The organism is Paraburkholderia phytofirmans, assembly GCF_046028095.1.
Taxonomy (GTDB): Bacteria; Pseudomonadota; Gammaproteobacteria; order Burkholderiales; family Burkholderiaceae; genus Paraburkholderia; species Paraburkholderia phytofirmans_A.
The window spans coordinates 1-114,715 of the sequence record NZ_JAQQDJ010000015.1 but is presented as its reverse complement, the minus strand read 5'-3'; the positions used below and the strand labels follow the sequence as shown (position 1 = coordinate 114,715).

At 63.9% G+C, this 114,715-nt stretch carries 101 protein-coding genes and 2 pseudogenes (1 of these 103 cut by a window edge); 52 read left to right on the top strand and 51 right to left on the bottom strand.

All coding sequences use genetic code 11. The features are described 5' to 3' along the window. Positions 1 to 377 carry the 5' portion of an acetolactate synthase small subunit gene (gene ilvN, locus PQR54_RS32570; protein WP_012432363.1) on the bottom strand. 115 nt of this gene lie to the left of the window's left edge, so only the first 377 of its 492 coding nucleotides appear in the window; the start codon lies at positions 375 to 377; the stop codon falls past the left edge of the window. A gap of 111 nt (positions 378 to 488) precedes the next feature. Then, entirely contained in the window at positions 489 to 2,252 is a 1,764-nt protein-coding gene (locus PQR54_RS32565) for an acetolactate synthase 3 catalytic subunit (RefSeq protein WP_012432362.1), read from the bottom strand. A 362-nt stretch (positions 2,253 to 2,614) separates the two neighbouring features. On the opposite strand from PQR54_RS32565, the gene PQR54_RS32560 reads away from it, so the two are divergent. The 10 genes from PQR54_RS32560 to PQR54_RS32515 all read left to right on the top strand — a co-directional run bounded on the left by PQR54_RS32560 (position 2,615) and on the right by PQR54_RS32515 (position 10,225). Further along, positions 2,615 to 3,178: an RNA polymerase sigma factor gene (locus PQR54_RS32560; RefSeq protein ID WP_408252943.1), complete on the top strand. Its 564-nt coding sequence runs from the start codon at positions 2,615 to 2,617 to the stop codon at positions 3,176 to 3,178. Continuing rightward, positions 3,175 to 3,603: a DUF3619 family protein gene (locus PQR54_RS32555; protein ID WP_012432360.1), complete on the top strand. Its 429-nt coding sequence runs from the start codon at positions 3,175 to 3,177 to the stop codon at positions 3,601 to 3,603. Before PQR54_RS32560 ends, PQR54_RS32555 begins: the two co-directional genes overlap by 4 nt. A gap of 16 nt (positions 3,604 to 3,619) precedes the next feature. Beyond that, a complete protein-coding gene (locus tag PQR54_RS32550; protein WP_408252941.1) occupies positions 3,620 to 4,378 on the top strand; it encodes a DUF3106 domain-containing protein in 759 nt (252 codons plus the stop codon). A gap of 16 nt (positions 4,379 to 4,394) precedes the next feature. Then, on the top strand, positions 4,395 to 4,919 hold the full coding sequence (locus PQR54_RS32545) for an RDD family protein (protein WP_408252939.1): 525 nt from the start codon (positions 4,395 to 4,397) through the stop codon (positions 4,917 to 4,919). 355 nt (positions 4,920 to 5,274) lie between these two features. Continuing rightward, positions 5,275 to 6,216, top strand: coding sequence for a UDP-2,3-diacylglucosamine diphosphatase (locus PQR54_RS32540; protein WP_408252937.1), 942 nt, complete (start codon positions 5,275 to 5,277; stop codon positions 6,214 to 6,216). A gap of 36 nt (positions 6,217 to 6,252) precedes the next feature. Then, the gene (locus PQR54_RS32535) at positions 6,253 to 7,284 is read left to right on the top strand and encodes a glycosyltransferase family 4 protein (protein ID WP_106306728.1); all 1,032 of its coding nucleotides are present in this window, start codon (positions 6,253 to 6,255) and stop codon (positions 7,282 to 7,284) included. Between the two features lie 20 nt (positions 7,285 to 7,304). Continuing rightward, positions 7,305 to 7,946 (top strand): diacylglycerol kinase, encoded by a 642-nt coding sequence (locus PQR54_RS32530; protein WP_408252935.1) that lies wholly within the window; start codon positions 7,305 to 7,307, stop codon positions 7,944 to 7,946. A gap of 195 nt (positions 7,947 to 8,141) precedes the next feature. Then, positions 8,142 to 8,867, top strand: coding sequence for a TetR/AcrR family transcriptional regulator (locus PQR54_RS32525; RefSeq protein ID WP_012432354.1), 726 nt, complete (start codon positions 8,142 to 8,144; stop codon positions 8,865 to 8,867). 2 nt (positions 8,868 to 8,869) lie between these two features. Next, the gene (locus tag PQR54_RS32520; RefSeq protein WP_408252933.1) at positions 8,870 to 9,454 is read left to right on the top strand and encodes an LOG family protein; all 585 of its coding nucleotides are present in this window, start codon (positions 8,870 to 8,872) and stop codon (positions 9,452 to 9,454) included. A gap of 24 nt (positions 9,455 to 9,478) precedes the next feature. Further along, entirely contained in the window at positions 9,479 to 10,225 is a 747-nt protein-coding gene (locus PQR54_RS32515) for an SDR family oxidoreductase (protein WP_408252931.1), read from the top strand. A 161-nt stretch (positions 10,226 to 10,386) separates the two neighbouring features. Here PQR54_RS32515 and PQR54_RS32510 read toward each other — a convergent pair whose 3' ends face one another. From PQR54_RS32510 to PQR54_RS32440, 15 genes are all read right to left on the bottom strand, one after another. Next, the gene (locus tag PQR54_RS32510; protein WP_408252929.1) at positions 10,387 to 11,016 is read right to left on the bottom strand and encodes a DUF924 family protein; all 630 of its coding nucleotides are present in this window, start codon (positions 11,014 to 11,016) and stop codon (positions 10,387 to 10,389) included. Next, positions 11,009 to 11,422, bottom strand: a complete 414-nt coding sequence (locus tag PQR54_RS32505) for a group II truncated hemoglobin (RefSeq protein WP_408252927.1) — start codon at positions 11,420 to 11,422, stop codon at positions 11,009 to 11,011. The genes PQR54_RS32510 and PQR54_RS32505 overlap by 8 nt, the downstream gene beginning before the upstream one ends. A gap of 26 nt (positions 11,423 to 11,448) precedes the next feature. After that, positions 11,449 to 14,034 carry an ABC transporter permease gene (locus tag PQR54_RS32500; RefSeq protein ID WP_408252925.1) on the bottom strand — a complete coding sequence of 862 codons (2,586 nt, stop codon included), beginning with the start codon at positions 14,032 to 14,034 and terminating at the stop codon, positions 11,449 to 11,451. After that, complete coding sequence (locus tag PQR54_RS32495) at positions 14,031 to 14,642, bottom strand: DUF4126 domain-containing protein (protein WP_012432348.1); 612 nt, start codon at positions 14,640 to 14,642, stop codon at positions 14,031 to 14,033. Before PQR54_RS32495 ends, PQR54_RS32500 begins: the two co-directional genes overlap by 4 nt. A gap of 258 nt (positions 14,643 to 14,900) precedes the next feature. After that, positions 14,901 to 15,221 (bottom strand): quaternary ammonium compound efflux SMR transporter SugE, encoded by a 321-nt coding sequence (gene sugE, locus PQR54_RS32490; RefSeq protein ID WP_093639567.1) that lies wholly within the window; start codon positions 15,219 to 15,221, stop codon positions 14,901 to 14,903. Between the two features lie 153 nt (positions 15,222 to 15,374). Next, the gene (gene kdpE, locus PQR54_RS32485; protein ID WP_408252922.1) at positions 15,375 to 16,073 is read right to left on the bottom strand and encodes a two-component system response regulator KdpE; all 699 of its coding nucleotides are present in this window, start codon (positions 16,071 to 16,073) and stop codon (positions 15,375 to 15,377) included. Beyond that, positions 16,066 to 18,906, bottom strand: coding sequence for a DUF4118 domain-containing protein (locus tag PQR54_RS32480; protein ID WP_408252920.1), 2,841 nt, complete (start codon positions 18,904 to 18,906; stop codon positions 16,066 to 16,068). The genes kdpE and PQR54_RS32480 overlap by 8 nt, the downstream gene beginning before the upstream one ends. A 171-nt stretch (positions 18,907 to 19,077) precedes the next feature. Further along, a complete protein-coding gene (kdpC, locus tag PQR54_RS32475; protein ID WP_408252918.1) occupies positions 19,078 to 19,656 on the bottom strand; it encodes a potassium-transporting ATPase subunit KdpC in 579 nt (192 codons plus the stop codon). Positions 19,657 to 19,691: 35 nt separating this feature from the next. After that, positions 19,692 to 21,776 carry a potassium-transporting ATPase subunit KdpB gene (gene kdpB / locus PQR54_RS32470; RefSeq protein ID WP_408252916.1) on the bottom strand — a complete coding sequence of 695 codons (2,085 nt, stop codon included), beginning with the start codon at positions 21,774 to 21,776 and terminating at the stop codon, positions 19,692 to 19,694. A gap of 56 nt (positions 21,777 to 21,832) precedes the next feature. Next, complete coding sequence (kdpA, locus tag PQR54_RS32465) at positions 21,833 to 23,638, bottom strand: potassium-transporting ATPase subunit KdpA (RefSeq protein WP_408252914.1); 1,806 nt, start codon at positions 23,636 to 23,638, stop codon at positions 21,833 to 21,835. Continuing rightward, the gene (gene kdpF, locus PQR54_RS32460) at positions 23,635 to 23,727 is read right to left on the bottom strand and encodes a K(+)-transporting ATPase subunit F (protein WP_007583461.1); all 93 of its coding nucleotides are present in this window, start codon (positions 23,725 to 23,727) and stop codon (positions 23,635 to 23,637) included. Before kdpF ends, kdpA begins: the two co-directional genes overlap by 4 nt. Then, complete coding sequence (locus tag PQR54_RS32455) at positions 23,724 to 23,837, bottom strand: hypothetical protein (protein WP_007175652.1); 114 nt, start codon at positions 23,835 to 23,837, stop codon at positions 23,724 to 23,726. The genes kdpF and PQR54_RS32455 overlap by 4 nt, the downstream gene beginning before the upstream one ends. 259 nt (positions 23,838 to 24,096) lie before the next feature. After that, on the bottom strand, positions 24,097 to 25,071 hold the full coding sequence (locus tag PQR54_RS32450; RefSeq protein ID WP_408252911.1) for a quinone oxidoreductase family protein: 975 nt from the start codon (positions 25,069 to 25,071) through the stop codon (positions 24,097 to 24,099). 49 nt (positions 25,072 to 25,120) lie between these two features. Then, positions 25,121 to 25,510: a methylglyoxal synthase gene (locus PQR54_RS32445; protein WP_012432339.1), complete on the bottom strand. Its 390-nt coding sequence runs from the start codon at positions 25,508 to 25,510 to the stop codon at positions 25,121 to 25,123. A 63-nt stretch (positions 25,511 to 25,573) separates the two neighbouring features. Further along, positions 25,574 to 26,353, bottom strand: a complete 780-nt coding sequence (locus PQR54_RS32440; RefSeq protein ID WP_408252909.1) for an SDR family oxidoreductase — start codon at positions 26,351 to 26,353, stop codon at positions 25,574 to 25,576. 362 nt (positions 26,354 to 26,715) lie between these two features. Here PQR54_RS32440 and upp point away from each other — a divergent pair, with 362 nt between their 5' ends. The 9 genes from upp to rng all read left to right on the top strand — a co-directional run bounded on the left by upp (position 26,716) and on the right by rng (position 35,541). Further along, positions 26,716 to 27,366 carry a uracil phosphoribosyltransferase gene (gene upp, locus PQR54_RS32435; protein WP_011487457.1) on the top strand — a complete coding sequence of 217 codons (651 nt, stop codon included), beginning with the start codon at positions 26,716 to 26,718 and terminating at the stop codon, positions 27,364 to 27,366. Positions 27,367 to 27,851: 485 nt separating this feature from the next. Beyond that, positions 27,852 to 28,580, top strand: coding sequence for a YebC/PmpR family DNA-binding transcriptional regulator (locus PQR54_RS32430; RefSeq protein WP_106280309.1), 729 nt, complete (start codon positions 27,852 to 27,854; stop codon positions 28,578 to 28,580). Positions 28,581 to 28,833: 253 nt separating this feature from the next. Continuing rightward, entirely contained in the window at positions 28,834 to 30,132 is a 1,299-nt protein-coding gene (gene purD / locus PQR54_RS32425; protein WP_408252906.1) for a phosphoribosylamine--glycine ligase, read from the top strand. Positions 30,133 to 30,425: 293 nt separating this feature from the next. Beyond that, positions 30,426 to 31,349 (top strand): oxygen-dependent coproporphyrinogen oxidase, encoded by a 924-nt coding sequence (hemF, locus tag PQR54_RS32420; RefSeq protein ID WP_408252904.1) that lies wholly within the window; start codon positions 30,426 to 30,428, stop codon positions 31,347 to 31,349. Positions 31,350 to 31,398: 49 nt separating this feature from the next. Continuing rightward, positions 31,399 to 32,115, top strand: coding sequence for a nicotinate-nucleotide adenylyltransferase (locus PQR54_RS32415; RefSeq protein WP_408253022.1), 717 nt, complete (start codon positions 31,399 to 31,401; stop codon positions 32,113 to 32,115). 5 nt (positions 32,116 to 32,120) lie between these two features. Then, positions 32,121 to 32,579: a ribosome silencing factor gene (gene rsfS, locus PQR54_RS32410; protein WP_408252902.1), complete on the top strand. Its 459-nt coding sequence runs from the start codon at positions 32,121 to 32,123 to the stop codon at positions 32,577 to 32,579. A 74-nt stretch (positions 32,580 to 32,653) separates the two neighbouring features. Continuing rightward, complete coding sequence (gene rlmH / locus PQR54_RS32405; protein ID WP_106306677.1) at positions 32,654 to 33,124, top strand: 23S rRNA (pseudouridine(1915)-N(3))-methyltransferase RlmH; 471 nt, start codon at positions 32,654 to 32,656, stop codon at positions 33,122 to 33,124. A gap of 308 nt (positions 33,125 to 33,432) precedes the next feature. Beyond that, on the top strand, positions 33,433 to 34,062 hold the full coding sequence (locus tag PQR54_RS32400; protein ID WP_408252900.1) for a Maf family protein: 630 nt from the start codon (positions 33,433 to 33,435) through the stop codon (positions 34,060 to 34,062). Between the two features lie 9 nt (positions 34,063 to 34,071). Beyond that, positions 34,072 to 35,541: a ribonuclease G gene (rng, locus tag PQR54_RS32395; RefSeq protein ID WP_012432329.1), complete on the top strand. Its 1,470-nt coding sequence runs from the start codon at positions 34,072 to 34,074 to the stop codon at positions 35,539 to 35,541. An 83-nt stretch (positions 35,542 to 35,624) separates the two neighbouring features. Here the strand turns inward: rng and PQR54_RS32390 are convergent, their stop codons facing one another. From PQR54_RS32390 to PQR54_RS32375, 4 genes are all read right to left on the bottom strand, one after another. Further along, positions 35,625 to 36,587, bottom strand: coding sequence for an AraC family transcriptional regulator (locus PQR54_RS32390; RefSeq protein WP_408252898.1), 963 nt, complete (start codon positions 36,585 to 36,587; stop codon positions 35,625 to 35,627). 79 nt (positions 36,588 to 36,666) lie between these two features. Continuing rightward, on the bottom strand, positions 36,667 to 37,773 hold the full coding sequence (locus tag PQR54_RS32385) for a porin (protein ID WP_408252896.1): 1,107 nt from the start codon (positions 37,771 to 37,773) through the stop codon (positions 36,667 to 36,669). A 298-nt stretch (positions 37,774 to 38,071) separates the two neighbouring features. Next, on the bottom strand, positions 38,072 to 38,848 hold the full coding sequence (locus PQR54_RS32380; RefSeq protein ID WP_408252894.1) for an IclR family transcriptional regulator: 777 nt from the start codon (positions 38,846 to 38,848) through the stop codon (positions 38,072 to 38,074). Between the two features lie 26 nt (positions 38,849 to 38,874). Further along, positions 38,875 to 40,017 carry an FAD-dependent monooxygenase gene (locus tag PQR54_RS32375; protein ID WP_408252892.1) on the bottom strand — a complete coding sequence of 381 codons (1,143 nt, stop codon included), beginning with the start codon at positions 40,015 to 40,017 and terminating at the stop codon, positions 38,875 to 38,877. A 283-nt stretch (positions 40,018 to 40,300) separates the two neighbouring features. On the opposite strand from PQR54_RS32375, the gene PQR54_RS32370 reads away from it, so the two are divergent. From PQR54_RS32370 to PQR54_RS32355, 4 genes and pseudogenes are all read left to right on the top strand, one after another. Continuing rightward, positions 40,301 to 41,623 (top strand): Rieske 2Fe-2S domain-containing protein, encoded by a 1,323-nt coding sequence (locus PQR54_RS32370; RefSeq protein WP_408252890.1) that lies wholly within the window; start codon positions 40,301 to 40,303, stop codon positions 41,621 to 41,623. Positions 41,624 to 41,659: 36 nt separating this feature from the next. Next, positions 41,660 to 42,658, top strand: a complete 999-nt coding sequence (locus PQR54_RS32365; RefSeq protein ID WP_408252888.1) for a PDR/VanB family oxidoreductase — start codon at positions 41,660 to 41,662, stop codon at positions 42,656 to 42,658. Between the two features lie 47 nt (positions 42,659 to 42,705). After that, a complete protein-coding gene (locus tag PQR54_RS32360) occupies positions 42,706 to 44,121 on the top strand; it encodes an MFS transporter (protein WP_408252885.1) in 1,416 nt (471 codons plus the stop codon). Positions 44,122 to 44,494: 373 nt separating this feature from the next. Further along, a pseudogene (locus PQR54_RS32355) lies at positions 44,495 to 44,818 on the top strand (dihydrofolate reductase family protein); the annotation flags it as partial. A gap of 61 nt (positions 44,819 to 44,879) precedes the next feature. Here the strand turns inward: PQR54_RS32355 and PQR54_RS32350 are convergent. From PQR54_RS32350 to PQR54_RS32335, 4 genes and pseudogenes are all read right to left on the bottom strand, one after another. Continuing rightward, entirely contained in the window at positions 44,880 to 45,890 is a 1,011-nt protein-coding gene (locus tag PQR54_RS32350) for a response regulator (RefSeq protein ID WP_408252883.1), read from the bottom strand. A 211-nt stretch (positions 45,891 to 46,101) separates the two neighbouring features. Continuing rightward, positions 46,102 to 46,476: pseudogene (locus PQR54_RS32345) on the bottom strand (response regulator); the annotation flags it as partial. A gap of 7 nt (positions 46,477 to 46,483) precedes the next feature. Continuing rightward, the gene (locus PQR54_RS32340) at positions 46,484 to 47,821 is read right to left on the bottom strand and encodes a sensor histidine kinase (RefSeq protein WP_408252879.1); all 1,338 of its coding nucleotides are present in this window, start codon (positions 47,819 to 47,821) and stop codon (positions 46,484 to 46,486) included. 1 nt (position 47,822) lies between these two features. Beyond that, positions 47,823 to 49,229 carry a class I SAM-dependent methyltransferase gene (locus PQR54_RS32335; RefSeq protein WP_408252877.1) on the bottom strand — a complete coding sequence of 469 codons (1,407 nt, stop codon included), beginning with the start codon at positions 49,227 to 49,229 and terminating at the stop codon, positions 47,823 to 47,825. Between the two features lie 570 nt (positions 49,230 to 49,799). Here PQR54_RS32335 and PQR54_RS32330 point away from each other — a divergent pair. After that, a complete protein-coding gene (locus tag PQR54_RS32330; RefSeq protein WP_408252875.1) occupies positions 49,800 to 50,225 on the top strand; it encodes a ribbon-helix-helix domain-containing protein in 426 nt (141 codons plus the stop codon). 90 nt (positions 50,226 to 50,315) lie between these two features. Further along, positions 50,316 to 51,428: an extracellular catalytic domain type 1 short-chain-length polyhydroxyalkanoate depolymerase gene (locus PQR54_RS32325; RefSeq protein ID WP_408252873.1), complete on the top strand. Its 1,113-nt coding sequence runs from the start codon at positions 50,316 to 50,318 to the stop codon at positions 51,426 to 51,428. A 151-nt stretch (positions 51,429 to 51,579) separates the two neighbouring features. Here PQR54_RS32325 and PQR54_RS32320 read toward each other — a convergent pair whose 3' ends face one another. After that, a complete protein-coding gene (locus PQR54_RS32320) occupies positions 51,580 to 52,389 on the bottom strand; it encodes a mechanosensitive ion channel family protein (RefSeq protein WP_408252871.1) in 810 nt (269 codons plus the stop codon). Positions 52,390 to 52,519: 130 nt separating this feature from the next. On the opposite strand from PQR54_RS32320, the gene PQR54_RS32315 reads away from it, so the two are divergent. Then, complete coding sequence (locus PQR54_RS32315) at positions 52,520 to 52,747, top strand: hypervirulence associated TUDOR domain-containing protein (protein WP_408252869.1); 228 nt, start codon at positions 52,520 to 52,522, stop codon at positions 52,745 to 52,747. Positions 52,748 to 52,791: 44 nt separating this feature from the next. Here PQR54_RS32315 and PQR54_RS32310 read toward each other — a convergent pair whose 3' ends face one another. The 3 genes from PQR54_RS32310 to PQR54_RS32300 form a co-directional block, all read right to left on the bottom strand. After that, complete coding sequence (locus tag PQR54_RS32310) at positions 52,792 to 54,489, bottom strand: putative bifunctional diguanylate cyclase/phosphodiesterase (RefSeq protein ID WP_408252867.1); 1,698 nt, start codon at positions 54,487 to 54,489, stop codon at positions 52,792 to 52,794. Between the two features lie 634 nt (positions 54,490 to 55,123). Continuing rightward, a complete protein-coding gene (gene msrC / locus PQR54_RS32305) occupies positions 55,124 to 55,624 on the bottom strand; it encodes a free L-methionine (R)-S-oxide reductase MsrC (protein WP_106306635.1) in 501 nt (166 codons plus the stop codon). 193 nt (positions 55,625 to 55,817) lie between these two features. Continuing rightward, the gene (locus PQR54_RS32300) at positions 55,818 to 56,243 is read right to left on the bottom strand and encodes a TOBE domain-containing protein (protein WP_408252865.1); all 426 of its coding nucleotides are present in this window, start codon (positions 56,241 to 56,243) and stop codon (positions 55,818 to 55,820) included. A gap of 265 nt (positions 56,244 to 56,508) precedes the next feature. Here PQR54_RS32300 and PQR54_RS32295 point away from each other — a divergent pair, with 265 nt between their 5' ends. The 8 genes from PQR54_RS32295 to PQR54_RS32260 all read left to right on the top strand — a co-directional run bounded on the left by PQR54_RS32295 (position 56,509) and on the right by PQR54_RS32260 (position 66,022). Next, positions 56,509 to 58,104 (top strand): SH3 domain-containing protein, encoded by a 1,596-nt coding sequence (locus PQR54_RS32295; protein ID WP_408252863.1) that lies wholly within the window; start codon positions 56,509 to 56,511, stop codon positions 58,102 to 58,104. A gap of 128 nt (positions 58,105 to 58,232) precedes the next feature. Further along, the gene (locus PQR54_RS32290; protein ID WP_408252861.1) at positions 58,233 to 58,694 is read left to right on the top strand and encodes a VOC family protein; all 462 of its coding nucleotides are present in this window, start codon (positions 58,233 to 58,235) and stop codon (positions 58,692 to 58,694) included. Positions 58,695 to 58,733: 39 nt separating this feature from the next. Further along, positions 58,734 to 59,207 carry a VOC family protein gene (locus PQR54_RS32285; protein ID WP_408252859.1) on the top strand — a complete coding sequence of 158 codons (474 nt, stop codon included), beginning with the start codon at positions 58,734 to 58,736 and terminating at the stop codon, positions 59,205 to 59,207. A gap of 149 nt (positions 59,208 to 59,356) precedes the next feature. After that, the gene (locus PQR54_RS32280; protein WP_408252857.1) at positions 59,357 to 60,568 is read left to right on the top strand and encodes an MFS transporter; all 1,212 of its coding nucleotides are present in this window, start codon (positions 59,357 to 59,359) and stop codon (positions 60,566 to 60,568) included. A gap of 524 nt (positions 60,569 to 61,092) precedes the next feature. After that, on the top strand, positions 61,093 to 61,575 hold the full coding sequence (locus tag PQR54_RS32275; RefSeq protein WP_408253021.1) for a Csu type fimbrial protein: 483 nt from the start codon (positions 61,093 to 61,095) through the stop codon (positions 61,573 to 61,575). 17 nt (positions 61,576 to 61,592) lie between these two features. Continuing rightward, positions 61,593 to 62,324 carry a fimbrial biogenesis chaperone gene (locus PQR54_RS32270; protein WP_408252855.1) on the top strand — a complete coding sequence of 244 codons (732 nt, stop codon included), beginning with the start codon at positions 61,593 to 61,595 and terminating at the stop codon, positions 62,322 to 62,324. 255 nt (positions 62,325 to 62,579) lie between these two features. Next, entirely contained in the window at positions 62,580 to 64,994 is a 2,415-nt protein-coding gene (locus PQR54_RS32265; protein ID WP_408253020.1) for a fimbria/pilus outer membrane usher protein, read from the top strand. 71 nt (positions 64,995 to 65,065) lie between these two features. Then, on the top strand, positions 65,066 to 66,022 hold the full coding sequence (locus PQR54_RS32260; RefSeq protein ID WP_408252853.1) for a Csu type fimbrial protein: 957 nt from the start codon (positions 65,066 to 65,068) through the stop codon (positions 66,020 to 66,022). Between the two features lie 24 nt (positions 66,023 to 66,046). On the opposite strand, the gene PQR54_RS32255 is transcribed toward PQR54_RS32260, so the two are convergent. From PQR54_RS32255 to PQR54_RS32235, 5 genes are all read right to left on the bottom strand, one after another. After that, a complete protein-coding gene (locus tag PQR54_RS32255; RefSeq protein WP_408252851.1) occupies positions 66,047 to 66,373 on the bottom strand; it encodes a hypothetical protein in 327 nt (108 codons plus the stop codon). Between the two features lie 96 nt (positions 66,374 to 66,469). Next, positions 66,470 to 67,273 carry a transglutaminase-like domain-containing protein gene (locus PQR54_RS32250; protein ID WP_408252849.1) on the bottom strand — a complete coding sequence of 268 codons (804 nt, stop codon included), beginning with the start codon at positions 67,271 to 67,273 and terminating at the stop codon, positions 66,470 to 66,472. Positions 67,274 to 67,427: 154 nt separating this feature from the next. Further along, the gene (locus tag PQR54_RS32245) at positions 67,428 to 68,342 is read right to left on the bottom strand and encodes a transglutaminase family protein (protein ID WP_408252847.1); all 915 of its coding nucleotides are present in this window, start codon (positions 68,340 to 68,342) and stop codon (positions 67,428 to 67,430) included. Positions 68,343 to 68,692: 350 nt separating this feature from the next. Beyond that, positions 68,693 to 70,102, bottom strand: a complete 1,410-nt coding sequence (locus PQR54_RS32240) for an HdeD family acid-resistance protein (protein ID WP_408252845.1) — start codon at positions 70,100 to 70,102, stop codon at positions 68,693 to 68,695. 242 nt (positions 70,103 to 70,344) lie between these two features. Continuing rightward, the gene (locus tag PQR54_RS32235; RefSeq protein WP_134456722.1) at positions 70,345 to 71,271 is read right to left on the bottom strand and encodes a recombination-associated protein RdgC; all 927 of its coding nucleotides are present in this window, start codon (positions 71,269 to 71,271) and stop codon (positions 70,345 to 70,347) included. Between the two features lie 221 nt (positions 71,272 to 71,492). On the opposite strand from PQR54_RS32235, the gene PQR54_RS32230 reads away from it, so the two are divergent. Next, on the top strand, positions 71,493 to 72,041 hold the full coding sequence (locus PQR54_RS32230; protein WP_408252843.1) for an ester cyclase: 549 nt from the start codon (positions 71,493 to 71,495) through the stop codon (positions 72,039 to 72,041). Positions 72,042 to 72,126: 85 nt separating this feature from the next. Beyond that, a complete protein-coding gene (locus tag PQR54_RS32225) occupies positions 72,127 to 72,447 on the top strand; it encodes a hypothetical protein (protein ID WP_106280258.1) in 321 nt (106 codons plus the stop codon). 16 nt (positions 72,448 to 72,463) lie between these two features. Here the strand turns inward: PQR54_RS32225 and PQR54_RS32220 are convergent, their stop codons facing one another. The 5 genes from PQR54_RS32220 to msbA all read right to left on the bottom strand — a co-directional run bounded on the left by PQR54_RS32220 (position 72,464) and on the right by msbA (position 79,534). Further along, positions 72,464 to 73,723 carry a glycosyltransferase gene (locus PQR54_RS32220; RefSeq protein ID WP_408252841.1) on the bottom strand — a complete coding sequence of 420 codons (1,260 nt, stop codon included), beginning with the start codon at positions 73,721 to 73,723 and terminating at the stop codon, positions 72,464 to 72,466. A 5-nt stretch (positions 73,724 to 73,728) separates the two neighbouring features. Continuing rightward, on the bottom strand, positions 73,729 to 75,078 hold the full coding sequence (locus tag PQR54_RS32215; protein WP_408252839.1) for an O-antigen ligase family protein: 1,350 nt from the start codon (positions 75,076 to 75,078) through the stop codon (positions 73,729 to 73,731). After that, positions 75,078 to 76,205 (bottom strand): glycosyltransferase family 9 protein, encoded by a 1,128-nt coding sequence (locus tag PQR54_RS32210; protein ID WP_408252837.1) that lies wholly within the window; start codon positions 76,203 to 76,205, stop codon positions 75,078 to 75,080. Before PQR54_RS32210 ends, PQR54_RS32215 begins: the two co-directional genes overlap by 1 nt. Positions 76,206 to 76,525: 320 nt before the next feature. Next, the gene (locus PQR54_RS32205; protein ID WP_408252835.1) at positions 76,526 to 77,626 is read right to left on the bottom strand and encodes a glycosyltransferase family 4 protein; all 1,101 of its coding nucleotides are present in this window, start codon (positions 77,624 to 77,626) and stop codon (positions 76,526 to 76,528) included. Between the two features lie 114 nt (positions 77,627 to 77,740). Then, positions 77,741 to 79,534, bottom strand: a complete 1,794-nt coding sequence (gene msbA, locus PQR54_RS32200; protein WP_408252833.1) for a lipid A export permease/ATP-binding protein MsbA — start codon at positions 79,532 to 79,534, stop codon at positions 77,741 to 77,743. Positions 79,535 to 79,734: 200 nt separating this feature from the next. Here msbA and PQR54_RS32195 point away from each other — a divergent pair, with 200 nt between their 5' ends. After that, positions 79,735 to 80,496, top strand: a complete 762-nt coding sequence (locus PQR54_RS32195) for a glycosyltransferase family 2 protein (RefSeq protein WP_408252831.1) — start codon at positions 79,735 to 79,737, stop codon at positions 80,494 to 80,496. A gap of 137 nt (positions 80,497 to 80,633) precedes the next feature. Here PQR54_RS32195 and dnaE read toward each other — a convergent pair whose 3' ends face one another. Then, on the bottom strand, positions 80,634 to 84,215 hold the full coding sequence (gene dnaE, locus PQR54_RS32190; RefSeq protein WP_408252829.1) for a DNA polymerase III subunit alpha: 3,582 nt from the start codon (positions 84,213 to 84,215) through the stop codon (positions 80,634 to 80,636). A 332-nt stretch (positions 84,216 to 84,547) separates the two neighbouring features. On the opposite strand from dnaE, the gene PQR54_RS32185 reads away from it, so the two are divergent. Next, on the top strand, positions 84,548 to 85,411 hold the full coding sequence (locus tag PQR54_RS32185; protein WP_408252827.1) for a sulfurtransferase: 864 nt from the start codon (positions 84,548 to 84,550) through the stop codon (positions 85,409 to 85,411). A 31-nt stretch (positions 85,412 to 85,442) separates the two neighbouring features. After that, complete coding sequence (gluQRS, locus tag PQR54_RS32180) at positions 85,443 to 86,321, top strand: tRNA glutamyl-Q(34) synthetase GluQRS (RefSeq protein WP_408252825.1); 879 nt, start codon at positions 85,443 to 85,445, stop codon at positions 86,319 to 86,321. Between the two features lie 224 nt (positions 86,322 to 86,545). On the opposite strand, the gene PQR54_RS32175 is transcribed toward gluQRS, so the two are convergent. The 3 genes from PQR54_RS32175 to PQR54_RS32165 all read right to left on the bottom strand — a co-directional run bounded on the left by PQR54_RS32175 (position 86,546) and on the right by PQR54_RS32165 (position 91,486). Next, complete coding sequence (locus PQR54_RS32175; RefSeq protein WP_408252823.1) at positions 86,546 to 88,018, bottom strand: DEAD/DEAH box helicase; 1,473 nt, start codon at positions 88,016 to 88,018, stop codon at positions 86,546 to 86,548. Positions 88,019 to 88,365: 347 nt separating this feature from the next. Beyond that, positions 88,366 to 89,802 (bottom strand): aldehyde dehydrogenase family protein, encoded by a 1,437-nt coding sequence (locus tag PQR54_RS32170; protein WP_408252821.1) that lies wholly within the window; start codon positions 89,800 to 89,802, stop codon positions 88,366 to 88,368. Positions 89,803 to 89,833: 31 nt separating this feature from the next. Beyond that, the gene (locus tag PQR54_RS32165) at positions 89,834 to 91,486 is read right to left on the bottom strand and encodes an acetolactate synthase large subunit (protein WP_106280237.1); all 1,653 of its coding nucleotides are present in this window, start codon (positions 91,484 to 91,486) and stop codon (positions 89,834 to 89,836) included. Here PQR54_RS32165 and PQR54_RS32160 point away from each other — a divergent pair. After that, complete coding sequence (locus PQR54_RS32160) at positions 91,477 to 91,761, top strand: hypothetical protein (RefSeq protein WP_408252819.1); 285 nt, start codon at positions 91,477 to 91,479, stop codon at positions 91,759 to 91,761. The two genes, PQR54_RS32165 and PQR54_RS32160, sit on opposite strands and share 10 nt — an antisense overlap. Here PQR54_RS32160 and PQR54_RS32155 read toward each other — a convergent pair. The 3 genes from PQR54_RS32155 to purT all read right to left on the bottom strand — a co-directional run bounded on the left by PQR54_RS32155 (position 91,751) and on the right by purT (position 93,775). Next, the gene (locus tag PQR54_RS32155) at positions 91,751 to 92,119 is read right to left on the bottom strand and encodes an MliC family protein (protein WP_408252817.1); all 369 of its coding nucleotides are present in this window, start codon (positions 92,117 to 92,119) and stop codon (positions 91,751 to 91,753) included. The genes PQR54_RS32160 and PQR54_RS32155 overlap by 11 nt on opposite strands. A 91-nt stretch (positions 92,120 to 92,210) precedes the next feature. Next, a complete protein-coding gene (locus PQR54_RS32150; RefSeq protein ID WP_116119374.1) occupies positions 92,211 to 92,423 on the bottom strand; it encodes a DUF6726 family protein in 213 nt (70 codons plus the stop codon). A gap of 137 nt (positions 92,424 to 92,560) precedes the next feature. Next, a complete protein-coding gene (gene purT, locus PQR54_RS32145) occupies positions 92,561 to 93,775 on the bottom strand; it encodes a formate-dependent phosphoribosylglycinamide formyltransferase (protein ID WP_408252815.1) in 1,215 nt (404 codons plus the stop codon). 252 nt (positions 93,776 to 94,027) lie between these two features. Between purT and PQR54_RS32140 the strand changes: the two genes are divergently transcribed. Further along, a complete protein-coding gene (locus tag PQR54_RS32140) occupies positions 94,028 to 94,567 on the top strand; it encodes an META domain-containing protein (RefSeq protein ID WP_408252813.1) in 540 nt (179 codons plus the stop codon). 263 nt (positions 94,568 to 94,830) lie between these two features. Further along, positions 94,831 to 99,219 carry a DNA translocase FtsK gene (locus PQR54_RS32135; RefSeq protein WP_408252811.1) on the top strand — a complete coding sequence of 1,463 codons (4,389 nt, stop codon included), beginning with the start codon at positions 94,831 to 94,833 and terminating at the stop codon, positions 99,217 to 99,219. 206 nt (positions 99,220 to 99,425) lie between these two features. On the opposite strand, the gene PQR54_RS32130 is transcribed toward PQR54_RS32135, so the two are convergent. Then, positions 99,426 to 100,721: a lactonase family protein gene (locus PQR54_RS32130; protein ID WP_408252809.1), complete on the bottom strand. Its 1,296-nt coding sequence runs from the start codon at positions 100,719 to 100,721 to the stop codon at positions 99,426 to 99,428. Between the two features lie 234 nt (positions 100,722 to 100,955). On the opposite strand from PQR54_RS32130, the gene PQR54_RS32125 reads away from it, so the two are divergent. After that, on the top strand, positions 100,956 to 101,108 hold the full coding sequence (locus tag PQR54_RS32125) for a DUF3096 domain-containing protein (protein WP_007175701.1): 153 nt from the start codon (positions 100,956 to 100,958) through the stop codon (positions 101,106 to 101,108). Positions 101,109 to 101,361: 253 nt separating this feature from the next. Here the strand turns inward: PQR54_RS32125 and PQR54_RS32120 are convergent, their stop codons facing one another. Next, on the bottom strand, positions 101,362 to 101,607 hold the full coding sequence (locus PQR54_RS32120) for a hypothetical protein (RefSeq protein WP_106306550.1): 246 nt from the start codon (positions 101,605 to 101,607) through the stop codon (positions 101,362 to 101,364). A 243-nt stretch (positions 101,608 to 101,850) separates the two neighbouring features. Between PQR54_RS32120 and PQR54_RS32115 the strand changes: the two genes are divergently transcribed. Together PQR54_RS32115 and PQR54_RS32110 are read left to right on the top strand one after the other, a co-directional pair. Continuing rightward, positions 101,851 to 103,731, top strand: coding sequence for a glycoside hydrolase family 15 protein (locus tag PQR54_RS32115; protein ID WP_408252807.1), 1,881 nt, complete (start codon positions 101,851 to 101,853; stop codon positions 103,729 to 103,731). Positions 103,732 to 103,911: 180 nt separating this feature from the next. After that, positions 103,912 to 105,189: a polyhydroxyalkanoate depolymerase gene (locus PQR54_RS32110; protein WP_408252805.1), complete on the top strand. Its 1,278-nt coding sequence runs from the start codon at positions 103,912 to 103,914 to the stop codon at positions 105,187 to 105,189. A gap of 110 nt (positions 105,190 to 105,299) precedes the next feature. Here PQR54_RS32110 and PQR54_RS32105 read toward each other — a convergent pair whose 3' ends face one another. After that, a complete protein-coding gene (locus PQR54_RS32105; protein WP_012432273.1) occupies positions 105,300 to 105,932 on the bottom strand; it encodes a TetR/AcrR family transcriptional regulator in 633 nt (210 codons plus the stop codon). Between the two features lie 243 nt (positions 105,933 to 106,175). Between PQR54_RS32105 and rsxB the strand changes: the two genes are divergently transcribed. The 3 genes from rsxB to PQR54_RS32090 all read left to right on the top strand — a co-directional run bounded on the left by rsxB (position 106,176) and on the right by PQR54_RS32090 (position 108,261). Continuing rightward, positions 106,176 to 107,009, top strand: coding sequence for an electron transport complex subunit RsxB (gene rsxB, locus PQR54_RS32100; protein ID WP_408252803.1), 834 nt, complete (start codon positions 106,176 to 106,178; stop codon positions 107,007 to 107,009). Between the two features lie 19 nt (positions 107,010 to 107,028). Continuing rightward, positions 107,029 to 107,673, top strand: a complete 645-nt coding sequence (nth, locus tag PQR54_RS32095) for an endonuclease III (RefSeq protein WP_134140550.1) — start codon at positions 107,029 to 107,031, stop codon at positions 107,671 to 107,673. Between the two features lie 153 nt (positions 107,674 to 107,826). Further along, positions 107,827 to 108,261, top strand: coding sequence for a DUF1841 family protein (locus tag PQR54_RS32090; protein ID WP_012432270.1), 435 nt, complete (start codon positions 107,827 to 107,829; stop codon positions 108,259 to 108,261). 117 nt (positions 108,262 to 108,378) lie between these two features. On the opposite strand, the gene PQR54_RS32085 is transcribed toward PQR54_RS32090, so the two are convergent. Further along, the gene (locus PQR54_RS32085) at positions 108,379 to 108,762 is read right to left on the bottom strand and encodes a c-type cytochrome (protein ID WP_408252800.1); all 384 of its coding nucleotides are present in this window, start codon (positions 108,760 to 108,762) and stop codon (positions 108,379 to 108,381) included. Positions 108,763 to 108,821: 59 nt separating this feature from the next. Further along, positions 108,822 to 109,190, bottom strand: a complete 369-nt coding sequence (locus PQR54_RS32080; RefSeq protein WP_106280215.1) for a c-type cytochrome — start codon at positions 109,188 to 109,190, stop codon at positions 108,822 to 108,824. A 482-nt stretch (positions 109,191 to 109,672) separates the two neighbouring features. On the opposite strand from PQR54_RS32080, the gene PQR54_RS32075 reads away from it, so the two are divergent. The 4 genes from PQR54_RS32075 (at position 109,673) to tal (ending at position 114,492) form a co-directional block, all read left to right on the top strand. Beyond that, on the top strand, positions 109,673 to 110,515 hold the full coding sequence (locus PQR54_RS32075) for an AAA family ATPase (RefSeq protein ID WP_012432267.1): 843 nt from the start codon (positions 109,673 to 109,675) through the stop codon (positions 110,513 to 110,515). Positions 110,516 to 110,656: 141 nt separating this feature from the next. Further along, complete coding sequence (locus PQR54_RS32070) at positions 110,657 to 111,832, top strand: vWA domain-containing protein (protein ID WP_408252797.1); 1,176 nt, start codon at positions 110,657 to 110,659, stop codon at positions 111,830 to 111,832. Positions 111,833 to 111,883: 51 nt separating this feature from the next. Further along, the gene (locus tag PQR54_RS32065) at positions 111,884 to 113,104 is read left to right on the top strand and encodes a benzoate/H(+) symporter BenE family transporter (RefSeq protein WP_408252795.1); all 1,221 of its coding nucleotides are present in this window, start codon (positions 111,884 to 111,886) and stop codon (positions 113,102 to 113,104) included. Positions 113,105 to 113,538: 434 nt separating this feature from the next. Beyond that, the gene (tal, locus tag PQR54_RS32060; RefSeq protein ID WP_106280210.1) at positions 113,539 to 114,492 is read left to right on the top strand and encodes a transaldolase; all 954 of its coding nucleotides are present in this window, start codon (positions 113,539 to 113,541) and stop codon (positions 114,490 to 114,492) included. The last annotated feature ends 223 nt before the right edge of the window (positions 114,493 to 114,715 follow it).

Genomic DNA, 114,715 nt, shown 5'->3' with positions numbered 1-114,715 from the left:
CCCGTCAGTTCGATCGTGTAGGTCTTTTCGGTGACGTCGATGATGCGGCCGCGGAAAATATCCGACATCCGCTTCATCTCCTCACGTTCCTTGCCGACCGCCCTCACCTTGATCAACATCAGCTCGCGCTCGATGTGGGCGCCCTCGGTAAGGTCGACCACTTTCACCACCTCGATCAGGCGGTTCAGATGCTTCGTGATCTGTTCGATCACGTCGTCCGAGCCAATGGAGACGATGGTCATGCGCGACAGCGAACGGTCTTCGGTCGGAGCCACCGTCAAGGTTTCAATGTTGTAGCCGCGTGCCGAGAACAGACCCACCACGCGTGATAACGCGCCCGGTTCGTTTTCCAGCAGGACGGAAATAATGTGTCTCATGATTCGCTTCTTCCAGATGTTTTGTCGATGTCCGCGAACGGCTTCGCGCCGCTTCGTCCGCCCTCGCCTTTCATGAAGGCGCGCATGACGAAGCCGGCACAGACGCCGTCGTTATAGATCTTCCGAACCCATGAGCATCTCGGTGATGCCCTTGCCGGCCTGGACCATTGGCCAGACGTTTTCGGTCGGATCGGTCTGGAAATCGAGAAACACCGTGCGATCTTTCAGGCGCAGCGCTTCCTTGAGCGCCGGCTCCACATCTGCCGTGCGTTCGATACGCATGCCGACGTGGCCGTACGCTTCGGCGAGCTTCACGAAATCCGGCAGCGCATCCATGTACGAATGCGAATAGCGCTTGCTGTATTCGATCTGCTGCCACTGGCGCACCATGCCCAGATAGCGGTTGTTCAGCGAAATGATCTTCACCGGAGTCTCGTACTGCTTGCAGGTGGAGAGCTCCTGGATACACATCTGGATCGAGCCTTCGCCCGTGATACAGAGCACGTCGTCGTCCGGGTGCGCCATCTTCACGCCCATCGCCGCCGGCAGGCCGAAGCCCATCGTGCCGAGACCGCCGGAGTTGATCCAGCGACGCGGCTTGTTGAAACGATAGAACTGCGCCGCCCACATCTGATGCTGGCCGACGTCGGAACACACGAAGGCATTGCCGTCGGTCAGTTCCCACGCCTTTTCCACCACGTACTGCGGCTTGATGATGTCGCTCTTGCGGTCGAACTTGAGGCAGTCTTTCGCGCGCCAGGCTTCGATGTCCTTCCACCAGTCGGCGAGCGCCGCGGTGTCCGGGCCATGCTCGGCCGTTTGCAACTGTTCGATCAACTCCTTCAGCACTTCTTTCACGTCGCCGACGATCGGAATGTCGACCTTGACGCGCTTGGAGATGGAAGACGGATCGATGTCGATATGGATGATCTTGCGCGGACGCGACGAGAAGTGCGCCGGGTCGCCGATCACACGGTCGTCGAAACGCGCGCCGATCGCGATCAGCACGTCGCAGTGCTGCATCGCCATGTTGGCTTCGTACGTGCCGTGCATGCCGAGCATGCCGAGGAATTTCTTGTCGCTCGCGCGGTAGCCGCCCAGACCCATCAACGTGTTGGTGACGGGATAGCCGAGCAGATCGGCGAACTGGTTCAGCTCACGCGATGCATCCGCGAGAATGATGCCGCCGCCGGTGTAGATGTACGGGCGCTTGGCCGACAGCAACAGCGAGACCGCTTTGCGGATCTGGCCGGAGTGGCCCTTCGTGACCGGGTTGTACGAACGCAGCGAAACGGTCTTGAGCGGTTCGTACTGGCAAGGCGCTTTCGACACGTCTTTCGGAATGTCGATCAGCACCGGGCCGGGACGGCCGGTACGGGCGATAAAGAACGCTTTCTTGACGGTAGCGGCGAGGTCGCGCACGTCCTTCACGAGGAAGTTGTGCTTCACGCAAGGACGCGTGATGCCGACCGTGTCGCATTCCTGGAACGCATCCTGGCCGATCGCGGCAGTCGGCACCTGGCCGCTGATCACCACCATCGGAATCGAATCCATATACGCGGTGGCGATGCCGGTCACCGCATTGGTGACGCCGGGGCCGGAGGTCACGAGGCACACACCGACCTTGCCGGTGGAACGCGAATAAGCGTCGGCGGCGTGGACCGCGGCCTGCTCGTGGCGCACGAGGATATGCTGGAACTTGTCCTGCTTGTACAGCTCGTCGTAAATGTAGAGTACCGAGCCGCCGGGATAGCCCCACACAAACTCGACGTCTTCGTCGGCCAGTGCCTTCATGAGCACGGTGGCGCCGATAGAGTCAGCTTCAGGATGGGGTGTCGTATCCGACGTGGAGAATTCCGCGCTGGGCATATTCATTAATTCACCTTTCGAAATTTCGGCAAAAATTTGATCGGGTGCTCTCTGCCGGGCTTGTGGCTCGGGTTCAAGCGGCGCGTCCAGTTGACAGGTGAGCTTCTTGGGCCACACCTCAAATGAGACAAGTCACTTATGTTGCGAACCAGCGACGATATCTGCAGACGCCCGCGCGGTCAAGCAAATATTGCCGTGGCGCGATCGGCCCAATCTCGCTGACTAGCCAAAAGCGACCGAAACCTTGTTATAGAGATGCAAGGTGCATCACGTTTCGCCCCAGCGGCGCAAAAGTTTGTTAGCATCCGCGAGTTTTACGACATTTTTCGACCGATTACGCGCACGCTCGCTGCGCCGACCCCCAACGGATGGCATCAGACAAGGAACTCGCCGATTTTCTGGCGGGCGTCGAAAGGCGCGCATTCAAGCAGACGGTCTACGCCGTGCGGGACGACGACGCCTCGCTGGATATCGTGCAGGACGCGATGATCAAGCTCGCCGAAAAATACGGCGACCGTCCGGCGGCCGAACTTCCGCTGCTGTTTCAGCGTATTCTGCAGAATGCGATGCACGACTATTTCCGTCGTGCCAAAGTGCGTAATACTTGGGTCAGCCTCTTCTCGTCGCTCGGCAGCGCCGACGACGAAGATTTCGACCCGCTCGAAACCTTCGAGGCCCAGCAGGGCTCGGCGGGCTCCGAGAGCAACGAACAGAAGCTCGAACGCGAACAGGTCCTGCAGTTAATCGACGACGAGATCCAAAAGTTACCGGCACGTCAACGGGAGGCGTTTCTCATGCGTTATTGGGAAGATATGGATGTCGCCGAGACTGCCGCCGCTATGGGCTGCTCCGAAGGCAGTGTGAAAACGCACTGCTCGCGGGCCACCCATACGCTGGCGCAAGCGCTCAAGGCCAAAGGAATCACGCTATGAGCTCCCTAGAAACTAAAGAACTCGAGTTCGCCCGCCAGGTGCGCCGCGCGCTCGACGAAAACGCCGCCAGCATTCCGTCCGCCACCGTCGATCGACTCGCCGCGGCGCGCCGTGCCGCGCTCGCCCGCAAGAAGCCCGAAACCGTGAGCGCGCCAGTGTTCGTGCCGGCCTTCGCCGGCGCGGGCATGGCAGCCGGCATGCCGCCGGTCGAACTGCCGCAGCGCCGCCGTTCGCCGCTGCGCCGCTTCGCGCTGGCGTGGCCGCTGGCCGCGCTGGTCATCAGCCTTGTGGGCATTGCCTACTGGGAAGACCAGCAACGCACCGCCGAACTCGCCGATATCGATGCCGCCATGCTAAGCGACGACCTGCCGCTCAATGCCTATCTCGACCACGGTTTCAACGCGTATCTTTCACGCGCCCACTGAGCGGGAGATTCTTCGGGTGAGTTACAAGCGCGGCCTGGCCGTTGTTTTCGGATGCACGATCGCGGCCTTGGTGTCGTTTGCCGCGACTTATCCGCGCTTTCATCCGAGCCCGTCGCCCGTCAGCGCGCCTGCCGCGGCCGGTAACGTGACCGCCAAGGCGCCCGCGCCGACGCTCGCCGTTGAACTCCCCAGCCTGCCCGGCAGCAACAGCCCGATGGCGTGGTCACGGCTGACCTCCGCGGAGCATCTCGCGCTCGCGCCGTTCGAAGCCCAATGGGATTCCTTTAGCGAGGAACGCAAGCGAAAATGGATCAAGATCGCGTCGCGTTACCCGAAGATGTCGGCCGATGCGCAAAAACGCTTGCATGACCGGATGACTGAATGGACCCGCATGACGCCCGACCAGCGGCGCGTCGCGCGTGAAAACTATCAGGTATCGAAGGAATTGCCGCGCGAAGCCCGTCAAAACGCGTGGAAGGCCTATCAGCAGTTGCCCGAAGAGCAGAAGGAACGGCTCGCCGCCAGCGAACGCAAGCGCCGGCCCAGCGTAGTCAGCGCGCCGCCGTCGGGACGCAGCGAAATCAAGGGGCTCGATCGCCTCGTCAATGCGCGCGAGCACGGCGCAAGCGGTGTGGCTGCGGCCAGCGCCGCCGCTGCGGCTTCGTTGCCGAGCCCAGTCGTCACGCCGCCGATTCCCGCCGCCGGCAGCTTTGTGCCCGCTACGCCGCTGCCGGTTTCGCCGGCCGAAGCGCCGTCGATCTTCAATGGCTCCTGAGCCAAGCGCCGCAGCCGTGTCCCAGCCGCTCGCGACCCAGACCATCGCTGCCGATAGCAACAACGGCAACACACCCACCGTCCGGCGGCGCCTCGCGGCGCTGCTCTACGAAGCGCTGATCCTGTTCGGCGTGGTGTTCATCGCCGGCTATCTGTTCAGCACGCTGACGCAACAGCGCAACGGCCTGACGCATCACAATCTGCTGGCGACGTGGATCGGCCTCGTGGTCGGCGTGTACTTTGTCTGGTTCTGGACCCACAGCGGCCAGACCTTGCCGATGAAAACCTGGCGTCTGCGCGTGGTCGCCGCCGACGGTGCGCCGCTCTCAACCGGCCGCGCGATCGTCCGCTACGTGCTTGCGTGGCTGTGGTTTTTGCCACCGCTTGCGCTGCATCCGCTGCTCGGGCTCAAGCTGCCGCAGACGCTGGTGATCGCCGGCATCTGGTTCGTGCTGTGGGCGGCTACCGGCCGTTTCGATTCGCAGCGCCAATTCCTGCACGATCGCCTCGCCGGCACACGGGTTATCAGCGTTTCGCGCTGAGCTGTCGCGGGTCAGCCGGTCGTTTATTTCGCCCTCCTGCCGAGTCGCCATCGCCTCGCGCGAGACTCGCCAGACGCCGCCGCACTAACCGCCTGATTATGTCGCGCTGCTGTCGGGCCGCTACCACACGACGCGCCTCACGCGAGCCGCGGCTTAGCTGACCTCTCAGTTACTTCACCCTACCGTCGGTCCGCCACCAATCCGCGCGAGTGATGCCTGTCGCGGGCCATCAGCATTCCGAGCTCTGCCCTTCACGCCCGCCAGATCTTCCCAGTAATAAGAACTTCTCATGACTGTCACGGCACAGTCACGCACACTTGGCCCAATACAGGCACCGCAACTCGACGCGTGAGCCATGGACCCCAAAACGTCCGCGACTTCCCTGTTCCGCCAGACCGGCCCGAGCGTCGACCCCGTCGCGTTCCGCCCGGAACCCAACCTCAGTCACGGCTTGCCGTTGCCCGTGGCGCCACTGCCGCTCGACGCCCACACCGGCCAGCACGATGAAGATCACTCCGAGCCGCATCGCTATCGCACCATCTGGCTGTCCGACATCCATCTCGGCTCGAGCGGCTGCCAGGCGCCCTATCTGCTCGACTTCCTGCGTCACAACGAGTCGGAGTATCTGTACCTGGTGGGCGACATCATCGACGGCTGGCAGTTGAAGAAAGGCTGGTACTGGCCGCAGGCGCACAACGACGTCGTGCAGAAGGTGCTGCGCAAGGCGCGCAAAGGCACGCAGGTGATCTACGTGCCCGGCAATCACGACGAAGCCGCGCGCCAGTTCTGCGACCTCGCGTTCGGCGACATCCACGTGCGCGGCGAGGCGTTTCACACCACGCTCGCCGGCAAGCGCCTGTGGATCGTGCATGGCGATCTGTTCGACGGCGTGATCCAGCACGCCAAGTGGCTCGCCTATCTCGGCGACACGCTCTACACGATGATCCTGATCCTGAACCGCTGGTTCAACCGGATCCGCAGCCGGCTCGGTTTTCCGTACTGGTCGCTGTCGCAGTACCTGAAGCACCAGGTGAAGAACGCGGTCAATTTCATCTCCTCGTTCGAACGCGTGATGACCGACGAAGCGCGCCGCCGCGGCTGCGACGGCGTGGTGTGCGGGCACATCCATAAAGCCGAGATACGCGATATCGACGGCGTCCTGTATTGCAACGACGGCGACTGGGTCGAAAGCCTGTCGGCGCTCGTCGAGACGTACGAAGGCGAACTCAAAGTGATCTACTGGACCGTGATGCGCTCCCCGGAAGTGGGCGTGCAAAAGGCCCGGGCAACCGCGTAGTCCCTGCTTGTCAACTCCTCTATTGGGCCGAAACCGATGAAGATCATGATCGTCACCGACGCATGGGAACCGCAGGTCAATGGCGTCGTGCGCACGCTGAAAAACACCACGCGCGAACTCAGCGCGCTCGGCCATCACGTCGATCTGCTGACGCCGCTCGAATTCAAAACGATCCCTTGCCCGACCTATCCGGAGATCCGCCTCTCGCTGCTGCCGCGCCGCAAACTGCGCGAACGTATCGACGCGTTCTCGCCCGACGCCTTGCACATCGCCACCGAAGGTCCGCTCGGCATGGCCGCGCGCGCCTACGCGATCCAGCACAAACTGCCGTTCACCACCGCGTATCACACGCGTTTTCCGGAGTACGTGCAGGCGCGTTTCGGCATTCCGCTCGCCGCGACCTACAAGTTCCTGCACTGGTTTCACAAGCCGTCGCTGGCTGTGATGGCGCCCACGCCGGTCGTCAAGAGCGACCTCGAAAAATTCGGCTTTACCAACGTCGTGCTGTGGACGCGCGGCGTCGACCTGGACATCTTTCACCAGATGGACTCGAAGGTGCTTAACAGCGCGCGGCCAATCTTTCTGTACGTGGGACGCGTCGCAGTCGAGAAAAACGTCGAGGCGTTTCTGAAGCTCGATCTGCCCGGTTCGAAGTGGGTCGCAGGCGAAGGTCCGGCACTCGCCGAACTGAAGTCGCGCTATCCGCAAGCGAATTACCTGGGTGTGCTGACGCAGGCCGAGTTGGCGAAGGTCTATGCGGCGGCGGATGTCTTCGTGTTCCCGAGCCGCACCGATACATTCGGGCTCGTGCTGCTCGAAGCGCTCGCCTGCGGCACACCGGTCGCGGCGTATCCGGTCACCGGCCCGATCGATGTGCTCGGCGACGGCGGCGCGGGCGCGATGCATGAAGATCTGCGCGAAGCCTGTCTCGAAGCCTTGAAGATCGATCGCAATCATGCGCGTGCGTGGGCCGAACGCTTCTCGTGGGCGGCGGCCTCCGAACAATTCGCGGCGCATCTGAAGCCGCTGCCGCGCGCCTCGTATCGCGAGGAAAGCGCCGCCGCGTGATGCGGCGTGCCGAGCCGTCCATGCGAACCAGACCATCTACCGTGGGGCGCGCGCCGAACGGCGCGCTGCGTGCCGTCGAAACCGACAACGACAACCACACCGCGAGCATCGAACCGTTCGACGACGTGAGCGAACCAGGCACGCCGAATCATGCAGATCGCGTGCATGGTTTGAACGGCGCGAACGGCGCGAGCAATGCGAACGGCACGCAACACGAGACGCAGAACGAACCCCTCAGTCCCGACGATCCGCTCGCGACGCTGCCTTTCAATCCCTACAAAGGCAATCGCGGTCTCACGCGCGCCTGGCACGCGATGAAAAATTCGCTCGCGGGATTTCGCGTGGCGATTCGCGAGGAAAGTGCGTTTCGCCAGGAACTCACGCTCGCCGCGATCCTGATTCCCTGCGGCGTGCTGGTGCCCGTCGATCCCGTTTCGCGCGTGCTGCTGCTCGGCTCCGTACTGCTCGTGCTGATAGTCGAGCTGCTGAATTCGAGCGTGGAAGCGGCCATCGACCGGATTTCGCTCGAACGCCACGAACTCTCGCGCCGCGCGAAAGATCTCGGCAGCGCGGCCGTGATGGTCGCGCTCGGCATGTGCCTGATGACGTGGCTGCTGATCGTCGGGCCGCTTGTCGTGCATTGGATCGAGGCATGGCTATGAAGGCACGCCGAGCGCCGTACAAGCGCATTCGATCGACGCGCGAAATCGTCGCGAGCAATGAAAACCCTGACTATCCGCTTGATATAAGAACGCTCGGTTTATAATCGTCCGATACACCAACCGCGTCCGGGCGGATCACGCAAAGAGCGGCACGCCGCCGTGTGCCCCAGCCCGGCGTAACCAGGGCCGGACGACATGGAAGCCAAACCTCCCCGCCGCACGCGCGAACGGATTCTCGAGCTGTCGTTGAAGCTGTTCAACGAAATCGGCGAGCCGAACGTCACGACGACGACGATCGCCGAGGAAATGGAAATCAGTCCAGGCAACCTGTACTACCACTTCCGCAACAAAGACGACATCATCAACAGCATCTTCAGCCAGTTCGAGCAGGAGATCGAAAAACGTCTGCGTTTCCCCGACGACCATCGCGCGACCATCGACGAAATGTGGTCGTATCTGCAATACATGGTCGATTTCACCTGGCGTTATCGTTTCCTGTATCGTGATCTGAACGATCTGCTGGCGCGCAATCGCACGCTCGAAACGCACTTCAAGCAGATCATCAGCCACAAGGTGCGTTTTGCGAGTCAGTTCTGCGAACAGCTCGTGGCCGACGGCGAAATGGTCGTCACGCCGGAAGAACTGCATGTAATCGCCACCAACGTCGGCGTGATCGGCACGTACTGGCTCTCGTATCAGTTCGTGATGAACCCGCGCAAATACAACGAGCAGGAAGCGATTCGCGCGGAGCTGCATCAGGTGAGCGTGCAGATCGTGTCGCTGATGGCGCCTTATCTGCGCGGCCGCTCACGGCAGATTTTCGACGACCTCGTGTCGGGCAAGCTGCCCAAGCGCGAGTTTTACGACTACCTGCCGCCCAAGGAAGGCGCCGCGCCCCGCAACGAACCGAAGGACGTTTGAGCATGAAGTCGGTGTGTGTGTATTGCGGCTCTTCCAACGGAGCCAAACCGTTGTATGCGGAAGCGGCGCGCGCCTTCGGCCGCGCGCTGGTGCAAGCGGATCTTGCGCTGGTGTACGGCGGCGGCAAGGTCGGCTTGATGGGCGTGATCGCCGACACGGTGATGGCCGAAGGCGGCCGCGCGATCGGCGTGATTCCCGAGTTGCTGGTCAACAAGGAAGTCGGCCATAACGGCCTGACTGAACTGCATGTGGTGCCCGACATGCATCATCGCAAGAAGATGATGGCCGACCTGTCCGACGCGTTTGTCGCGATGCCGGGCGGCGCGGGCACGCTCGAAGAACTGTTCGAGGTCTACACGTGGGCGCAACTCGGCTACCACCAGAAAGCGGTGGCGCTGCTGAATATCGACGGCTTCTACGATCCGTTGGTCAACCTGTTGCAACACACCGTCGAAGAAGGCTTCATGCGACAGACCTATTTCGACATCCTGCAGATCGACGCCGATCCTGTCGGCTTGATCGGCAAGCTGCAACGCTACCAGCCGCCCGTCGCCGACAAGTGGGCGATCAAGCGCGACGCGGTCTGACTTTTCCCGAACCTCGAGGTTGCGATGACGAAAGCCGTTCTGATCACCGGTGGCAGCCGCGGCATTGGCCGCGCGACCGCGCGTTTGCTGGGTGCGCACGGCTGGTCCGTCGGCGTGAATTACGCGCGCAATCTCGCTGCCGCGCAGGACACCGCCGCTGAGGTGGAGCGCGCCGGCGGCCGCGCGTTGACGATTGCGGGCGACGTCGCGAATGAAGCCGACGTGCTCGCAATGTTCGACGCGCTTCAGCAGAAGTTCGGCCGGATCGATGCACTCGTCAATAACGCCGGCATCGTCGCGCCGTCCAGCCAGCTTGCCGACATGGACCTCGCGCGCCTGAAGCGCATGTTCGACGTCAACGTGCTGGGCGCGTATCTGTGCGCGCGCGAAGCCGCGCGGCGCATGTCGACCGATCGCGGCGGCGCGGGCGGCGTGATCGTCAACGTGTCGTCGGCGGCTTCGCGTCTTGGTTCACCGAACGAATACGTCGACTACGCCGGCTCGAAAGGCGCCGTCGATACGATGACGCTCGGCCTCGCAAGGGAACTCGGCCCGCGAGGCGTGCGCGTGAACGCGGTGCGCCCTGGCTTGATCGACACCGAGATCCACGCGAGCGGCGGCAAGCCCGAGCGCGCCGCGCAACTCGGCGCGACCACGCCGCTGGGCCGCCCCGGCACGGCTGACGAAGTGGCCGAGACCATCGTGTGGTTGTTGAGCGATGCCGCCTCGTATGTGACGGGCGCGCTGCTCGACGTGTCCGGCGGACGCTAGGCGCCCGCTCGCTTCCCGCTTCTCCCGTTATAACGCGCCGCATGCATGCACGAACGGCCGCTTTGCCTTTCGCGGGTGACGCGAACGAACTGGCGTGATTTACGTGCTTACGCCGAGGGCCGCCAAAGCGCTGATCGACGCATAGTACGGGCGTCGCGCGCCTAAAACGATGATCCGGGTGTGCGCAGAAAGGCGATTTCGTCAGCCGTCGAAGTGCGCCCGAGCGGCGCATTGCGATGCGGAAAGCGCCCGAAACGCTCGATGATTTCCGCGTGCCGCACCGCGGAGCGGTAATACGATTTGCCGCCCGGCTCCGCTTTCAACTGGGTGAACAGACGCAGCGATTCGTGCTGGCTCTCGAGTGTTTCGTCGTGCTCGAACGGCAGATAAGCGAACGCACGATGATGCGCGGTAGGCAACAAGCGGTCAGCCCCGCTCGCAATCATCTGCTGCGCGATGCGCCAGGCTTTCTGGTCAGCTGCGAACGCACGCGCTGTATTGCGATGACAATTGCGCGAGAACTGATCCAGCACGATGACGAGCGCCAGTGCGCCGAGCGGTGTTTGCGTCCAGCTATCGAGCATGGATTCGCGTGCCGCGTCGATCAGCGCACCGAAGCGTTCGCGCAGCATCGCGTCGTAGTCGGCATTGCGTGAAAACCAGATTTTGCGCTCGGTGTCGTACTCCGGCGCGCCGGGTAGGCCGAACCAGCAGTCGAGAACTTCGCGTGCTTCCTGAGGCAAATTAGCGTACTCAGCGGAAAGCTGGCCCGAGTCCAACCCGTTAGCCATTCCGGTTGCGCATCCAGTCAGCCGTTTCGAAAAACGAGCCGAGCAGGCGCTCCCTCAGCGGCTCATCGAGACCGACATCTTCCATCGCCCACGCCATGCACCTGAGCCACTGATCGCGCTCGCTCGACGCGATCGCGAACGGCAGATGCCGCGCGCGCAAACGCGGATGCCCAAAGCGGCTGATGTAGTGATCGGGTCCACCTAACCAGCCGCACAGGAACCAGAAGAACTTGTCGCGCGAACCTTCGAGCGATTCGGGATGCAACGCGCGGATTCCAGCGAAGTCCGCTTCGAGATCCATCAGGTCGTAAAAGCGGTCGACCAGTTCGCGCACACGCGCTTCGCCGCCCACCAGTTCGAAGGCCGTCGGCTGCGCCGCGGACACTTCGTCGTTCAGATCACTCATACCCACTCACCAACCGATAAGAAAAATCACGCGTCCCGCAGCGATTGCAACGCGGGCCGCGCCAGCACATGCCGCAGGCTCAGCCAGCCGCCCACGCCGGCACACGCGATGCCGGCGGCAATGCCCGCCGGCAACAGCCAGGGATTGAAACTCAGATAGAACTCGAACACGCGCGTCGCCAGCACGTAGCCGATGGCCTGCGCGCCGGCCGCCGCCATCAAGCCCGCCAGCGCGCCCACCGCGACGAACTCAGCGATCTGCACAGCCCGCACCTGACGATGCGATGCGCCCAGCGCGCGCAGCAGCGCGGATTCTCGCATACGCTCATCGCGCGTGCCGGCGAGCGCCGCGTACAGCACGAGCACGCCCGCCGCGAGCGTGAACGCGAACAGGAACTGCACCGCGCCGATCACCTGCTGCAACACGCGTTGCACCTGCGCGAGAATCGGACCAGTGTCGATGGCCGTGAGGTTCGGATAGGCGGCGATCAGGCCGTCGATAGTCGACTGTTTTTCCTGCGGCAAATGGAAACTCGTGATGAACGTCGCCGGGAAATCCTGCAGCGCGGCGGGCGGCATCAGCACGAAAAAGTTGACCTTGAACGAACCCCAGTCGAGCTTGCGCACACTCGTGACAGGCGCGTCGATCTGCAAGCCGGTCACGTCGAAACGCAGCATGTCGCCGGGCTTCACGTCGATCAGCTTGGCGAGTCCCTGCTCGATCGAAATCTGCGGCGTTTTCGTGTCGCCATACCAGGTGCCGGCCGCGAGGCGGTTGTCGTCGGGCAGCTCGGTCGTGTACGACAGATTGAATTCGCGATCCACGAGACGCCTGGCGTCGTCGCTCTTGAATGAATCGGGGTTGACCGGCTTGCCGTTGATCGCCGTCAGCCGGCCGCGCACCATCGGCGCGAGCACCGTGCCGGGCACGCCGTGCGTGTTCAGATACTGCGTGACGGCGTCGCGCTGGTCGGGCTGGATGTCGATGATGAATTCGTTCGGCGCATCGGGCGGCGTCGATTTGCGCCAGCCGGCCACGAGGTCGTTGCGCGTCATTGCGATCAGCAACAGGCACATGAGGCCGATGCCGAGCGCGGTGATCTGCAGCGCGCTCGCGCTGCTGCGCCGTTCGAGCGACGCCAGCGCATAACGCCAGCCGATGCTCGCATTTACGCGCTCGCTGCGCACGACGCGCGCCGCGCCCCACAGCGCCAGCCGCGCGATGCACGCGAACACCAGCATCCCGCCCGCGAAGCCGCCCGCGACGATTCCGCCGAGCTTCAACTCGCCCGCCGCGATGATCAGCAGCGCGGCGAACAGCGCGATGCCGAGCGCGTAAGCCGCCCACGCCGTGCGCCCCGCTTCGCCCCATTCGCGGCGCAGCACGCGCACCGGCGGCACGCGCGTGAGCGGCAACAGCGGCGGCAACGCGAAGCCCAGCAGCAGCACGAGACCGGCCGCGATGCCTTCGAGTGCCGGCCATGCCGTCGGATATGGGAGCGCGACGTCGATCAGACTGCCGAGCCACGTGAGCAACGCCAGATGCCCCAGAAAACCGAGCGCCACGCCAAGCGCGCCGCCGATCAAACCGAGCCCGACGAATTCGAGCGTGAACAGCGCCCGCAAAGTCGTTTGACTGACGCCGAGGCAACGCATCGCCGCGCAGCCGTCCAGATGCCGGCGCATATACCGATGCGCGGCCATCGCAATCGCCACGGCCGCCAGCAACGCGGTGAGCAGCGAGACGAGCGTGAGGAAGTGGCTCGCGCGATCGAGCGTCTGACGCACTTGCGGCTGGCCGTCCTGCAGCGATTCGAGCGCGACGCCGCGCATCTTGCCGCCGTCCACACGCTCATGCGCGAACTGCGCGAAGCGCGCCACCGACTCGTCCGTGCCCGCGACCAGCAAGCGGTACGTCACGCGGCTGCCGTAGGTGACGAGGCCGGTGGACGGCACGTCGTCGGCGCGCAGCATCAGGCGCGGCGAGAAATTCACGAACGAGAAACCGCGATCGAGTTCGCGCGTGATCACAGCGCCGATCGTGAAGTTGCGACCGCCGACTTTCACGCTATCGCCCACATGCACCTTCAACGCATCGAGCAGCGCCTGATCGACCCACACGACGCCCGGCGGCGGAATCGACTGCGCCGGATGATCCGCCGCGCCCGGAGCCGACGCAATCCGCAACGCGCCGCGCAACGGATAACCCGGCGACACCGCCTTGATAGCGGCAAGCCGCGAGACCGGCTGCGCACCGGTCGAATTGATCATGCTGGGAAAGATCGCCGTGCTGGCGGTATTCAGGCCGAGCGCCTTGGCTTGCCCGGCGAATTGCGGATCGACCGGATGATCGGCCCGCACGATGAAGTCGGCGGCGATCATGCGCCGCGCGTCGCGCTCGAGCCCCTGATGCAGACGGTCAGCCAGAAAGCCGACACTCGACAGCGCCGCCACGGCCAGCACCAGCGCCAGCAGCAGCATCGTCAGCTCGCCGGCGCGCCAGTCGCGCGATGTCATGCGAATGGACTGGCGCACCAGATCCATGCCGCCGAACCGGCGCGTCGTCGTCGGTAAAGCCCTGCGCGCCGTGGAACCCCGTACCGTATCGCTCAATCGTGCCTGCTCCTGGCGAAGCGCGACACCATGTGCGTCGCCATGCCGCGAAAACCACCCTGCACCCCACGCCAGAGCCGCGGCAACGCCCAGCCGGCCAGCATCAGGAAACCGATCATCAGGACCAGAAACACCAGCGGCACGAACAGCGCGAGCAGCATGCCGCCGAACACGAGTCCGTCTTCAGCGGTCGAGGTCACCACGTTCGACACCGGTTCCGGCGACAGATTGATCAACGCGCGCGTGCCTGCTTTAGCAAGGTGCGCGGTGCCCGCCAGCGTGCCGCCCGCGAGCGCGGCCACTGTCAGCAGCGCCGGATCGGCATGGCCGAGCGCGCCGGCGGCCAGCACGGCGCCAGCCGGAATACGGATGAAGGTATGGACCGCGTCCCACAGCGAATCGAACGCGGGGATCTTGTCGGCGAGAAATTCGGTGACGGTCAGCACACCCGCCACGCCGATGACCCACGGCGAGGACAGCGCGGACAGCGTATCGGGAAGATGGACAAGGCCGAGCCGGGCGAACACGCCGGCCAGCAGGACCGTCAGGTAGAGGCGCAGGCCGCTGCCCCATGAGAGGCCCGCCGCGAGCGAAAGTGATTCAAGCATGGCCGCCTCCAGGCGCGCTGTGCGTGCCGGGCGCTTCGACGGGCCACGAATGAGGCCGCGCATCGAAGTCGTCAGACCCGCGCCAAGCCGGTCGCGCCAAATGGGCCGCGGACAATTTCAGGTTGGATTCGATCTCATTATAGCCACGTTAATTCGCAGAACGCAGAGCGGCGAACAAATGGGCGGCTTGAATGGAGGCGCGAGCCGGGCGCGCGCAGATTGGGACAAGACGCCCGGCAACGCGTTGAAATGCGGGGCTCAATGCCCGGAAGACAGCTTCAGGCCGATCAATCCGATCACGATCAGCGCCGCGCTGGCGACTCGCGCGACGGTCAACGCCTCGCCCATCATCACGATTCCGAAGATGAACGCGCCGACCGCGCCGATTCCCGTCCATACCGCGTACGCCGTGCCGAGCGGCAACTGACGCATGGCCATGGCAAGCAGCACGAAGCTGCCGAGCGCCGTCACGATCGTGAACACGGACGGCCAGAGGCGGGTGAAACCGTCGGAGGTTTTGAGACCGGCCGCCCACGCAACTTCGAGCAAACCGGCGATCAACAGAAGAATCCAGGACATGAGACAGCTCCATGGTCAGATGGGGCCGTCCCCGTTTGTGAAACCGCAAGGTCGTCCTTACGAACTGTAATTATACCAAAACTGCCCTGAGGCGACTGCCAGCCGTTCATTGCCGGGACACGCGTCCGGCCGCGGCAAATTGCCCACACAGGCTCAAACCGCGCCTACCAGCCGGTATCCGACACCCGTTTCCGTGATGATGTGCTCCGGTTGCGCCGGGTCGCGCTCCAGCTTGCCGCGCAGATGCGCCATATAGATCCGCAAATAGTGATGGCTCTCCACATGCGACGGCCCCCACACCTCGCGCAGCAACTGGCGGTGCGTCAGCACGCGGCCGGCATGGCGCACCAGCGTCGCGAGCAGCCGGTATTCGATCGGCGTCAGATGGACGACCGCGCCGTCTCGGCTCACCTGCCGCAGGGCCAGATCGACGGTTACCGTGCCGAAGCGCACCTGCGGCGTTTCGTTGGCGCCGCCCTGATTGCGCCGCCGCATATGCGCGCGAATCCGCGCCAGCAACTCGGATACGCCGAACGGCTTGGTGAGGTAGTCGTCCGCGCCGGCATCGAGCGCGGCGACTTTTTCGCTCTCCTGGGTGCGCGCCGACAGCACGATCACCGGCAATTCGCTCCAGCCGCGCAGTTCGCGGATCACGTCGAGACCGTCGGTGTCAGGCAGGCCGAGATCGACGATCACCAGATCGGGCTTGCGCGTCGCGGCTTCGACGAGACCCTGCTTGCCGGTTTCGGCGTCGTGCACGACGATGCCCTCGCCTTCCAGCGCCGTTCGCACAAAGCGGCGAATCTGCTTTTCATCTTCGATCAGGACGACGGTGATGCTCGGGTCACTCATGGCTAGGCTTGGAAAGCGGGTTAAGAGTTGAATCGCCGCCGGGGTCGGTGTCGGCGTGGGTCAAGGAGTCGGCGCCTTCGTTTTCCAGTGCATCGGGTGCGTCGGGCGGCGTTTCCACCGGCAGCGTGAACCAGAAGCGCGCGCCTTCGACACGGCTGTCCGCGGACACGCGATTGAGCGCGCCGATTGTACCGCCGTGCGCTTCCACGATCGCGCGGCAGATCGCGAGCCCGAGACCAATACCCGGCTTGGCCGACTCCTTCTCGCCGCGCGTGAATTTCTCGAACACGCGCGCTTCCATGCCGGCGGGCAGACCCGGGCCGGTATCGTCGACGCTCACGCGCACGAACGACTTCCCGTCCGCGTCGAGCCGCTGCGCGCCGATCGTCAGCGGCGTGGCCGGCGCGGTGTATTTGGCGGCGTTCTCGAACAGGTTGGAGAAGAGGCGTTCCATCAGCACGGCGTCGAGGTGCAGGAGCGGCAGATCGGCGGGCAGTTTCACTTGCACCGGATGATTCGCCAGCACGCGTTTGCACGCCCGCAGCGCGGCGCCCACCGTCTCTTCGAGGAGCGTCCATTGCTGGTTCAGCTGCAGACTGCCCGCCTGCAGACGCGCCATGTCGAGCAGATTCGTGACGATGCCGGTCATGCGCAGCGCTTCTTCGTGAATCGCTTCGACCAGCTCGCTGTTGGGCTGCGCCTGGGGCGCTTGCGCGAGCATCGACGAGAAGCCGACGATGGTCGTCAACGGCGTGCGCAGATCGTGCGAGATCGCCGACAACAACGAGTTGCGCAAGCGCTCCGACTCCATGTTGACGAGCGCATCGCGCGCGATGTCGACGTAATGCACCCGTTCCAGCGCGAGCGCGATCTGCGCGGCGAACGCGTCGAGCATGCGCTGCTGCTCGGGCACGTCGAGCTCGCCCTCGTCGCGCATCACCACTGCGAGCACGCCGCGCGTGCGCATCGGCGCCTTGAGCGGCAGGTAGAGCGCGGCGGCGGCGGGCAGCGTGTCAGTGCCGTGGCCGGCCGGCTTCTGCTGGTCGTAGACCCATTGGCCGACGTCGCTGTCGAGCAGCTCGCCTTCGAGCGTGATCGCCGCGTCGGGATCCTCGATCTTCTGCTTCACCTGATCGGCACTGTCCGGCAACAGAATCGCGACGCGCGCGCCGAACACCTCGCTCACATGCCGGCTGCCGATTTCGACGATCTGTTCCGTGGTCAGCGCCGCGGCCAGTTCGCGCGCCATCGCGTACATCGCGCCGGTGCGCTGTTCGCGACGCCGCGCGACGCTCGCCTCGCGGCGCAGGCTCGACGTGAGATGGCTGATCACCAGCGACGTCAGCAGCATGCCGAGGAAGGTCAGCAGGTATTGCGTATCGGAGACCGACAGCGACATGCGCGGCGGCACGAAGAAGAAATCGAACGCGGCCACGCTCATGAACGACAGCACCACGCCGGGCCCGCGCCCCAGCTTCACCGCGGCGAAGATCACGCCGAGCAGATACAGCATGACGAGATTGGCCAGATCGATATGGTCGATCAACTGGCTCGCCAGCAGCGTGATGGCCGCGCAGATCAAGAGCGCGAAGCCGTAGGCGCGCGGCGGCGAGCGGCGTTCACGCGCCGCGCTCAGCGCCTCGCGCCATGCGTTCGCGGTGGTGTTCAACAGATGCCGATGCTCGCCGCCGTCGCGCTCGGACGACGCGCGAATCAGCGTGAGATCGAGATCGCCCGCCTTCTCGGCGATCCGGTCGCCGAGCGGCCGGCGCAGCCAGCGCTTCACGCCCGTGCGTGCCGACGCGCCGGCTACCAGCTTCGACACGTTGCGCGCCTGCGCATAGCCGATCAGCGCGACGGCCGCGTCGGCGGCCGCCAGCGTGGCGGTTTCGGCGCCGAGTTCCGCGGCGAGCTTCAACGCGTTCAGCGTGCGTTCGCGACGCGCGTCGGGCAGACGCTGCAACGCCGGCGTCTCCACATAGACGGCGATCCAGTCGGCTTTCAGGCTGGCGGCGAGGCGCGCCGCCGCGCGCACCAGCATCGGTGCTTCCGGACCGGGGCCGACGCACACCAGCAAGCGCTCGCGCGCCTGCCAGATGCGCTGGATCGAACGGTCGGCGCGATATTCACGCATTTGCGCATCGACGCGATCCGCGGTGCGGCGCAGCGCCAGTTCGCGCAGCGCGATCAGATTGCCTTTGCGAAAGAAGTTGCGCACCGCGCGCTCGGCCTGCTGCGGCATGTACACCTTGCCGTCGCGCATGCGGTCGAGCAGTTCCTCGGCGGGCAGGTCGACCAGCGTGACTTCGTCGGCGCGATCGAACACGCGGTCGGGCACCGTCTCCCAGACGCGAATGCCGGTGATCTGGCCGACCACGTCGTTCAGACTTTCGAGGTGCTGGACGTTGACCGTGGTATAGACGTCGATGCCCGCGTCGAGCAGTTCGTAGACGTCCTGCCAGCGCTTCAGATGGCGCGCGCCCTGCACGTTCGAATGCGCGAGTTCGTCGACGAGAATCAGTGCCGGCTTGCGGGCCAGCGCGGCGTCGAGATCGAATTCGCCGAGCTTGCGGCCGCGGTACTCGATATGCGCGAGCGGCAGCACGTCGAGACCGTCGAGCAGCGCCGCGGTTTCGGTGCGGCCATGCGTTTCGGCGATGCCGACCACCACGTCCGCGCCTTCGTCGTGACGGCGGCGCGCGGCCTGCAACATCGCATAAGTTTTGCCGACGCCCGCCGACGCGCCGAAAAAAATCTTCAGCCTGCCTCGCTGACGTTTTTCTTCGTCGCGTTGCAGCTTGTCGAGCAACTCATCGGGATCGGGGCGGTTCATGCTCAATGGTTTTCATCGTTGGGCGAGCTTCGGTGTGTGCATGGTGGCACGGCGGCGGGCCGGCCGCAAATGACGGCACTGTGACGTATATTGCGTCGCGCCGTCAAAAGGCAAAGGCGGAGTCGCGCGGACGCCGCCTTTGTGAAGCGAAGCGCTACTGCGTTTCGTCGATCAACCGTGCTTCATCTCGTCCAGCGCCAGGTTCAGTTGCAGCACGTTCACGCGCGGCTCACCGAGAATGCCGAACTGACGGCCGCTCGTATAACGATCCACCAGCGCCTGCACGTCGTTCGCTGCGAGCTTGCGTGCGTTAGCGACGCGCTCGATCTGATAGGCCGCTGCGGCCGGGCTGATCTCCGGATCGAGACCGCTGCCCGACGACGTCACCAGATCGACCGGCACCGGCTTCGACATATCCGTGCCGGCCGCTTTCAGCGCGTCGAGACGGCCTTTGATTTCGTCGAGCAACGCGGGGTTGGTCGGGCCGAGATTCGAACCGCTCGAACCCTGCGCGTTGTACGGCATCGGGCTGGTGGCCGACAGGCGGCCCCAGAAGTATTGCGGCGCATCGAACTGCTGGCCGATCAGCTTCGAGCCGACCACCTTGCCGTTCTGTTCGAGCATGCTGCCGTTGGCCTGATCGCCGAAGGCCGCCTGACCGACGGCGGTCATCACGGCAGGATAAGCAAGTCCGGTCAGGGCGGTGAGCACCGCGAAGATCACGATCAACGGACGGAACAGATTTTTCATGATGAATGATTCCTTGTGAACTGGCGCGCTAGCGCTTAGACCCAACCGAACGCGGCCAGCACCATATCGATCAGCTTGATGCCGATGAACGGCACGATGATCCCGCCCAAACCGTAGATCAGCAGATTGCGGCGCAGCAGAATCGCCGCGCCCAGCGCGCGATAACGCACGCCCTTGAGCGCCAGCGGAATCAGCAGCACGATGATCAGCGCGTTGAAAATCACCGCCGACATGATGGCCGAGGCCGGCGTGGCCAGATGCATCACGTTCAGCGCGTTCAGCGCCGGATAGGTCGTCGCGAACGCGGCCGGAATGATCGCGAAGTACTTGGCGACGTCGTTGGCAATCGAGAACGTGGTGAGCGAACCGCGCGTCATCAGCATCTGCTTGCCGATCTCGACGATCTCGATCAGCTTGGTCGGATTCGAATCGAGGTCGACCATGTTGCCCGCTTCCTTCGCGGCCTGCGTGCCGGTGTTCATCGCCACCGCCACATCCGCCTGCGCGAGCGCCGGGGCGTCGTTGGTGCCGTCGCCGGTCATCGCCACGAGGCGGCCTTCGGCCTGGTGCGCGCGGATCGTGGCGAGCTTCGCTTCCGGCGTGGCTTCGGCGAGGAAATCGTCGACGCCCGCTTCGGCTGCAATCGCGGCGGCGGTCAGGCGGTTGTCGCCCGTCACCATGATGGTCTTGATGCCCATCTTGCGCAGCTCGGCGAAACGTTCCTTGATGCCGCCCTTCACCACGTCCTTCAACTCGATCACGCCGAGCACGCGCGCGCCCTGCTCGCCTTTCTCGGCTACCACCAGCGGCGTGCTGCCGCGCCGCGCGACTTCGGCCACGGCGTTGCTCACTTCATTCGGGAAACGGCCGCCGTTGGCTTCGACGTAGTTCTTCACCGCGTCGGCCGCGCCCTTGCGAATTTCGCGGCCCGGCAGATCGACGCCGCTCATGCGCGTTTGCGCAGTGAACGCAAGGAACGTGGCATGCAACGAGGCCATGTCGCGTTGACGAATGTTGAAGCGCTGCTTCGCCAGCACGACAATGCTGCGGCCTTCCGGCGTTTCATCGGCGAGCGACGACAGTTGCGCGGCATCCGCGAGCGCTTCTTCCGTCAAACCCGGCGCCGGCACGAACTGCGATGCCTGGCGATTGCCGAGCGTGATGGTGCCGGTCTTGTCGAGCAACAGCACATCGACGTCGCCGGCGGCTTCCACGGCGCGGCCCGAAGTAGCGATCACGTTCGCCTGCATCATGCGGCTCATGCCGGCCACGCCGATCGCCGACAACAAGCCGCCGATGGTCGTCGGGATCAGACACACCAACAGAGCGACCAGCGCGGTAATCGTCACCACGTGGCCCGCTTTCGCGGCTTCGACCGAGAACATCGAGAACGGCAACAGCGTGGCCGTTGCCAACAGCATCACGATCGTCAGCGCGACCAGCAGAATCGTCAAAGCGATTTCATTCGGCGTTTTCTGACGCTTCGCGCCTTCGACCATCGCGATCATACGGTCGAGGAACGCTTCGCCCGGATTCGCGGTGACGCGCACCACGATCCAGTCCGACAGCACGCGCGTGCCGCCCGTCACCGACGAAAAGTCGCCGCCCGACTCGCGGATCACCGGCGCGGACTCGCCCGTGATCGCCGATTCGTCGACCGACGCGACACCGTCGATCACTTCGCCGTCGGCAGGAATCACGTCGCCGGTTTCGACCAGCACGACGTCGCCCTTGCGCAGATCGGAAGCCGTCAGGATGCGGATCGGCGACTTCGGATGCGGCTCGTTCAACTTCTTGGCCATCACGTCTTTCTTCGCGCTGCGCAGCGAAGCCGCCTGGGCCTTCGAACGGCCTTCGGCGAGCGCTTCCGCGAAGTTGGCGAACAGCACCGTGAACCACAGCCACAAGGTGACCGCGAGAATGAAGCCCGCGGGCGCCTCGGCCTGGCCGCCGAGCGCGGCGATCCAGAGAATGGTCGTGAGAATGCTGCCCACGTACACGCAGAACATCACCGGATTGCGGAACTGCGTGCGCGGCGTCAGCTTCTTGAAGGAGTCCACGATCGCCGGGCGCAGCAGCGCTGGGTCGAACATGGACCGGGTTGCATTATGTTCAGTCATTGAATCCTCGAATTTCCCGTTTGCGCCTGTTCAGTCGTTGGATCGCAAGGGCCGCCTCAATGGGCGCCCATCATGATCAGATGTTCGACACCAGGACCGAGCGCGAGCGCGGGCACATAAGTCAGCGCGCCGACCAGCAGCACCGTGCCGAGCAACAGCACGACGAACAGCGGTCCATGCGTGGGCAACGTGCCGCCCGTCACACCGATGCGCTTTTTCGCGGCGAGCGAACCGGCAATCGCGAGCACCGGAATGATCGTGCCGAAGCGGCCGAACCACATCGCGATCGCGGTGAGCCAGTTGTAGAACGGCGTGCTCACGGTGAGGCCCGCGAACGCGCTGCCGTTGTTATTGGCGGCCGAGCTGAACGCGTAGAGGATTTCGGAGAAACCGTGCGCGCCGGGGTTGGCGATACCCGCCTTGCCCGCGTCGCTCAACACCGCGATCGACGTGCCGACCAGCACCAGCAGCGGCGTGAGCAGCACGACGATCGACACCATCTTCATCTCGTACGCTTCGATCTTCTTGCCGACGTATTCCGGCGTGCGGCCGATCATCAGGCCCGCGACGAACACGGCCAGCATCGCGAACACGAGCATGCCGTACATGCCGGAACCCACGCCGCCGAAGATCACTTCACCGAGTTGCATCAGCAGCATCGGATAGAGGCCGCCGATCGGCGTCAGCGAGTCGTGCGTGTTGGCGACCGCGCCGCACGATGCCGCGGTAGTCGCGACCGTGAAGATGCCCGACTGCGCGATGCCGAAGCGCGTTTCCTTGCCTTCCGCATTGCCGCCCGACTGCAGCGCATTGGCCGACTGGTCGACATGCAAGGCGGCGATGGCCGGATTGCCGACCTGCTCGGCGCTAATCTCGCCGAACACGCAGACGGCAAACGCGATCGTCATGGCGGCGAGCACGGCCACGCCCTGCTTGCGGTCCGCGATCATGCGGCCGAACACCAGCGCCAGCGCCGCGGGGATGATCAGGATCGAGAGCAACTGCAGGAAGTTCGAGAACGGTGTCGGGTTTTCATACGGATGCGCCGAGTTGCCGTTAAAGAAGCCGCCGCCGTTGGTACCGAGCATCTTGATCGCTTCCTGCGACGCGACCGGGCCCATGGCGAGGGTCTGCGTCTTCACGGGCGTATCGACCGTCACCGGATTGCCCTTGGCGTCTTTCACCGGGTTGCCTTGCGCGTCGAGCTTGGGCGCGGCGTACGTCGTGGTTTGCAGCGTCGGCACGTCCTGATAGGCCTTGAAGTTCTGCACCACGCCCTGGCTCATCAACAGCGCCGCGACGATCGCCGACATCGGCAGCAAGACGTAGAGCGTCACGCGCGTGAGGTCGACCCAGAAGTTGCCGATGGTTTGCGCGGTGTGACGCGCAAAGCCGCGAATCAACGCGATCACCACCACGATGCCGGTGGCGGCCGAGAAGAAGTTCTGCACGGTGAGGCCGAGCATCTGCGTCAGATAGCCGACGGTTTGCTCAGGCGAATAGTCTTGCCAGTTCGTGTTGGTCACGAAACTGACCGCGGTGTTGAATGCGCCGTCGACCGTCATCGGGCCGAACTGCTGCGGGTTGCCCGGCAGCCAGCCTTGCACGCGCAACAGCACGTACAGGAACGCCACGCCGAGCACGTTGAACGCGATCGTGGCGATCGCGTAGTGCTTCCAGCTCATCTCCTTCGACGCATCGACGCCCGCGATGCGATACAGCAGACGTTCGACGGGACCGCCGAAGCGGACCACGCGCGAGCTGCCGTCCATCACGGCGCTGAGATAGCGGGCCATCGGCACCGCGGCTGCCAGCAGCACGACGATGAAGAGGCCCGCTTGCAGGACATTGTTCGAGTTCATTCAATGTCCTCCGCGCGCAACAGCGCATAGACCAGATAGGCGAACAGCAGCGCGGTGGCCGCGCCCGATAACCACAGAATCCAGTTCATGAGCGCGCTCCCTGCCCACGACGGAACTGCATCAACTTCTCGCAGCCGGCAATCAATGCGAAGGTCAGCGCGGCAAACAGCACCAGCCCCCCGACATACAGCACATCCATTTTTGTTCTCCATTACACGGACTTTGGATAGCCGCAACGTTATGCCGATCCGCGTAAAGGCCTGGTCAAAGATGGCGTGACGCGTATAAAAATCGCGTAAACGGACAAGGCCGTTCCATCCTGCGATGGAACGGCCTTCGGTTGGCTGTGTCTGGCTTTGCGGCGGGCGGCGCCGGTTTGGCTACGGCTCGGGCACGTTCGTCGATGTGCGTTCGTTTTTATACGACCGCCACTGGCGCGCTCGGGTCGCCGTCGTGCGTTACGGCAGAAGCACCGTGGAGCCCGTTGTGCGGCGCCCTTCGAGATCCGCATGCGCTTGGCCGACGTCCGACAAAGCGTATCGCTGATTGATGCTCGTCTTGACCTTGCCCGACACCAGCACGTCGAACAACTCGGTGGACGCCGCCTCGTAGTCGCTGCGTTTGGCGATGTAGGTAAAGAGCGTCGGCCGCGTGAAGAACAGCGAACCACGTCCCGCGAATTCCGACGAGTCGATCGGCGGCAACGGCCCCGACGCGTTGCCGAAGCTCACGAACAGGCCGAGCGGCGCGAGGCAATCGAGCGAGCCCGTAAACGTGTCTTTACCGATCGAGTCGTACACCACCGGCACGCCCGCGCCGTTGGTGATCTCGCGCACGCGTTTGGTGAAGTTCTCGCGCGTGTAGACGATCGCGTGATCGCAACCGTGCGCCGTGGCGATCTCCGCTTTCTCATCCGAGCCGACCGTGCCGATCACCGTCGCACCGAGCGCCTTCGCCCACTGGCACACCAGCAGACCGACGCCGCCCGCCGCGGCCTGGATCAGGATCGTGTCGCCGGCTTTCACGGGATACGTGCGGCGCAGCAGATATTGCGCGGTCAGGCCTTGCAGCATCACCGAGGCGGCCTGCTCGTCGCTCAACGCGTCGGGTACTTTCACGACCAGTGCCGCCTGCAGCACGCGCTCCTGCGCATACGCGCCGGGCGGACGTCCCACGTACGCGATGCGGTCGCCCACCTTCAGACCGGTCACGCCCGGGCCGAGCGCCGTCACTTCGCCGGCCGCTTCCATGCCGAGGCCGCCGGGCAACGGCAACGGATAAAGACCGGTGCGGAAGTACACGTCGATATAGTTCAGCCCGACCGCCGTCTGCCTGACGCGGATCTCGCCCGCGCCCGGCTCACCGACTTCGACGTCGACCCACTTCATCACTTCGGGACCGCCGGTTTTATCGAATCGGATTGCTTTGGTCATCACGTCTCCTTGAGGTTGGTTTTGATTCAGGCGTGGCCGGAGCGAACGCTCAAACCTGTTGCGTGAGTCGCAAGGTCAGCGAGTCGAGCACCATGCGCGCCGTCGAAATGTTGGTCGCGCACGGAATGTTGTGCACGTCGCATGCGCGAACCAGCGCGTTGATGTCCGGCTCGTGCGGCTGCGGCGTCATCGGGTCGCGCAGGAAGATCACCATGTCCACGCGCCCTTCCGCGAGCTGCGCGCCGATCTGCAGATCGCCGCCGTGCGGGCCGGACAACATCCGCTCGACCGTGAGGCCGTGCGCGTCGGCAATCCGGCCGCCGGTCGTGCCGGTCGCCACGATGTCGCAGCGCCTGAGCGTGTCGACGTATTCGCCCGCCAGTTTGACGATGTCGTCCTTTTTGTGATCGTGCGCGATCAGCGCGATGCGGGTGGTCATGACGTAAGACTCCTGAAACCGTTGTGATTGTCGTTGTTGTGGTGATGCTTTAGGACGTGCCGTTCAGAACGTGCCGGGATACGTGCCGCCGTCGATCAGCAAGTTCTGTCCGGTGATATAGCCGGCATGCACGCTGCACAGGAACGCGCAGGCGGCGCCGAATTCCTCACGGGTGCCGAAACGGCCGGCGGGGATCGTCTTCGTGCGCTGCTTGCGGGCTTCGTCGACGGAAATGTTTTGCGCCTTGGCTTGCGCCGCGAAGGTGACGCCGATGCGGTCGGTGTCGAACAGCCCCGGCAGCAGATTGTTGATGGTCACGCCGGTGGGCGCGACCTTGCGCGCGAGTCCCGCGACGAAGCCGGTCAGCCCCGAGCGCGCGCCGTTGGACAACCCGAGCACGTCGATCGGCGCCTTCACCGCCGAACTCGTGATATTGACGATGCGCCCGTAACCGTTCGCGCTCATCGAGTCGATGGTCGCGCGAATCAGCTCGATCGGCGTGAGCATGTTGCTCTCGAGCGCGCGGATCCAGTCTTCATGCGTGAAGTCGCGGAAGTCGCCCGGCGGCGGGCCGCCCGCGTTGTTGACCAGAATGTCCGGCTGCGGACAAACGGCGAGCGCCGCGGCGCGGCCTTCCGGCGTGGTGATGTCGCAGGCCACCGTCTTCACTTCCACGCCGCTTTGCTTGCGAATCTCCGCCGCGGTCGCCTCCAGCGTCTCGGCGGTGCGCGCGACGATCGTCAGATTGACACCTTCGGCGGCGAGCGCTTCCGCGCAGCCGCGCCCCAGGCCCTTGCTGGCCGCGCAGACCAGCGCGGTGCGTCCTGCGATTCCCATGTCCATGTGTGTACTCCTCGTGAAGTTGTGCCGCGTGCGAGACGCCGGTTGCCGCAAGTTTTTGCCGTTCCTCGGAGCCCTGGCGCAAGGCGACAGGGCTGGGACCGCATTCTCGAGAAACCGCGGACCGAATCCAGCGCTCTCCCCTCGGCCTCGACCCCGGCGACAGATCCGGAGCCCTCTCGCGGCAAAGTTTCCCCGATTCTAGAAGAATCGGTGCCGGACTGCGCCGGGCCTGTGCAATCTCCGGTATCTTCGGGCGGCACTCTTTCGGTAAACTTGCGCCGTGGCGCGTCCGCCAGCCAGCCGGTACTCCGGCCGCGCGGCGCGCCGAACCGATCCCTCTAGCCGCCCCGTGCGCACCCGCCATGACCCAGGACAGCCGTTTTCCCAATCTCTTCATCCTCGATCACCCGCTGATCCAGCACAAGCTGTCGCATATGCGCGACCGGGATACTTCGACCCGCACGTTCCGCGAACTGCTGCGTGAAATCACGCTGCTGATGGGCTATGAAATCACCCGCAATCTACCCATGACCACGCGCCGCCTGACCACGCCGCTCGTCGAGATCGACGCGCCGGTGATCGCCGGCAAGAAACTGGCGATCGTGCCGGTGCTGCGGGCGGGCATCGGCATGTCGGACGGCCTGCTGGAACTCGTGCCGTCGGCGCGGGTGGGCCACATCGGTGTATATCGCGCCGAGGACCATCGGCCGGTCGAATACCTGGTGCGCCTGCCGGATCTCGAAGACCGCGTGTTCATTCTGTGCGACCCGATGGTCGCGACCGGCTATTCCGCCGTGCACGCGGTCGACGTGCTCAAGCGCCGCAACGTGGCCGGCGAGAACATCCTGTTTCTCGCGCTGGTCGCCGCGCCCGAAGGCGTGCAGGTGTTCCAGGACGCCCATCCGGACGTCAAGCTGTATGTCGCCTCGCTCGATTCGCATCTGAACGAGCACGCGTACATCGTGCCGGGTCTCGGCGACGCCGGCGACCGCCTGTTCGGCACGAAAAACTGAAAGCGGCCAGAAAAGCGCGTGACGGCGTGCGCCAGCCGCCGTCGCCACGCACTTTTCGCGGCGTTGGCCGCTATCTCGTCCTCTGCCGCCCCCCTGCGGCGTGATAAAATTCGAATCCGCTCAAAGAGCGGCTCAACTCGCATTACCGTTGACCACACCGCCTGGCGCACCGCGCCTTTCGCGGGGCCTGGCAGGCCGGCGCGGCGTTTGCCGCGTGCCAGCCGCACCGCCCCGTCCCAATCGCGCTGCCGACTCGCGGTCCCGCCAGCCGGGCCCGGCTGGCCGTGATCAGGCGCGAGACGCCCAGCCACGGGCGGTTGGCCATGAACAGTTGAGCCGGACAGTCAGGCAGCGGGCGGGTTGACAGCGAGGCGCACAATACCGCGAACGCGCGCACTGGCGCGCGAACACGAGCAAGCGCCCGACATCGCAACGACAATTGCACAATGCGTGCGCCCCACTGGCGCGCGCGATGGAGAATAGGTATGGCGGGTCATTCGAAATGGGCCAACATCAAGCATAAGAAAGCAGCGGCCGACGCCAAGCGCGGCAAGGTCTGGACGCGGCTCATCAAGGAAATCCAGGTCGCGGCGCGCATGGGCGGCGGCGACATCGACTCGAACCCGCGTCTGCGGCTCGCCGTCGAAAAGGCGTACGACGCCAACATGCCGAAAGATAACGTCAACCGCGCGATCCAGCGTGGCGTGGGCGGCGTGGACGGCGCAAGCTACGAGGAAATCCGCTACGAAGGCTACGGCATCGGCGGCGCGGCGGTGATTGTTGACACCATGACCGACAACCGCACGCGTACGGTGGCGGAAGTGCGTCACGCGTTCTCGAAGAACGGCGGCAACATGGGCACGGACGGCTCGGTGTCGTTCATGTTCGATCATGTCGGCCAGTTCCTGTTCGCGCCCGGCACGGCGGAAGACAAGCTGATGGAAGCCGCGCTCGAAGCCGGCGCCGACGACGTCGTTACGAACGAAGACGGCAGTATCGAAGTGCTGTGCCCGCCGAACGATTTCCCGAAGGTGAAGTCGGCGCTGGAAGCCGCGGGCTTCAAGGCCGAACTGGCCGAGGTGACGATGAAACCTCAGACGGAAGTCGAGTTCACGGGCGAAGACGCCGTGAAAATGCAGAAGCTGCTCGACGCGCTGGAGAATCTGGACGACGTGCAGGAAGTCTATACAAACGCCGCGATCGCCGACGAATGAGCGCGCCCCGGCGGCGCGTGCTGCGTGGCGCATGCACTTTCACTTGCATCGCACCACGCCCGCGCCGCCGGCCGGCCCTCGCGTCGTTGCTGAGCAGGCGTGCGTGTGGCCTCACGCCGCGCGACCACCCGGGTTCGCACTGTGCCCTGCGCGCCGCCACCGGCTGCTGCGGGCCTCATGCGAACCTTGCTGTCTTTCCACGGCTGAGCGTGCTGCGTCAGCCGTTTATGGTTTTTAAGTCTCGGGGATTCACATGAAGTTACTCGTCGTCGGTTCCGGCGGTCGCGAACATGCACTTGCATGGAAGCTCGCGCAATCGCCGCGGGTTCAGCTCGTCTACGTTGCTCCGGGCAACGGCGGCACCGCCCAGGACGAGCGTCTGCGCAACGTCAACATCACCGAGCCGGCTGCGCTCGCCGATTTCGTCGAACAGGAACAGATCGCCTTCACGCTGGTCGGGCCGGAGGCGCCGCTCGCGGCCGGCATCGTCAATCTGTTCCGCTCGCGCGGTCTGAAGATTTTCGGACCGACCAAAGAAGCTGCTCAGCTCGAAAGCTCGAAAGACTTCGCCAAGGCGTTCATGAAGCGCCACGCGATCCCCACGGCCGAATACGAAACCTTCGCCGACGTCGCCGCCGCGCACGCGTATCTCGACGCCAGGGGCGCGCCGATCGTCATCAAGGCCGACGGCCTCGCGGCGGGCAAGGGCGTAGTGGTCGCGCAAACGCTGGAAGAAGCGCACGCCGCGGTCGACATGATGCTGTCGGACAACAAGCTCGGCGACGCCGGCGCGCGTGTCGTGATCGAGGAATTCCTCGCCGGCGAGGAAGCGAGCTTCATCGTGATGGTCGACGGCAAACATGTGCTGGCGCTCGCGTCGAGCCAGGATCACAAGCGTCTGCTCGACGGCGACCAGGGTCCGAACACGGGCGGCATGGGCGCTTACTCGCCCGCGCCGATCGTCACGCCGCAACTGCACGCCCGGGTGATGCGCGAAATCATCCTGCCCACGGTGCGCGGCATGGAGAAGGAAGGCATCCGCTATACGGGTTTCCTGTACGCCGGTCTGATGATCGACGCGCAAGGCAACCCGAAAACGCTCGAATTCAACTGCCGCATGGGCGACCCCGAAACGCAGCCGATCATGGCGCGTCTGAAGGGCGACTATTCGAAGGTGGTCGAGCAGGCGATTGCCGGCACGCTGGATACGGTGGAACTGGAGTGGGATCGCCGCACCGCGCTCGGCGTCGTGCTCGCTGCGTACAACTATCCGGACACGCCGCGCAAGGGCGACCGCATCAACGACATTCCCGCTGAAACCGCGGATTCGGTCACGTTCCACGCCGGCACCACGCTGGCGGACGGCAAGCTGACCACCTCGGGCGGCCGCGTACTGTGCGTGGTGGGTCTGGCGGATTCGGTGCGCAGCGCGCAGTCGGTCGCGTACGAAACGATCAACCAGATCTCGTTCGACGGCATGCAGTATCGCCGCGACATCGGCTACCGTGCGTTGAACCGCAAGCACGACGGCAAGACGGACGGCAAGCACTAAGCTACGACCCCACTCGCCCGCGTGCGGCGCCAACGGCGCTACACTGCGGGTTTTCTCGTCGGGTTATGCGTCGCTGCCGGCGCCCACCGCATGACCGTGAGCCGATATGAGCGAACCGGCGTTGGCCCGACGTAGCCTGACCAAAGCCCGCCGCGGCGGCAATATCCCGGCCGCCCGAAGCGAAAAACCGTATGGCCGCGCCTTCGCAGGTTTCACCCTGACGCAAGCCCGGCCGTCGCCCTTCACGAAGAACCCGCGGCACGACGAGCGTGCCGCCCTCAGCATCTGCATTCATGACCGATTCGAGCTACGACGCACAGGCCGTGCGCAGCTGGCTGCAAGGCCTGCAAACGCATATCGCGGACACGCTCGGCGCGTTCGACGGCACGCCGTTCGCCACCGACGCATGGCAGCGCGCGCCCGGCGAGAAGCTGCGCGGCGGCGGCTACACACGGATTCTGGAAGGCGGCAAGTTCTTCGAGCGGGCCGGCATCGGTTTCTCGGACGTGGCGGGCGACGCGTTGCCCGGCTCGGCGAGCGCGGCCCGTCCGCAACTGGCCGGTCGCGGCTTCGAGGCGATGGGCGTGTCGCTCGTGCTGCATCCGCACAATCCGCACTGCCCGACCGTGCATATGAACGTGCGTCTGCTGATCGCGACCAAGGCCGGCGAAGAGCCGGTGTTCTGGTTCGGCGGCGGCATGGATCTCACGCCCTACTACGGCTACGAGGAAGACGCGCAGCATTTCCATCGCACCTGCCGCGACGCGCTGCAACCTTATGGCGCGGACCTCTACCCAAGTTTCAAGCGCTGGTGCGACGAGTATTTCTTCCTCAAGCACCGCAACGAAGCGCGCGGCATCGGCGGAATTTTCTTCGACGATTTCTCGGCGCCAGGCTTCGATCAATCGTTCGCGATGCTCAGGAGCGTAGGCGACGCGTTCCTCAAAGCGTACCTGCCGATCATCGAAAAGCGCCGCAACATTCCGTACGGTCAGGCCGAGCGTGATTTCCAGGCGTACCGGCGCGGGCGCTACGTCGAGTTCAATCTGGTCTTCGACCGTGGCACACTGTTCGGGCTGCAGAGCGGCGGGCGCACGGAATCGATCCTGATGTCCATGCCGCCTGTGGTGAACTGGCGCTACAACTGGCACCCCGAACCGGGCACGCCGGAAGCGCGTCTTTATAGCGATTTTCTCGTGCCGCGCGAGTGGGTGTGAGGCTCAGGCCCGCACCGCGCCGCGCATCGTCACGACAAAGGATCTTCACCTGAAGCCGAACGCTCATCCTGTTGCCCTGCCTCGCCGGATCGGACTGCTCGGCGGCACTTTCGATCCGATCCACGACGGCCACCTCGCGCTCGCGCGGCGTTTCGCACACGTGCTGAACCTGACCGAACTCGTGCTGCTGCCAGCTGGCCAGCCCTGGCAGAAAGCGGACGTCTCGCCGGCCGTGCATCGGCTTGCCATGACGCGCGCGGCGGCTAGCGAACTCGTGCTGCCGGGCGCCACCGTGCGCGTCGCGACCGACGAAATCGAGCACGACGGCCCGACTTACACGGTCGACACGCTGCAACGCTGGCGGGAACGCGAAGGCGAGGACGCCTCGCTTGCGCTCCTGATCGGCGCGGATCAACTGGTGCATCTCGACACATGGCGCGACTGGCGGCGCCTGTTCGACTATGCGCATATTTGCGCGGCCACGCGGCCCGGCTTCGACCTCGCGTCGATTCCTGCCGTGGTCGCAAAAGAAATCGACGCGCGCCGTGCCCGCGCCGACGTTCTGCAAGCCACGCCCTGCGGCCACTTGCTGATCGATACGACGCTTGCGTTCAACGTTTCGGCCACCGACATTCGCGCGCATCTGCGCGAACAGGTGAGCCAGCGGCTCGCCCTCGCAGGCGACGAACAGCAAGACCAGGCGGCGAGCCATGTCCCCACCGCGGTGTGGGACTATATTCTTCAACATCATCTGTACCACCGGTAACCTCAATGGATATTCGCAAACTGCAACGCGTGATCGTCGACGCTCTCGAAGACGTCAAGGCGCAAGACATCAAGGTGTTCAACACCAGCCACCTGACCGCGCTGTTCGATCGCGTGATCGTCGCGAGCGGCACCTCCAACCGCCAGACCAAGGCGCTCGCTTCTAGCGTGCGCGAGAGCGTCAAGGAAAACGGCGGCGACATCGTCAGTACCGAGGGTGAGGACGTCGGCGAATGGGTGCTGGTGGATTGCGGCGACGCGATCGTGCACATCCTGCAACCGGCGCTGCGCCAGTACTACAACCTCGAGGAAATCTGGGGCGACAAGCCGGTGCGCATCAAGCTGTCCACGCCAGATCCGTTCGGCGGCGCGCGTTCGAGCGAACCCGATGAAGACGAGGACGAAGACGGCGACGCGCCGGCTGTGAAAAAGCCCGCGCGCAAGACGGCCGCACGCCGCAAGTAAGTCAGTCAGCCGGCGGGCTGCGGGCGCTTCACAACGCCCTGGTCCGTGATGACATTCGCGTTTTTCGATCCGTCATGAAACTGCATATCCTCGCCGTCGGCCACAAGATGCCGGACTGGATCGCCACCGGCTTCGACGAATACGCGAAGCGCATGCCGCCCGAGCTGCGCATCGAGTTGCGCGAAATCAAACCCGAGCAGCGCTCGTCGGGACGGCAGGCGGACAGCGTGATGGCCGCCGAGCGGCTGAAAATCGAAGCCGCGTTGCCGAAGAACGCGCGCATTGTCGCGCTCGACGAACGCGGCAAGGACTGGACCACCATGCAGCTCGCCGGCGCCCTGCCCGGCTGGCAGCAGGACGGACGCGACGTGGCGTTCCTGATCGGCGGCGCCGATGGGCTCGATCCTCAGTTGAAAGCGCGTGCCGATATGCTGCTGCGCGTCTCAAGCCTGACCTTGCCGCATGCGATGGTCCGCGTGCTGCTGGCCGAACAGCTTTACCGCGCATGGACCATCACGCAAAATCACCCCTATCATCGCGTGTGAGCAAACGAGGCGGCGCGCAGAATGCGCGGCGCGGGCGCGCGTTGCTGGTCGCGACGTCAAGTCGCGTCTCGTAGCGGCGTCTTGTAGTCGCGTGTCTTAGTCGCGCCTTGTATCGCACGTTCGGATCGCGCCTTGTCGCCGTGTTTTTCGGGCCGCATTTGCCGCGCTGGGTGACGCGCATGCTGGCGTGCACAACGGCGTGCGCGCAGTACGCGTCGTCATGCTCGCACCGCTGATTTGCCCACCGCATTGATCGACGCCCGACACCTGTCGCGCCCTCACGCAATCCGCTTCATCGAGACCTGTTCATGTCCACGTCCGCCGCTTCGCTGCATCCGTTCGTCTACCTCGCTTCGCAAAGTCCACGCCGCCAGGAGTTGTTGCAACAGCTCGGCGTGCGTTTCGAACTGCTGCTGCCGCGCCCCGATGAAGACGCCGAAGCGCTCGAAGCCGAGCTGCCCGGCGAACGCGCGCACGACTACGTGCAGCGGGTGTGCATCGCCAAGGCGCATGCCGCGCGCGCGCGCCTCGTGGCCGGCGGCCATGCCGCACGGCCGATTCTGGTTGCGGATACAACCGTCACGATCGACGACGCGATTCTCGGCAAGCCCGTCGATGCCGACGACGCCGTCGCGATGCTCAAGCGCCTCGCCGGCCGCGATCACGAAGTGCTGACCGCCGTGGCCGTGGTCGATGCCGAAGGCGCGCTGCTGCCGGCCGCGCTATCCGTGTCGAAGGTGCGTTTTGCTGCACTGCACGCAGACGCGATCCGCCGCTATGCGGCGAGCGGCGAGCCGCTCGGCAAGGCGGGCGCGTACGGCGTGCAGGGGCGCGCCGCGGAGTTTATCGAGCATATCGACGGGTCCTATTCAGGTATCATGGGTTTGCCGCTTTTTGAATGCGCTGCCCTCCTGCGTGCAGCGCGCATCGACTTCTAAAATAACACCATGAATGAAGAAATCCTGATCAATGTCACGCCGCAGGAAACGCGCGTCGCGCTGGTCCAGCAAGGCGCCGTCCAGGAACTTCACGTCGAACGAACGCTGTCGCGCGGCCGCGTCGGCAACGTCTATCTCGGCAAGGTCGTACGCGTGTTGCCGGGCATGCAATCCGCCTTCATCGACATCGGTCTCGAACGCGCCGCGTTCCTTCACGTCGCCGACATCTGGCACCCGCGCATTGCCGGCGAACCGCAGCATCAGACACCGCATCAGCCGATCGAGAAAATCGTCTTCGAAGGTCAGACGCTGATGGTGCAAGTCGTGAAGGATCCGATCGGCACCAAGGGCGCGCGCCTGTCCACGCAAGTGAGCATTGCCGGTCGCACGCTCGTATATCTGCCGCAGGAGCCGCATATCGGCATCTCGCAGAAGATCGAGAGCGAAGCCGAGCGTGAAGCCGTGCGTGCGCGTCTGACCGCCGTGCTGCCCGCGGATGAGAAAGGCGGCTACATCGTGCGCACCATCGCGGAAGATGCCACCAGCGAAGAGCTGGCCGGCGACGTCGCGTATCTGCGCAAGACGTGGGCGACGATTCTGTCCCAAGGTCAGCGCATGCCGCCCACTAGTCTGCTGTATCAGGATCTGAATCTCGCGCAACGCGTGCTGCGCGATTTCGTCAACGATGAGTCGTCGCGCATTCAGGTCGACTCGCGCGAGACGTATCAGATGCTGGCGGATTTCGCGGCTGAGTTCACGCCCGCGGTGTCGTCGAAGCTGCACCACTACACCGGCGAGCGGCCTCTCTTCGATCTGTACAACATCGAGGCGGAAATTCAGCGCGCGTTGTCGCGACGCGTGGATTTGAAGTCGGGCGGCTATCTCGTGATCGACCAGACCGAGGCGATGACGACCATCGACGTGAATACCGGCGGCTACGTCGGCGCGCGCAACTTCGACGATACGATCTTCAAGACCAACCTCGAAGCCGCGCACACCATTGCGCGGCAATTACGTCTGCGCAATCTGGGCGGCGTGATCATTATCGACTTCATCGATATGGAGAACGTGGAGCATCGCGATCAGGTGCTGGGCGAATTGAAGAAGGCGTTGTCGCGCGATCGCACGCGTGTGACGGTGAATGGGTTCTCGCAGCTCGGGCTTGTGGAGATGACGCGCAAGCGCACGCGTGAGTCGCTCGCGCATGTGCTGTGCGAGCCTTGTCCGGTTTGTCAGGGTAAGGGGCAAGTCAAGACGCCGCGTACGGTGTGTTACGACGTGCTACGCGAGATTCTGCGCGAGTCGCGGCAGTTCAATCCGCGCGAGTTTCGCGTGGTGGCTTCGCAGCAGGTGATCGATCTGTTTCTTGAAGAGGAGTCGCAGCATTTGGCAATGCTGATTGATTTTATCGGCAAGCCGGTGTCGCTGCAGGTGGAGTCGAACTTGAGTCAGGAGCAGTACGATATCGTGTTGATGTGACTTTCACAAAGTCTCAAGCGTGATCGTCCATCGCCTCGCAAAAAAGCCTGTCGCCAGTTCAAACGGCGCCGCCCATAGGCGCCTCAACTTTGTGTAGCCAGCTCGTCGCGCGCGTGCGCACTGCGCGCGTAACGCCGTGGCGCCATCCCCGACCAGCGGTGAAATGCTCGTGCAAATGCCTTCTCCGAGGTATAGCCGACCGTTTCCGCAATCTCGATCAAGGTCCGTCTGCCGCGCGTCAATTCACCGCTCGCGAGATACATCCTGTATGCAGTCAGATGGCCGATCGGCGTCTCGCCGACCACTTCCATGAACCGCGCGCTGAATCGCGAACGCGACATGCCTGCAGCCGCCGCGAGCCCCGCGACGCTCCACTCGTGGCACGGCTCGCGATGAATCAGCGCCACTGCGCGTCCAATCTGCGGATCGGCAAGTCCGCGCAACCAGCCGGACTGATTCGCCGTCGACTGCAAATGCGCGCGCAGCAACTGAACGAATAGCACGTCGGAGAGCCGGGACGCCGCGATCGCCCAGCCGGGTTGGCAGGCCATCGACTCCTGAATGAAACTTTGCAACGTGCTCACCAGCCACGGCGCCACGGCCGTGTCGTCCGCGCGCACGTGGATCAGCCTCTGCAACACCGAGAAAAGTGGACTGCGAATGATGTCCCGATAAACGACGATGCCGGTATAGAGCTCACTGGTGGCGCCCCCGCCGCCCGCGGTGAATTCGAGCGGCGTATCCAGGCGTGGCTGAATGCCCTTGTCGGCCATCAGCGAATCGAATGGCACGGGCCGTTCGTCGAGCGACGACGCCATGATGTGTTCGTCGCCATGCGGCAGCAACACGAAATCGCCCGGCTTGACATGCACGGGCGGCTCGCCCGCGACGCTCAGATAGAACGGACTGCCGGTGCACATACGAAACGATGCGCCGGACACCGCGGGTTTGCGAATCGCCCACGGCGCACTCAGCGTGAAGCGCCCGGTGACCACAGCGTCGGCACGCAAGTCGGCGAGAATGTCGCTCAGAAGATCGGTTGCCATCGTGGTTCTCCGTACATCGCACCAAGGCGGAAGCGCGCTCGACGGACCCCGCTACAGGGCCCGGTTAAGCTTCGCGCGCTCAGAAGCGCTGCTGGATTCCCGCCATGACGCCAAGCTGATTTTCGCCGGTGACCACCGATCCGCCCGCTGCCACCGCCGCCGCGCCGCGCGAACTATTCGTGATGTAACCGACCGACGTGTACACCAACGTGCGTTTGGACAACTGGTAATTCACACGCCCCACGAACAAGGTCGAGTCCGACGTTTCGCGCAACAGATAGCGCAGCGCCTGAGCGTCAAATGATAGCGCCGGGGTTGCATAGTACGTAGCGCCCAAAAAATAAATGTCGGACTGGCTATGCGCCGCCGCCGATGTATTGCGGCGGATCCAGCCACCGCCAATCTTCGCCGGACCAAATTTGGCGTACGCGTCGACGATCGTGCGGGTGTCGGTGTCCGCCGGGTTCGACAGCGGCGCGGACGCTCCGGTCCCGCCGCGCATTACGTCATACGAGGCGGCAACGCCGAATTGCGGCGCGTCGTACGCGACCATCATCGTGTACTGGCGGCACGCCACGGGATCGCCGGCGACGTTGCCCGCGCAGTTCGTCGCGGACGGTCCGGCCGGGCCCGCCGCGTCACGGCCGGTGCTGTACGTGCCACCTATCGTGAAGCCATCGAACTTGCCGAGATAGCCCGCCGCATTGTCGCTGCGCGCGTTCGGCAGATAGCTGTCGAAGCTCGCCATCGAATGAATCGACGGTCCGATCACGTCGGCGTTCAGCAGCACGTACATCGACATGTTCATCTGGCGGCCGAGCGTCAGTGAACCGTACGGAGAACTCACGCCGACATTCGCCTGGCGGCCGAACAGGCGTCCGCCGTAGTTCAGCGCGCCGCTGTTCATCGCAAAACCGTTTTCCAGCACGAAGAACGTCTTGTAGCCGCCGCCAAGATCCTCGACGCCGCGCAGCCCGAAACGCGACGGCACTTCACCGGTCAGCGAAGGCATGCCGACGACCGAGCCGCCGCCCGTCGCGCGGTTGTAGTACTGGACGCCCGTATCGACGATGCCGTACAGCGTCACGCTGCTTTGCGCCTGCGCGCCGCCGGATGCGAATGCGAATGCGGATGCGGTAACCGCCGCCAGAAATGTCGCGGAAAGAGCTGTTCGTGTGACCTTCATTTTTCACCAAACCTTTATGCAGCCGTGCTTGTTAGTGTGGGTCTGGAGCCGGTCGCGACGACCGGTCTCCCCAAGGGCGCGTTGCACGAACAGCGTGCGGTTCCGATGCCGCACATCGCGCGTCGCGCATCGGCCGCCGCTCATCCGAAGATGTAGACGACGAGCAGATGAGGGGAATTCTTGGCGACGCAAAAAAGCGCGCCAAGGACCGGACCGCCCGAAAAAGTAGCCGATCGTCTCGATTTGGGAATCGACGACAGCGCCTGGACGACGCTGGATCAGAAGAAAGGAATTTGGCTTAGAGACTGGAACGGGACAGCGCGTCTGCTGCCGCCTTGATGCTGTTTTCGGCGGTCTGGTGCAGCGTCTTGTCCGCGGCAAATGCGGTATTCGGACCGGCAACGCTCACGGCCGCGAGCACCGAGCCGCGGCTGTCCCTGACCGCCGCCGCGCAGGAATCGATGCCGGCTTCGAGGCCCGAGTAGCTCCACGCGCAACCGTTGTTGCGCACGATGTCGAGCGCGAGCAGCAACGCGTCCCAATCGGGCGTGTCGTCGTCATGCGGATGATCGGCGTAAAGCGCGCGCAGCGCCGCTGGCTCGAGGTGAGCGAGCATGGCAAGGCCAGGTGTTGCGCGATGCGCAGGAATCCGGCTGCCGACGCGAATCCGGCTCACCAGCGGCGTGTCCGGCGTCTCGCACAGCAGATAGATGAGATTGGTCCCTTCCAGCACCGCAAGGTACGACGACAAGCCGGTCTTTTCGACCAAGCCGGCAAGCACCTGACGCGCGCGCGCCGTCAGGTCGGATCCACCGAGCGCACTGGCCGCAAGCGTCAAAAACGGCATGCCGAGACGATACGATCCACCAGTCGGATTCGCTTCGATCAACTCCGCGGCTTTGAGCGATTCGAGCAGCCGCATTACCGTCACGCGGTTCACGTTGATCTGCCGGGCGACGTCGCTCAGATTCGCGGTCGAGCCGCCGTCGGCAATGAACCGCAGCAGGCGGAACGCGCGCTCCACCGGCGATGCGGAATTGTCGGCGCTCTTCGAATTGTCGGGTGTGTCTGTCATCGATGCAGGTTGGGTGGTGAGCGCGGTTACGCCGGTTCCGGTGTGGGCTCCGCCAGCGGCACGGTCCACGCATCGTAACCGTAGACCCAATCGGCGTTGCCGCCGGTTTTGAGCCAGTTGTTGCCGCGCGAGCCGATCTGGATCTGCGCCGTGCGTTGCTGACGCGCATTCGCGTAGCGCAACAGCGCCGCGCCGAGGCCGTCCGGCGTGACGTCCGTCAATGCGCGCGAGAGCACGACCGCATCCTCGATGGCCATGCCCGCGCCTTGCGCCATGAACGGCATCATCGGATGGCAGGCGTCGCCGAGCAGCACCATGCGTTCGCCGGTCCATTTGGGCAACGGATCGCGAATATACAACGCCGACGCCAGTACCGTGTCGCACGCGGCGAGCAAGGCTCGGGCTTCGGGATGGAACGCGGCGTAGGCCTGCCTCAATGCGTCGGGGTCGCCGGGCGTGGTCCACGATTCATGCGTCCAGTCGGCCTGCGACGTGGTCGCGAAGATGAATACGTCGCGGCCCCGGTTGAGCGGGAACGTGACGATCTGCAGGTCGTCCGTCGGCCCCCACCATTTGACGAACGCACCGAGATCGCCGCCGTTCAGCCGCTCCGCCGGCACCACCGCGCGATACGACACGATGCCGGTGAACTGCGGCCGCTCGTCGCCGAACAGAAACTTGCGCACGCCCGAATGAATGCCGTCCGCGCCGATCAGCAGGTCGAACGCGTGAGTCGAGCCGTCGGCGAGCGTGACGGTGGCGCCCTCGCCGCTGTGGCCGAAGGCTTCGGTACGCTTGCCCAGATGCAGTTCGCCCGGCAGAAGCGCTCCTTCCAGCGCGGCCATCACGTCCGCGCGATGCATGGTCAACTGCGGCGCGCCGTACTTGCGCTCGGCTTCGTCCGACATGGCCAGCCGCGAGGTCTCCTCGCCGGTATCCCACATCCGGCTGATCCGCGCATTCGGCCGCGCCGCCGTTTCGCGCAACTGCGCGCCGACGCCAAGTCCGTCGAGCGCGCGGACCGCGTTGGGCGTCAGATTAATGTCCGCGCCAACACGCCCGAAGCGCTCCGCCTGTTCAAACACGGTGACCTGATGCCCGGCTTTGCGCAATGCGATTGCCGCTGCCAGTCCGCCAATTCCGCCACCGATGATCCCGATCTTCAGCATGTCCACTCTCGCGTAAATCGTCCCGTTTGTTCATTTTTGAACACATAGAACATAAATGAACAATTATTCTGAGGGCGTTTATTTTTGACGGCAAGCGAAAAAGACCTAGGGAAAAACCCGCTCCCATCGCCCGATCACGTGCAACGCAGGCCGAGACGATCGGCAACCTTTTTGGATTTTGAAGAGGTTGTGCGCCCCGTGGCTGTCGCGAAGAATTCGCTCATCGCAGGAGGTACATGGGCTAAAGCGCCGGGCTGCGTTTCCAATCACCGAGGACACAGACATGTTGAGTCAGGAAAAGAACAGGCTACTCACCCAGGTAGGTCCAGGCACGCCGATGGGCGACTATCTGCGCCGCTACTGGCATCCGGTCGCGGGCGTCAGCGAATTCGAAAAGAAAGCCGTGCGGCCGATCCGGCTGTTCAGCGAGGACCTCGTCCTCTTCAAGGACCTGAGCGGCAAATTCGGTCTCGTGCAGCGACGCTGTCCGCATCGCAACGCCGATCTCGCCTTCGGCTTCGTCGAGAAGTGTGGACTGCGTTGCGCGTATCACGGCTGGGAATTCGATGCGGGCGGCCAATGCACGCATCAGCCTTATGAAGAAATCGTCGATGCCGAAGCGCGGCTGCGTCAAAAGACCAAGATCACCGCCTACGAGGTGCGCGCGAAAGCCGGAATGATCTGGGCTTACATGGGCCCCACACCCGCGCCGGAATTGCCGGACTGGGAGCCGTTCAACTATACGAATGGCTTCGCGCAGGTCGTGATGGCGGAGATTCCGTGCAACTGGTTTCAATGCCAGGAGAACTCGATCGATCCGATCCATTTCGAATGGACGCACAACAACTGGACCGAGCGGCAACAGGACAGCCAGGCCGAACACGTGCCGACCCATTTGCGCACGCAGTACGAAGAGTTCGAGTACGGCTTCGTCTACAAGCGGCTGCGCGCGCATGAGAACGAAGAGAACCCGATGTGGACCACCGGCCGCGTGACGCTGTGGCCGAACGCTTTTTATCTGGGACACCACTTCGAATGGCGCGTGCCTATCGACGATGAAAACACGCTGAGTCTGCTGTGGGTGTTCAACAAGGTGCCAAAAGAACAGGAGCCCTACGTTCAGAAGCGTATCCCTTCCTGGTACGGGCCCGTGCGCGACGAAAACGGCGACTGGATCACGAGCCACGTGGCTAACCAGGACTTCGCCGCGTGGGTGGGCCAAGGCGCGATCACCGACCGCACCAAAGAGACGCTCGGCGCGAGCGACCGCGGCATCGTGATGCTGCGCCGACGTTTCTTCGAGGAACTCGAAGCCGTGGCTGCCGGCAAAACACCGAAAGGCCTGATCACCGATAGCGCCGTGAACCACGACGTCTATCTGCCTTCGGCTTGCCGCGATGAAATGCTGAACGGAATGACGCGTGAGGCGCTGTCGGCGCATCCGCTGCTCGGCGCCTATCTGCGCGACTTCATCGGGCAATACGGCCAGCCTGACGAAGTGCGTGAAGCGTATGAAGCCGCGATCGGGCAGAAGGTGAATCGCGCGCGCTTTTTCTCCGTGCACGGCGCGCGTCAGAAAGAAGAGCCCGAAACAGAGTCGTCCTGAAGACGCGTTCAAGCTATCTATCGAGAGTCTGCATATATGGACGAGCAAAGAGTCGCCGACAGCGCGAGGCGAGCGAGCGCGGGCACTAACCTCCGAGCGCGCGTTCGCACCATCCGTCACGAGGCGGAGCGGGTTTTGAGCATCGAACTCGTGCCGGTGGAAGGCACCGCGTTTCCGCCTTTTGCGCCAGGTGCGCACATCGACCTGCATCTGCCCAACGGCATCACGCGAAGCTATTCGCTCGTCAACTCGCCGGACGAACACGCTCGCTATGTGATCGGCGTGCTGGACGACGAAAAAAGCCGCGGTGGCTCGCGCTACGTACACGAGCAGCTGCGCTGCGGTTCGACGCTGCCGATCAGCAAGCCGCGCAATAACTTCGCCCTCGATGAAGAAGCCGTGTCGACCGTGCTGGTGGCGGGCGGCATCGGCATCACGCCGATGCTGTGCATGTACCGCCGCTTGCGTGAGCAAGGCCGTGACGTTCAGCTGGTGTATTGCGCGCGGAGTCGCGCGCAGGCAGCGTTCCTCGACGAACTGGACGCGCTCGGCGGCAACGTCCGTCTGCACTTCGACGACGAACACGAGGGCCGCGCATTCGATCTTGCTGCCTTCCTTGTCCAGCAACACGAAAGGGTGCACGCCTACTGCTGCGGACCGGGCCCGATGTTGAGCGCATTCGAGGCAGCTTGCGCGGCGTGCGGCATCGGCAACGTGCATATCGAACGTTTTGCGGCGAACAGTGCCGTCGCCGCTAGCCCGCAGACCGGTTACACCGTCGAACTCGCCCGCAGCGGCAGGATGCTTTTCGTACCGGCAGGCAAAGCGCTGCTCGACGTGTTGCTCGAAGCGAACGTCGACGTCGAATACAGCTGCCGCGAAGGACTATGCGGCGCGTGCGAAACCCGGGTGCTGCGCGGCTGCCCGGATCACCGCGACTCCGTGTTGACGCAATCCGATCGAGCCAACGGCAACGTGATGATGATTTGCGTGTCCGGCGCGAAGAGCGAGACGCTCGCGCTCGACCTTGCATGAACTTCATCTGAAGCCGCGACCTTCCCCGCAGTATCCCTTCTGAGGACATGATGGAACTCTCGAGCACAATCGAACAGAACGACGCCGGCGTCGTCACGCGCGCGGATACTCTGCAAGACGCGGCGGCTATCTCCGCGCGCATCGAACGGCTGCCACTCACGCGCTGGCATACGCGCGTGTTGGGCGTGGTCGGCTTCGTCCACATGACCGACGCGTTCGACGCATTGACGATCGCCTTCGTGATGCCGGTGCTGATCGGCCTGTGGCATCTGACGCCCGCGGATGCGGGCTGGCTGGTTTCCGGCGGCTACGTCGGGCAGACCATCGGCGCGCTGGCTTTCAGCGCCGCCGCCGAACGTTACGGCCGGCTGCGCGTGCTGCGCTGGATTCTGGTCATTCTCGCGCTTGGCAGTCTCGCATCGGCCTATGCGCCGAGCTATGCGATCTTTATCGCACTGCGCTTTTTTCAGGGCATTGGCCTCGGTGGCGAGTCGCCGGTTTCGGCCACTTACATGAACGAGTTGTGTCCCGCGAAGGTACGCGGCCGGTTGATCTTCATTCTTCAATCGACGTTCGCGCTCGGCAATCTGATCGCCGCCGTCGCCGCGATGTGGTTGATTCCCGCCTATGGGTGGCAGGCAATGTTCGTGGTCGGCGCGCTGCCGATCCTGCTCGCCGTGATCCTGCCGCGAACCGCGCCTGAATCGCCGCGCTGGCTCGCGATCAACGGACGCGCCGCCGAAGCGCACCGGATCGTCGAACGAATCGAGAAGTCGGTGCCGGCTGTCGACTATGCTCGCCTGCCCGCACTGAACATTGTCAGAACGACAGCAGATGAAGACAGGGAATCGTTCCGCGCGTTGTTCAAGCGTGGCTTTGCGATGCGAACCACTGTGGTCTGGCTGATGGCGTGCTGTGCGAGCCTCACGACCTACGGCATTCTAGTGTGGTTGCCGTCGTTGTACAGGACGGTCTATCACCTGCCGCTCAATATCGCGCTGCGCTACGGCATGGTGAGCATGATCGCGACGCTCATCGGCACGGTGATCGGCGTGTTCGTCATCGATTTTCTCGGCCGCAAGAAGACTTTTTCAATCGCGTTTCTCGGCGCGGCGATTCCGATGCTTTATCTGGCGTTCAGCGGTACGCGTGTGCCGGCTGAACAGGTCCTTGTCCTCGCGTCGATCAGCGTCGCCATGATCGCTATCGTCCAGTGCGGCGTCTATGTCTATGCGCCCGAGGTGTACCCAACCCGAATCCGCGCCAGCGGCGCTGGCGCTGCGTCCGCCATCACGCGGGTTTCGTCGGTGGTCGGTCCGATCATTATCGGCGGGCTGCTGACGTATCTGAATGTTGAAGCGGTGTTTGGCTATTTCGCTGTCGTGTCGCTGGTTGGATCCATGGTGGTGGGTGCGTTCGCGCTGGAGACGGGCGGCCGTATGCTCGATGAGATTGCCGCGTAGAACTCGGATGCGGGAGCCATGTCGCCTCGCATCCGGCTTCGATTGGATAGCGGTCGGGAATCGCGCTGGTGGTCACGGCGCAGGTATCGTCAACTGCTTTTCTATCTCACGGCGGACGTGGTTTTCCTAAGTCCCTAGGACTGACCGGGGCGAATGTGACCCATGATAGTGGTGAGCGAACTCAGTCCGACGGCGGACCGCCCAATGCCGACCGGTCCGCCAAATTTTTTATGGCCTGCACTGGCCGACTCGATTTCTCCAGCGCTGCCAACATCGCCGCCTTCATTGCCAGTTTTGGCAAATCCGTTCCCTCCGTTCGCATGCTGACGCCCCCCCTTTTTGAGTGGGATGAGGCAGCGCTCGTCTGCCTTAAGCGCGTGCTCCCATCGAGATGGAAGGCGGCACGACGTTTCATTTCGTCACGGGCGGCATTCGCGAAGCGCTTGAAAGGGCACGCGACGCGGCCGGCGGAATGGACGTACGCATCGGCGGTGGAGCGAACACCATCCAGCAGTATCTTCGCGAGAGCCTCATTGACGAACTGCACATTGCCATCTCACCCGTCCTGCTCGGTCGAGGAGAACGGCTGTTCGAAGGGGTTGACTTGCGGGCTCTGGGATACGAATGCGTCGAGTTCGTAGCATCGGAGAAAGCCACGCACGTCGTCCTACGGCGCCAGGGGCGCGCGGACGCCTGACAACGCGTTGCAGCGGTCGGCTTCATGCGTTGCTTCTCGCACAGCGGATCGTCTCCGTCACCTAGTCGAACGCCCGCTCCGAAAACCGCTCGATCCAGAGCGCCAGGCGGTCGGCCGCAAAACTGGCGGCGCGTGTGCCGGCGCGGCAGACGATGGTGTCGCCTTCACGCACGAATCGCAGCGCACCGCCGGCTTCTTCCAGCCACAGCAGACCAGCCAGCCAGCCGGCGTGCTCGGCCGATACGGCCTGAGCCACGGGCCGGGTGAGGAACTCACTCAACGTGGACGGCGAAGTCCAGATCAATGCATCGCCATCGCCGCGTACTGCGGCGCCGAGCACTTCAGTGAAGACCTGCACTGCCTCGGCAGCGCTACGCCCCGCATTCTGCGTACGCAACTCCGCGAGACGCGTGCTGACCGCATGGCCAAAACTGCCGCTGCCTTCGCTCTCGACACGCACCAGGTCGGCGTAGTCCATACGCTGCCAGTCCGGCTCCACCTTGCGCGTGCCAGCCAGGTCGGCGCCGGCCAGGTAAGTCTCAACCGGCTGGAAGCGGCCCGGGCCGATCAGGCTGGCGCACAGCGTCTGCACGATGCCGATGCGGGTGGCCACGGTCTGCGTCTGCAGCACGCTCAGCTTCTCGCGCACGAGCTGGTCGCGTTCCTTGCGCAGTCCCGACAGCTCCAGCGCCTGCTTCATCTCCATGCGCAGCGCGCTGATGTCCCACGGCTTCTTGATATACCGATGTATCTGGCCCTGGTTGACCGCCTCGACGGTCTGGTCCAGCTCCGAATAGGCCGTGGTCAGAATCCGGACGATGTGCGGATAGCGCTCGCGCGCGTAGCGCAGAAGTTCGTTGCCATATTCGCCCGGCATGCGCTGGTCGGACACCAGCACGGCCAGGCTGCCGGCGTGGGCATCCAGCATTGCCTTGCCGTCCTCCACGGAGGCGCCCGTCACCACCGGCGCGATCGCGCCGATGGCGCGCTCGAAATATTTGACCGCGGTGGCTTCGTCATCAACGAACAGAATCGCCGGGGGCGGTGTCTGGTTGGCAATCGTATCGCTCATGGGTAACTCCTGATTCGATCTTTCAAATTTGGGAATTCCAGCGTCACGGTCGTGCCGGCGCCGGACGCGGATACGATCCTGATCCTCCCGCCGAAGGACTGCATGACGCGGTTGCAGAAAATCATGCAGCAGCCGCTCACGCCGGCGCTCGTGATAACCGGGCCGACCCGCAGGCGCTGCATCATTTCGGGCGCGTTGCCGCGGCCGTTGCCGCTGACGCCAGCACCTCGCGCACCGTAGCCACGCCTAGCGGCTTCTCCAGGATTCGAAACACCTCGCCGGAATTGACCGCTCCCAGGAGCGCGTGGTTATCCGCGTAGGCTGTCACCAGGATCCGCACGATATGCGGATACTCCTGTGAGACCTGCCGCAACAGGTCGTCGCCGTGCCGGCCCGGCATGCGGAAATCGGTCACCAGGATCGTCACGCGCGCACCTTCGCGGCGAAGGATCGACATGGCCTCGTCCGCGTCGCCGGCGAGCAGCACCTCATACTCTCGGCCGGCCGAGCGCGCAAAGTACTTGCGAGCCAACTCCTCGTCATCGACATAAAGGACCGTGGGCCGCGCTTGTTGGGTCTCTCTCATCTCGACATCACTCCAGACGCGGCAGGTCGAAGTTGAACGCCGTCCACTCGCCCAACTGGCTTTCCGCAAACAGGGTGCCGCCGTGCCGCTCCACCACCGCGTAACTGATGGACAGGCCAAGGCCGAGGCCCTGGCCGACTTCGCGGGTCGTGAAGAATGGTTCGAACACCCGCGCCAGATTCTCCGCGGCGATCCCCGGGCCGTTGTCGCGCACATTCACGTGCAGCCGGTCGTCCCTCCATTGCGCCGTCACATGCACCTTCGGCGAAACGGTGCCGGCCTTGTGCATGGCCAGCGCGGCATTCGAGAACAGGTTGATGAGCACGCCGATGATGGCGGCTTCGTCGCCCAGCACAAGGGTGTCGCCGGGCAGCTCGCGCGTAACGCTCACGCCGCGCAGTTCATGTGCGCTCAGCCGGATCGACGAGTCAAGGGCTTTCTCGAACAGGAACGGCACGTCGTCTGCCGCCGCGCCGGGCTTGCGGTAGGCAAAGGTCTTCAGGTCCGACACGATATGCTGGATGCGGTGCATGCCCTGCTTGACGTCCGTCAGGCACTCCTGCAGCGACGCGCTGTCTTTGACCTCCGGTTCCTCCATGGCTATTTCGATGGCCATCAGGCAGAAGTTCACCGGGTTGTTGACCTCGTGGAGCAGCCCCGCGGACAACGTACCGATGGCAGCCATCTTCTCCTGCTGCAGCAACTGGCCCTTGATCTGCGCGAGGTTTTCGTTGGTCAGGGCAAGCTGGTCGTTCTTGTGCGCCACCTCATCCTTCAACCGGAACAGCTGGAAGCGGCCCTTCTCGTTGAAGTAGGTGTAAATGGAACTGGCCAACGCGCAGAAGAAGATCAGGATGAGCTGGAACTGAAACTTGCTTGGGTTCTGTATGCCGCCCGGATGTGCCGCGCAGGCGATGTAGTACAACAAGACGGTGGCCAGGCCGAATGCCAGCGTCTGCCAGTAGCCGGAGGGGAACAGGATCCCGACCGCGAAGATCGTCAGCATAAGCCCGGCATAGAACAGCGACTCCCCACCCTGCGTGACATAAATCATCCACGAGATCATTGCCTGCGGCAGCAGCAGCCAGAAGAAGGTGATGACCTGCACGTGGCGTTTGCCCGTTTGCGTGTAAAGCGAGAGCAATGCCAGGCCGATTGCTGCGCTGGTCAGCACCCGAACGATGGCAAAACGCTTCTGCTCGGCCGGATACACCACATAGTCCAGCGCCACGCCCATCAGCACAAGCACGATCACGGTCAGGCCGCCAGCCTTGCTGCACAGCAACCGGTAGTCGCGCAATTCCTCACGATAGTTCGAACGTAGCCCAGCCAGCGATGTCGTCATCTCAGGCTACTTGCTGCTGGCCGATCACCACCTCGGCGAACACATTCACGCCGGTCGCGTCCGTGTACAGGCGCGGCTCGCCGCAGTTCTCCGGCATGATTTCGGCCATCTGTGCCTCGTTGCGATAGATCAGGTACCACTCCAGCACGTGCTCCATGCTGAAGCGCTCCGGGTTGTCGGCGTGGACGTTGGTGACCAGCAGGCGGCCGCCCGGTCTGGTGCGGCTGGCGAAATGCTGGTTCAGCCGGGCACAGACCTTGTCCGAGAGGTAGTCGAACAGGCCGGCGCAATAGACCGCGTCGAACTCGCGGACGTCCGGTGCGTCCGGATCCATCCGGCGCTTGAGCAGGTGGTGCACCGAATCGTGCGTGTAGCTAATGGTCATGCGCCTTGACGTTTTCTGTGCGATGGCGCCGAGGCGCTCGCGCGTCCAGTCCAGCGTCTCCTGACTGAAGTCGAGGAGTTCGAACGTCAGCCACTCCGGTTCGTCGTATTCATGCATGAAGCGCTGGATCTCCTGAGCGGGGCCGCAGCCCACGTTCAGGACCCGGAACGGCCGCCGCGCGGCGCGCGCTTCATTGGCGAGCCGGGTCAGGTAGTCCACCAGCAGCTCGACGCGATTGCGGTGCGCGCGCGCCACGGCCGTCTGCAGGAAGGCCGCGTTGACGATCTGGAAATACGTGCTCGGGCCCTGGCGGGGATCGTCGAGCATCTGGTTGACCATCTGGTAGTCGCCGGCATAGCCCAGCGGCTTGGTGAACGTGCGGAACACAAAGGGCGAACGCAGCAGCAGCGGATGTAGCGCGGCCTGGGCAAAGGCACGGTGTGCCGGCGCCAGTTCTTCGTCGACGAGGCGCGCCTCGCCTTCGAATTCGTCGAAGTAGACCTTGGTCCTTTCCATCAGCGGCGACGCCAGCTCGAGGAAGAAGTCCTCGCGCAGGGTTTTGCCTTCCTTCGGCATGCTGTCGGCCAGGTCCGCCTGCTCGACCCAGCGCGACATGTCCGAGAGAAAGGCCCGGATCTGGTTGACCGCGATCTGGTAGTCACGGCGGATCTTGAAACGCTCGGCCCAGTCTTGCGAGAACCGGCGAGCTTCCTCGCCGACTGCGCGCGCTTCCAGCGTGCCGCCGCTCAATTCCCGCCACTCTTCGATCAGTGTGACCGAGACAATGGCTGTCAGGCCGGTGTTGACCATACTGATCACGACCGCCTTGCCCGAATAGGCGTGTTCCACGCCCATCTTGACCGACAGGTCGCTCAGCACCTCACTGACCTGGACAATCGAGTACGGGTTATAGACCTCCATCACCAACGACTTTCGCTGGAGATTGATGATCGTGCCCCGCACCTGCTCGCCCTGCGAGTTGAGAAAGCTCACTACCGGATCGATTTGCGTTTTGGAATACACAGTATGGCGGCCAGGAAAGTACCACGAGAAGTTGGTTTGAAATCTGGTGCTCTACCAGGCCGGTGGGCGGCCGGTTCAGCGTCGATGGTTCCTCAGGTCCAGGTGACGAAGCGTCGCCATCGGTATTTCAGTTGTCGCCGCGGCAACCCGTTTCTTTCTGGGCGGCGCACCACTTCCTCCCGAACTGCATCGGCCGGACAGGTTATGCGTTTAACTTGTCCACACCATCTCGCGACAGCACCCGTGCTACTGGCATCACGGTTCTAACAAGACTCGTTAGCCTGGTCGGCCTGAAGGCCGCTTTCGGAGCAATACGGCCCTTTGCGATTGCAGCATTCTACTGATAAAAAAGAATGCTGTGGTCCCACGCGGATTGCGGCGCATGGGGCCACTGGGACCGGAGTCCGAAAACGAATGAAGCGCCCCGCCAGGCGCTTCCCCGACACCCGCTGCCAACGGCAAACCCCGAACGAACCCTCAATTTCCTGCTTGACCGCACTCCGCCGCGAGGCGTATAACCATCCCACTGGATGTTAATTGGATGGCCATCAGATGGCTACCGGAGTGCAAATGTCAAAACTCAAACTCATCGACACCTCACGCCCGAAAGGCGGCGAGACCGAAAAAATCACCATCAACCTGGGCCCGATCGACCTTGGCCAGATCGATTTACTGGTCGAAGAAGGCTTTTACTCGAACCGCACCGACCTGATCCGCACGGCGATCCGCAACCAGATCGCGGTGCACGCCCAGGTCGTCGCGGAGACGGTGACCCGGCGCGCCATGGTGCTGGGCATGCAGCACTTCTCGCGGCAGGATCTCGAGGCGGCTCAGGCCGCGCACGAACAACTGGACATTCACGTGCTAGGCCTCGCCAGCATCGCAGCCGATGTGCCGCCCGAACTCGCGGCGGCCACGATTGCATCGGTGGTGGTGCTCGGCGCCTTTCATGCGTCGCCCGCGGTCAAGGCGGTGCTCGCCGGCCGCATCAGCTAGGCGCGACGCTCGACTCATTACCGTGGCTGAAGCGGCGACTCATCGTCGACTCGCTCACCCCACGCCCCACACAGGTCAACCCAAACCATCATGAAAATGAACGAAGATTTCCTGAAATCGATGACAGACGCCTTCGAACTATTGCGCACGAAGGGCCCGCAGGAAGCCACCGCGGCGGTTCAACGCGCGCTCTCGGGCGGCAAAGCGAACGAGGCCCGCGCGGACCACGTGCCAACATCGAACACGCCGTCGAATGCGAGCGAATGGGCGCAAACGTGGACGCAGATGCAAACCCAGATGCAAGCTCAGACGCGGCCCGCCCCGCACACCCCCGGCGCACCGACCATCGACGCCGACTCGCCGGGCACCTTCAGCACGCACACGTTCAGCAACTCGGCGGGACAACGCCAGTACAAGCTCTACGTGCCGGCTGTCTACAACAGCGAACCATTGCCGCTGATCGTCATGCTGCATGGCTGCACGCAGAACGCCGACGACTTCGCCGCCGGCACGCGCATGAACGAAATGGCCGAGCGTCATGGCTTTATCGTCGTGTATCCGAATCAGGCGCAAGCGGCCAATCATTCGAAATGCTGGAACTGGTTCAAGCCTGCCGATCAACTACGCGACCAGGGCGAGCCGTCGTTGATCGCCGGCATCACGCGAGAAGTGATGGGCCGCTATCGTGTGGATCCGGCGCGCGTGTATGTCGCGGGTCTGTCGGCGGGCGGTGCGATGGCGGACATCATGCTGAAGACCTCGCCCGATCTCTACGCGGCGGCTGGCGTGCATTCGGGCCTCGCCTACGGTAGCGCGAAGGACTTGCCTTCGGCACTCGGCGCGATGAAGGGCGGCAACGCGCAACGCAAACGCACGCGTGGCACGCCGCAACGTCCGCTGATCGTGTTTCATGGCGACGCTGACACGACAGTGCATCCGTCGAATGCAGCGGAGATCCTCGCGGCCTTCGACGCGGGCACCACCACCGTCAGCCAGCAATCAGGGGCTGCAAGCGGCCAGCGTGCATACACGCAGCAACGGCATGTCGCGGCGAATGGCGTCGAAGCGGAGTCGTGGTCGATTCACGGCGCAGGTCACGCGTGGGCCGGCGGCAGTCAGCGCGGTTCGTACACGGACCCGTCCGGCCCCGACGCCGCCGCGGAAATGGTGCGATTCTTCCTCGCCCATCCGCGCACTCATTGAGCCGGCACATCGGCTTCGAGCCAGACCGGTTGCGTTCAACATGAGTGACCGGAATCTGGCTATCGAGGCGGTGGCCTGATTACACGACACGCCTCGCGCTATAACAGCGCAGACGGAAAGCAAAAGGCCCCGCTAGAGACAGCGCCGCGACCTAAGCCGCAACCGGGCAGCCGGCCTGTTCGAGCGCGGCCTGCGCGTGCTCGTGCAGGTCGCCGCTCGTCAGCGACGCGTCCGGCGTGCGGACCCACGCCGCGATGCGCAGCGTCGCGCCGCCATTGTCCGGATAGTCGGCGACCGTCACGATCGGCGCGAGCGTGGCGCCGCTCAGCACGCGCGGTTCGTCGGCGACGAGTTTCTTCAATTCGCCGATCGCGGCATCGACGTCCTTGCGCTGCGCGAGGCCCACTTCGACCTCGATACGTTGCGTGCCGCCGCTGCTGTAGTTGATCACCGGATTGCTCCAGATCTGGCTGTTCGGCACGAACACGGCATTGCCGTCGCCGCGTTCGATGCGGGTGGTGAAGAGCCCCACTTCGCGCACAATGCCCGCTGCCGCGCCGCTGCCTTCGATCACATCGCCGACGCGAAACGGCCGCAGCATCAACAGCATCATGCCGGCCGCGATATTTTGCAGCGTGCCTTGCAGCGCGAGTCCGATCGCGAGACCGGCGGCGCCCAGCACCGCGAGCACGCTAGCAGTCGCGATGCCGACTTCGCTGAGCGCCGCGATGAACACGAGCACTCGCACGGCCCAGGTGCTCATGGCCGCCAGCATCGGCGCGAGCGTCGGGTCGGCATGCGTGCGCGCGAGCGCGCGGGCGAACATGGAGCCGACGCGGTTCGACAGCCACCAGCCGACCACGAGGATCAGCACGGCGAGCACGATATGAAGGGCGTCGTGCGTCAGCGTGACGAGCAACGACGGCTGGAAGTGAAAGAGTCGGCTTAGGAGATCGTTCATCTTGAGTCTCGTTCCGTGACGGTATAGGTAGCGTGACGCATCGAAGCAGGATACGTTCCCGCCCTTTACATTTCATGCGCGAAGGCACGCGGCTTGCTCGCCTATGCGGACAGCCACCGTGGAGCGTCACATGTCCCAACATCTGAAGTCTGGCGACCGTGTCAGTTGGAACACGCCGCAAGGCGTTACGCACGGCAAAGTCGTGCGTGTCATTTCTACCCATACGACCGTGGATGGCAGAACCGTCGACGCGTCGACAGCCGATCCACATTACGAGGTGCAAAGCGAGAAAAGCGGCAAGCATGCCGTTCATCGCGGCGACGCGCTGCATCGACTGAAAAATGATACGGATGGCTAAGCACATCCACGCACACGACAATCCCTGCCGCCGGCACCCCGGCGTCAGAGAGTGCCCAACGGCCTCAGCAAATTACGCAGTGCCGCAACAGTAATTGGACGCGAGAACCAGAAGCCTTGCGCTTCATCGCAACCGAGCGCTTCGAGTTGCGCGGCCTGCTCAGCCGTTTCGACGCCTTCGGCCGTCACACGCAGTTTGAGCGCGTGCGCCATCGCGATGATGGCGCCCACCAGTGCCGCGCACTGCGGATCGGTGCTCATGCGCATCACAAACGAGCGGTCGATTTTCAGGCGATTCAACGGAAAGCGCGTCAGATAAGCAAGGCTTGAATAGCCGGTACCGAAGTCGTCTACTGCCACTTCCACGCCCAGATCGCGCAAGGCAAAGAGCGTCTGCAACGCCTGGTCGGTATCGCCAAGCAGGACGCCCTCGGTGATTTCCACTTCGAGATACGACGGGTCGAGCGCGGCATCGTCCAACGCCTCGCGGATCGTCTCGAACAGATTGTGCCGCTGGAACTGCTGCGGCGAGACGTTCACCGCGAAGCGCGGCAAGTTGCCCGTCAGCCGCAGCAACTTGCCGGCGTCGCGGCACGCGGTCCGGATCACCCACTCGCCGATCTGCTCGATCAAGCCCGCCTCCTCCGCAACCGGCACGAATTCGACGGGACTGATCAGGCCGCGTTGCGGATGGTTCCAGCGCAGCAGCGCCTCCACCTGCGCGATGTGGCCGTTGGAGAGCGTGACCTGCGGTTGATACACGAGATGCAGTTGCTGACGATCGATTGCGTCGCGCAACATAGTCTGCAGTTCGAAGCGGCGCGCGGCCTGGCCTTCGAGCGCGGTGGAAAACCGCCGCACCGCATTGCCGTTCACCGCCGAGGCCGCCGACAACGCCACGCCCGCGCGACGCATCAGCGTAGGCGCATCGGCGCCGTCGGCCGGATAAGCCACGATGCCGATGCTCGCGGTAATGTTCAACGCGGTGCCGGCGTAGTCGATCGCCTCGGCGATACGGCCTAGCGCTTCGTCGGCGAACGCATCGGCAGCCGGGCCGGTTTCGTTGACCAGCAACGCGAACTGCGTGCCGCCGATCGAAGCTATCGTACCGTCGTTCGGAAAGAGGCCGCGCAACCGTTCACCGACAATCTGCAGCACGAGTTCAGCCGCATGCAAGCCGAGCGCGTCGCGCAGTTTGCGCAGATGATCGAGTTCGGCGACCAGCACGGTAAAACCGCTGCCGCTACGCTCGCAACGCGCGATCGTGAGTTCCAGCCGTTCGGTGAAAAGCGTTTGATTCGGCAGGCGGGTCACGCCGTCGTGATGCGCGACGTACCAGAGACGCGCTTCCGATTGCGCGTAACGCGTCATGTCGATGGCGATGCCCACATACAGCGTGGGGCAAGCGGCCTGCGCGGGCTCGGTGACGAGCGGCGCCAACGCCAGCACCACGCGAACCGGCGTGCCGTTGCGCCGCAAAAAACTCCACTCGCCTTCATAGCGCGAAGTCACTGCTGCAAGCGGCGGCAATTCCGCGCGGCGTTTGGCCAGTTCGGCTGGATCGAACAAAGACTCGAAGGTGCGCCGGCCGATCAGTTCTTCAGCCGCCAGTCCCGTCAGCTTTTCGAAAGCGGCGTTGATGGAGTCGAACGTGCCGTCCGCGGTGCAGGTAAACATGCCGTAAGGCGCCGACGCAAGCGCGGCGTCGCGCGTACGCATTTCGGCGTAGAGGGGGACTTGCATCGCGCCGGCCTTTTGATTTTCCTGAGTAGTGAAAGCGATCGAACGTGTTCTTGACGCGTGGGCGCAACCAGTAAAGCCCCGAAATTCCGGTCCGATGTTTCGGGCAACCGTGCGTATGATAACGGCTTTCGCGCCCCCGCCGAATTGGCCGCCCCGCAATCTTCGCGGCAATCGTTTCCCTTGGTGTAATCCCCAATCTTCCCGACCGGCGCACTCGCGCATCCGCGCGCCATAAAAAGTTCGCTATCGCCAGGATGGTCGATCCTTCATGAGCCCGTGCGCAATGGTGCTATATCCGTGGATATATTTCGTTGCCCGTCCGGCCAATAAAAACACGCCGTTTTGCGGCACCGTTCCAGTAGCGGCTGAGAATCTCCCAGTCGTGGCTATCGAAAGTGGAGTTGCGGGGTAAGGCGGGGGAACGTTGAAAAGTCAGCGGTGCAGCGGTGGCGGTCGCAGTGGCGGAGCTCATGCGTATCGCCAAAATCTGCTGGGGGTTCGTCGCGCTCATGAGCTGTCTCGAGCGCGTTGAAGAGAACGATAGCGGGATGAGGTCCGCCGACCCACCCCCCTGAACTGCATCGACTCTATGTACGGAACAGCATGCGGTGCCGCCGCAGCCCTGTAGTGCTTTTTACGCGGCGCGCGGCAGCGCCGCTTCGATAAACACTGCGCACAGCGCTTCCATGCCCTTCGCGTCTTCTTCGTCGAAGCGCGCGACGCTCGGACTGTCCACATCCCACACGCCGATCAGCGTGCCGTCCGGCGCGACGAGCGGCACGACGATTTCCGATTGCGAAGCCGAATCGCAAGCGATATGGCCGGGAAACTCGTGCACGTCGCGCACCACCTGCGTTTGCCGCGTTTGTGCAGCCGTGCCGCAGACGCCCTTGCCGAGCGGAATTCGCACGCATGCCGGCTTGCCCTGGAACGGTCCGACGACCAGTTCCTTACCATCATGGAAATAGAAGCCGGCCCAGTTCAGATCGCTGAGCGAATGAAACACGAACGCGGAAAAATTCGCGGCGTTGGCGATCCAGTCGGTTTCGCCGGCGAGCAGCGAGCGCGCCTGCGCGACCAGTTCTTCGTAGTGCGCGGCTTTGGGCAGATGCGAGGCGGAGGAGACTTCGAACATGACGGCGTCCGTGATGAAAGCGGAAAGAGGAGCAGCGAGTCGTGCAGTTTAAAGCAAGCCGCCGTTTCCTTCACGGCGCGCGCCCGCGCCGCGCGGCGACGGGCACACAGTAAAGCCCTCTTTCGTTCCGGTTCCGTTAGACCCGCCGGCCTCCGAGGCAAAGCGGAAACCAACGGGAAAAACCACGCGCCGATTACTGATCGACGCCGATGATCACGCTCGATGCCTTGAAGATCGCCGTCGCCGCTTTGCCGTTCGCGAGGCCGAGGCGATCGACGCTCTCATTCGTGATGATCGCCGCGATCTGCGCGCCGCCGGCGCTGATCGAGACTTCGGAGTTCACCGCACCCTTCGTGAGCGCCGACACCGTACCGGCGATGCAATTGCGCGCCGACACCTGCTCCTTCGCGACATCGACCATCACGATCACCGACGAAGCCTTGACCAGCGCAAAGGCCTTCTTGCCCACCGCAAGGCCGAGCGACGTCGCGCTGCCATGGGTGATGATCGAGACGATCTCAAGACCGTCCTGGGTGCGCAGCGTGACTTCGTCGTTCACGGCGCCGTGTTTGAGTTCGGTGACTTCGCCGGCGAATTGATTGCGTGCGCTGGTTTGCATGTTGTTCTCCTTGATCAGGCGGCCTCGCGCGAGCGTTGTTTCGAGGCCAAACGTTGGGTTGAACATTGAGTGTAGTGAAACACTCGCCAGCTGCGGCAGCCCGCGCGTGAAGCGCGGTATCGCGCAGCCGCTATGGACGATGCGAACCCCCAATGAAACCACATAAGCACTATGCATGCGTGTGCACAACGCAGTGCCGCTACAACGTGCTGCACAGTGCGCCGACACCGTATCATCGTGCCCTGGACCTTCTTCGCCGAACCTCATGCCCGTTGCCGTTCTATCCCGCCTTGCCGCCGCCTGGCCGAACGCCTGCCGTGCCGCCACGCTGTGCGCCGCGCTCGCGGCGATCACCGCCTGCAGCAACCCGTCGCCGACACACGACACACATGCGCCGCTCGACAATGTCACGCTGTTCCCCATCGCACACTACGACCAGAACGTCGATCACTGGCTAGAGCCGGACAGCCCGAGCTACGACCAGCCGTTCCTGAACCCGGCGGATCAGCAGGCGCACTTCAAAGCGCTCTACGCGCGCTACTTCGGCACCGGCACTGCGGCGCCGTCGCCGTGGAATGCAAGCTACGTCGCGATGCGCGTCTATCGCCAGCAAGGCGCTGACATTGCCGCATTGCAGCAGCGGCGCATCGCCAGATTCGATAACACCGGCAAGAGCGGCGCGGACATCGGCTACGGCGAAAATTTCAGGCCGCACGACAAGGCATGGATCGACGCCATCGCGCAAAACATGAATGTCGCGCAGTTCACGCAGACGGCCGTTTATCAGCCGCAGCGCCGCGCGATCGCTACCAGCAACCTGATGGTGCGCGAACTGCCGACAACCGATCCGTCGTTCTACGACCACCACCTGGCCGGCGAAGGCTATCCGTTCGACAACCTGCAGATCTCGGCGGTGCGTCCCGGCACGCCGCTTTACGTGCTCGGCGGCAGTGTGGACGGCGCGTGGCTGTACGTGCAGACGCCCGACGTGCAAGGCTGGGTGCGCAGCGACGGCGTCGGCATGGCCGACGATCGCTTCGTCGATATATGGCGCGCCGCAACGGGCAAATCGCTCGGTGCGGTGATCGTGGCGTCGGCGCCGGTGCGCGACAGCCGCGGTGTGTTCCGCTTCGACGCGCCGGCCGGCACGCTGCTGCCGATCGTGGCCGCCAACGCCACGCGGCCGGCGCAAGCCAAGCCTGCCGCGAGCGACATTGGCGCCGTAGCCGAGCCGGCAGCCGCGCGGCAAATACTCGTCCCGGCCCGCGACGCCGACGGCCAGGCGCTGATCCGCACCGCCGCCCTGAGCGACGCGCAAATCGCGCCGGCGCCGCTCGCCGCCACGCCGCGCCATCTGGCAATGCTGATGAAAACGCTGATCGGCCGCCCCTACGGCTGGGGCAATAGCGGGCTCTATAACGATTGCTCGTCGGAACTGCAAAGCATCTTCGCCGCGTTCGGTGTCTGGTTGCCGCGCCATTCGTCCACGCAGATGAGCGCCGGCCGCATGATCGACCTGTCTTCGTCCACGCCCGCGCAGCGGCTCGACTATCTGGCGCAGCACGGCGAACCGTTGCGCACGCTGATCTACATCGGCGGCCATGTGATGCTGTATATCGGCAACACCACCCGCAACGGCAGCGCGGTGCCGGTCGTCTATCAGGACGTATGGGGCTTGCGGCCTTCCGACAACAGCCGGCGCGCGGTGATCGGCGGCTCGGTGATTCTGCCGCTGTTCGAACACATTCCCGAAGACGCTACGCTGCAATCGCTGGCGGCGACGCCGACGTTCCAGATCAGCATCCTCGGCGCGCCGGCGCCGTCCGCCGCGCCGCCGGACGAGGACAATGCGGCGGGTTGAGACGCGCACCAAAAATATTTTTTCCGGAGTGTCGATTCAACGGTCATGTACTCGTCGTAACGTTGAAGCCCTGACTCGACGAGTCGGTCTTTCAACTCACGAACCTGTTACTTCAAGGAGTCGCCGTCATGTCCAGCAACGCTGTCAAACCGATCCCCGAGGGAATGCACTCGCTCACCCCTTATCTGATCTGCGCCAACGCCGCCGAAGCCATCGCGTTCTACACGAAAGCCTTCAACGCCGTCGAACAGGTCCGACTGCCGGGCCCGGGCGGCAAGGTCATGCACGCCACGCTGAAGATCGGCGATTCCATGCTGATGCTGACCGACGAATGGCCCGAGCACCAGTCGTTCGGCCCGAATACGCTGAAAGGCACGCCGGTCACGATTCACTACTACGTGGAAGATGTCGACGCCAGCTTCAAGCAGGCCGTCGAGGCCGGCGCGACCGTCGTGATGCCCGTCACCGACATGTTCTGGGGCGACCGTTACGGCCAGGTCAAAGACCCGTTCGGCCATAGCTGGTCGCTGGCCACGCACAAGCGCGACCTGAGCCCGGAAGAAATCCAGAAAGCCATGGACTGCATGTAATAAAACGCGGCCGGTCCGGTGAGAAGGAGGAGAGACGTCATGCAAAAGATTGCGCCGTGCCTGTGGTGCGACGGCAATGCCGAAGAAGTGGCCCGCTTCTATACGTCCGTGTTTTCGGATTCCCGCATCGTCACGACGATGCACTACACGGACGCCGGGCCCGGGCCGGAGGGCGGCGTGCTGGCCATCACGTTCGAGATCGAGGGCCAGGAATTCATGGCCCTGAACGGCGGCCCGCAATTCCCCTTCACGCCGGCGATCTCGCTGTTCTTGCACTGCAAGTCGCAGGAGGATATCGACCGTTACTGGACGAAACTTCTGGACGGCGGCAAGGAGTGGCAATGCGGCTGGCTTCAGGACCGCTTCGGCGTCTCGTGGCAAATCGCGCCCGACGTACTCGGCGAGATGCTGCGCGACCCGGACACCGTCAAGGCGAGCCGCGTGATGAAGCAGATGATGAGCATGGTCAAGCTCGATATCGCGCCGCTCGAAGCGGCCTATCGCGGCGCTTGAAGTGCGCCACAGACCGCACGTCGCCGTCGGCGCGCGGTCTGCTTGCAGTGCGCTGAGCATTTACAGCGCAGCAAGCTTGCCAGCCAAGGACGCGACAGCTCCACTTTTGATAGGATCGGTCTCGACCTATTAACGGCGGGACATGAACGGTGCGCGTCAACCATCAGGCTTTCTTCTGCTCGCTGTTTGTCGCGCGTCTCGCCGATCAGGTTCTGCTGTTTCTCGTGCCGCTCGTCGTCTTCCAGACCACGCATCAAGTCTCGTGGTCGGGCCTCGCGTTCTTTATCGAAACGCTGCCGCGCTATCTGGTGTTTCCTTTGTTCGGCGCCTTGTGTGATCGCATCTCGCCGCTCAGGTTGATGCGCGTCAGCCAGACGGTGCGGGCGCTGGCATGTTTCGGCGGCATACTCGCTTATGCGTTGTTCGGCGGCATCGGCTGGTTGATCGCACTCTCGGCGGTGTGCGGTGTGTTGACGAGCCAGGGCTTCGTCGCACGTGAAGTCATGCTGCCGCAAATCTTCAGCACGCAGCAGTTTCAGTGCGTACTCGCCTACTCGCAGTTGGCCGATCAATTGGGCTTCGTGCTCGGTCCGATGCTCGCCGCACTGCTGCTCGGCTTGTGGCGTTGGGAATGGGTCGTCGGCGCAACCGGCATGCTGTTTCTACTCGCCGATGCCGCACTACTGCTGTGGCAACGCACCAGCGGTTTTCGCGCCGCCGAGCCGCCGCCGCTCGCGCCGGGCCACTGGACGCTGCCGCTGCGCATCGCGCTGCGGCATGTGCTGGTGCTGCCGGGACTGAAGAAAGTCGTGCTGCTCGCCGCCGCCGAAAATCTGGTGATCGGCGTGACGCTCGCCACGTCGGCGGCCATGGTCACCGGCCTTCACGCGCAATCGAATCACTACTATGCCGGACTGCAAACAGCCGGCGCCGTGGCCACGGTGCTGATTCTGTTGACGATCGCACGCGCCGCATGGCCGGCGCGCACGCTGGGACTGGTCGCCTTCGTGTCGATCTGCGCGGGCGGCGTGATCGCCGGCGCAAGCGCGGCGCCGTGGGGCTATGCGCTCGGCTTCCTGCTGATCGTCGGCTTCGACAAGATGTTCAACGTCTACATCCGCAGCGCGCGGCAACAAATCATTCCACCGCAAGACTACGGCAAGACGACCGGCGTGGTGATCCTTCTGAACAACATGACGCAGCCGCTCGCCGGCTTGCTGGTCAGCGTGTTCTCGGCGCGCACGCAAACCGGCCCGCTGATCGTGATTCTTTCACTGACGATGGGTGGCATCGGTGCCGCGGTGTCGGTCGGCGCGGCGCTGGTGCGGAGGAGGAAGCGCGCATTGGTGCTCGGGGAATGAAGCCGCGTCGGCTCACCCGAATGCCGTGATTAATATCGAGCGCCGGCCGCGCCATTACATCGACCCTCGCTTATACGCACGTTTCAAATTAGCCGATCAGCATTTCTTAAATAATTCGATTCGCATAATCATGCATCCTCAATGCTACTACTCAATAACCACGCACAATTATCAATTAGAAAAAAATACCGCATTTAGGTAATTGCCCCAACTCCCATTCAGAAACAATTTCTCGCACTCCCCTCAAAGTCCAATCACAGCGCGCCTCTTACGCAGCATTTAACAGCAATTCATTACGCAATAATTTGTATGATCAAGAAAGTCTGTGTAGACTAATTTTCATCAATCGCATTGACTACTCACATAACGCGATTATCCAGCACGGCATTTTCAGGCAATTGATCCCGTTATCTGGTGGGTTCGATTCTAATGACCGCGCAATGACAACCGGTGTTCCGTCGGCCTGAGAGAGAGGTATCGTGATGAAACAAAAATTGCTGTCGTCCAGCCTGATCGTCGCCTTGATGTTCGGCTTGCCTTTGCAGCTCGCCCGCGCCGCCGTTTATTCGAACGGCACCGCTGTCACCACCTTTACCGTCACGCTCACGCTCAACGCCAACTGCTCGATCAGCGCCAACCCGCTGAACTTCGGCAGTAACGGCGTGCTCGCCACCGCCATCAACCAGCAGACCACGGTCGCCGTGACCTGCACCAACACCACGCCGTACAACGTTGGCCTCGACGCCGGCACCGTCACCGGTTCAACCGTGACCAACCGTCTGATGGCCGGCACCGCCACCGGCAACACGTCCACTACCGTCGGCTTCCAGTTGTATCAGGACGCCGGCCACACCACGGCGTGGGGCAACACCCAGGGTACGAATACCGTCAGCGGCACCGGCACCGGGTCGGCGCAATCGATCGTGGTGTACGGTCAAGTGCCCGCGCAGACCACTCCGAAACCTGACACCTACCAGACCACCATCACCGCCACGGTCTACTTTTGACGCGTCGCGCGAGCGCCATGAGCGCGCCTCGCAGGCTCCTCGCAGCGTGCGCCTGCGCGTGGTGTCTGAGTCCGACATTCGCGCACGCGGCCACAATGCAGATTTCGCCCGTCATGGTCGACATGACGGCCGAGGCCAACGCCACCGGCATCACGCTGAAGAACCCCGGCGAGAAGCCGCTGTTCGGCCAGGTGCGCGTGTTCCGCTGGGATCAGGCTAACGGCGACGACACCCTCACGCCGACACAGGATCTCGTCGCCAGCCCGCCGCTGATCCAGATCGCCGGCCATGCCGACCAGTTGGTGCGGCTGGTGCGTACCGCGCCGGCGCCATCCGCATCCGAGCAGGGATATCGCGTGCTGATCGACGAGTTGCCGGAAGCCGACTCCGCGCCCACCAGCGGCGTAACGATTCGCCTGCGCTACTCGGTGCCGGTGTTCGTCGAACCGGTCGTCGACGTCGGCCAGCCCAGGCTGTCGTGGCACCTATCGCGCGGCAACGGCGCTCAAAGCTGGATGCTGCGCGTCGATAACACGGGCCGTAAGCGCGCGCAGATCGCCGCCGTGCAATTGATCGACAACGCCGGCAACGCCTACCCGATCAACAAGGGACTGCTCGGCTATGCGCTCGCCGGGCGTCAACGGCATTGGCCGGTCACGCTACCCGACAACGTCGCGCAGAACGGTCCGCTGAAGGTGCGCGCCGCTGTCAACTCTCTGCCAGCCGAAGCCAGCGTGAATGTCGAGTGAACATGCGAGGGCATAGGACAGCCGGCGAGCGCACGCCGCCGGCCATGAGCGCGCCCCGGTCATGGGGAACGGACACGATCGACCGCCATTCAACCAATGAGAATGACACGACGGCGAATACGTCATGGATGGAAGCCGCATGCCATCGCGCTCGCGGCCACGCTGTACATGCTGGGCATGGACCGGGCCGAAGCGCAGCCTTCACTGCAGTTCGCGGATGCGGGCGTCGATGCGCGCACCGACTCGGGCGTGGATATGGGCGGCCGCCACGCTCATGCCCGCGCGCCTACGCCGGCCGCCAACGTGGACAGCGGCAAGCCCGTCACAGCGAAGCCCGCGCAGGCCGTCGCTGCGGGTCGTGATCTGTATCTGGAAGTCATGCTGAACGGCCAACGCACTTCTTTGATCGCACACTTTCGCGAAAGCGACGGCCGGCTCAGCGCGACGGCCAGGGACCTGAACGACATCGGCGTCGCCACGGAGAAGCTCGGCGCCGCCGACACCGCCACGCTCGAACTCGACCAGATCCCGGGCCTGCGCTATCACTACGACGCCGGGCGTCAGAGCATCGACCTGCAGGTGCCCGACGCGATCCGCAAGCCATACACGTTCGACACGCGCGAGCTGACGCAGACGCCGAACGCCACCGCGTCGCGCGGCTTTCTGATCAACTACGACGCGTTCGCGCAAACCGACACCAACGCGCAGTTCGCGCTATGGAGCGAGCAGCGCTACTTCGACCCGGCCGGTGTGCTGAGCAACACCGGCATTGCGTATCTGTATCGCGATCTGCATCGCTACGTGCGATACGACACGTCGTGGAGCATGTCGAATCCTGCGGCGTTGAGCACCACGCAGTTCGGCGACACCATTTCGTCATCGCTCGACTGGAGCCGCTCGATTCGCATCGGCGGGTTTCAGTGGCGCAGCAACTTCGCGCTGCGCCCCGACCTCGTGACCTTTCCCGTGCAGGCGCTGTCGGGCACGGCCGTAGTGCCGTCGGCGGTGGACCTGTATATCAACAACGTGCGCCAGTTCAGCGGCAACGTGCCGAGTGGACCGTTCATCGTCAACAACGTGCCGGGCATCACCGGCGCGGGCGAAGCCACCGTGATCACACACGACGCGCTCGGCCGCACCATTTCGACTTCGCTGCCGCTCTATGTCGATACGCGCATGCTGGCCGCGGGCCTGTCGAGCTATTCGTTCGAAGCCGGCTTCCTGCGCCGCGCCTACGGCATCGATTCGTTTTCCTACGATCCGCGGCCCGCCGTCAGCGCCACCGCGCGCCGCGGCATGAGTGACACGCTGACGCTCGAAGGACACGCGGAAGCGACCGGCGGACTCGTCAACGCAGGCGCCGGCGCGCTGGTGCGCATGGGCATGGCGGGCGTGATCAACGGCTCAGTGTCGGCGAGCGCGGGCAAGCTGAACGGCACCCAACTCGGTCTCGGCTATCAACTGATCGAGCCGCACTTCTCGATCGATGCGCAGACCTTGCGCGCTTACGGCAACTACGGCGACCTCGCCGCGCGCGACGGCACGCCGGTGCCCACCGCCACCGACCGCGTCACGCTGGCGCTGCCCTTCTTCAGTCGCCAGACGCTGTCGCTGAGCTACATCGGCTACCGCTATCCCGGCGTGCCGGCGTCGCGCATCGGCTCGCTGTCGTACACGCTCAACTTCGGCAATCTCGCCTCGCTCACGCTCAGCACCTACAAGGACTTTCTGCAGCACAACGCGCAAGGCGTGTTTCTGACCGCGAGCTTCGGGCTCGGGAACAACACCGCGATCAACGCGAGCGTGGGCCGTCAGAACGGCCAGTCCACCTACAACGTCAATGCGCAGCGTCCACCCGATTACGCCGGCGGCTGGGGTTGGGGTGTGCAGGCGGGCGGCTCCGGCGCGGTGCCGTACCGTCAGGCGCAGGCGCAATATCTCGGCAGATATGGCGAGGCGACGGCAGTTGCGCAGGACATCGACCGGCATGCGGGCGCGTCGCTCGACGTCACCGGTGCGATCGTGTTGATGGACCGCACCGTGCAACCCGCGCGCCGGATCGACGACGGCTTCGCGCTGGTTTCCACCGACGGCGTGGCGAGCGTGCCGGTGCTACACGAAAACCGCGTGATCGGTACGACCGACGGCGGCGGGCACCTTCTGATTCCTGATCTGAACGCGTACCAGCACAACCAGGTCGGGATCGACAGCATGAATCTGCCCGCCGACGCGCGTATCGCCACGACCGCGATGGACCTCGTGCCGAAGTCGCATGCCGGCGTGCTGGCGAGCTTCCGCGTGTCGCGTTATAGCGCCGCCTCGGTGATTCTGCGCGGCGCCGACGGCCACCTGATGCCGCCGGGCACGCGCGTGCATCACGTGGAAAGCGGCGTGGACACGATCGTCGGCTACGACGGCCTGACTTTCATCGAGAGCCTGCAGCACGACAATCATCTGGAAGTCGAGAACGGCTCCGCGACGTGCAGCGTCGAATTCATCTACGAGCGCCCTGCTAACGGCTCATTGCCGACCATCGGACCGCTGACCTGCGGCGCGCGTGGCTCCAATACGGCAGCGGATGCAATGCCGGCCGCTGCGGAGAACGCAGCGGGTAATGCAGCGGCGAGCGCAGTCACGAATGCCGCGACAAACGTGAAGGCGGCGCAATGAGACGGCTTCCTTTTGCCCTTCCTGCAACCCGCCCTGCTCGACATCCTGCCGCACCACGCAAGAGCACCGCAATGAAACGGCTCCTCCTGCTCCTCGCACTGTGCGCCCTGCTCGGCATCGTGCCGCGGCACGCGAGCGCGCAGACCTGCACGGCGAGTCCATCGGCGCTGAGCTTCGGCAACGTGAGCCCCATCAACCTCAGCGCCGTGGCCGCAACCGGCAGCGTCACGGTGCAATGCACGTGGCCCGCGGTCACGTTGACGCCGAGTGTGCAGGTATGCCTGAACATGGGCGGCACGACGCCGCGCTATCTGAGCGCCGGCAGCAACCAGCTGCAATACGATCTGTACCAGGACGCGGCGCATTCGCTCGCGTGGGGCTCGACCACGCTCGGCACGACGCCGATATCGCTGACGCTGCAGAAACCGGTGAGCGGCACGACCGCCTCGGCGACGGTAAATTTCTACGGCCAGATCGCCGCCAATCAGCCGACCGTGCCGACCACCGGCAACAGCAGCACCAACTATTCGCAGACGTTGAGCCAGACCTCGCTGACCTATGCTTTTTATCTACTGCTCGGGCCAACTTGTGCCGCGCTGACGACGAGCGGCGGCAGCTTCGGTTTCGCCGTCAACGCAACGGTCGTCAACAACTGCCTGATCAGCGCGACGAACATCGCGTTCACGTCGACGGGCGTACTGAGTTCCGCGCTCAACGCGACCGGCGCGATCACGGCGCGCTGCACCAACGGCGACGCGTACCGGATCGCGCTCAGCAGCGGCTCGAGCGGCAACGTCGCGGCCCGGCAGATGCAGCGCTTGGGCGGCGGCGGCACGGTGACTTACCAGCTCTACACGGATTCAGGCCACACGAGCGCCTGGGGCGACGGCACGGCCGGCACCACGATGTCCACCGGCACGGGTAGCGGCAATGCCGTATCGATCAACGTGTATGGCCGCGTGCCGGCACAGAGCACACCCATGCCCGGCAGCTACAGCGACACGATCACCGCGACGATCACTTTCTGAGGGAGGCCAGGCGCGAGCAAACCGCTAGAAGTTGACGGTCCAGACGGTTTGCTGCGTCTCATGGGTCGCGACGAATTCCACGGGCTGCGTCGTGTTGCGTGCCGTGTCGGCTGACGTGCCGGGATCGAACCCGGCCTGCGTGATCTGGAACGGCGCCCCGTGGATGCAGGACACCACCGGCTGATTCGCCGTACTGATCAGCGCGTCTGCGGACTGCACGAGGCAGGCTTCCTGCACGGTCAAACTTACCGGGATCGAGGCGAGTTCCGCCGGCGCGGCCTGCAATGCTTGCGCCGGCGGCATAGCCAGAAGAATGGCCGCCGATATGGCGGCTAAGGGGCGGAACATCATGGTGTTCACAATTCGGTTCGCGAAGCGGGTGGATACCGAACATGTCGGCATTTCACCTTTAAAACTTTAGGTCTTTATCCGCAACGCTACTCGCGACTAGACAGCCTCGCACACCACCGCGAACTTCAACAGCTGCGTGGGCCCGAACGCGTTGCTGAGCGCCACGTCGGCGGCGTCGCGGCCGCGCGCCATCAGCACGCGCCCCGTGCGCGGCGCGTTGTTGCGCGGGTCGAACGTTTGCCAGCATCCGCCGACATAGGCTTCGAACCATGCGGCGAAATCCATCGCGGCGTACGGCGGCGGCAGGCCGACGTCGCTGATATAGCCCGTGCAATAACGCGCCGGAATATTCATGGCCCGGCATAGCGCCACGGCCAGATGCGCGAAGTCACGGCACACGCCTTTGCGCTCCTGCCAGGCCTGCCATGCGGTCTTGGTCGAACGCGCAAAGTCGTAGCCGAACACGATGTGGTTGTGCACGTAGTCGCAGATCGCCTCCACGCGCCCGCGGCCGAGCGGCAGCTTGCCGAAGGTCTGCCACGCGAATTCGGAGAGCAGATCGGTTTCGCAATAGCGGCTGCCGAGCAGAAAGACCAGCGTGTCGTCGGGCAGCATTTCCACCGGATGCTGTTCGGTGTACGGCGGCCGCATCTCCGGCTCGGACGATACTTCGAGCACCGCGCTCGTCGAAAACGAAATTTTTCCCGGCGGCGCCACCAGCCGGCTGCACAGATTGCCGAATGAATCGCGATACTGGCTGATCGGCACCGGCGGATCGACCACCAGCAAATCGGGATTCAGCACTTCTTTCGCATGCGAATAGTGGGTGTTCAACATCAGCATCATCGGCGTCGGTTGCACGCACTCATAGACCAGCTCGTAGCCAACGCGCAATTTCATCGCGGCGCCCTCTTCCAGTTAAAACATTCAATTGACACGCACGGCGAGCCGCCCAAAAACGGCACTCCCCGCAAACACGTTTCGATTCGACGCGCCGTGATTTCGGCGCGCGTTTATTCGCTCTTTATCCGCCCTTATCCGCCTTTGCTTCGCCTCATTCGCCTTCGGTCACGCTCACGTCCACCTGCAAACCGCGAAACGAATGCGGCGCGCCATGCCACGTGCCCCACAAGGGCAGCGCCTGATAGGCGTTCCACGCCACCGCCACGCGAATCAGATGGCGATTGCCGACGATGCTATTGGTCGGATCGAAATCGACCCAGCCGGCGCCCGGCAAATAGATCTGCAACCACGCGTGCGTCGCGCCGCCGCCTTGCGTGGCGTCGTGCTCGGGCACGAATATGTAGCCGCTCACGAAGCGCGCCGCGAGGCCGAGCGAGCGCACCGCGTCCATCATCAGCACGGCAAAATCGCGGCAACTGCCGCTGCGGCTGCGCAACGTGTCGCCGGGACGATTCACGCCTTTTTCCGTGCGGCGCACATAGAAAAACGTGCTCTTGATTTCGAGCGTCATGGCGCGCAGGAGCGCCATCGTGCCACTGCCTGCCGCGCCGCTTTTGCTGCCTGCACCGCTCTTTGCAGCGACACCCGCGGCCGGCACGAAACGGCGCGCCCATTCATCCACATCGCTGTCCGGATACTGGCGGCTGCGCGCGTTGACGAGATCGGAAGCTTCCTCGTTGGTGTATGCGAACGGCCAGTTCACCGCATACGGTTCAAGCGCGTAATCGGGCATCGGCGCTTCGAAGTGTTCGAGTGTCACCTCGCTGTCGAAGCGCAATTCGTTCGCCTTGTCGGCGAAACTCGCGACCGCCACCGAGTTGTCGAACACGTCGTGCAGCCAATGCAGCCGCGACGGCTCCGGCGTGATCACCAGCTTGTTGGTGACAAGACGCAAATCGTGGCTCGCGCGCGGCCGGAACATCATGCGATGTTCGCCGAAGCGCACGGGTTCCGAGTAACGGTAGACGCTGACGTGGCGCACCGTGAAACGCTGCGGCTCATTCATCCGACCGCCCGATGGATACTGCCGGGTTCATCCTGTCCATCGCGTTCACGCTTGTAAAAAGCCCGCGGCCACAGCGGGCAAAAAGCGCGCGGCGCGGTTTTGATCTTCAATGAGCCACGGCCGGGTTGCGGTGTGGTCGAGTGCTCTCAAACAGAAACTGACGGGTTGAGCATACACCCGCCATATTGGTTGAAAACACTCATTTGGCCCCGGCGTCGCGCGCTCGAAGTTATCAACAGAATCTGTTCGCAAATCTGTGCATAACTATTCGGCAAAAACTGCAAGGCGTTGATGCGACTGCTGTTTTTACCGCACGACGGAAGTTGGGCAGAGCGCGCGGCGAACGCGCGTCACTCGCGCACGGTCGCGCGCGCCGAGTCGTCGGCGACGTGTGCGTGACGGGCCTCTTCACGCCATTGCTGACGCGAGCGAACCATTCTGCGCACCGCGAGCCGCGCCATCTTGACCCAGCCCGAAGGCCGCGGGTCGGCCAGCATGCTCAGCGCCCGCGCGTAGTCGAGCGTGAGGCCGGGTGTCCACGCCATCGTCGCGGCGCGCTTGCGCACTTGCGCGGCGACCCACAATTCCGGCGTGGAGATCACGCGCAGAAACGGCCGCCAGCCGCCGAGATTGCCCCACACGCGCGACGAGGCGCCTTCGATCGCCGCTTCCAATGCGCGAGAGACGCTGCTCGAACAGTTGCGGTGCGTGAGGTTGTAGGTCGTGTCCTGTCGATATGTGTCCCAGAAGCGGCGCAGGCGAACCGGATCGTAGTTGCGGATGCGCACCTGCACCGTCGACGGACACCACGCTTTCGATTCGGTCGGGTAATCTGGCTGGAATAGCCCCGGCACGTCGTTCTCGCGCGTGGCACGCAGAAGCCGCGCGAAATCGTCCGGCGAACGATCGATCTCGACGCCCGGATACAGGCTGATATAGATGCCCTCGGGCGATTCGAGCGCGGCATGGCCGGTCGATATCACGCCGTTGCGATCCACCGCCGCGATATAGCGGTCCACGATCAATTGCCGGCGCGCTTCGCCCTTGGCGGAGCCGACCGGCGTCCACACATGCACGGTCAACGCGGCTTCGTCGGCGGCGGGCGGGCCGTCCCACTCGTGCGCAATCAAACGGCTCGCGGCCAGCGCGCTCGCGGCGGCAATGCCGGCGTCCGCCGCGGAATCGCCCGCGGCGACCGCGGGGTTCGACGCGAGTCGCCGCACCCGCGCGCTCAGCAGGATCATGTTCCATCCGCCAAAGATCAGGCCGAGTCCGACACAGTACGGCACCGTACCCACGTAGTGCGTCGGATAGGGTTGATAGAAGAAGATCGCCAGCGCGATTTCGACGGCGCCGCCGATCATCGCAAGCCGCCACGTGCGAAAGCGAACCACTTTCGCCGCGACGATCTGCAAGAGGCCATCTGCGAAAAAGAGCGTGCCGAAGATCATCGAAAGAATGAAATTGCCGTGCTCGTGGCCGATCAGAATCAGCGCCGCCGCGGTGGTGAACGCGATGCCCTTCACATAGCGCAGCGTGCGTTGCCCGCCCATGCCGGTCCAGGCGACGGCCAGCGTGGCAAGGCCTTCGAGCAGCAGCAACGAGACGAACGGGGTGATGGGAAAATAGAGCGCGCTATCGAGCGCGTCGATGAATACGAAGACACCGAGCAGAAAACTGATGCATCCGGCGATCCGCAACGATCGCCAGCGCGTGCGCAGATAATCGACGCCCAACAGAATCATGACCAGACGAACCATTGCAAGTCCTCCGTGACAGATACGTTCTGCTGATCGCCATCTTAACCAGTTTCGCGGTGCGGGCGCGCGAGGCTCCGGGCGTGACCCGCCAGGTGACAACGTAGGTTCGCCACGCCTTTCTCGCGTTTCTCTGAGCCGCTCATGCCGATGCGCTCTCGCTTAAGATCGTTCGGCCATGAAAAAGGCCGGCGCGGAGTGACTTCAACGCGCCGGCCTGCAACGAACCATAAAACCAGAAGCTGTTACGCCGCCTTGGCCTGCGGCATGGCTTCGCCGCCCTGCTCGCCACCCAACGCATCGAGCAGATCGCTCAGCATGCGGTCGAGTTCGGCGGTCATCAGCGTGACGTCGGAGTCGAAGCGCTCGTCGTCGTTTTGCGCGGTGGGATCGCTCGCTTCCTTCAGCACGTCGAGCGGCGCGATGCGCTTGATCGTCAGCGAGGGCGTCAGCACGAACGACACGCGATCGTTCCACGTCATCGCGAGCCGCATGCATTGCTTGCCGGCTTCGATATGACGGCGCATATCTTCGGCATCCAAAGTATGTCCGACATAACGCACGGTCGCGTTGCCTTCGGTGGGCGAGCGCAACTCGGTGTCCTGGTCGAGCGTGAATCCAGCCGGGCCTTCGCCGGACAGCAGCCATTCGGTCATGGCCGCGACCGGCGAGTGCGTGACGCGCACCGTGCCGAGCGGCAATTGATCGATCGACTTGACCAGCAGGCCGCGCACTTCATCGGCGACCGCTTGCGAAGCGGCGTCGATCACGAGCCAGCCGTTCTTGCAATCGATCCACACGCGCGTGTCGCGGCGAATGCTGAAAGCGCGCGGCAACAGTTCGTCGGTGACCTGTTCCTTGAGTTCGCGCATCTGCTTGCGGCCGGGTTTGAAGCCCTGCTGATCCTCGAGTTCGAGCGCGCGCTCCTTGGTCACCTGCGTGACGACCGAGGCCGGCAGCAGTTTCTTTTCGGCGCGAAACACCAGCAGCATCTGGCCATTGAGCGCGTACACCAGCGAGTCGTTATCGCGTGGCGACGCCCAGCCATGGCTTTGCATCTCGACGCTATTGCCGGGCGCGAACGCGTGCGGCGCGAGCCACTTCTGCATCTGTTCTGGGGTAACGGACCACGGAGCGGGAAGACGGTGCAGCTGAAGGTTTTTGAACCACATGGGCGGAGTCGTGTACGGGCAAAGCGCACCATTCTATCTGACGATAGACGTCGCGCGGTCGGCTGGAAGGACTCTGTTACTTCGTCGCCCGGGCGTTCCCGGCGCGGCGGTCATTTTCAAATAAAAACAGAAAATCCTTTAAGCGACAGACCGATTATCAAATGCGGTCTTACGCTGGAGAATGCGCTTCATCCACTTCAACTGTTTCTCTGGAGCGCGCCATGTTCGCCTCTTCTCTCTCCCGGATCACCCGTCACCTGCTGGTCGCCGCGAGCCTCGCCGGCGCCTTGAGCGCCCACGCCGCAAGCGACGCCGACCTGCCCGTGCCGCACCACGTTGCCGTCGCGTCGAACTCGGCGCAAAGCGCCGAAGTCGTGCGGACCGCCAGCCGCTACGCCGCCTTCTGGAACACCGGCGACGAAGCCTGCGCGAAGCTCGCACTGTCGCCCGCCTTTGTGGACCGCACCTTGCCGGATGGACGCCCGCAAGGTCCCGACGGCCCGCTGCAGGCGTCGAAGGGTTTTCGCGCGGCGGTGCCCGACCTGCACGCGGAGATCGACGACCTCGTGGTAGCCGGCGATCGTGCCTCGGTTCATCTGCATTTTTACGGTCACTTCACCGGGCAGTTCCAGGACCTCAAAGGCAACGGCCAGACCGTCGACTTCCAGGCCTTCGATCTGTATCGCGTGAAAGACGGCCGCATCGTCGAAAACTGGCACCTCGAAGACAATCTGACGCTGCTCAAGCAACTCGGCGCCATCAAGCCGTAGTGGTTTAGCCGGAGCCGTTTTGAGCGCGCTTCACGTTGAAATCACCTAGACTTTTTGACAAGCACGTGACGAGACGGAGGCGGCCATGGCCGATCAAACCGCAGCCTGGCAGATGGTGGAATACGAGGGATTCGAGATTCACGTAGCGCCGTTTCTGAAGAACCCGCCGAGCGAAGGGCACACGCCGAGCGCGGCGAATCAGCGCTACACGTATATCGGCTACGTTTGCCATCCGGGCGCCGACCCGGCCATTCCCGGCCATGCGGTGCCGTTTCACCCCGACGGCGAGGAGAGTTTTGCCGGCGAGGACGAAGCCGTCTATGAAGCGGTGCACGTGGGCCGCAGCATCGTGGACGGCACGCATCCAGACCTGACGGTATTGCCGCTGGTGACTGGCGGCGTATGAACCTCGGGCTTGCGCTTCAGCGAGCTTCCAGCACGCCCGACGGCGAACCCTGCTTCGCCAGCAGGCGCAGCGCCAGTTCCAGCATCCGCTGATTGGCGCGCGGCGGCGTGAAGGTCTCGACCTTTTGCAGCGCGGCCTGCGCGACGCTGCGGCGCAGCTCGGTGTCCGTCAGCAGGCGTTCCATGGCGAGCGCCATGGCGTCCACGTCGCCGACCGGCACCAGCACGCCGGCCTTGCCGCCTTCCAGCATGTCTCGCGGACCGGTGGGGCAATCCGTCGACAGCACCGGCGTGCCGAGCGCCATCGCCTCGCCGAGCACCACGGCGCAACCCTCGTAGCGGCTGCTCAGAACGAGCATTTCCGCCTGCCGGATATAAGGCAGCGGATTGGCGCAGAAGCCGAGAAACTGCACCGATGCACCGATCCCCAGTTGGTCGGCGAGTTGCTCGAGTTCGCCTCGGTCGCGCCCGTCGCCAATCAGGACGAGCGCCGCCTCGCAGCGGCCGCGCTCGCGTAACTGGGCGTACGCGCGCAACAAGGTCTTGTGGTCCTTCTGACCTTCGTCCAGACGCGCCACGGAAACGATGAATGACTCCGCCGGACGCTTGATCTCCGCGCGCGCCGCGGAGCGCAGCGCGTCGACGTCGATCACATTCGGCAACTCGACGATGTCCATCTCCACGCCGGTTGTCGCAAAGAGTTCGCGCGCCTCGTGCAGCATGGCGGGGATCAGCACCGTGATTGCCGAGTAACGCGCGTAATGCCTCACGCGCCGCGCGATGTACCGCGCGCTCTTGCTGCCGAGCCGTGCCGCGAGGCTGAAATGGTTCACGCCGAACCAGGGCACGTTGCAACTGCCCGCCATATGACGCAGCGAAAAGTCGAAATCGCAGACCAGATCGTGTTGCTTGACGAGATGCCGCATACGCAGCGCCAGCAGCGGCCGGATCGCGCCGTAGGTCGACAGCTTGTGCAATAACTTCTCGCCGGTGCCCAGCTTGCGCCGGCGCGCCGCCTGATGCAGCGCGTACATCCATTTCGACGAGGCGAGCACGTGGACGGGAACGTCTTCGGGAATCGACTGCGCGCGCCAGAACGTCAGATCGTCGGTCGGATACGCCACCGACAGGCTCGGCGCGAACTGGCGCCGATCGAGCGTCTTCAGCCACGAGAGCAACGCGGTTTCGGTGCCGCCTTTGCCAAAATCGTTGATATGAAACAGGATGCGCAGCGGGGTGCGGTCGGCTTCAACAGAGTGGGGGTTCACGTTCGTCATCCTGGTTATTCGCCCAACTCGGCCGTTGGCGCTTCACGCCGCTGTTCACTGCGTGGCACCGTGGATTGCCCACGTGCAGTCCCGGCCGACGCCGCGCCGGGCGCGCGAGCCTGTTCCGCGCAGCCTAGCAGCAGGCCCGCAAAAGCCCAGAATGCCAGCATGGTGGTCTGCCACATGAAGTCATCGGTCGAATTTTTCGCGATCATGCCGGCCACCAGCGCAACGCCCGCGGCGCACAGCCAGGGCTTGACTCGCCGCAGCCGCCAGAAACGCAGGACGAGGCACAGCAACAGCACGGTCTGCAGCACCACGCCGACGAATCCCGTCTGCAACCACGTGTTGATGAACAGGTTGTGCGCATGTGTCAGCGCTTGCGGTTCGACCGCCAGCAAACTGGCCGGCATTTCGCTGCGATAGACGATACCCGGCAGCGGCTTGCCGAAGCCCACGCCGACCCATGCATGGCGCTCGGCCTCGCGAATATAAAACGCCCACAGCTTCGGACGCGTGTCGGCGGATACCGTGTCGCCGATCGCGGACAGCGAACCCGGCACATAGACCTGATGACCGTCGATCGCCAGATCGTGGGGCTGCTGCACCGCGGGCGCGGGCAGAGCGGCCGTGCGCAGACGGGAACTCAGCTCGAGCGTGCCGACGCCGGCCGCGCCCACCACGGCGATGACCAGCAACGCCAGCGGCAGGCGCCGCCGGTACAGCGGGAACAGCGCGACGAGCAGCGTCGCGGCGGCCGCCGGCCAGAAGAACCGGTTGAGCGTTGCGAGGCCGATGAAGAGACACAGCACGATGCCGCTCGCGCCGATCACGCGCCAACGCGGCCGCAGCATGAAGCCCGCGAACAGCGCCATGGAAAATACCGCGAGCGTGCTCGTGTGGCCGACGCGGTTATAGAAATGCATGGGGAAGGTATTGGCGGTGGGCGGTTGCAAATGCCCCCAGTTGAGCGCGCTGATCACGGCGACCGCCACGCAGGCGATCCAGTTGACGGCCACCACGGGCTCGGGCCGCCGCAGCTGGGTGCCGAATAGCCAGAAGGCCCAGAACGACACCAGCGGATAGAGCACTTCGTCGCACCACGCGTGCAGACTGATCGACGGATACATGGACCACGCGACCGAGGCGAGGCTCCAGCCGGCCCAGCCGACGATGGGCAGCGCCAGCGGCCAGTGCCACAGCGAGGGCCGCTCCGGCGACCAGGCCGCCGCCGCCACGCCGAGCGCCATCAGGGCGAGCGCATTGAAGACGATCGCCGTCATGTGGCCGAACATCACCACGAACAGAATGACCGGACAGGCAACCCAGAACACGCGCTCCACTCGCGCAGCCGTGTGAGTCATTACACTTTCACCAGAACATTTTGCAATGCGTTATATACCGACTCGACCGACAGCCGGCCCATACAGTCGGCATGGTCGCCGCGCCACGCGACGCAGGTCGTCTCGTTGCGATCACAGCGTCGCACCCATGCTACCTCCCGGCGGAAAATAAAAGGCTGATCGCGGCACGGCATATCGGCGATCGTAATCGGCACGAAGGGCACCTCGCGCCAATAGCGGCCCGCGCCGTGAATCAGCGCGTTGCCCGGCCCGAACAGCGCGAGGGTGGGCACCCCAATCAGACGCCCCAGGTGCGCGACGCCGGTATCGGGACAAACCACGGCTTGCGCGCCGGCAAACAGATGCCATAACTCGCCGAGACCGAGCCGCGCCGCCAGATTCGGATGATGCGGGTCCGGGTCGATCGCGCGAATCAGTTCCGCTTCGCCCGGACCGCCGGTCCATACCGGCAGATAGCCGAGTGCTTCCACGCGTTGCGCAAGCTCGCGCCAGCGCGCGTTGGGCCAGCGTTTGACGCTCGTGCTCGCGCCCGGATGCAGCACGACGTAAGGCTTGGTCAGCAGCGACGGCTCGGGCAGCGCCGCGTGTTGCGGCGCGTTCCAGTCTGCCGGGCGATAAGCGCGCGGCGGCGGCCCGTCGATCAGTTCAGTGGCGAGGTCGGCCCAGGCCGCCGCCGTATCGGGATACGGCACGCTGCGGTTGAGTGGCCAGTTTTTCCAGGCCGGCCGATCGCCCGCGTGTCCAACGATCCAGCGGCAGCCCGCGCCCAACGCAAGCCAGCTGTGACGATTGTCGCCGAGCACCATGCCGAGATCGTAAGGTCCGGAAAGCAAAACGTCGCGCACCGACTTCACATCACGCGGATCGAACGGCAAGGCCGTGACGTCGAAAGGACGGCCGGCGTACAGCGGCACGATCGCCTTCGGACAGGCAAGAACGATCTGCGACTGGGGGTATTGCTCGCGCAGCTTGGCGAGCAACGGCGTGAGCAGCAGCGTGTCGCCCAGCAATAGATGATGCGCAATCAGGATACGGCGCGGGTGCCGTGGCTCGCGGCGCAATGGCTTGATCAGCAGTCGCGGAATGGCCCGCGCAAAAATACGAAGACGCCCGGCAAGCCGACTCATAGGCTCATCGGCGCGTGGGTTCCCGCCGCGATCTTGCTGTACGCCGATACCCGGCGCGAGGTCGCGTTCGCCATGCACAATCTCCAGCGGTATTCTTCCCGAAGGCCTCCAGTGCAGCGGCGACGGCCCAGTCACGACGGGCTGGCGCCGCTCGGACACGGCACCTCTCGCCCGCCGCCTGTCCAGGCCGGCATGGAAAGCTCGATGAAATAAATGGGGTGTTCGGCTCGAATTGAGTTCGAGCATTGATAGCATGAAATTATAACATGTGGCCCTGCCGCAGAACGACGCAAAACCGCGCCAGCAGGGCCGCCCGCGCCTTACACGGCAACGCTGCGGCGGTCCTGGCGCGCGGCGTCGATCTGCCGCGCCAGCGTCAACAGCGCGCTTGCGTGAGCGGCCACGCTTGCGTCGTAAAGCACCGCGTCGCGGGCAAGTTCGGACGGCGTGCGACGCGTGCCGTCTCGATGCGCGCGCACCGCCCGCTCGAGGGTGGCACGCAGGTCGGCGACCTCGCCCGGCGCGAAAACGAACTTCGCGTGCGGCGCGATCGCATCGCAGCAGCCGATGCTCGACGGAAAAATAACCGGCGTGCCGCACATCACCGATTCGATGCCGACCAGGCCGAACGGCTCATACGTCGATGCGAGGATCGTGAAGTCCGCGGCCTGGTAGCACTCCGCGAGCTCTTTCACATAGCCGATATAGCGCAGCCGTTCGGATGTGCGCGCGGGCGGCCGCCCGGCCACGGCCACCACCACGGGCAGCGACGTGTCACGCAGCGCGGCTTCGATGAGCGGCAAGCCCTTGCGCTCATGGCTGCTCGACGGAAACAGCAGGACGATTTCGTTGTCGGCGAAACCATATTTATGGCGCAACGCGGCGCGTGTGGCGGCGTCGGTCGGCGCGAAGCGTGTGGCATCGACGGGCGGATACAACACGCGGATCTTCGCTTCGTCGACGCCGTATAGTTCGCGCAGTTCGTCGTGCATCAACTGTGAATGCGCCACCACGACCTTCGAGCGCTCGTACTGGCGGCGCTCCAGCGCAATCTGCCAATCGTCCGAGCGCTTCCGCTCGCGGCCCGTGGCCCGTAAGAAGCCGAGATGCGTGCCGCCGCAAATCGCCATCTCCGATGAATCGACGCGGTTGCAACCAATCAGCACATCGACTTGCGCCGCGCGCCGCGCCGCGCGCAAGCGCCACGAAAACCAGCGATCGCGCAGCTTGCCCGGCAGGAACGAGACGTTGATACGGTGCGGCTCGACCAGTTTGAATTCGGGCAACGACGCGTCGAAACGGCGCGCGAAGAAAGCCGGCTCGACGCCGAGTGCCGCGAAGCCACGCACCAGATCCATGGCGTAGCGCTCGAGCCCGCCGCTGTGCCGCAGGGCGTTACTGGAGAGTCCAAGTTTCTTCATTCAGACAGCGCGCGCCTGCGCCTCGTCAAATATTAAAGAGGGAAATCAGGCGCGGTCCGGGCTGGCGGACCGCGCGAATGGAAAACCGAAGGGCGGAGCGACGTGTCGCGCGCGTCAGGCCGCGGTCTGCTGGAACTGGATGCGGTGCAGATGCGCGTACAGCCCGTCTTGCGCCAGCAATTCCCGATGGCTGCCGCTCTCGACGATCCGCCCCGCCTCCATGACGAGGATGCGGTTGGCGCGCTCGATGGTCGACAGGCGGTGCGCAATGACGAGTGTCGTGCGGCCCTTCATCAAGGTTTCCAGCGCGGCCTGCACGTGGCGCTCTGACTCTGAATCCAGCGCCGAGGTCGCCTCGTCGAGAATCAGGATCGGCGCGTCCTTGTAGATCGCGCGCGCGATCGCCAGACGCTGCCGCTGGCCGCCCGAGAGCATCAAGCCGTTGTCGCCGACCAGTGTGTCGATGCCTTTCGGCATGGCCTCGACGGTGTCCCACAGGTTGGCCGCGCGCAGCGCCGCCTTGACCTTGTCGGGATCCGCGGTCTGGCCGTAGGCGACGTTATTGGCGACGGTGTCGTTGAACAGCACCACGTCCTGGCTCACCATCGCGATCTGGCTGCGCAGCGCGTGAAGGTCGTATTCGGGGATCGCCACGCCGTCGACCAGAATCTCACCGGCGGTCGGATCGAAAAAGCGCGGCAGCAGATTCACCAGCGTGGTCTTGCCGCTGCCTGACGGGCCCGCGAGCGCGACCATTTCGCCCGGTGCCACCTTGAACGACACCTGGTCGAGCGTGTGGCGGTTGTGCGTGGCGTTGGCGCTGTAGTTGAACGAGACGCCGCGGAATTCCACTTCGCCGCGCGCGCGCTCGAGCGGCTTGCCGCCGCCTGCCGGCTCGGACGGCTCGTCGATCAGACCGAAGATCAGTTCGCACGCCGTCATGCCGCGTTGCAGCGGCTGGTTCACGTCCATCAAGTGCTTGAGCGGCGAGATGATCAGCAGCATCGACGTGACAAAGGCGACGAAGCCGCCCACCGTAGTCTGATCCGACGACGACTGCACCACCGCGATCGTAATCACGACGGCGAGCGCGATCGACGCGAGGAACTGCGTCAACGGCTGCGCGAGGCCGCCGGACACCGTCATGCGCATGGCGTAGCCGCGCAGACGCTTGCTCATCGACTCGAAGCGGTCCATCTCGTACTGCTCGCCGTTGTGCACCTTGACGACCTTATAGCCGCCCACGGATTCTTCGACGATGTACGAAAGCTCATTGGTCAGCAGCTGATGCTCGCGGTTCAGGCGGCGCAAGCGGCGGTTGATCTTGCCGACAAGCCAGCCGATGGCCGGCAGCAGCACCGCGACGATCAGCGTCAGGCGCCAGTTCAGATAGAACAGATAGCCGAGCAGGAAGACCACGGTGAGCGAATCGCGCACCAGCGTGACCAGCACGCTTAGCAGCACGTTGAGAATCTGGTTCACCTCGAAGACGATCGCATTGATCACCGTACTCGCGGTTTCGCGCTGGAAGAACGCGACGCTCGTGTGAATCATGCGGCTGAACATCTTCAGGCGCAGGTCGAGCAGGATCTTGTTGGTCACGTAGGCGAGCAGATAGCCGGACGCGTATTGCGACAGGCTGCGAACCAGGGCGAGCCCAATCACCGCGGCCGGCACGAACCACTTGGTCTTGTCGTTGGCGTGCGCGCCGAAGCCCTTGTCCAGCAGAGGCTTGAGCAAGGCGGGGATCGCCGCGTCGGTCGCGGCGCTGACGGCCATCGCGACGATTGCGCCGAGGAGAACCCAGATCAGCGGCTGGATATACGGCCAGAGCCGTTTAAAGACGACGGCGGCCGACGACGCCTCGCCTGAACCGATGGGTTTGCTTAACGTTGGCTTCGCGCTCAAGGAATCCTCTGAGAAGGCGGAACGGCTGCCGCGCGGCGGACGGAATGCCGGCCGGGCGGAATATCGAAAAGGAGCATTGTAAACGCTTGGGGGTGAGCGTCGGCGGTTAGAAGCCGGCTGTGTATACTCCCGGTGCGACTCGTTTCGCGCGGCTTGCCTGCGCGCTTCGCTCCGTCACTCCGCCCTCACGCTACTCACGTATGCAAGAAACCACCCTCGGCGTCGCCATCATCACCAAAAACGCGGCGGCGCGGCTGGCTGAATGCCTGCAAGCCGTGTCCTTTGCCGATCAGATCGTCCTGATCGACGGCGGCAGCACCGACGGCACCGCGGAGATCGCCCGCGCGCACGGCGCTCGCGTGATTGAACAGACCGATTGGCCGGGCTTCGGCCCGCAAAAGAATCGCGCGGTCGACGCGCTCAGCACGAGCTGGATTCTCTCGATCGACGCCGATGAAATCGTCTCGCCGGAACTGGCGTCGGCGATTCGCGCGGCGCTGTTGGCCCCCACTGCCGATGTCTACGCGGTAGACCGTTTGTCGAGTTTTTGCGGCCACTGGATTCATCACAGCGGCTGGTATCCGGACTGGATTCCGCGCCTCTTCAAACGCGGCGCCGCGCGTTTCTCCGACGACCTGGTGCATGAGCGGCTGATGTTCGACACGCCGGCGCAGCGACTCAACGGCAAGCTGATGCATTACTCCTACGAGGACTTCGAAGGCGTGTTGCGCAAGCTCGACGCGTATTCGACCGCGGGCGCCCGGCAACGTCATGCGGCGGGTCAGCGCGGCAGCTTCGGCAAGGCGCTCGGGCGCGGAGCGTGGGCGTTCGTGCGGACTTACCTGCTGCGGCGTGGTTTCCTGGACGGCCGCGCCGGTTTCATGATCGCGGTGTTCAATGCGGAGACGGTGTATTACCGGTTTTTGAAGCTGGCGCGTTTGGGGGAGAAGGCGCGGCGGTAGGCTTCATGGCATGCGGTACGCGGTGCCAAGCAGCGGACTGGCGCGGCGGCATTCGCTCATGCCTCGCGCCGCAAAAATTCGCCGTCGCGGTTCACAGCGGGTTCTGCCCACGCTAGTTGCACAGGCAGAATCACGCATCAATAGACAATCTCGATCGAACTTCCCGCGAACTCGCCGCGCAACGCTGCGAGCAGTTCGTCGGTCGGCTTCACGCGCCATGCGTCGCCCAGACGCATTTCGCCTTCCGCATTCTGGCTGCGATAGACCACCTGCACGGCAAGCCCGTTCGGGATCTGTACCGCCTGACGCTGGCCGCCTCCGCCGTAACCGCCGCCATTACGGCCGCCGCCGTTGCCACCGCCATTTCCACCTCGCGATGAAGCCGCCGGCGCCGCGACCGCTTGCGGCTCGTCCTTGCCCGCGCTGTGCGCTTCGAGCACGCGACGCAACGCCAGCGCGTCGGCGTTGCCGTTCATCTGCACCTTGACCGCTTCCGCGTAACGGCAGCGCGCGCGACCGAGGTCCATGACCGTGTCGACGGTGAAGCGGATGCCGCCCGTGAACGCGTCGTTACGCGCCTGGCCCTGCACGACCAGCAGTTCGTCTTCCTTGAACAGCTGCTTGTAAGCTTCGAATGTCTCGTTGAACACCGTGACTTCGCATTGGCCGGTGCCGTCGTCGAGCAGCGCGATCAGCATCTTGCCGCGCTGGGTCATCTGCGTGCGCAACGATGCGATCACGCCGGCGACCAGCTTGTCGCGCCCTTCCTTCAGTTCGCCGATCTTCTGGCGCACGAAGCGGCGCACTTCGTTCTTGTAGGCGTCGAACAGATGGCCCGACAGATAGAAGCCGAGCGCGGCCTTCTCTTCCTGCAGCTTTTTCTTTTCTGGCCACTCCGGTTCGTCGACTAGTTCATGTCCTTGCGAGGGCGCGTCGCCCATGTCGAACAGACCCGCCTGCAACGCGTTGGCGCTCGCCTGCTCGGCGGCTTCCATGGCGAGCGAGACCGACGCGATCAGTTGCGCGCGATTTGCATGCAAGGTGTCGAAGGCGCCGGCACGGATCAAAGCTTCGACGGTACGACGATTGACGATGCGGCGATCGACCCGGTTGCAGAAATCGAAGATATCGATGAACGGACCTTCTTCACGCGCGCGCAGGATTTCTTCGATCGCGTTCTGGCCGCTGCCCTTGATGGCGCCGAGGCCGTAGCGGATCGTTTTCGAACGCTTGCCGTCAGGCTCGGCAACCGGCTCGAAGCGGTACGCGGACAGATTCACGTCCGGCGGCAGCACCGCCATCTTGTTCGCGAGGCAGTCTTCGAACAGGATCTTGACCTTATCCGTGTCGTCCATGGCGAGCGACATATTCGCCGCCATGAATTCCGCCGGATGGTGCGCCTTCAGCCACGCGGTGTAGTACGCGAGCAGCGCATACGCGGCCGCGTGCGACTTGTTGAAGCCGTAGCCCGCGAACTTCTCCATCAAGTCGAAGATTTCGTCCGCTTTCTCGGCGGTCAGACCGTTCTTCGCGGCGCCCTGGCGGAACAGCTCGCGATGCTCGGCCATTTCCTCGGCCTTCTTCTTACCCATCGCGCGACGCAGCAAGTCGGCGCCGCCCAGCGAATAGCCGCCGATGATCTGCGCCATCTGCATGACCTGCTCCTGGTAGACCATGATGCCGTAGGTCTCTTTCAGAACAGATTCGACACGCGGATCCGGATACTCCACCACTTCTCGGCCGTGCTTACGCGCGCAGAAGCTCGGGATCAGGTCCATCGGGCCCGGACGGTACAGCGCGACCAGCGCGATGATGTCCTCGAAGCGGTCAGGCTGCGCGTCTTTCAGCATGCCTTGCATGCCGCGGCTTTCCAGCTGGAACACGGCGACCGTATTCGCTTTCTTCAGGATCGAGAACGACGCCGGATCGTCGAGCGGCACCTGCCCGAGCGACCAGTCCTGCTTGGACGGATCGAGGCGGCGAATATAGCGCTCGGCCCAATCGAGAATCGTCAGCGTGGTCAGACCCAAAAAGTCGAACTTCACGAGGCCGACGGCTTCGACGTCGTCCTTGTCGTACTGGCTCACGACACCGCTTTCATCGCCCTGCGTATACAGCGGGCAGAAATCGGTCAGCTTGCCGGGCGCGATCAGCACGCCGCCCGCGTGCATGCCGACGTTACGCGTCAGCCCTTCTACACGCTGCGCGAGTTCGAGCAGCTGATGCACTTCGTCTTCGTTGTCGAAACGCTCCTGCAGGAGCGGCTCTTCTTTCATCGCGTCCGCGATGGTGACGTGCTTGCCCGGCTTGAACGGAATCAGCTTGGCGATGCCGTCCGTGAACATATAGCCGAGGTCGAGCACCCGCCCGATGTCGCGCACCGCCGCCTTCGCCGCCATCGTGCCGAAGGTGGCGATCTGCGACACGGCGTCCGCACCGTACTTTTCCTTCACGTACTGGATCACGCGATCGCGGCCGTGCTGGCAGAAGTCGATGTCGAAGTCGGGCATGGACACCCGCTCCGGATTCAGGAAACGCTCGAACAGCAGGTTGTAGCGCAGCGGATCGAGGTCGGTCACGCCGAGCGCGTACGCGACCAGCGAACCCGCGCCCGAGCCCCGGCCCGGACCGACCGGCACGCCGTTGTTCTTCGCCCAGTTGATGAAGTCCGCCACGATCAGGAAGTAGCCGGGAAAGCCCATCTTGATGATCGTGCCGCACTCGAATTCGAGGCGCGCGTAATACGTTTCGCGTTGCGCTTCGCGCTCGGCCGCGTCTGGGTACAACTGTTCGAGACGCTTTTCGAGACCCTCTTTCGACAGCTGCACGAGGTAGTCGTCGAGCGACATGCCGTCGGGCGTGGGGAACAGCGGCAGCTTCGGCTTGCCGAGTTCGAGCGTGAGGTTGCAACGCTTGGCGATTTCAACCGAGTTGGCGAGCGCCGACGGAATGTCCGCGAATAGCGCCGCCATCTCTTCCTGAGTGCGGAAATACTGCTCGGACGTAAAGCGCTTGGAGCGGCGCGGATTCGCCAGAATGTCGCCTTCGGAAATGCACACGCGCGCTTCGTGCGCGGTGAAGTCGTCCGGCGTCATGAACTGCATGGGGTGCGTGGCGACCACCGGCAATTTCAGCGACGCCGCGAGCGCGACCGCCTGCTGCACATACTGCTCGCCGCCAGGCTGACCGCTACGCTGCAACTCGATATAAAAGCCGCCCGGAAAGACCTTCGCCCAATGCAACGCGTTGCGTTTGGCCGCCTCCTCATTACCCGCCGCGAGCGCGAGGCCGACGTCGCCCTGTTGCGCGCCTGACAATGCGAGCAAGCCTTCGCCGAGACCGGATTCGAGCCAGCCGGCTTCGACCTCCGCGCGACCGCGGTACTGATTGGTGAGCGATGCCTTGCTGAGCAGTTCGCACAGATTCAGATAGCCGCGCCGGTCTTTGACGAGCAGCAGCAAACGGGAAGGCTTGTCGCGGTCGTCCGGATTGGTGATCCAGACGTCGCAGCCGGCAATGGGTTTGACCCCTTTGCCGCGGGCTTCCTTGTAGAAACGGACGAGGCCGAATGCGTTGCCGAGATCGGTGAGGGCGAGCGCGCCCTGGCCGTCTTTGGCCGCGGCCTTGACGATGTCGTCAAGACGCACGATGCCGTCGGCAATCGAGAATTCGGAGTGAACGCGGAGATGAACGAAGCGGGGATCTGACATGGGCGACATTGTAACTCCACCCTTCCGGAGTTTTCAGGCCAAAGCAGCGCGTTAGCCGATCGGCTTAGGACGCAAATAGGCAAGCCGCGTGCACAGGCGCTTCTACGTTGGCCGAGCACGCGAACGGACGCTCGCGCAGAGGGAATCGACAGCAAGTTGACGAACGATTTGCGCTACCGCAACCCGTTGGCCATTCGGCCGGGTCGGGGAAAGCGCCGGGTTGAGGGATAATACGGGTTTCGCCCTATTCGACGTGGCCGCGCCGCATGGCGTTTGAAGGCGGGCAGCCCAATGCGCCCCCGTTTTCCGCGAGGCCGGTCACTTCTTACCGCTGGACACTCATGAGTATCGTCAATCTCTCTTCGTATCATTTCGCGACTATCGAAGACACCGCCGCATGGCGCCCGTTCGTCACGGAACGTTGCAACGCGCTTGGCTTGAAGGGCACCATTCTGCTCGCGCCGGAAGGCATCAATCTGTTCGTCGCCGGCACGCGCGAAAACACCGACGCGTTCATCCGCTACATCCGCCACGACCCGCTGTTCGAAGGCAAGTTCGTGGATCTGCAGTTCAAGGAAAGCCTGTCGGACAAGCAGCCGTTCACCCGCATGCTGGTCAAACTCAAGCGCGAGATCATCACGATGAAAAAACCGGCCATTCGGCCGGAGCTCGGCCGCGCGCCGTTCGTCGACGCGCCTACGCTGAAACACTGGCTGGACCGCGGTCACGACGACCAGGGCCGCCCGGTCGTAATGCTCGACACGCGCAATGCGTTCGAAGTCGACGTCGGCACGTTCGACAACGCGCTCGACTACCGCATTACGAAATTCAGCGAGTTTCCCGAGGTAATCGAGCAAAATCGCGCCGACCTGGAAGGCAAGACGGTGGTGTCGTTCTGCACGGGCGGGATTCGTTGCGAGAAGGCCGCGATCCACATGAAGGAAGTCGGCATCGAGAACGTGTACCAGCTCGAGGGCGGCATTCTGAAGTACTTCGAGGAAGTGGGCGGCGCGCATTATCACGGCGACTGCTTCGTGTTCGACTACCGCACCGCGCTCAATCCGCAACTCGAGCCTAGCAAGACCACGCAATGCTTCGGCTGCCGCGCGGTGGTCCCGCCGGAAGCGCAAGAATCGCCGCTTTACGTGGCGGGCAAGACGTGTCCGGAATGCCATCCGGACAGCAAGGCGGCGCGCGCCGCGTGATGGTGGCGGCGCACCACGCCACCACTCGGCCATGACCTACCGCGGACGTTTCGCGCCCTCGCCCACCGGGCCATTGCATTTCGGTTCGCTGGTCAGCGCGCTCGCGAGCTGGCTGGACGCGCGCGCGCATCGCGGCGCATGGCTCGTTCGCGTTGAAGACATCGACGGCCCGCGCACCGTGCCCGGCGCCGCGGAAGACATCCTCGCCACGCTCGAACGCTTCGGCATGCACGCGGACGAACCGCCTGTCTGGCAAAGCACGCGGATGGTGAGTTATCAGGAAGCGCTGGAGCAATTGAAAGCGAACGGCGTGATTTATCCGTGCGGCTGCACGCGCAAGGAAATCGCCGACTCGCTGCTCAACGCGCGCACACGCAATACGACCCTCGCCTATCCGGGCACCTGTCGCGACGGCCTGCACGGCAAACCGGCGCGCGCATGGCGCCTGCGCGTGCCCGACGGCGACAGTGCGATCATCACGTTCGAAGACCGCTGGCAAGGCAAGCAGACGCAGAATCTGGCCACAGAGGTCGGCGACTTCGTGCTGAAGCGTGCGGACGACCAATGGGCGTATCAACTGGCGGTGGTCGTCGACGACGCGGACGCGGGCATCACGCACATCGTGCGCGGCGCGGATTTAATGGATTCAACGGCGAGGCAGATCTATTTGCAGCGCTGCCTGGGCGTGCCGACACCTGCATATCTGCATGTGCCCGTCGTCACGAATGAAGAGGGCGAAAAACTCAGCAAGCAGAACGGAGCCACAGCACTGGACAGTGACAAGCCGCTCGAAGCGCTGTGCGCGGCGGCACGGCACCTCGGGCTCGATCTGGAAAACGCTGCGGCCCATACGACGCTAGACGGCTTTTATGCTGCCGCCACGGTGGCATGGGCAAAACGGATGGGTTAGCAGCAGCGTGAACGCGATTCGCGTTTGAAAGCAAGATCGCCGTGCGCGGCCGGCATTGCGCAAACCGGCTGCGGCAACCGGCGCGGTGCGTGGTATGCGGTACAAGGTGCGGTGCGGCGTGAGTTTTCGAAGCGCCCCAAATCTTGCTGCGCTTCAAGCGGCGCCCCGCTTGCGGCGTAGCCCGGTCCCTTGAGATAAACCGAGCCGCGTCAGCGAACTACCAATCAGGTAGACGAGGACGACTTCCTCGGCATCCCAAACCCGCCCAGCAGCGCTGCCAGCGGCTGCTTGGACGCCGACTTCTGCGGCGCAGCCGAAGCAGCAGCCTCCTCGATCTTCCGAACCGAAGAAGGCGACGGCTCATAAGGCTTCAGGAAGAAATCATCCACGGGCTGCGCGCGATGATGATGCGGCCGGTCGTACGAACCCGACGACGACGCCCCCGTGCGACGACGGCCGCCGCGATCCTCGCGGCCTTCGCTGCTGCGCTCGCGACGCGGCGCGCGTTCTTCATGATGATGCCGCACCGGTGCTTCCACCGTCAGGCGTTGCACGTCCAGCGGACGCTTGATCAGCTTCTCGATATCGGCCAACTGCTTGCGCTCGTTCGGGCTGCACAGCGACAACGCATCGCCCGAAGCACCCGCGCGGCCGGTACGGCCGATCCGGTGCACGTAGTCTTCCGCATTGAACGGCAGGTCGAAGTTGATCACCGCCGGCAGTTCGGCGATGTCCAGGCCACGCGCGGCGACGTCCGTCGCCACCAGCGCTTCGATCTCGCCGCGCTTGAACGCGTCGAGCGCCTGCATCCGCTCATTCTGCGTGCGGTCGCCGTGAATCGCGGTCGCGATCACGCCGTCGCGCTCGAGGCTGCGCGCCAGACGGCTCGCGCCGATCTTGCTGTTGCAGAACACGATCACCTGCTTGAGACCGCGTTCGCGAATCAGTTGCACCACGGCGCCGGTCTTGTCGCCCTCGGCGACTTCGTACACGACCTGCGTCACATTGGTCGCGGTCGAGTTGCTGCGCGCGACTTCGATGGTCTGCGGGTTGCGCAGGTACGTGGCGGCTAGCTTCTTGATTTCGCCCGAGAACGTGGCTGAGAACAGCAGTGTTTGACGTTCTTTCGGCAGCAGGTTCAGGATGCGCTGCAGATCCGGCAGGAAGCCCATGTCGAGCATCCGGTCGGCTTCGTCGAGCACGAGGATCTGCACCTGGCCGAGATTGGCCGTTTTCTGTTGCACGTGATCGAGCAGACGGCCCGGCGTGGCGATCAGAATCTCGACGCCGCGGCGCAGTTGCTCGGATTGCGGATTCATATCCACACCGCCGAACACCACCGCGCTGCGCAGCGCGGTGTGTTTCGCATACGCCTGCACGTTCGCGGCGACCTGGTCGGCCAGTTCGCGGGTCGGCGTGAGAATCAGCGCGCGCACCGGATGGCGGGCGGGCGAAGCGCTCGTGCTGGCCTGCGGCAGCAAACGCTGGATGATAGGCAGCGAGAAGCTCGCGGTCTTGCCGGTGCCGGTTTGCGCGGCACCCATCATGTCACGGCCGGCCAGCACGACAGGGATCGCCTGCTCCTGGATCGGCGTGGGGATGGTGTAGCCCGACTCTTTGACGGCTTTCAGAATGTCGGGCGCGAGGCCGAATTGATCAAAAGTCGCAGTACTGGGCGTGACGGCTGTGTCGGACATGGTGGCTTTCGCTAAAAATGCGCTTCGCGCGTGCGCGCGGCAGCGGTCGGAACCGCAGAGGGCATTGTGATGAAGGCGGAGCCACGGCGTTCCGCACGGGACCCGTTGGTACTGTCGGTACGGCGGGAAAATTGCGGCCGGCTCCGGCCGGCGGAAACACCCGCCGGAAAGGCCGGTATTGTAGCACTTCAGCAAAAACACTCATGGCGCATGCGCCGGCTTTCTGCTTACGCTCGCGAAAGCCGGGTGCCGGCAGGCGGCGCACCCGCCGGCGAATGGCGGCAAAGCACCGGCGCGCCTCGCTCGCAGCGTAGTTCGTGGAGACGACAGTTGCGTGACAGCGCGTCTCACCACGTCTCGCGCATCACCATCAGGCGCAGTTCAGTCATGTCCTCGATTGCGTAGCGCACGCCTTCGCGCCCCAGCCCCGAATCCTTCACGCCGCCATAGGGCATGTTGTCGACCCGGAACGACGGGACGTCGTTGATCACCACGCCGCCCACGTCGAGTTCGTCCCACGCGCGATGCGCATGCGCGAGCGAATCGGTGAACACGCCCGCTTGCAGGCCGAAGTCGCTGTCGTTGACGGTTGCAAGCGCCGCGCCGAAATCGTCGAAGCGCTCCAGAATCGCCACCGGACCGAAGGCTTCCTTGCGATACAGATCCGTGTCCCGCTTCACGCCTTCGAGCAGCGTGGCCTCGAACATCGCGCCATCGACCTTGCCGCCCGCGACGATTTTCGCGCCCGCCTGCACCGCGCTTTCCATCCAGCCGGCGAGGCGCTTGGACTCCGATTCGGAGATCATCGGCCCGACGAAGGTCTTTTCGTCTTTCGGATCGCCCATCACCAGCGACTTCGTCTTCGCGATCAGCTTCTCGCGCAGCGCATCGTAGATTTTCGTGTGAACCAGAATCCGCTGCACGCCGATACAGCTCTGCCCCGACTGATAGAACGCGCCGAACGCGAGCCGGTCGACCACATAGTCGAGCTTCTCACCCTGGTCGCCGTCGACAATCGCGGCCGCGTTGCCGCCCAACTCCAGAATCACCTTTTTCTTGCCGGCTTTCTTTTTCAAGTCCCAGCCCACCGCGGGCGAGCCGGTGAAGGACAGCAATTTGAACCGCTCGTCGGTGGTAAACAGATCGGCGCCGTCGCGATGCGCGGGCAGAATCGAGAATGCGCCTTTCGGCAAATCGGTTTCCGCCAGAATCTCGCCCATGATGAGCGCGCCGACCGGCGTGCGGCTAGCCGGCTTCAACACGAACGGCACGCCCGCCGCAATGGCCGGCGCGACCTTGTGCGCGGTCAGGTTCAGCGGAAAATTGAACGGCGAAATAAACGAACACGGGCCGATCGGCACACGCTTCACATAGCCGTGATAGCCCTTGGCGCGCGGCGAGATCTCCAGATTGACGATCTCGCCGTCGATGCGCACCGACTCCTCCGCCGCCACCTTGAACGTATCGATCAGGCGCGTGACCTCGCCTTTCGAGTCGTTGATCGGCTTGCCGGCTTCGATGCACAGCGCTAGCGCCAGTTCGTCGTAGCGCTCGCGAAAGCGCTTCACGCAATGTTCGAGCACCGCCTGGCGCTTGAACGGGGGAAAGGCGCGCAAAGCGGGCATGGCGTCGACGGCGTAACCGATCGCTTTGTCGATCGCGGCGGCGTCGGCCATCGCGACGCGGGTGGCGACTTCGCCGCTGAATTTATCGGTGACTTCGAGATCGGTGTTGGCGGCCACCGCAACGTTCGCCAGGTAGTACGGGTAAGTCTTTTGCAACATGACGCGTCTCCTTGATGCAATGCCTGACAGTTCACAGTTGCGCCGAAAGCCGCTTGATTTCGCGATTCAGCACGCGCTCGTTGTCTGAATAGTCGATCGGCAGATCGATCACATGCACGCCGGGTGTCGCGAAACATTCGCGCAGCAACGGCGCGAACTCCCCCGCCGTTTCGATGCGATGCCCCTTCGCCCCGTAGCTCTCGGCATACGCGACGAAATCCGGATTGCTCAGCGTCATGCCGTAGTCCGGGAAGTTCATGTTTTCCTGCTTCCAGCGGATCATGCCGAAGGCGTCGTCGCGCACGATCAGGATCACCAGATCCAGCTTCAGACGCACCGCCGTTTCCAGTTCCTGCGAATTCATCATGAAGCCGCCGTCGCCGCACACGGCCATCACCTTGCGGTCCGGGTGCACGATCTTGGTGGCGATCGCGGACGGCAAGCCCGCGCCCATCGACGCCAGCGCGTTGTCGAGCAGCAGCGAATTCGGTTCGTGCGCGCGGTAGTAGCGGGCGAACCAGATCTTGTACATGCCGTTGTCCAGACACACGATGCCGTCCACCGGCGTGGTCTCGTACACGTCGTTGACGACGCGCACCGGATACATGGGAAAGCGGTCGTCGTGCTGGCCTTTGGCCAGATGCGCCTCGAAGTGCTCCTTGATCTCCTTGAAGCGCGTGAAGTCCCAATGCTCCTGCCGCTCCTTGAGGCTTTCCTTGAGTTGCCACACCGCGTTGGCGATATCGCCGACCACTTCGATCTGCGGGAAATACACGGTATCCACTTCCGCGCCGAGAAAGTTGACGTGAATCACCGTTTTCTCGCCGGCATCGCCGCTGCGCATGAAAAACGGCGGCTTCTCGATCACGTCGTGACCGACGTTGATGATGCAGTCCGCGTGATCGATCGCGCGGTGCACGAAGTCGCCGTCGGAGAGCGTCGCATTGCCGAGCCACATGGGATGCGATTCGTCGATCACGCCCTTGCCCATCTGCGTCGTGAAGAACGGAATGCCGATCTGGTCGACGAATTCGCGCAGCATTTTGGTGGTGGTCTTGCGATTGCCGCCCGCGCCGATCATCAATAACGGATGCTTCGCGCTGGTGATCGCCTCGACCGCGCGCGCCACGGCTTTTTCCTCGGCCACGGGACGGCGGCTATAGCTCTTCGGAATCGGCTTGCCGTCGCCTTCTTCATGGGCGACGTCTTCGGGCAATTCGAGGTGCGTGGCGCCCGGCCGCTCCTCTTCCGCCTGACGAACCGCCTCGCGCACCATCGCCGGGATATTGGCGATCGAGACGATCTGGCGCGTGTACTTGGTGAGCGGCTCCATCATGCGCACCACGTCGACGATCTGGAAATGGCCCTGCTTGCTCGACTTGATCGGCTTTTGCCCGGTGACCATCAGCATCGGCATGCCGCCGAGTTGCGCATACGCCGCGGCGGTCACGAAGTTGGTCGCGCCCGGCCCGAGGGTGGCCAGACACACTCCCGTGCGCCCGGTGAGCCGGCCGTACGTGGCGGCCATGAAGCCGGCCGCCTGTTCGTGACGCGTGAGGATCAGACGGATTTTCGAGCGGCGCAGCGATTCGAGCAGATCGAGATTTTCTTCACCGGGAATACCGAACACGTACTCGACACCTTCGGCTTCCAGCGATTTGACGAACAGGTCCGATGCTTTCATTGAGGGTCTCGCTTGATGATACGGACGCGGGCCGTGACCCCATCGCTGGGGCCCGGAAACGGACGATCGAAAACGACGACGGCCACGCCGGCAGCACCCGGCATGACTACGATGGCAAGACGCGGCGGCACGGCGGCAATGCCATGCGGGACAGCTTACTACTCGAATGGAAACGGCGTGCGCTGGCGGACAATGCTGCGAAGCGCAAGGCAGGGGTCGAAAGACGAAGCGGCGGCATGGGAAAGGAAAGCCGCCGCTTCGCGCTCAGCGATTGATGGTGATGCAGTCGGAGAGCATGGGCGGCGCGTTTTCGCCGGCCATGGCGTCATACAGGTCGGCGCGCGGGCCCTTGGTCCACCACGTGTAGCTGCCGGCCTGATATTTCGCGCCGGACGCCGAGAGCGTGTTGACGAACAGCAGTTGCTTGCCCTTCACCGGCACGAGCGCGAAGCTTTGACCGTTCGCCGTGTTCCAGTAAGTGACGTGCAGGATCTTGCCGGTCGCGCAGGTGTATTTGTGCGTCTGACGGTTTTTGGTCTGAATCTCGGAGAACTGCAACGGCGCGGCCCACGTCTCGCCGCAAAGCGCCGCGAGACCCGCCGCCGTGGTGACTGCAACAAGCCATTTCTTCATGAGATGCCTCGATCGTTGCTACCAATCAAACACGGGTGACGCGGCGCACATTGCGCCTGGAACTGCGGCTAAACGACCGGCGAAGGATCGGTTATGGATCGATCACGTCGGCGCACGCGTCGGTCGGCGCGGCGGCGACATGTCCGACCAGCGGCACGATCTTCAAGCCTGCCGACGCGACCCGGCACGGCGCAGCCGCGAGGCCGCATCCCGTCAGCCCGGCGCACAGCGCGAGCAGCACGCCGAGTGCGCCGAGGCGGCCGGTCCAACCGCGCCGCGTGGTGTTGCGAATTTCCAGCGCCATACGTACCTCTACTCCGGTAGGCTCGACGAGCCCAAGCACTCAGATTGCGCGCGCGGCGATGGCGCCGGACACGCGGGTTGGACGGCGCACGGCGAATCGCTTCGGCTACCGCGATTCGCGGTGCGCCGCGCCGTCACTTACTTCGCCGACACCGGCCGCACTGCCGCCGCGGCCTGCTTCGCGCGCGAGCGGGCTTCGTCGGTGTTCTCGCCGGTGGCGAGCGCGACGCCCATGCGGCGCTTGGCGAAACTCTCCGGCTTGCCGAACAGACGCAGGTCCGCGTTCGGCACCGCCAACGCCGCGGCCACGCCTTCGAAGGCAATGCCGGCTTCGTCGAGCCCGCCATAAATCACCGCCGACGCACCCGGCGCCCGCAACGACGTATCCACCGGCAAACCGAGGATCGCGCGCGCGTGCAATTCGAATTCCGAAAAGCGCTGCGAGCACAGCGTGACGAGACCCGTGTCGTGCGGACGCGGACTCACTTCCGAAAACCATACGTCATCGCCGCGCACGAAAAGTTCCACGCCGAAGAGGCCCCGGCCTCCCAGCGCGGCCGTCACCTTGTGCGCGACCTCGCGCGAACGTTCCAGCGCGAGCGGGCTCATGGGCTGCGGCTGCCACGATTCGACATAGTCGCCCGCCACCTGCACGTGGCCGATCGGGTCGCAGAAATACGTGCTGACCTCGCCGCTCGCCGGGTCGATGGCGCGCACGGTCAATTGCGTAATTTCGTATTCGAAGTCGATAAAACCTTCGACGATCACGCGGCCGTGATTCACGCGGCCGCCGGCCAGCGCGTATTGCCATGCGGCTTCGACGTCGGCGTCGCTGCGCAGCACCGACTGCCCCTTGCCCGACGACGACATGACCGGCTTCACGACGCACGGATAGCCGACCTTGGCGATGCCCGCGCGCAGTTCGTCGAGCGAATCGGCGAAGGCGTACGGCGAGGTCGGCAAGCCGAGTTCCTCAGCGGCGAGACGGCGGATGCCTTCGCGGTTCATGGTGAGCTGCGTGGCGCGCGCGGTCGGGATCACTTCGGCGAGACCGTCGCTTTCGATGGCGGCGAGCGCGTCGGTGGCGATCGCTTCGATCTCGGGGACGATCAGATGCGGCCGCTCCTGTTCGACCAGCGCGCGCAGCGCGGCATGGTCGGTCATGTCGATCACGTGCGCGCGGTGCGCTACCTGGTGACCCGGCGCATTCGGATAACGGTCGACGGCGATCACTTCGACGCCCAGCCGCTGCAGCGCGATGATCACTTCCTTGCCGAGCTCGCCGGCGCCGAGCAGCATGACGCGCGTGGCGGATTCAGAAAGGGGCGTGCCGATCCGTTGGCCGATCTGCATGAGGTCTCCAGATAAAAGTCGGATGAGGGTGGGATTGGATAGAGCACGATGTTAACATGCGGGCCCCTCGCCGCGCCTTGCTCGCGGCGACCGCACATGATTTGCGCGTGCAGGGCAACGGCGTGCCACGAAGGCGGCGCGCAAGGGCGCCGCGGCGCTCCGAATCGGCGTTTTCGCGTGCCGTTGCTCTCGCGTGCGGCGAGCTTAGTGCGTTACCCTTACGCCTTCGCCAGTTTGAAGAGGAACGACGCCATGCTCCAAAGCTCCTCCGCGCGACGTGTTGCGCGCTTCACCCCGTATCTGCGCACCGCCATTGCCGCGTTGAGCGTCGCCGCGCTGTTGAGCGCCTGTGCGATCCCGAAACATCCCGACGAGCAAGCCGCCGCGCCCGATCCATTCAATCCCGCCGCCGCGCAATTGCTCGACGACACCAGTTGGGTGCTGAGCGCCTGGAAACAGGCCGACGGCACGGTGCGCGCGATCCCGACCGCGGGCCAGGGCGCGCCGATCACGCTGACGCTCTCCACCTCGACCGGCCAGCGCCACGCCAGCGGCTTCTCCGGCTGCAACCGTTACATGGGCTCGTACGCGCTGAAAGACGGCAAGCTGAGCTTCGGCACGCTGGGCGGCACGCGCATGGCCTGCATGACGCCGGGCGGACAGATCGAAGGCGCGTATCTCAATGCGCTCACGCACATCGACCGCACCGGCGTGCAGATGCGCGCGCCGCAGCAGATGCAACTGGTGCTCGACAACGGCGACACGCTGACCTTCGACAGCGGCACGAAATGAACGCGTCGCGGATCGTCCCGTCGATGCCCTGGCGCGCTGATGAGCGAAGCGGGCTGCGCACAGCGGCGCCGCGATCCGGACGGTCCGAATGACCGGTGAAGGCTGTCCCGACAGCCGTTGTTTTTCACCGACGGCAGGCCGCGCGCCGGTCTGTTTTCCAATTGGACGCAAGCATACTTGCGTCTGCCTTCGAAGCATCGGGCTTCGCCGGTTAAACTCGACGGATTGCGTTTTTGCGCGTCCGTCATTCGTCGATGTCTAGTATGCACACGGTAGTTTTCGGCTGGTTCGGCGGGTCAGCCGTCTGGTTCATTCCTCTTTTGTGGCGTCTCGTGAAGTCGGCTCTGCCGGGCGGCGCGGGTCTGCGCGGCCCCGGCACGATCCGGCTGTGGCTCGGCTTCGTCTGCGTGCTGGTGGCGAGCTGCACACTCGAGGCGTCGCTGATCGCCGTGGCCGGCGTGAATGGCTTCGGCCATGCGCTGGCTGCGGGCTTCGGCCATCTGCTTGGGCATATCGGCACGCCCTTGGCGGCGCTCGCGCTGCTTTTCATCAGCCTGCCGTGGCTGATCGATTTCCGCTGGCGCGATTTCGCCGCCTGGGCCGACGGTGCGTTCGGCCTCGGCCTGTCGCACGGCCTCGCCAAACGCGACGAGGAAGCGCGCCGTCATCGCAGCGTCGACGATGGTTTGCCATCGCATGTTTCTCCGGCCACCAATACGATGGCGCCGAAGGCCAATGGTCGTTATGCGCGCCCAACGGTCTGGCGTCCGCCGGCGCGTGGACGCGACGCGGCTGCGGCTGGCGCTGCGGCAAGCGCGGCGGGCAAGGATGCAGCGGCGCGTGCCGCTGCGCCGAACTGGCGCGCGGGCACGACAACGCCACGCAGCCAGGCGAAGCAGGCCGAGCCGGTACTGCGCACGGGCACCGCGACGACGCCGCCGCGGCATGTGCCGATGCAGACGCAGCCACTCAAAGCGGACAAGGCTGCGTGGATGCCGGCTGAGCCGGTTGCGCCGGCTGGTTGGTTGCGCGAGTCTGGGTCGCGGGCGGGTGTGGCGGGGGTGGGTTCGGTGGCGGGGTCTGTCTCAGGTTCGGCAGGTGGGTCGGGGGTGTCTGGTGCTTCCGGTGCTTCCGCTCGCGTTGGCGCGTCGCAGGTTGGACGTCGTTCGGCCGGCGAGCAACGGCCCGTGGGATTGGCGGGTGCCGGCGCGGGGTTAACGGCCGGCGGCGCTTTTGCTGCGGGTGCTGCGGGTGCTGCGGGCGCTGCGGGCGCTGCGGGCGCTGCGGCCAAGGTAACTCAGGCAGCGGTGCACGCGTCAGCGACGGCGCGGGCCGTGTCGGACAGCGCGGGTTTTCATTCCACCGCAGGTTCAGTTGGAACCGCAGCGACCGGCGCGGGCCGTCCTTCGACGATGGCCCAAGGCACGGCCTCGGCGGCTTCCGTCAATCGCACGCCGGCGCCCCGGCAAGCTTTCTCGCCTGCCCCGCGTTCGAACGACGTCGCGCCGACGCCGGCATCGAGCCGGCTGGCGCCAAGCTACACGCGTCCGATACCGCAGACGCAGAAAGTCACGCCGCCTGCCAGCGTGCAGGAGACCCTTCGCAGCATCGCGGAAAACGCCGCACGCTGGACCGATATCGCGGGCGTGAGCCTCGCGCGCAGCACCGGCTCGGAAAACGCGAAGATGACGGGTGCGCCGGACGCAGCGCCTTCGTTCGAGCCTGAGCGGTCGATTGTCGATGTGCCGCGGACGGATTCGGCTGAACCGGCTTTGCCGCCGGATGCGCATCGTCCTTCGCTTGAAGTTGCGGACAGCGCGCCGATCGATCACGCGATACACGCGCCGGCCGATGCGCCGCGCGTGGAAGCCGCGTTCGAGGTGCCGCCCGAAGTCAGCCACGAGCCCGTCGTGCAGTGGCCGAGCGAGCCGCCAATTATTCAGCCGCCGTTGACGGCGGCGCCGGTGGTTGAGCACGCGCCAGTTGCTATGCCAGCGCCGACGTCTGCGTCTGCGCCAGTGCCTGCGCCTGCGCCTGCGCCTGCGCCAGTGGTTGAGCACGCGCCGATTGCTGCACCTTCGCCTGCACCTGCACCTTCGCCTTCGCCTTCGCCTTCGCCTTCGCCTTCGCCGGCATCGCGATATGTGCCGCCGGTCGCCACGCCGACGCCGTTCCAGGTTTTCGCTGCGCAGTTGCAAGCAAGCGAAGCGCACGAAGATGAACCGCCGTTCGAAGACGATCCGACCGTATCGACAACTCACGCCCACCATCACGCGAGCACGAGCGTTGAAGCGGCACAGACGCTCAGCCAGCCTGCGCACCATTCGGAAGCTATCGCACCGCGCGTCGCCGAGCACACCACTGCGCCGGCAACTGCCGAACAAGTGAAAAAAGCCACACCGTTTGTCGAGCCGCAACACGCCGCGCCTGCGTCGGCTGCTGAAGTCGTGATCGATAAAACACTCGCGCCTTGGGAAGCTGAACTCGATGCGGTACTGGCGCAACACGCCGCTTCGTCATCGAGTGTGCCGGCTGTCAGTCACGTCGTTGTGTCGGGCGGAACCGGCGTGACGCTTGACGCCGCCACGCCCGTCGAAACGGAAACGGCGGATTCCCCTGCCCTGTCGGACGTACCTGAAGCATCGGACTCGCCGACCGCCGCGCACGCTGCAAACATCACCGCCGCAATGCCGCCGCAGCATGTCGCGCCGCACGTCTCGGAGACATCGGGCACCGCGCACGCGGCGAACCCAACCACCGCAGTGGCGCCGCAAAGCATTACACCACAGACCTCAGACTCGCCGGCGAACGCGCACGCGTCGAACCTGCCCGCCGCGGTGCCACCGCAGAGCCTCGTGCCGCAAGCGTCAAACGTGGTTCGCTTTCCGGGCTTCGCGGTTCAGACTGCGCCCGTGGCATCTGATGTCGCTGACCATGAATCTTTCGCCGTTGAAGAACGTCCGAACGAAGCCGCCATACCGCCGCTCGCGCCGGCAACATCGGCACCACTCGCGGCGCCATTCACAAGCGCGGGCCCATCCGCAGAGGCAACACAGGCAGCACAGGCAACCGAGCCCACAGAGCCCGCCGAACCCGCCGTCCAACCCCGCCCTCCCCTGCGCGGCCACAGCCCCGCCAACGGCTTCGAGTTCCGCGCGCCCGCGGCATCGATGGTCGAATTGCCCACGCTCGACCTGCTCGCGCCCGCGGACATCGACGTCGAACCGGTCTCCGAAGACAAGCTCATCGAAACCGGTCTGCTGATCGAACAGCGTCTGCAGGAATTCAAGGTGCCGGTGACCGTCGTCGGCGCATCGGCCGGCCCGGTCATCACGCGCTTCGAAGTCGAGCCGGCGCTCGGCGTGCGCGGCAGTCAGATCGTCGGCCTGATGAAGGATCTGTCGCGCGGCCTCGGCCTCACGTCGATCCGCGTGGTCGAGACGATCCCCGGCAAGACCTGCATGGGCCTCGAATTGCCGAACGCCAAGCGCCAAACGATCCGCCTCTCCGAAATCCTCGAAGCGAGCGTCTATCAGAACTCGCATTCGCAGTTGACGCTCGCCATGGGCAAGGACATCACCGGCCATCCGGTCGTCGCCGATCTGGCGAAGGCGCCGCACATGCTGGTCGCCGGCACGACCGGTTCGGGCAAGTCGGTGGCGATCAACGCGATGATCTGCTCGCTGCTCTACAAGGCGACGCCGGAAGAAGTCCGCCTCATCATGATCGATCCGAAGATGCTGGAGTTGTCGGTCTACGAAGGCATTCCGCATCTGCTCGCGCCCGTCGTTACCGACATGAAGCTGGCGGCCAACGCGCTCAACTGGTGTGTCGGCGAAATGGAAAAGCGCTATCGGCTGATGTCCGCGGTCGGCGTGCGCAACCTGGCCGGCTTCAACCAGAAAATCCGCGACACCGAAGCCAAGGGCAAGAAGCTCGGCAACCCGTTCTCGCTGACACCGGAAGCGCCCGAGCCGCTCGCGCCGCTGCCGCTGATCGTGGTCGTGATCGACGAGCTCGCCGACCTGATGATGGTCGCCGGCAAGAAGATCGAAGAGCTGATCGCGCGCCTCGCGCAGAAGGCGCGCGCCGCCGGCATCCACCTGATTCTGGCCACGCAGCGTCCTTCGGTGGATGTGATCACCGGCCTCATCAAGGCGAACATTCCGACGCGCGTGGCGTTCCAGGTGTCGTCGAAGATCGACTCGCGCACGATTCTCGATCAGATGGGCGCCGAGTCGCTGCTCGGCCAGGGCGACATGCTGTTCCTGCCGCCCGGCACGGGCTATCCGCAACGGGTGCACGGCGCGTTCGTCGCCGACGAGGAAGTGCATCGGATCGTCGAGTATCTGAAGCAGTTCGGCGAGCCGCAGTACGAGGAAGGCATTCTCGACGGCCCGGCCACCGACGGCGGCGCGGCGCAAGACCTGTTCGGCGAGTCGCCGGATGCGGAAGCCGATCCGCTCTACGACGAAGCGGTCGCCTTCGTGGTGCGCACGCGGCGCGCGTCGATCTCGTCGGTGCAGCGGCAGTTGCGCATCGGCTATAACCGCGCGGCGCGGCTCGTGGAGCAGATGGAAACCGCGGGACTCGTGTCGGCGATGGGCATCAACGGCAGCCGCGAAGTGCTGGCGCCCGGGCCGGCGGAATGAGCGGCGAATGGCCGGTGAACGCCGCTGATTGCCGGCGCTTCTGAGAGGCGCAAGGCGCAAGACGCAAGCGCAAACAACCTCGCCGGGAGTTCGACCACAAAATAGAAACGGGCCGCTTCACAGAAGCGGCCCGTTTTTCATCCGGCGCGCACGGCGTGTCGACATCACCCGCCTCGTCATTCACCGCGTGTCGTCGGTATCTCGTGTTACGACGGCGAAACCAGCTTGAAATCCACCGGCGCGCCGAGCTCGAAATGTTTCGGATTCGCGTCGAGCAGACCGCTCTGCTGATTGCGCTTGAACACATACACGGTATCGCTGTTCTGATTGCCGACGATCAGCCAGTTGCCGGTCGGATCGATCGCGAACTCACGCGGCGACTTGCCCATGCTCGATTGATGTCCGACCTTCTTCAGATGCCCGTTGGTGGGGTCGACCGAAAAGATCACGATGTCGTTCGCGTCGCCGCGATTGGTGGCATACAGAAAGCGCCCGTCCGGCGACAGATGAATCGCCGCCGCCCCCACCGCGCCCTTGAAGCCAGGTTCGGTCACCGGCAGCGTTTGCACCTGCGTGAGCTTGCCGTCGTTGTAGTTGAACGTGCTGACCGTGGCGGCCATTTCGCTCGTCAAATACGCGTGTTTGCCGTCGGCGCCGAACACCAGATGGCGCGGACCCGAACCGGCTTTTTCCTGGTTGTAGCGCCAGTCGGTCGGGCCGAACAGGCCGCGGCTGCCGTCGGGCGTGTAGCGATACGAATACAGCTTGTCCGCCCCGAGATCCTGCGCGAACAGATAATGGCCGTCCGGCGAGAACACGGTGGAGTGAACGTGCGAGTTGTCCTGACGGCCCTTCACCGGGCCACCGCCTTCGTGATGCACGGTGAGCACCGAGGCGCCGACCTGGCCGTCGGCCTGCAACGGGAACACCGCGAAGCTGCCGCCGGGATCGGCGGCCACCGAATAGTTCGCGGTCAGCAAATACTTGCCGTCCGGCGACAGGCTCAGATAGCACGGATCATTGCCGTCCGAGGAGACCTTGTTGAGAAACGTCAACTGGCCGCTCGCGGCGTCGAAACGAAACGCGCTGATGCCGCCGCGTTGCGTGGCCGGGCCGTTGTCACCGGGCATTTCGTTGACCGCGTAGACGAAGCGGCGGTCGCGGCTCACCACGAGGTAGGACGGGTTGACCGTCTGCGCGACCGAGACGCGCGTCGCCTCACCCGTCTTCGTGTCGAAGCGATAGACGTAGAGTCCGTCGCTCTTTGGGCCGGTATAAGTGCCGACTAGCATGTCATACACGCCGTCGGCGGGAGCCGGGCCGGAATCTTGCGCAAACGCATGCGAAGCAACAATCGAGACCATGAGCACGAAACCTTTTATTATCGAGCGGGCAGAGCGCAATGGAGCATGCGCGACGCGCCATGAAGTGGAATCAGCAGCAGAAGGCAAGCGGGAATCCGCAACGGCACGCATCGCGGCGGCTCGGTGACGACGAAGCATATGACCTCCTCGGACAGCGGTTATTTGGTTGAATCGGTTGTCATGGTGTCGCTGGTCTGCCGCGCAATCGGTCGAGCGTTGTTCTTATCGAAAGAAGTATAAAAGCGTTGTGTCGGATCATGCAGCGAATCCGCCGTAGACCGGCATCGGTCGGCCGGCAATCGGCAGCATGAGTAGCAATTGTCCCGCCTGGCGGGGCGTTTTTTCAATCACGTCTCACACTACGGAGTCTTCATGAACGTCACACTCAGCCTGGGCCCGCTGGTTTCGTTGATCGCCGGTATTCTGATTCTCGTCATGCCGCGCTTGTTGAACTACATCGTCGCGCTCTATCTGATCATCATCGGCATCATTGGGATCTTCGGTGTGGGGTCGTCGCACTTCTGAGCGGCGGCGGCAAGCGCTTACGCAACGGTTACGCAGGCATGAAACGCGCGCCCGGGTGCGGTGTCGGCCCGGTGGCGTCTCGCATCGAGAAGGCACAAGACGTGCGAAAGCTTCACGCGCCGACGGCCGTGAAGCTTTGAGGCAAGCGATCAAACTGGACAGCGCGGCGAACTGTTTTAAGTTCGCCCGAAGCGTGGTGAGTTCGCGCCCCGTGCGGTGAAGTCACCAGCGCGAGTGCGCGAAGCGTCGTTGGTCAGCCGTTCGAAAGCTGGTCGAGACGCAGCCTTCCCTGCAGCGACAGCGCGCCGACGGCATAATGGCCGTCGCCTGCCTGATAACGGCGAAAGCAGGCCCGTTCGACCAGAAAGGCGGCGGCGGTCAACAAGCCGTTGCGAGTCAGGCCGAGGCGGCCATGATCGAGCGGCAACATCGAATCGTCGGCAAGTTCGCTGGCGGCCGAGAGAATCGTGATGCAATCAGATTTCGACGGGTTCAGCATAGCTTTGGTCCTCGGAAACGGCGTCTGTATGCGCCATGGGCGGGGCCGGTTCATAATCCGGAAAGCTCCTCCGGGCGTCGGCATGAAATCTGATTGTAGGCATTGATTTGACAATTACCAACCCGCGTTTTGCTGCGTTGCGTAATGAACCAAAACGCATCGCGCGGGTCGGGAAAAGGCAACGACACTTCAACGACACCACGCGCGGCAGTGCTCGCCGCGCGCCACACTGACTCGCTCTCCATGCCCGCACTCATCGAAGACTATGCGCTCATCGGCGACGGCCACACGGCCGCGCTAGTTTCCCGCGATGGATCCGTCGACTGGCTCTGCTGGCCGCGCTTCGATTCCGGCGCCTGTTTCGCCGCCCTGCTCGGCACGCCCGAAAACGGCCGCTGGCTGATCTCGCCGGTCTCGGACACGCCGCCGACCATCACCCGCCGCTATCGCGGCGAGACGCTGATCCTCGAAACCGACTTCGAGACGCCCGAGGGCGCCGTCACGCTGATCGATTTCATGCCACCGGGTAACGGCTGGTCGGAGATGGTGCGGCTCGTGGTCGGCAGACGCGGCACCGTGCGCATGAAAATGGAACTGGTGCTGCGCTTCGATTACGGCTTCTCAGTGCCGTGGGTCGACCGCCTGAAGCACGACAGCGGCGTCAAGGCGATCGTCGGACCGGACACAGCCGTGTTGCGCACGCCGGTCGAGTTGCGCGGCGAAGACATGAAGACAGTCGCCGAATTCACGGTCAGCGAAGGCGAACGGGTGCCGTTCTCGCTGGCTTATGCGGCCTCGCATCTGCGCATTCCGCCGGCACGCGACCCGCACACCTCACTGGCGCGCACCGAGAATCACTGGCTCGAATGGTCGGCGCGCAGCACGGTCGAAGGACGCTGGGCCGAACCGATCCGCCGTTCGCTGATCACGCTGAAGGCGCTCGCTTACGAACCGACCGGCGGCATCGTCGCCGCGCCCACTACCTCGCTGCCGGAGCAGCTCGGCGGCACGCGCAACTGGGACTACCGCTACTGCTGGCTGCGCGACGCCACCATCACGCTGCTCGCCATGATGCGCGGCGGCTACTACGACGAAGCACGCGCGTGGCGCAGCTGGCTTGGGCGCGTAATGGCCGGTGCGCCGGACCAGTTGCAGATCATGTACGGCATTGCCGGCGAGCGGCGTCTGCCCGAGTTCGAAATCGACTGGCTGCCGGGCTATCAGGACGCGAAACCAGTGCGGATCGGCAATAACGCGGTCGGCCAGCGCCAGCTCGACGTCTACGGCGAAGTGATGAATGCGCTGCATCTGGCGCGCGTCGGCGGCCTGCAGGCGGACGACACCGCGTGGAACGTCCAGCGCGCGCTGCTCTCGCACCTCGACACGATCTGGCGGGAACCCGACGAAGGCATCTGGGAAACGCGCGGCGGCCGGCAGCACTTCACCTTCTCTAAGGTCATGGCGTGGGTCGCCTACGACCGCGCGATCAAATCGGCGGAAATGTTCGAACTCGAGGGCCCGCTCGACGAATGGCGCGCCACGCGTGCGCAAATCCACGCGGAAGTTTGCGAGAAGGCCTGGAATCCCGCGCTCAACGCGTTCTCGCAGTGCTACGGCACCGACCAGCTTGATGCAAGCGTACTGCTGATGCCGCTAGTCGCCTTCCTGCCGCCGAACGATCCGCGCGTAAAAGGCACCGTGGCCGCGATCGAACGCGACCTGATGCACGATGGCTTCGTGATGCGCTATCGCACGACCGAATACGACGACGGCCTGCCGCCGGGAGAAGGCACGTTTCTAGCGTGTTCGTTCTGGATGGTGGACAACCTGGCGCTGCAAGGCCGCCTCGACGAAGCTATCGCAATGTACGAACGGCTGCTCGCGCTCTGCAACGATGTCGGTTTGCTCGCGGAGGAGTACGATCCGGCTGCGAAGCGTCTGGTCGGCAATTTTCCGCAGGCGTTTTCGCACGTGGCGCTCGTACACACCGGCCTGAACCTGATGAAACATGAACAGGCGATGGCGCAGGCGACCGGGCAACCGCCCCATAACGGCACCGGAGAAACGGAACTTGATGCTGCTGCAACCCCGGATAGCGGCGCGGCAACATCGCCAGTAGCATGATTTAATGACAGTTTGCGTGCTAGGTGGACGCAAAATGCTGCATTGCACAAGTACGCTTTGTTCGATATGATCGACGAGAATGTCGGCCGAAAAACAATGTGCCCACAACCAATTTGGCCCGCTGCAACGCCACACGCGTGTTTGCGAAGCCCCATGCGAACCGCTTAAAACGGAGCACCCATGCTCTACCAACTGCACGAATTCCAACGGGCGATGTTGAGCCCCCTCACCGCCTGGGCTCAGGCCGCGTCGAAATCCTTCGCGAATCCCGCCAGCCCTTTGGCCTACGTGCCTGGCGCCACGCGCCTGTCAGCCGGTTACGAACTACTCTACCGGCTTGGTAAAGATTACGAAAAGCCTGAGTTCAATCTTCATCAGATTGTTAAAGACGGCCATAACATTCCGATCATCGAACAAACGATCATCGAGAAGCCGTTTTGCCGCCTGATGCGCTTCAAGCGTTTTGCGGATGACAGCGACGCTGTCATCCAATTGAAAGACGAGCCGGTCGTGCTGGTGTGCGCACCGTTGTCAGGGCACCACGCCACGCTGCTGCGCGACACCGTGCGCACGTTGCTGCAAGACCACAAGGTGTACCTGACCGACTGGATCGACGCACGCATGGTGCCGCTCGAAGCCGGTGAGTTTCGTCTGGACGACTACGTCGCCTACATTCAGGAATTCATCCGTCACATCGGTGCGAAGAATCTGCACGTGATCTCGGTGTGTCAGCCGACCGTGCCGGTGCTCGCCGCCATTTCGCTGATGGCGAGCCGCGGCGAAGACACGCCGCGAACCATGACGATGATGGGCGGCCCGATCGACGCGCGCAAGAGCCCGACCTCGGTCAACTCGCTCGCCACGCAGCATTCGTACGAGTGGTTCGAGAACAACGTGATCTTCACGGTGCCGCCTAATTATCCGGGCGTGGGCCGTAAGGTTTACCCGGGCTTTTTGCAGCACACCGGTTTTGTGGCGATGAATCCGGAACGCCACGCGGCGTCGCACTGGGATTACTACCAGAGCCTGCTGCGCGGCGACGAAGACGACGCGGAAGCGCACCGCCGCTTCTACGACGAGTACAACGCCGTGCTCGACATGGACGCTGACTATTACCTCGACACGATCCGCGTGGTCTTCCAGGAATTCAGCCTTGCCGAAGGCACGTGGGACGTCTCCGGCGAACGGGTGAAACCGCAGGACATCACGAAGACCGCGCTCTTCACGATCGAAGGCGAACTGGACGATATCTCCGGCGACGGCCAGACCTATGCCGCACACGATCTGTGCACGGGCATTCCGGAAGAGCACAAGCGTCACTTCACCGCGGAAAAGTGCGGGCACTACGGCATTTTCTCGGGGCGCCGCTGGCGCACCATCATCTACCCGCAGTTGCGCGACTTCATCCTCGAGCACAACAAGGCGCCGAAGGTAGCGAAGGAAAAAGTCGAAGCCTGAGCTTCGCACGCGTAGTCACGCATCGTCGATAAACAACGGCCTCTTCGGAGGCCGTTGTCGTTTATGAGGATCCCGAAGCCTCAGTGCGCAGCGCCGCGCGCGACGCAGAGTTACTTGCGCAACAGGTAGGCAAGCAGCAACTCGGTGTTCATCTGAATCACTTCACTGCGCTCGCTCGCGCTGCTGAAATCGCGGCCGAGGGTGGCTTCGAGCGTGAAGCGGTTCGACACGATGTAGTAGCCCATGCCGGACAGCGTGACATAGAAGCGCAGCGGATCGACATTGGTGCGAAACAGCCCCGCGCGTTGACCGCGCTCGAGAATGCCGCCGAGCGTGGCGACGATCGGCGAGATCATTTCGCGGATGCGCGTCGACTTCTGCATATAGCGTGCTTCATGCAGATTCTCGTTATTGATGAGACGCAGCAACTCGGGATGATCGCGGTAGTAATCCCAAACAAAATGCGCGAGACGCGTGATGGCCTCGACCGGGGCAATGCCATTGAGTTCAAGCGTGCGCTCCGCTTCGTTGAGCGCGCTGAACGCGTGCTCGAGTACCGCGGTGAAAAGCTGCTCCTTGCTACCGAAGTAGTAATAGAGCATGCGCTCATTCGTTTCCGCGCGGCGAGCGATCTGATCGACGCGCGCGCCGAATAGCCCACCATTTGCAAACTCTTCGGCCGCCGCGAGCAGAATGCGGCGCCGTGTGCCTTCAGGATCTCTTTTGATTTTCGGCTGATTCATGGTGGCATCGTCTTCGTGAGCCGCGTTATCCGGATCGCGCCGCCGGCCTCTCCTCGGGCCTTGCACCGACAGCACTGAACGGGCTGGTTGGGGGAATACCCTTCTGCGGTCTTTCGAAAAAAGCGCTTCGATTATGGCACATGGATTGCGGATGGCAATTGGGGAAATCGGCGATAATGTGCTATTTAGTTCAAGCTGTGCGGCCGCAAGCCAAAGCACCAGTCAGAGCCCCACGCCGTGACCGTGACAGATACCAGAACCCTCGCAGACCGCATCGAAGATCTGCTCCCCCAGACGCAATGCACCAAGTGCGGTTACTCCGCATGCCGTCCCTATGCCGAAGCCGTTGCAAGCGGCGAGGCCAATTACAACCAATGCCCGCCGGGCGGCGCCGAAGGCATCGCGCGACTCGCTGCGTTGCTCGGCAAGCCGGTAATTCCGCTCAATTCCGCCAATGGCGTCGAAAGGCCGCGCCCGTTGGCGGTTATCGACGAACAAGTTTGCATCGGCTGCACGTTGTGCATGCAGGCCTGTCCGGTCGATGCAATAGTTGGCGCACCGAAACAGATGCATACGGTAATCGTCGAGCTCTGCACGGGTTGCGACTTGTGCGTGCCGCCCTGCCCCGTCGACTGCATCGCGTTGCCGCCGGTCACGGGTGAAGCGACCGGTTGGGACGCGTGGAGCCAGGCTCAAGCCGACGCCGCGCGCGCACGCCACGACCGGCGCGAAGCGCGTCTCGCACGCGAGCGCGAGGCTGCCGAAGCACGTGCTGCAGCGCGGCGAGCAGGCAGCGCTGCCACTGCTCAGGTTACCGAAACAACTGCGGCCGCCGACGCGGCGCCATCGGCCGCACCCGCCGCGGACGATGCCGAAGCCAAAAAACGCGCGATTATCCAGGCCGCGCTCGAACGTGCTCGCAAGAAAAAAGAAGATCTGGCCGCCAAGGGCCAGGGGCCGCTCAACACCGAGCGCGTGAGCGCGGATGTGCAGGCGCAGATCGACGCCGCCGAAGCACGCCGCCGCCGTCTCGGCCTCGCCGCGGACGACACCGGCACGCCGTCCGACAAGCGCTAACCGCACCGTCACGCCCAGCATGAACGCGAACAAACGCCGCGCCATCTACGAGACGCTTCAGAGTCTCAATCCTCATCCGACAACCGAACTCGAGTACACCACTCCGTTCGAACTGCTGATCGCCGTGCTGCTGTCGGCGCAGGCCACGGACGTGTCGGTCAACAAGGCCATGCGCAAGATGTTCCCCGTCGCGAACACGCCGCAGAAGGTTTTCGATCTCGGCGAAGAAGGCGTGACCGGCTACATCAAGACCATCGGCCTCTATCGCACCAAGGCGAAGAACGTCATCGCGACTTGCCGCATTCTGCTCGACCAGTACGGCGGCGAAGTGCCCGAGGATCGCGAAGCGCTCGAAAGTCTGCCGGGCGTCGGCCGGAAAACGGCCAATGTGATTCTGAACACCGCGTTCGGTCATCCGACCATTGCGGTCGACACGCACATCTTTCGGGTTGCGAATCGAACCGGTCTCGCGCCCGGCAAGGACGTTCGCGCGGTCGAAGTGGCGCTGGAGAAATTCACGCCCGCCGAGTTCAAGCAGGACGCGCACCACTGGTTGATCCTGCACGGCCGTTATGTGTGCAAGGCGCGCCGCCCTGAATGCTGGCATTGCGTGATCGAGCCGCTGTGCGAGTTCCGGCCGAAAACGCCGCCGCCGGATCTCTAAGCGCAACCGGCGCCGCTTGAAGCACCGGAGCGCCGCCAGCAGCCCGCGCCGCCCCGGCGTAAAATGGCGCCCTGCCTCGTCAGCTCGTCCGCTTCACGAGCTGACGCTTCACAGGCTCACGTCCAACGCCCCACTCAACGCACCGGTCTCACGATGTTCAATCCCAGCCGCGACGAAGTCCGTCTCTTCTTCACCGACACCTGGCGCAAGCAGCGCAAAGGCGAAATTCTGACGCCGCTGGAGGCAATTGCCGCCGACTGGATCGTCGAACACCCCGAATACCACGCCGACCTGACCGACGGCGACGCCGCCCAGGCTCAGGACTACTCACCCGAACGCGGCCAGACCAATCCGTTTCTGCATCTGTCGATGCATCTGGCGATCACCGAACAGTTGTCGATCGACCAGCCGCCCGGCATTCGCGCGGCGCATGAACGGCTCGCCGCACGCCTCGGCTCGACCCACGAGGCGCAGCACGCGATCATGGACTGCCTCGGCGAAACCATCTGGGAAGCGCAGCGCACCGGCACGCCGCCGGACACCGACGCGTATCTGCAACGCATCGAGCGACGCGCCACGCGCGACTGATACCGGCGTCGCGCGAACACGGGCAAGCGGGCAAAAACCTCGGCCCCGAAAGCACAACACCCCGCCGAAGCGGGGTGTCGTTCAATCCAAAAGCAGCGCAAAGGTTATGCGACGCGCTTACTTCTTCTGCACCAGATCGCCGTTCAGCGATTCGACATAAGCGGCGATGTCTTTCATATCGCTTTGCGACAGGCTTTGCACCTGCGCCTGCATGATCGGGTTGTTGCGACCGAGGTGCGGGTTGCCGTTGCCCATCTGGTATTGGCGCAGCGCCCAGTAGACGTAGTCGGAATGTTGACCCGCGAGCTTCGGATATTCCGGGCTCACCGGCTTGTTCAGGTTCACGCCGTGGCATGCCGCGCAGTTGTGGCTGTCGGACAGCACCTTGCCGTTGCCGGCGTCGGCCGCGTGCGCGAGGTTCGCTGCAACCAGACCGATCACTGCCGCCGACGCGCATGCAGCCTTGAACACCGTTTGGAGTGCCTGTTGGGGCTTATTCATGAATTCTCCTATCCCGCGAATTTATTAGCCGGGTGACTGGATGGACGAGCCGCAGCCGGTCACTTGTCGGGATTGCTCTTCGAAGAGGAATTTTGCGCTGCGTAGTAGGCCGCGATGTCGGCGATATCCTGATCCGACAGCGACGCGGTGATGGCGCGCATTGTTTCGAAATGGCGGTCGCCCTTCTTGTAGCCATGCAGGGCGTTCTCGAGGTACGCCTGGTTCTGCCCGCCGAGCATCGGCACGCGGTAGACCTCAGGGTAAGCCGTGCGGTATTCAGGGATGCCGTGGCAGCCAATACACATCGCGACCTTGCCTTGGCCCGCCTTCGCGTTGCCGACGACATCCGCTGCCTGCGCACTGGCCGTATAGCCCGCGAGCACCGACAGCGCTGCGATCACGACGTTTTTGCCAACGAATTTATTCATAGCATGTAACCTGGCTTGAGGGGAAACGGGCGACCAAGAGGCAACGGCCCGCGCCGTTATTCTTATAGGGTAGCCACGCAGGCCAAAAAAATCGGGCTAATTGTACCGCGACGCCGCGCCGAACGTCCACCGCGCGGGGCCGCGGCGCATCCGGCCGCCGCAAAGCCACGGCTAGCGCCGCTTTGCTCTGCCGCGCCGAACCGCAGGGCATGGCGGCATGCCGTCGCATGCGGGCCGCTCGCGCTGGTTCGCACCCTTTCGACTCCGCGTTCAGCACCGCAAGCGACACCGCATTCAGCCCGCTCGCGCCCGGCGCGCCCGCCCACCGGGCCCGCCGGGCGAGTCTTCGGCCCGTTCGCCGAAGCCGCATGCGCACTCGCTGCACGCCACGGCACCGCGGATGACACCTTACGCGAGGCGGTTTCAGGCCAACAGGTCTTCTGACTTATACTGGGTTTTTTCCCAAAAAAGAGCATCTCGCCATGCGTTTCGAAGGCTCATCGCAGTACGTCGCCACCGACGACCTCAAGCTCGCGGTCAACGCCGCGATGACGCTCAAGCGCCCGTTGCTGATCAAGGGCGAACCCGGCACGGGCAAAACCATGCTCGCCGAAGAGGTCGCCGCCGCGCTCGGCATGCCGCTCCTGCAATGGCACATCAAGTCCACCACCAAGGCGCAGCAGGGTCTGTACGAGTACGACGCGGTGTCGCGCCTGCGCGATTCGCAGCTCGGCGACGAGCGCGTCAAGGACATCCGCAACTACATCGTCAAGGGCGTGCTGTGGCAGGCGTTCGAGTCGGACGAGCAAACCGTGCTGCTGATCGACGAGATCGACAAGGCGGACATCGAATTTCCGAACGATCTGCTGCGTGAACTCGACCGCATGGAGTTCTACGTGTATGAGACGCACGAGCTGATCCGCGCGAAGCAGCGCCCGCTCGTGATCATCACGTCGAACAACGAGAAGGAACTGCCGGACGCGTTCCTGCGCCGCTGCTTCTTCCACTACATCAAGTTCCCCGATCCGGTCACCATGCAGCAGATCGTCGAGGTGCACTATCCCGGCATCAAGAAGGAGCTGCTCGCGGCCGCCATGCAGAGCTTTTTTGAACTGCGCAACGTCGCCGGATTGAAGAAGAAGCCGTCCACCTCGGAACTGCTCGACTGGCTCAAGCTCCTGCTCGCCGAAGATATTCCGCCTGAAGCGCTGCGCTCGTCCGACCAGAAGCAGATCATTCCGCCGCTGCACGGCGCGCTGCTGAAAAACGAGCAGGACGTGAGCCTGTTCGAGCGGCTGATCTTCATGAACCGCAATAACCGTTGATTGAGCGCTGATTGGGCGCTGATTGAGCGCTCAACGAACGCTCAATCAGCGCGTATTGATCGTGACCAGGAGCCGGATGATCGAGAGGCCGCCACTGAAAAGCGCGCCGCCCCGACCAACCGCCGCCGCAGAGGACCCAGCATGCTGATCGACTTCTTCTACTCGCTGCGCGCCGCCAAACTGCCGGTGTCGGTGAAGGAATACCTGACGCTGCTCGAAGCGCTCAAGGCCAACGTGATCGCGCCGTCGCTCGACGAGTTCTACTATCTCGCCCGCATTACGCTGGTCAAGGACGAGCAGTACTTCGACAAGTTCGATCAGGCGTTCGGCGCGTATTTCAAAGGCGTCGCGCAAGCCTCCGAACTCGCCTTCGACATCCCGCTCGACTGGCTGACGAAGAAGCTGCAACGCGATCTGTCGCCCGAAGAAAAAGCGCAGATCGAAGCGATGGGCGGCCTCGACAAGCTCATGGAGCGCCTGAAGGAACTGTTCGACGAACAGAAGGAGCGCCACGAAGGCGGCAGCAAGTGGATCGGCACGGGCGGCACGTCGCCGTTCGGCAATGGCGGCTACAACCCGGAGGGCGTGCGCATCGGCGGCGACGCGGCGGGCAACCGCACCGCCGTGAAGGTCTGGGAAGCGCGCGCCTATCGCGATTACGACGACCAGGTGGAAATCGGCACGCGCAACATCAAGATCGCGCTGCGCCGCCTGCGGCGGTTCGCTCGCGAAGGCGCCGCCGAAGAACTCGATCTGCCCGACACGATCCGCAGCACCGCCGCGAACGCCGGCTGGCTCGATCTGAAGATGGTGCCCGAGCGGCACAACAAGGTGAAAGTGCTGATGCTGCTCGACGTGGGCGGCTCGATGGACGATCACATCAAGCGCACCGAGGAGCTGTTCTCCGCCGCCAAAGCCGAGTTCAAGCACCTGGAGTTCTACTACTTCCACAACTGCGTGTACGACTTTCTGTGGAAGAACAACCGCCGCCGTCACGCCGAGCGCATGCCCACGTGGGAAGTGCTGCACAAATTCACGTCCGACTACAAGCTGATCTTTGTCGGCGACGCGACCATGAGCCCGTACGAAGTGCTGCAACCAGGCGGCTCGGTGGAGTACAACAATGCCGAAGCCGGCGCGGTGTGGCTGCGCCGGCTTGCCGATCATTTCCCGCATCACGCGTGGCTCAATCCCGAACCGGAAGGCTTGTGGGCTTACCGGCAGTCGGTCAGCGCGATCCGCGAAGTGCTCGGCCATCGCATGTACCCGCTCACGCTCGCCGGCCTCGAGACGGCCATGCGCATGCTGAGCAAATAGTTGAATCACGGTTCACCTTCGTTTTACCTTCAACGATAAGAAAGCATCCGTATGAGTCCGTCTTCCACGCCCGATTTGTCCCCTGCCGTCGCGCCGCCCGGGCGCCTCAATCCTTTCGCCGACACTTCGCTGTCCGCCATCGTCGCCGGTTTCGTCGCGATGATGACCGGCTACACCAGTTCGCTCGTGCTGATGTTCCAGGCGGGCCAGGCCGCGCATCTATCCGACGCGCAGATTTCGTCGTGGATCTGGGCCTTGTCGATCGGCATGGCCGTCTGCACGATCGGCCTGTCGCTGCGCTTTCGCGCGCCGATCGTGATCGCATGGTCGACGCCCGGCGCGGCGCTGCTGGTGTCCTCGCTGCCGCATGTGGCGTATGCGGAGGCGATCGGCGCGTTTATCGTCTGCGCGCTGCTGCTTACGCTGGTCGGCCTGACCGGCTGGTTCGACACGCTGATGAGGAAGATTCCGGCGGGCATAGCCTCGGCCTTGCTGGCGGGCATCCTGTTCGAGATCGGCATCGAGATTTTCCGCGCCGCGCAGTTCCAGACCGCGCTCGTGCTGACCATGTTCTTCACCTATCTGATCGTCAAACGACTCGCGCCGCGCTACGCGATCGTCACGACGCTGATCGTCGGCACGGCGGCTGCCGGTGGGCTCGGGCTGCTCGATTTCAGCCGCTTTCACGTCGCGCTGGCGCATCCGGTGTTCACGATGCCGGCGTTTTCGGTGGCGGCCAGTGTCAGCATCGGGATCCCGCTGTTCGTCGTGGCGATGGCGTCGCAGAACGTGCCGGGCATCGCCGTGCTGCGCGCGGACGGCTACACCACGCCCTCGTCGCCGCTAATTTCGACCACCGGCATCGTCTCGCTGCTGCTCGCGCCGTTCGGCTCGCACGGCATCAATCTTGCGGCAATCATTGCGGCGATCTGCACCGGCCCCGAAGCGCACGAAAACCGCGACAAGCGCTATATGGCGGCGGTGTGGTGCGGCATCTTCTACCTGATCGCCGGGGTTTTCGGCGCAACCATCGCCGCGCTGTTCGCGGCCTTGCCGAAGGCGCTGGTGGTGTCCGTCGCGGCGCTGGCGTTGTTCGGCTCGATCATGAGCGGGCTTGCCAATGCCATGCAGGACCTGAAGCAGCGCGAGGCGGCGCTGGTCACGTTCATGGTGACGGCGTCGGGGCTGACTTTGCTGTCTATCGGCTCGGCTTTCTGGGGGCTGGTGGCGGGTGTGCTGACGCAAGTGGTGTTGAATGCGCGGCGCGCTTGATGCGATTGCTGCGCGAGGCGGCGGCTCGGTGTTCTGGTGGCGGGTGACCGCCGCGCTGACGCAAATGATATAGAACGCGCCGCGTGCCTGACGGGCCTGCAACGCGAAGCAACGACGCGCGGTCCGACCGCCTATTGTTGGCAAAACCAGTCGGAAAAAACCGCTCGCTAGAATCGGTCAGCGCCGGATCAGTCGGCGGAAAATGCCGCCTGAAATTGGTGTGAACGGATCGCCTTGGGCAAGTGTCAACACTGCATCAGCCGATCCGCCATAGAATAGAAGCATCCGGCAGCGCTTTCCGTCAAAATTCCCCGGCAGGATGACGGGCAGCGCTGCAGCGTGACCCGCGGCCGCCGGATCTGGTTTGCGTTGCAGACCGGTGGCAACCTCATTTCTCCTGAACCACGGCGCGCACGCGCCCTGAAGGCCCGAACATGACAACCGCACTCGATCAACTCAAGCAATACACCACCGTCGTGGCCGATACCGGCGACTTCCAGCAGCTTGCCCAGTACAAGCCGCAGGACGCGACCACCAATCCGTCGCTGATTCTGAAAGCGGTGCAGAAAGACGACTACAAGCCGCTGCTCGAAAAGACCGTCAAGGCGCACGCGTCGAAGCCGGTCGGCGCGATCATCGACCAGTTGCTGATCGCCTTCGGCACCGAAATTCTCAAGATCATTCCGGGCCGCGTGTCGACGGAAGTGGACGCGCGCCTCTCGTTCGACACCGAAGCTTCGATCGCCAAGGGCCGCGAACTGATCTCGCTGTACAAGGAGCACGGCATCGGCCGCGAACGCGTGCTGATCAAGCTGGCTTCCACCTGGGAAGGTGTCCGCGCCGCGGAAGTGCTGCAGAAGGAAGGTATTCACTGCAACATGACGCTGCTGTTCTCGCTCGCTCAGGCGGCGGCCTGTGCTGAGGCCGGCGCGCAGTTGATCTCGCCGTTCGTCGGGCGGATTTACGACTGGTACAAGAAGAATGCCGGCAGCGCGTGGGATGAAGCGAAAGATGGCGGCGCCAATGATCCGGGCGTTAAATCGGTGCGCCGCATTTATGCGTACTACAAGAAATTTGGGTACAAGACCGAGGTGATGGGCGCGAGTTTTCGCACGCCGGGGCAGATTCTCGAACTGGCTGGTTGCGATTTGCTGACTATCAGTCCGGATCTGCTGCAGAAGCTGCATGAGAGCACGGAGAAAGTGGAGCGGAAGCTGTCGCCGGATAGCGCGAAAGATGCGGATATCGAACGCGTTCCGGTTGATGAAGCGTCGTTCCGGTTTCTTGTTAATGATGAGGCTATGGCGACTGAGAAGCTCGCTGAAGGGATTCGGGCGTTTGCCGCTGATGCGGTTAAGTTGGAGAAGTTGATCGAAGCTTTGCGATAGGCGTCGCTCGCGCTGCTTCTGGCTGGCGCTCCACTCACGCGGCCTTGGACTTTACTGTTCAGGGCCGTGTGTCGTTTACCAACCTGCTTCGGGCAGCGCTGCATTTACGACATTTAGTCACAATCGCCACCCGATGGACGACTAGAATCTTTTGCAAGGGCGATTCTCGGTGGTCTATTAGCGTCGCCCCTGTGCGGGGCGGCACCTACTTTCTTTGCACCGC

Excerpts from the sequence above, each read along its gene's own strand:
- PQR54_RS32080 (WP_106280215.1), bottom strand. The coding sequence starts at position 109,190 with ATGAATAAATTCGTTGGCAAAAACGTCGTGATCGCAGCGCTGTCGGTG.
- PQR54_RS32530 (WP_408252935.1), top strand. The coding sequence starts at position 7,305 with ATGCGAACCAGACCATCTACCGTGGGGCGCGCGCCGAACGGCGCGCTG.
- kdpB (WP_408252916.1), bottom strand. The coding sequence starts at position 21,776 with ATGACTGAACATAATGCAACCCGGTCCATGTTCGACCCAGCGCTGCTG.
- kdpF (WP_007583461.1), bottom strand. The coding sequence starts at position 23,727 with ATGAACTGGATTCTGTGGTTATCGGGCGCGGCCACCGCGCTGCTGTTC.
- PQR54_RS32385 (WP_408252896.1), bottom strand. The coding sequence starts at position 37,773 with ATGAAGGTCACACGAACAGCTCTTTCCGCGACATTTCTGGCGGCGGTT.
- PQR54_RS32090 (WP_012432270.1), top strand. The coding sequence starts at position 107,827 with ATGTTCAATCCCAGCCGCGACGAAGTCCGTCTCTTCTTCACCGACACC.
- PQR54_RS32480 (WP_408252920.1), bottom strand. The coding sequence starts at position 18,906 with ATGAACCGCCCCGATCCCGATGAGTTGCTCGACAAGCTGCAACGCGAC.
- PQR54_RS32205 (WP_408252835.1), bottom strand. The coding sequence starts at position 77,626 with ATGAAGAAACTTGGACTCTCCAGTAACGCCCTGCGGCACAGCGGCGGG.
- PQR54_RS32375 (WP_408252892.1), bottom strand. The coding sequence starts at position 40,017 with ATGCTGAAGATCGGGATCATCGGTGGCGGAATTGGCGGACTGGCAGCG.
- PQR54_RS32170 (WP_408252821.1), bottom strand. The coding sequence starts at position 89,802 with ATGTTGCAAAAGACTTACCCGTACTACCTGGCGAACGTTGCGGTGGCC.
- PQR54_RS32320 (WP_408252871.1), bottom strand. The coding sequence starts at position 52,389 with ATGAACGATCTCCTAAGCCGACTCTTTCACTTCCAGCCGTCGTTGCTC.
- PQR54_RS32555 (WP_012432360.1), top strand. The coding sequence starts at position 3,175 with ATGAGCTCCCTAGAAACTAAAGAACTCGAGTTCGCCCGCCAGGTGCGC.
- PQR54_RS32300 (WP_408252865.1), bottom strand. The coding sequence starts at position 56,243 with ATGCAAACCAGCGCACGCAATCAATTCGCCGGCGAAGTCACCGAACTC.
- PQR54_RS32240 (WP_408252845.1), bottom strand. The coding sequence starts at position 70,102 with ATGGTTCGTCTGGTCATGATTCTGTTGGGCGTCGATTATCTGCGCACG.
- PQR54_RS32525 (WP_012432354.1), top strand. The coding sequence starts at position 8,142 with ATGGAAGCCAAACCTCCCCGCCGCACGCGCGAACGGATTCTCGAGCTG.
- PQR54_RS32120 (WP_106306550.1), bottom strand. The coding sequence starts at position 101,607 with ATGCTGAACCCGTCGAAATCTGATTGCATCACGATTCTCTCGGCCGCC.
- PQR54_RS32390 (WP_408252898.1), bottom strand. The coding sequence starts at position 36,587 with ATGGCAACCGATCTTCTGAGCGACATTCTCGCCGACTTGCGTGCCGAC.
- PQR54_RS32125 (WP_007175701.1), top strand. The coding sequence starts at position 100,956 with ATGAACGTCACACTCAGCCTGGGCCCGCTGGTTTCGTTGATCGCCGGT.
- PQR54_RS32155 (WP_408252817.1), bottom strand. The coding sequence starts at position 92,119 with ATGAAGAAATGGCTTGTTGCAGTCACCACGGCGGCGGGTCTCGCGGCG.
- PQR54_RS32560 (WP_408252943.1), top strand. The coding sequence starts at position 2,615 with ATGGCATCAGACAAGGAACTCGCCGATTTTCTGGCGGGCGTCGAAAGG.
- PQR54_RS32225 (WP_106280258.1), top strand. The coding sequence starts at position 72,127 with ATGGCCGATCAAACCGCAGCCTGGCAGATGGTGGAATACGAGGGATTC.
- nth (WP_134140550.1), top strand. The coding sequence starts at position 107,029 with ATGAACGCGAACAAACGCCGCGCCATCTACGAGACGCTTCAGAGTCTC.
- PQR54_RS32325 (WP_408252873.1), top strand. The coding sequence starts at position 50,316 with ATGAAAATGAACGAAGATTTCCTGAAATCGATGACAGACGCCTTCGAA.
- PQR54_RS32070 (WP_408252797.1), top strand. The coding sequence starts at position 110,657 with ATGCTGATCGACTTCTTCTACTCGCTGCGCGCCGCCAAACTGCCGGTG.
- PQR54_RS32165 (WP_106280237.1), bottom strand. The coding sequence starts at position 91,486 with ATGAAAGCATCGGACCTGTTCGTCAAATCGCTGGAAGCCGAAGGTGTC.
- tal (WP_106280210.1), top strand. The coding sequence starts at position 113,539 with ATGACAACCGCACTCGATCAACTCAAGCAATACACCACCGTCGTGGCC.
- PQR54_RS32520 (WP_408252933.1), top strand. The coding sequence starts at position 8,870 with ATGAAGTCGGTGTGTGTGTATTGCGGCTCTTCCAACGGAGCCAAACCG.
- kdpC (WP_408252918.1), bottom strand. The coding sequence starts at position 19,656 with ATGAAAAATCTGTTCCGTCCGTTGATCGTGATCTTCGCGGTGCTCACC.
- PQR54_RS32540 (WP_408252937.1), top strand. The coding sequence starts at position 5,275 with ATGGACCCCAAAACGTCCGCGACTTCCCTGTTCCGCCAGACCGGCCCG.
- PQR54_RS32400 (WP_408252900.1), top strand. The coding sequence starts at position 33,433 with ATGTCCACGTCCGCCGCTTCGCTGCATCCGTTCGTCTACCTCGCTTCG.
- PQR54_RS32565 (WP_012432362.1), bottom strand. The coding sequence starts at position 2,252 with ATGAATATGCCCAGCGCGGAATTCTCCACGTCGGATACGACACCCCAT.
- PQR54_RS32220 (WP_408252841.1), bottom strand. The coding sequence starts at position 73,723 with ATGACGAACGTGAACCCCCACTCTGTTGAAGCCGACCGCACCCCGCTG.
- PQR54_RS32230 (WP_408252843.1), top strand. The coding sequence starts at position 71,493 with ATGTTCGCCTCTTCTCTCTCCCGGATCACCCGTCACCTGCTGGTCGCC.
- PQR54_RS32195 (WP_408252831.1), top strand. The coding sequence starts at position 79,735 with ATGCAAGAAACCACCCTCGGCGTCGCCATCATCACCAAAAACGCGGCG.
- PQR54_RS32130 (WP_408252809.1), bottom strand. The coding sequence starts at position 100,721 with ATGCTTCGTCGTCACCGAGCCGCCGCGATGCGTGCCGTTGCGGATTCC.
- PQR54_RS32495 (WP_012432348.1), bottom strand. The coding sequence starts at position 14,642 with ATGCTTGAATCACTTTCGCTCGCGGCGGGCCTCTCATGGGGCAGCGGC.
- PQR54_RS32185 (WP_408252827.1), top strand. The coding sequence starts at position 84,548 with ATGAGTATCGTCAATCTCTCTTCGTATCATTTCGCGACTATCGAAGAC.
- PQR54_RS32075 (WP_012432267.1), top strand. The coding sequence starts at position 109,673 with ATGCGTTTCGAAGGCTCATCGCAGTACGTCGCCACCGACGACCTCAAG.
- dnaE (WP_408252829.1), bottom strand. The coding sequence starts at position 84,215 with ATGTCGCCCATGTCAGATCCCCGCTTCGTTCATCTCCGCGTTCACTCC.
- PQR54_RS32085 (WP_408252800.1), bottom strand. The coding sequence starts at position 108,762 with ATGAATAAGCCCCAACAGGCACTCCAAACGGTGTTCAAGGCTGCATGC.
- purT (WP_408252815.1), bottom strand. The coding sequence starts at position 93,775 with ATGCAGATCGGCCAACGGATCGGCACGCCCCTTTCTGAATCCGCCACG.
- PQR54_RS32105 (WP_012432273.1), bottom strand. The coding sequence starts at position 105,932 with ATGAATCAGCCGAAAATCAAAAGAGATCCTGAAGGCACACGGCGCCGC.
- PQR54_RS32440 (WP_408252909.1), bottom strand. The coding sequence starts at position 26,353 with ATGGACATGGGAATCGCAGGACGCACCGCGCTGGTCTGCGCGGCCAGC.
- PQR54_RS32210 (WP_408252837.1), bottom strand. The coding sequence starts at position 76,205 with ATGAGTCGGCTTGCCGGGCGTCTTCGTATTTTTGCGCGGGCCATTCCG.
- PQR54_RS32340 (WP_408252879.1), bottom strand. The coding sequence starts at position 47,821 with ATGACGACATCGCTGGCTGGGCTACGTTCGAACTATCGTGAGGAATTG.
- PQR54_RS32115 (WP_408252807.1), top strand. The coding sequence starts at position 101,851 with ATGCCCGCACTCATCGAAGACTATGCGCTCATCGGCGACGGCCACACG.
- upp (WP_011487457.1), top strand. The coding sequence starts at position 26,716 with ATGACCCAGGACAGCCGTTTTCCCAATCTCTTCATCCTCGATCACCCG.
- PQR54_RS32255 (WP_408252851.1), bottom strand. The coding sequence starts at position 66,373 with ATGATGTTCCGCCCCTTAGCCGCCATATCGGCGGCCATTCTTCTGGCT.
- PQR54_RS32330 (WP_408252875.1), top strand. The coding sequence starts at position 49,800 with ATGTCAAAACTCAAACTCATCGACACCTCACGCCCGAAAGGCGGCGAG.
- purD (WP_408252906.1), top strand. The coding sequence starts at position 28,834 with ATGAAGTTACTCGTCGTCGGTTCCGGCGGTCGCGAACATGCACTTGCA.
- PQR54_RS32360 (WP_408252885.1), top strand. The coding sequence starts at position 42,706 with ATGATGGAACTCTCGAGCACAATCGAACAGAACGACGCCGGCGTCGTC.
- rng (WP_012432329.1), top strand. The coding sequence starts at position 34,072 with ATGAATGAAGAAATCCTGATCAATGTCACGCCGCAGGAAACGCGCGTC.
- PQR54_RS32455 (WP_007175652.1), bottom strand. The coding sequence starts at position 23,837 with ATGGATGTGCTGTATGTCGGGGGGCTGGTGCTGTTTGCCGCGCTGACC.
- PQR54_RS32445 (WP_012432339.1), bottom strand. The coding sequence starts at position 25,510 with ATGACCACCCGCATCGCGCTGATCGCGCACGATCACAAAAAGGACGAC.
- PQR54_RS32535 (WP_106306728.1), top strand. The coding sequence starts at position 6,253 with ATGAAGATCATGATCGTCACCGACGCATGGGAACCGCAGGTCAATGGC.
- rsfS (WP_408252902.1), top strand. The coding sequence starts at position 32,121 with ATGGATATTCGCAAACTGCAACGCGTGATCGTCGACGCTCTCGAAGAC.
- PQR54_RS32140 (WP_408252813.1), top strand. The coding sequence starts at position 94,028 with ATGCTCCAAAGCTCCTCCGCGCGACGTGTTGCGCGCTTCACCCCGTAT.
- rlmH (WP_106306677.1), top strand. The coding sequence starts at position 32,654 with ATGAAACTGCATATCCTCGCCGTCGGCCACAAGATGCCGGACTGGATC.
- PQR54_RS32160 (WP_408252819.1), top strand. The coding sequence starts at position 91,477 with ATGCTTTCATTGAGGGTCTCGCTTGATGATACGGACGCGGGCCGTGAC.
- PQR54_RS32275 (WP_408253021.1), top strand. The coding sequence starts at position 61,093 with ATGTTCGGCTTGCCTTTGCAGCTCGCCCGCGCCGCCGTTTATTCGAAC.
- PQR54_RS32350 (WP_408252883.1), bottom strand. The coding sequence starts at position 45,890 with ATGAGCGATACGATTGCCAACCAGACACCGCCCCCGGCGATTCTGTTC.
- PQR54_RS32290 (WP_408252861.1), top strand. The coding sequence starts at position 58,233 with ATGTCCAGCAACGCTGTCAAACCGATCCCCGAGGGAATGCACTCGCTC.
- kdpE (WP_408252922.1), bottom strand. The coding sequence starts at position 16,073 with ATGAGTGACCCGAGCATCACCGTCGTCCTGATCGAAGATGAAAAGCAG.
- PQR54_RS32365 (WP_408252888.1), top strand. The coding sequence starts at position 41,660 with ATGGACGAGCAAAGAGTCGCCGACAGCGCGAGGCGAGCGAGCGCGGGC.
- PQR54_RS32175 (WP_408252823.1), bottom strand. The coding sequence starts at position 88,018 with ATGTCCGACACAGCCGTCACGCCCAGTACTGCGACTTTTGATCAATTC.
- gluQRS (WP_408252825.1), top strand. The coding sequence starts at position 85,443 with ATGACCTACCGCGGACGTTTCGCGCCCTCGCCCACCGGGCCATTGCAT.
- PQR54_RS32370 (WP_408252890.1), top strand. The coding sequence starts at position 40,301 with ATGTTGAGTCAGGAAAAGAACAGGCTACTCACCCAGGTAGGTCCAGGC.
- PQR54_RS32250 (WP_408252849.1), bottom strand. The coding sequence starts at position 67,273 with ATGAAATTGCGCGTTGGCTACGAGCTGGTCTATGAGTGCGTGCAACCG.
- PQR54_RS32270 (WP_408252855.1), top strand. The coding sequence starts at position 61,593 with ATGAGCGCGCCTCGCAGGCTCCTCGCAGCGTGCGCCTGCGCGTGGTGT.
- PQR54_RS32215 (WP_408252839.1), bottom strand. The coding sequence starts at position 75,078 with ATGACTCACACGGCTGCGCGAGTGGAGCGCGTGTTCTGGGTTGCCTGT.
- PQR54_RS32065 (WP_408252795.1), top strand. The coding sequence starts at position 111,884 with ATGAGTCCGTCTTCCACGCCCGATTTGTCCCCTGCCGTCGCGCCGCCC.
- PQR54_RS32245 (WP_408252847.1), bottom strand. The coding sequence starts at position 68,342 with ATGAATGAGCCGCAGCGTTTCACGGTGCGCCACGTCAGCGTCTACCGT.
- PQR54_RS32135 (WP_408252811.1), top strand. The coding sequence starts at position 94,831 with ATGCACACGGTAGTTTTCGGCTGGTTCGGCGGGTCAGCCGTCTGGTTC.
- hemF (WP_408252904.1), top strand. The coding sequence starts at position 30,426 with ATGACCGATTCGAGCTACGACGCACAGGCCGTGCGCAGCTGGCTGCAA.
- PQR54_RS32110 (WP_408252805.1), top strand. The coding sequence starts at position 103,912 with ATGCTCTACCAACTGCACGAATTCCAACGGGCGATGTTGAGCCCCCTC.
- PQR54_RS32505 (WP_408252927.1), bottom strand. The coding sequence starts at position 11,422 with ATGAGTGATCTGAACGACGAAGTGTCCGCGGCGCAGCCGACGGCCTTC.
- msrC (WP_106306635.1), bottom strand. The coding sequence starts at position 55,624 with ATGTTCGAAGTCTCCTCCGCCTCGCATCTGCCCAAAGCCGCGCACTAC.
- PQR54_RS32285 (WP_408252859.1), top strand. The coding sequence starts at position 58,734 with ATGCAAAAGATTGCGCCGTGCCTGTGGTGCGACGGCAATGCCGAAGAA.
- PQR54_RS32450 (WP_408252911.1), bottom strand. The coding sequence starts at position 25,071 with ATGACCAAAGCAATCCGATTCGATAAAACCGGCGGTCCCGAAGTGATG.
- PQR54_RS32515 (WP_408252931.1), top strand. The coding sequence starts at position 9,479 with ATGACGAAAGCCGTTCTGATCACCGGTGGCAGCCGCGGCATTGGCCGC.
- PQR54_RS32265 (WP_408253020.1), top strand. The coding sequence starts at position 62,580 with ATGGGCGGCCGCCACGCTCATGCCCGCGCGCCTACGCCGGCCGCCAAC.
- PQR54_RS32310 (WP_408252867.1), bottom strand. The coding sequence starts at position 54,489 with ATGCAAGTCCCCCTCTACGCCGAAATGCGTACGCGCGACGCCGCGCTT.
- kdpA (WP_408252914.1), bottom strand. The coding sequence starts at position 23,638 with ATGAACTCGAACAATGTCCTGCAAGCGGGCCTCTTCATCGTCGTGCTG.
- PQR54_RS32235 (WP_134456722.1), bottom strand. The coding sequence starts at position 71,271 with ATGTGGTTCAAAAACCTTCAGCTGCACCGTCTTCCCGCTCCGTGGTCC.
- PQR54_RS32380 (WP_408252894.1), bottom strand. The coding sequence starts at position 38,848 with ATGACAGACACACCCGACAATTCGAAGAGCGCCGACAATTCCGCATCG.
- PQR54_RS32295 (WP_408252863.1), top strand. The coding sequence starts at position 56,509 with ATGCCCGTTGCCGTTCTATCCCGCCTTGCCGCCGCCTGGCCGAACGCC.
- PQR54_RS32150 (WP_116119374.1), bottom strand. The coding sequence starts at position 92,423 with ATGGCGCTGGAAATTCGCAACACCACGCGGCGCGGTTGGACCGGCCGC.
- PQR54_RS32260 (WP_408252853.1), top strand. The coding sequence starts at position 65,066 with ATGAAACGGCTCCTCCTGCTCCTCGCACTGTGCGCCCTGCTCGGCATC.
- PQR54_RS32510 (WP_408252929.1), bottom strand. The coding sequence starts at position 11,016 with ATGGCTAACGGGTTGGACTCGGGCCAGCTTTCCGCTGAGTACGCTAAT.
- sugE (WP_093639567.1), bottom strand. The coding sequence starts at position 15,221 with ATGTCCTGGATTCTTCTGTTGATCGCCGGTTTGCTCGAAGTTGCGTGG.
- PQR54_RS32430 (WP_106280309.1), top strand. The coding sequence starts at position 27,852 with ATGGCGGGTCATTCGAAATGGGCCAACATCAAGCATAAGAAAGCAGCG.
- PQR54_RS32315 (WP_408252869.1), top strand. The coding sequence starts at position 52,520 with ATGTCCCAACATCTGAAGTCTGGCGACCGTGTCAGTTGGAACACGCCG.